The organism is Streptomyces sp. CNT360, assembly GCF_000424785.1.
Genome location: NZ_AUKO01000013.1, coordinates 115344 through 227120 on the forward strand (window position 1 = coordinate 115344; position 111777 = coordinate 227120).

At 70.9% G+C, this 111777-nt stretch carries 112 protein-coding genes and 3 pseudogenes (2 of these 115 running past the window's edge); 63 read left to right on the plus strand and 52 right to left on the minus strand.

Annotated elements, in window-relative coordinates:
- Together H297_RS0115010 and H297_RS0115015 are read left to right on the plus strand one after the other, a co-directional pair.
- A protein-coding gene (locus H297_RS0115010) for an aldo/keto reductase (protein WP_037794311.1) crosses the window boundary here: on the plus strand, positions 1 to 264 show its 3' portion. 570 nt of this gene lie to the left of the window's left edge; the window shows 264 of its 834 coding nt (coding positions 571-834); its start codon lies off the left edge, out of view; the stop codon is at positions 262 to 264.
- A 168-nt stretch (positions 265 to 432) separates the two neighbouring features.
- The gene (locus tag H297_RS0115015) at positions 433 to 1038 is read left to right on the plus strand and encodes a DUF4291 domain-containing protein (protein ID WP_037794312.1); all 606 of its coding nucleotides are present in this window, start codon (positions 433 to 435) and stop codon (positions 1036 to 1038) included.
- A 76-nt stretch (positions 1039 to 1114) separates the two neighbouring features.
- Here H297_RS0115015 and H297_RS0115020 read toward each other — a convergent pair whose 3' ends face one another.
- Together H297_RS0115020 and H297_RS0115025 are read right to left on the minus strand one after the other, a co-directional pair.
- On the minus strand, positions 1115 to 2191 hold the full coding sequence (locus tag H297_RS0115020; RefSeq protein ID WP_027737718.1) for an MASE1 domain-containing protein: 1077 nt from the start codon (positions 2189 to 2191) through the stop codon (positions 1115 to 1117).
- Positions 2188 to 3063: a PP2C family protein-serine/threonine phosphatase gene (locus tag H297_RS0115025; protein ID WP_027737719.1), complete on the minus strand. Its 876-nt coding sequence runs from the start codon at positions 3061 to 3063 to the stop codon at positions 2188 to 2190. The genes H297_RS0115020 and H297_RS0115025 overlap by 4 nt, the downstream gene beginning before the upstream one ends.
- A gap of 73 nt (positions 3064 to 3136) precedes the next feature.
- Between H297_RS0115025 and H297_RS36510 the strand changes: the two genes are divergently transcribed.
- A complete protein-coding gene (locus H297_RS36510) occupies positions 3137 to 3715 on the plus strand; it encodes a VanZ family protein (protein WP_051351882.1) in 579 nt (192 codons plus the stop codon).
- Between the two features lie 153 nt (positions 3716 to 3868).
- On the opposite strand, the gene H297_RS0115035 is transcribed toward H297_RS36510, so the two are convergent.
- Both H297_RS0115035 and H297_RS0115040 read right to left on the minus strand, forming a co-directional pair.
- Positions 3869 to 4531, minus strand: a complete 663-nt coding sequence (locus tag H297_RS0115035; protein WP_027737720.1) for a fasciclin domain-containing protein — start codon at positions 4529 to 4531, stop codon at positions 3869 to 3871.
- Positions 4532 to 4657: 126 nt separating this feature from the next.
- A complete protein-coding gene (locus H297_RS0115040) occupies positions 4658 to 6601 on the minus strand; it encodes a molybdopterin-dependent oxidoreductase (protein ID WP_486589527.1) in 1944 nt (647 codons plus the stop codon).
- A gap of 208 nt (positions 6602 to 6809) precedes the next feature.
- Between H297_RS0115040 and H297_RS0115045 the strand changes: the two genes are divergently transcribed.
- The 3 genes from H297_RS0115045 to H297_RS36520 are packed head-to-tail and all read left to right on the plus strand — an operon-like array spanning position 6810 to position 10293.
- Positions 6810 to 8099, plus strand: a complete 1290-nt coding sequence (locus H297_RS0115045; protein ID WP_027737722.1) for an FAD-dependent oxidoreductase — start codon at positions 6810 to 6812, stop codon at positions 8097 to 8099.
- Positions 8096 to 8980, plus strand: coding sequence for a DUF1365 domain-containing protein (locus tag H297_RS36515; protein WP_078514096.1), 885 nt, complete (start codon positions 8096 to 8098; stop codon positions 8978 to 8980). Before H297_RS0115045 ends, H297_RS36515 begins: the two co-directional genes overlap by 4 nt.
- On the plus strand, positions 8977 to 10293 hold the full coding sequence (locus H297_RS36520) for a class I SAM-dependent methyltransferase (RefSeq protein ID WP_051351883.1): 1317 nt from the start codon (positions 8977 to 8979) through the stop codon (positions 10291 to 10293). The genes H297_RS36515 and H297_RS36520 overlap by 4 nt, the downstream gene beginning before the upstream one ends.
- 489 nt (positions 10294 to 10782) lie before the next feature.
- Here the strand turns inward: H297_RS36520 and H297_RS0115060 are convergent, their stop codons facing one another.
- Genes H297_RS0115060 through H297_RS0115075 form a run of 4 tightly spaced genes read right to left on the minus strand, consistent with a single transcriptional unit; the run spans position 10783 to position 15620 of the window.
- Entirely contained in the window at positions 10783 to 11619 is an 837-nt protein-coding gene (locus H297_RS0115060; RefSeq protein WP_078514100.1) for an enoyl-CoA hydratase-related protein, read from the minus strand.
- Between the two features lie 38 nt (positions 11620 to 11657).
- Positions 11658 to 13871, minus strand: a complete 2214-nt coding sequence (locus H297_RS0115065; RefSeq protein ID WP_486589528.1) for an acetate--CoA ligase family protein — start codon at positions 13869 to 13871, stop codon at positions 11658 to 11660.
- On the minus strand, positions 13871 to 15031 hold the full coding sequence (locus H297_RS0115070; RefSeq protein ID WP_027737725.1) for an acyl-CoA dehydrogenase family protein: 1161 nt from the start codon (positions 15029 to 15031) through the stop codon (positions 13871 to 13873). Before H297_RS0115070 ends, H297_RS0115065 begins: the two co-directional genes overlap by 1 nt.
- Before the next feature lie 13 nt (positions 15032 to 15044).
- The gene (locus tag H297_RS0115075) at positions 15045 to 15620 is read right to left on the minus strand and encodes a thioesterase family protein (protein ID WP_051351860.1); all 576 of its coding nucleotides are present in this window, start codon (positions 15618 to 15620) and stop codon (positions 15045 to 15047) included.
- Positions 15621 to 15860: 240 nt separating this feature from the next.
- On the opposite strand from H297_RS0115075, the gene H297_RS36525 reads away from it, so the two are divergent.
- A complete protein-coding gene (locus tag H297_RS36525; protein ID WP_051351861.1) occupies positions 15861 to 16724 on the plus strand; it encodes an IclR family transcriptional regulator in 864 nt (287 codons plus the stop codon).
- Between the two features lie 218 nt (positions 16725 to 16942).
- On the opposite strand, the gene H297_RS0115085 is transcribed toward H297_RS36525, so the two are convergent.
- The 9 genes from H297_RS0115085 to H297_RS0115125 form a co-directional block, all read right to left on the minus strand.
- On the minus strand, positions 16943 to 17320 hold the full coding sequence (locus tag H297_RS0115085; RefSeq protein ID WP_027737727.1) for a hypothetical protein: 378 nt from the start codon (positions 17318 to 17320) through the stop codon (positions 16943 to 16945).
- A 77-nt stretch (positions 17321 to 17397) separates the two neighbouring features.
- Positions 17398 to 18183, minus strand: a complete 786-nt coding sequence (locus H297_RS0115090) for an anti-sigma factor (RefSeq protein ID WP_027737728.1) — start codon at positions 18181 to 18183, stop codon at positions 17398 to 17400.
- Entirely contained in the window at positions 18180 to 18764 is a 585-nt protein-coding gene (locus tag H297_RS0115095; protein ID WP_027737729.1) for a sigma-70 family RNA polymerase sigma factor, read from the minus strand. The genes H297_RS0115090 and H297_RS0115095 overlap by 4 nt, the downstream gene beginning before the upstream one ends.
- 700 nt (positions 18765 to 19464) lie before the next feature.
- Positions 19465 to 20985: an amino acid permease gene (locus tag H297_RS36530; RefSeq protein WP_078514102.1), complete on the minus strand. Its 1521-nt coding sequence runs from the start codon at positions 20983 to 20985 to the stop codon at positions 19465 to 19467.
- A 205-nt stretch (positions 20986 to 21190) separates the two neighbouring features.
- Positions 21191 to 22201, minus strand: coding sequence for an ornithine carbamoyltransferase (gene argF / locus H297_RS0115105; RefSeq protein WP_027737730.1), 1011 nt, complete (start codon positions 22199 to 22201; stop codon positions 21191 to 21193).
- A 92-nt stretch (positions 22202 to 22293) separates the two neighbouring features.
- Positions 22294 to 23538, minus strand: a complete 1245-nt coding sequence (locus H297_RS0115110; RefSeq protein ID WP_027737731.1) for an arginine deiminase — start codon at positions 23536 to 23538, stop codon at positions 22294 to 22296.
- Positions 23539 to 23576: 38 nt separating this feature from the next.
- Positions 23577 to 24515, minus strand: a complete 939-nt coding sequence (gene mmuM / locus H297_RS0115115; RefSeq protein WP_051351862.1) for a homocysteine S-methyltransferase — start codon at positions 24513 to 24515, stop codon at positions 23577 to 23579.
- Positions 24512 to 25435 (minus strand): LLM class F420-dependent oxidoreductase, encoded by a 924-nt coding sequence (locus H297_RS0115120; protein ID WP_027737733.1) that lies wholly within the window; start codon positions 25433 to 25435, stop codon positions 24512 to 24514. Before H297_RS0115120 ends, mmuM begins: the two co-directional genes overlap by 4 nt.
- 42 nt (positions 25436 to 25477) lie before the next feature.
- On the minus strand, positions 25478 to 26098 hold the full coding sequence (locus H297_RS0115125; protein ID WP_027737734.1) for a TetR/AcrR family transcriptional regulator: 621 nt from the start codon (positions 26096 to 26098) through the stop codon (positions 25478 to 25480).
- Positions 26099 to 26172: 74 nt separating this feature from the next.
- Here H297_RS0115125 and H297_RS0115130 point away from each other — a divergent pair, with 74 nt between their 5' ends.
- The 3 genes from H297_RS0115130 (at position 26173) to H297_RS0115145 (ending at position 31168) form a co-directional block, all read left to right on the plus strand.
- Positions 26173 to 26613, plus strand: a complete 441-nt coding sequence (locus H297_RS0115130; protein WP_027737735.1) for a hypothetical protein — start codon at positions 26173 to 26175, stop codon at positions 26611 to 26613.
- Positions 26614 to 27150: 537 nt separating this feature from the next.
- Positions 27151 to 28281, plus strand: a complete 1131-nt coding sequence (locus H297_RS0115140) for a hypothetical protein (protein WP_199787199.1) — start codon at positions 27151 to 27153, stop codon at positions 28279 to 28281.
- A gap of 394 nt (positions 28282 to 28675) precedes the next feature.
- Positions 28676 to 31168: an ATP-dependent Clp protease ATP-binding subunit gene (locus H297_RS0115145; RefSeq protein WP_027737737.1), complete on the plus strand. Its 2493-nt coding sequence runs from the start codon at positions 28676 to 28678 to the stop codon at positions 31166 to 31168.
- 98 nt (positions 31169 to 31266) lie between these two features.
- Here the strand turns inward: H297_RS0115145 and H297_RS0115150 are convergent, their stop codons facing one another.
- The 3 genes from H297_RS0115150 to H297_RS36535 all read right to left on the minus strand — a co-directional run bounded on the left by H297_RS0115150 (position 31267) and on the right by H297_RS36535 (position 33496).
- Positions 31267 to 31725 carry a DUF6099 family protein gene (locus tag H297_RS0115150; protein WP_027737738.1) on the minus strand — a complete coding sequence of 153 codons (459 nt, stop codon included), beginning with the start codon at positions 31723 to 31725 and terminating at the stop codon, positions 31267 to 31269.
- Positions 31726 to 31829: 104 nt separating this feature from the next.
- Positions 31830 to 32201 (minus strand): nucleotide pyrophosphohydrolase, encoded by a 372-nt coding sequence (locus H297_RS0115155; protein WP_486589532.1) that lies wholly within the window; start codon positions 32199 to 32201, stop codon positions 31830 to 31832.
- Positions 32202 to 32263: 62 nt separating this feature from the next.
- Positions 32264 to 33496 carry an AAA family ATPase gene (locus H297_RS36535; RefSeq protein WP_486589529.1) on the minus strand — a complete coding sequence of 411 codons (1233 nt, stop codon included), beginning with the start codon at positions 33494 to 33496 and terminating at the stop codon, positions 32264 to 32266.
- Between the two features lie 227 nt (positions 33497 to 33723).
- Between H297_RS36535 and H297_RS0115165 the strand changes: the two genes are divergently transcribed.
- The 3 genes from H297_RS0115165 to H297_RS0115175 all read left to right on the plus strand — a co-directional run bounded on the left by H297_RS0115165 (position 33724) and on the right by H297_RS0115175 (position 37213).
- Positions 33724 to 34551, plus strand: coding sequence for an enoyl-CoA hydratase family protein (locus H297_RS0115165; protein WP_027737740.1), 828 nt, complete (start codon positions 33724 to 33726; stop codon positions 34549 to 34551).
- On the plus strand, positions 34548 to 36857 hold the full coding sequence (locus H297_RS0115170) for a bifunctional salicylyl-CoA 5-hydroxylase/oxidoreductase (protein WP_027737741.1): 2310 nt from the start codon (positions 34548 to 34550) through the stop codon (positions 36855 to 36857). The genes H297_RS0115165 and H297_RS0115170 overlap by 4 nt, the downstream gene beginning before the upstream one ends.
- A gap of 68 nt (positions 36858 to 36925) precedes the next feature.
- On the plus strand, positions 36926 to 37213 hold the full coding sequence (locus H297_RS0115175; protein WP_027737742.1) for a DUF3099 domain-containing protein: 288 nt from the start codon (positions 36926 to 36928) through the stop codon (positions 37211 to 37213).
- A 22-nt stretch (positions 37214 to 37235) separates the two neighbouring features.
- On the opposite strand, the gene H297_RS0115180 is transcribed toward H297_RS0115175, so the two are convergent.
- Complete coding sequence (locus tag H297_RS0115180) at positions 37236 to 38036, minus strand: PaaX family transcriptional regulator C-terminal domain-containing protein (protein ID WP_037794330.1); 801 nt, start codon at positions 38034 to 38036, stop codon at positions 37236 to 37238.
- A 105-nt stretch (positions 38037 to 38141) separates the two neighbouring features.
- Positions 38142 to 39956 (minus strand): AMP-binding protein, encoded by a 1815-nt coding sequence (locus H297_RS36540; protein WP_078514104.1) that lies wholly within the window; start codon positions 39954 to 39956, stop codon positions 38142 to 38144.
- A gap of 297 nt (positions 39957 to 40253) precedes the next feature.
- On the opposite strand from H297_RS36540, the gene H297_RS36545 reads away from it, so the two are divergent.
- The 5 genes from H297_RS36545 to H297_RS0115210 all read left to right on the plus strand — a co-directional run bounded on the left by H297_RS36545 (position 40254) and on the right by H297_RS0115210 (position 45810).
- On the plus strand, positions 40254 to 41549 hold the full coding sequence (locus H297_RS36545; protein WP_078514106.1) for an acyl-CoA dehydrogenase family protein: 1296 nt from the start codon (positions 40254 to 40256) through the stop codon (positions 41547 to 41549).
- A 161-nt stretch (positions 41550 to 41710) separates the two neighbouring features.
- Entirely contained in the window at positions 41711 to 42109 is a 399-nt protein-coding gene (locus H297_RS0115195) for a RidA family protein (protein ID WP_027737744.1), read from the plus strand.
- Positions 42110 to 42322: 213 nt separating this feature from the next.
- Positions 42323 to 43453 (plus strand): NAD(P)/FAD-dependent oxidoreductase, encoded by a 1131-nt coding sequence (locus H297_RS0115200; RefSeq protein ID WP_027737745.1) that lies wholly within the window; start codon positions 42323 to 42325, stop codon positions 43451 to 43453.
- 335 nt (positions 43454 to 43788) lie between these two features.
- Positions 43789 to 44709 (plus strand): sugar phosphate isomerase/epimerase family protein, encoded by a 921-nt coding sequence (locus tag H297_RS0115205; RefSeq protein ID WP_027737746.1) that lies wholly within the window; start codon positions 43789 to 43791, stop codon positions 44707 to 44709.
- Between the two features lie 54 nt (positions 44710 to 44763).
- The gene (locus tag H297_RS0115210; RefSeq protein WP_027737747.1) at positions 44764 to 45810 is read left to right on the plus strand and encodes a Gfo/Idh/MocA family protein; all 1047 of its coding nucleotides are present in this window, start codon (positions 44764 to 44766) and stop codon (positions 45808 to 45810) included.
- On the opposite strand, the gene H297_RS41685 is transcribed toward H297_RS0115210, so the two are convergent.
- A complete protein-coding gene (locus H297_RS41685) occupies positions 45693 to 46793 on the minus strand; it encodes an MBL fold metallo-hydrolase (protein ID WP_078514110.1) in 1101 nt (366 codons plus the stop codon). The two genes, H297_RS0115210 and H297_RS41685, sit on opposite strands and share 118 nt — an antisense overlap.
- A 296-nt stretch (positions 46794 to 47089) precedes the next feature.
- Here H297_RS41685 and H297_RS36550 point away from each other — a divergent pair, with 296 nt between their 5' ends.
- Both H297_RS36550 and H297_RS0115235 read left to right on the plus strand, forming a co-directional pair.
- A complete protein-coding gene (locus H297_RS36550; protein WP_078514112.1) occupies positions 47090 to 47725 on the plus strand; it encodes a TetR/AcrR family transcriptional regulator in 636 nt (211 codons plus the stop codon).
- A gap of 36 nt (positions 47726 to 47761) precedes the next feature.
- Positions 47762 to 48577 (plus strand): SAM-dependent methyltransferase, encoded by an 816-nt coding sequence (locus H297_RS0115235; RefSeq protein ID WP_027737750.1) that lies wholly within the window; start codon positions 47762 to 47764, stop codon positions 48575 to 48577.
- A gap of 198 nt (positions 48578 to 48775) precedes the next feature.
- Here the strand turns inward: H297_RS0115235 and H297_RS0115240 are convergent, their stop codons facing one another.
- Together H297_RS0115240 and H297_RS0115245 are read right to left on the minus strand one after the other, a co-directional pair.
- Positions 48776 to 49855, minus strand: a complete 1080-nt coding sequence (locus H297_RS0115240; RefSeq protein WP_027737751.1) for an NAD/NADP octopine/nopaline dehydrogenase family protein — start codon at positions 49853 to 49855, stop codon at positions 48776 to 48778.
- Positions 49856 to 50016: 161 nt separating this feature from the next.
- Positions 50017 to 51621: an AbgT family transporter gene (locus H297_RS0115245; RefSeq protein WP_027737752.1), complete on the minus strand. Its 1605-nt coding sequence runs from the start codon at positions 51619 to 51621 to the stop codon at positions 50017 to 50019.
- Positions 51622 to 51922: 301 nt separating this feature from the next.
- Between H297_RS0115245 and H297_RS36555 the strand changes: the two genes are divergently transcribed.
- On the plus strand, positions 51923 to 52570 hold the full coding sequence (locus tag H297_RS36555; protein ID WP_158693693.1) for a GntR family transcriptional regulator: 648 nt from the start codon (positions 51923 to 51925) through the stop codon (positions 52568 to 52570).
- Between the two features lie 279 nt (positions 52571 to 52849).
- Positions 52850 to 53524 carry a hypothetical protein gene (locus H297_RS0115255; RefSeq protein ID WP_051351864.1) on the plus strand — a complete coding sequence of 225 codons (675 nt, stop codon included), beginning with the start codon at positions 52850 to 52852 and terminating at the stop codon, positions 53522 to 53524.
- A 388-nt stretch (positions 53525 to 53912) separates the two neighbouring features.
- On the opposite strand, the gene H297_RS0115260 is transcribed toward H297_RS0115255, so the two are convergent.
- The 5 genes from H297_RS0115260 to H297_RS0115280 form a co-directional block, all read right to left on the minus strand.
- A complete protein-coding gene (locus H297_RS0115260) occupies positions 53913 to 55304 on the minus strand; it encodes an MFS transporter (protein WP_027737754.1) in 1392 nt (463 codons plus the stop codon).
- 51 nt (positions 55305 to 55355) lie between these two features.
- Positions 55356 to 56279 (minus strand): amidohydrolase family protein, encoded by a 924-nt coding sequence (locus H297_RS0115265; RefSeq protein WP_027737755.1) that lies wholly within the window; start codon positions 56277 to 56279, stop codon positions 55356 to 55358.
- A 20-nt stretch (positions 56280 to 56299) separates the two neighbouring features.
- Entirely contained in the window at positions 56300 to 56983 is a 684-nt protein-coding gene (ligK, locus tag H297_RS0115270; protein ID WP_027737756.1) for a 4-carboxy-4-hydroxy-2-oxoadipate aldolase/oxaloacetate decarboxylase, read from the minus strand.
- Between the two features lie 73 nt (positions 56984 to 57056).
- Positions 57057 to 58082, minus strand: coding sequence for an amidohydrolase family protein (locus H297_RS0115275; protein WP_027737757.1), 1026 nt, complete (start codon positions 58080 to 58082; stop codon positions 57057 to 57059).
- Positions 58079 to 59269: a 4-oxalomesaconate tautomerase gene (locus H297_RS0115280; protein ID WP_027737758.1), complete on the minus strand. Its 1191-nt coding sequence runs from the start codon at positions 59267 to 59269 to the stop codon at positions 58079 to 58081. Before H297_RS0115280 ends, H297_RS0115275 begins: the two co-directional genes overlap by 4 nt.
- A 191-nt stretch (positions 59270 to 59460) precedes the next feature.
- Between H297_RS0115280 and H297_RS0115285 the strand changes: the two genes are divergently transcribed.
- Complete coding sequence (locus H297_RS0115285) at positions 59461 to 60123, plus strand: GntR family transcriptional regulator (protein WP_027737759.1); 663 nt, start codon at positions 59461 to 59463, stop codon at positions 60121 to 60123.
- 533 nt (positions 60124 to 60656) lie between these two features.
- On the opposite strand, the gene H297_RS0115290 is transcribed toward H297_RS0115285, so the two are convergent.
- Positions 60657 to 61931, minus strand: coding sequence for a tyrosine-type recombinase/integrase (locus H297_RS0115290; protein WP_027737760.1), 1275 nt, complete (start codon positions 61929 to 61931; stop codon positions 60657 to 60659).
- A 417-nt stretch (positions 61932 to 62348) separates the two neighbouring features.
- Between H297_RS0115290 and H297_RS41695 the strand changes: the two genes are divergently transcribed.
- The 8 genes from H297_RS41695 to cutA all read left to right on the plus strand — a co-directional run bounded on the left by H297_RS41695 (position 62349) and on the right by cutA (position 68492).
- Complete coding sequence (locus tag H297_RS41695) at positions 62349 to 62582, plus strand: helix-turn-helix transcriptional regulator (protein WP_078514122.1); 234 nt, start codon at positions 62349 to 62351, stop codon at positions 62580 to 62582.
- A 206-nt stretch (positions 62583 to 62788) separates the two neighbouring features.
- Positions 62789 to 63730 (plus strand): hypothetical protein, encoded by a 942-nt coding sequence (locus H297_RS0115295; protein ID WP_027737761.1) that lies wholly within the window; start codon positions 62789 to 62791, stop codon positions 63728 to 63730.
- A gap of 66 nt (positions 63731 to 63796) precedes the next feature.
- Positions 63797 to 64711, plus strand: coding sequence for a hypothetical protein (locus H297_RS0115300; RefSeq protein WP_027737762.1), 915 nt, complete (start codon positions 63797 to 63799; stop codon positions 64709 to 64711).
- The gene (locus H297_RS0115305; RefSeq protein ID WP_203600519.1) at positions 64711 to 65736 is read left to right on the plus strand and encodes an ImmA/IrrE family metallo-endopeptidase; all 1026 of its coding nucleotides are present in this window, start codon (positions 64711 to 64713) and stop codon (positions 65734 to 65736) included. Before H297_RS0115300 ends, H297_RS0115305 begins: the two co-directional genes overlap by 1 nt.
- A 151-nt stretch (positions 65737 to 65887) precedes the next feature.
- Positions 65888 to 66892 (plus strand): nucleotidyltransferase domain-containing protein, encoded by a 1005-nt coding sequence (locus H297_RS0115310; RefSeq protein ID WP_027737764.1) that lies wholly within the window; start codon positions 65888 to 65890, stop codon positions 66890 to 66892.
- Complete coding sequence (locus tag H297_RS42740; protein WP_106959633.1) at positions 66877 to 67422, plus strand: hypothetical protein; 546 nt, start codon at positions 66877 to 66879, stop codon at positions 67420 to 67422. The genes H297_RS0115310 and H297_RS42740 overlap by 16 nt, the downstream gene beginning before the upstream one ends.
- Positions 67419 to 67943, plus strand: coding sequence for a hypothetical protein (locus tag H297_RS36565; RefSeq protein ID WP_051351865.1), 525 nt, complete (start codon positions 67419 to 67421; stop codon positions 67941 to 67943). The genes H297_RS42740 and H297_RS36565 overlap by 4 nt, the downstream gene beginning before the upstream one ends.
- 222 nt (positions 67944 to 68165) lie before the next feature.
- On the plus strand, positions 68166 to 68492 hold the full coding sequence (cutA, locus tag H297_RS0115325) for a divalent-cation tolerance protein CutA (RefSeq protein ID WP_027737765.1): 327 nt from the start codon (positions 68166 to 68168) through the stop codon (positions 68490 to 68492).
- Positions 68493 to 68541: 49 nt separating this feature from the next.
- On the opposite strand, the gene H297_RS0115330 is transcribed toward cutA, so the two are convergent.
- Positions 68542 to 69789, minus strand: coding sequence for a helix-turn-helix domain-containing protein (locus tag H297_RS0115330; protein ID WP_027737766.1), 1248 nt, complete (start codon positions 69787 to 69789; stop codon positions 68542 to 68544).
- Between the two features lie 130 nt (positions 69790 to 69919).
- Between H297_RS0115330 and H297_RS41700 the strand changes: the two genes are divergently transcribed.
- The 21 genes from H297_RS41700 to H297_RS0115435 all read left to right on the plus strand — a co-directional run bounded on the left by H297_RS41700 (position 69920) and on the right by H297_RS0115435 (position 88713).
- Positions 69920 to 70438 carry an ATP-binding protein gene (locus tag H297_RS41700; RefSeq protein ID WP_203600517.1) on the plus strand — a complete coding sequence of 173 codons (519 nt, stop codon included), beginning with the start codon at positions 69920 to 69922 and terminating at the stop codon, positions 70436 to 70438.
- Positions 70439 to 70572: 134 nt separating this feature from the next.
- Positions 70573 to 71004 (plus strand): hypothetical protein, encoded by a 432-nt coding sequence (locus H297_RS0115340; RefSeq protein WP_239081534.1) that lies wholly within the window; start codon positions 70573 to 70575, stop codon positions 71002 to 71004.
- 128 nt (positions 71005 to 71132) lie between these two features.
- Positions 71133 to 71387 (plus strand): hypothetical protein, encoded by a 255-nt coding sequence (locus H297_RS0115350; RefSeq protein ID WP_027737768.1) that lies wholly within the window; start codon positions 71133 to 71135, stop codon positions 71385 to 71387.
- 94 nt (positions 71388 to 71481) lie between these two features.
- The gene (locus H297_RS0115355; RefSeq protein ID WP_027737769.1) at positions 71482 to 71964 is read left to right on the plus strand and encodes a DUF6082 family protein; all 483 of its coding nucleotides are present in this window, start codon (positions 71482 to 71484) and stop codon (positions 71962 to 71964) included.
- 31 nt (positions 71965 to 71995) lie between these two features.
- The gene (locus H297_RS0115360; protein WP_239081533.1) at positions 71996 to 72688 is read left to right on the plus strand and encodes an HAD family hydrolase; all 693 of its coding nucleotides are present in this window, start codon (positions 71996 to 71998) and stop codon (positions 72686 to 72688) included.
- Complete coding sequence (locus H297_RS0115365) at positions 72685 to 74532, plus strand: hypothetical protein (RefSeq protein WP_027737771.1); 1848 nt, start codon at positions 72685 to 72687, stop codon at positions 74530 to 74532. The genes H297_RS0115360 and H297_RS0115365 overlap by 4 nt, the downstream gene beginning before the upstream one ends.
- A complete protein-coding gene (locus H297_RS0115370; RefSeq protein WP_027737772.1) occupies positions 74529 to 75479 on the plus strand; it encodes a thymidylate synthase in 951 nt (316 codons plus the stop codon). Before H297_RS0115365 ends, H297_RS0115370 begins: the two co-directional genes overlap by 4 nt.
- 8 nt (positions 75480 to 75487) lie before the next feature.
- Positions 75488 to 77206, plus strand: coding sequence for a carbamoyltransferase family protein (locus H297_RS0115375; protein WP_037794238.1), 1719 nt, complete (start codon positions 75488 to 75490; stop codon positions 77204 to 77206).
- On the plus strand, positions 77203 to 78255 hold the full coding sequence (locus H297_RS0115380; protein ID WP_027737774.1) for a glycosyltransferase family protein: 1053 nt from the start codon (positions 77203 to 77205) through the stop codon (positions 78253 to 78255). Before H297_RS0115375 ends, H297_RS0115380 begins: the two co-directional genes overlap by 4 nt.
- A gap of 96 nt (positions 78256 to 78351) precedes the next feature.
- Positions 78352 to 78861 (plus strand): P-loop NTPase family protein, encoded by a 510-nt coding sequence (locus tag H297_RS0115385; RefSeq protein WP_027737775.1) that lies wholly within the window; start codon positions 78352 to 78354, stop codon positions 78859 to 78861.
- Positions 78862 to 78892: 31 nt separating this feature from the next.
- Positions 78893 to 79741 (plus strand): class I SAM-dependent methyltransferase, encoded by an 849-nt coding sequence (locus tag H297_RS0115390; RefSeq protein ID WP_027737776.1) that lies wholly within the window; start codon positions 78893 to 78895, stop codon positions 79739 to 79741.
- Positions 79738 to 80484 carry a phosphotransferase gene (locus H297_RS0115395; RefSeq protein WP_027737777.1) on the plus strand — a complete coding sequence of 249 codons (747 nt, stop codon included), beginning with the start codon at positions 79738 to 79740 and terminating at the stop codon, positions 80482 to 80484. Before H297_RS0115390 ends, H297_RS0115395 begins: the two co-directional genes overlap by 4 nt.
- 8 nt (positions 80485 to 80492) lie before the next feature.
- Entirely contained in the window at positions 80493 to 81149 is a 657-nt protein-coding gene (locus H297_RS0115400; RefSeq protein WP_027737778.1) for a histidine phosphatase family protein, read from the plus strand.
- Positions 81146 to 81982 carry a phosphotransferase gene (locus H297_RS0115405; RefSeq protein WP_027737779.1) on the plus strand — a complete coding sequence of 279 codons (837 nt, stop codon included), beginning with the start codon at positions 81146 to 81148 and terminating at the stop codon, positions 81980 to 81982. Before H297_RS0115400 ends, H297_RS0115405 begins: the two co-directional genes overlap by 4 nt.
- A 35-nt stretch (positions 81983 to 82017) precedes the next feature.
- Positions 82018 to 83016 carry an NAD-dependent epimerase/dehydratase family protein gene (locus tag H297_RS0115410; protein ID WP_315904594.1) on the plus strand — a complete coding sequence of 333 codons (999 nt, stop codon included), beginning with the start codon at positions 82018 to 82020 and terminating at the stop codon, positions 83014 to 83016.
- 31 nt (positions 83017 to 83047) lie between these two features.
- Entirely contained in the window at positions 83048 to 84169 is a 1122-nt protein-coding gene (locus H297_RS0115415; RefSeq protein WP_027737781.1) for an NAD(P)-dependent oxidoreductase, read from the plus strand.
- Positions 84166 to 84726, plus strand: a complete 561-nt coding sequence (locus tag H297_RS0115420; RefSeq protein ID WP_027737782.1) for an NUDIX hydrolase — start codon at positions 84166 to 84168, stop codon at positions 84724 to 84726. The genes H297_RS0115415 and H297_RS0115420 overlap by 4 nt, the downstream gene beginning before the upstream one ends.
- 33 nt (positions 84727 to 84759) lie before the next feature.
- Entirely contained in the window at positions 84760 to 85524 is a 765-nt protein-coding gene (locus tag H297_RS0115425; protein WP_027737783.1) for a 3-deoxy-manno-octulosonate cytidylyltransferase, read from the plus strand.
- Between the two features lie 504 nt (positions 85525 to 86028).
- Positions 86029 to 86472, plus strand: a complete 444-nt coding sequence (locus H297_RS41705; protein ID WP_239142092.1) for a hypothetical protein — start codon at positions 86029 to 86031, stop codon at positions 86470 to 86472.
- A gap of 98 nt (positions 86473 to 86570) precedes the next feature.
- Complete coding sequence (locus tag H297_RS0115430) at positions 86571 to 87803, plus strand: MAB_1171c family putative transporter (RefSeq protein ID WP_027737784.1); 1233 nt, start codon at positions 86571 to 86573, stop codon at positions 87801 to 87803.
- A 283-nt stretch (positions 87804 to 88086) separates the two neighbouring features.
- Positions 88087 to 88713, plus strand: a complete 627-nt coding sequence (locus tag H297_RS0115435) for an HAD-IA family hydrolase (RefSeq protein WP_027737785.1) — start codon at positions 88087 to 88089, stop codon at positions 88711 to 88713.
- A gap of 181 nt (positions 88714 to 88894) precedes the next feature.
- On the opposite strand, the gene H297_RS0115440 is transcribed toward H297_RS0115435, so the two are convergent.
- Complete coding sequence (locus tag H297_RS0115440) at positions 88895 to 89767, minus strand: helix-turn-helix domain-containing protein (protein ID WP_027737786.1); 873 nt, start codon at positions 89765 to 89767, stop codon at positions 88895 to 88897.
- Positions 89768 to 90319: 552 nt separating this feature from the next.
- Here H297_RS0115440 and H297_RS0115445 point away from each other — a divergent pair.
- From H297_RS0115445 to H297_RS0115490, 9 genes are all read left to right on the plus strand, one after another.
- On the plus strand, positions 90320 to 90646 hold the full coding sequence (locus tag H297_RS0115445; RefSeq protein WP_027737787.1) for a hypothetical protein: 327 nt from the start codon (positions 90320 to 90322) through the stop codon (positions 90644 to 90646).
- A 1-nt stretch (position 90647) separates the two neighbouring features.
- Positions 90648 to 91667 (plus strand): hypothetical protein, encoded by a 1020-nt coding sequence (locus tag H297_RS36570; protein WP_037794244.1) that lies wholly within the window; start codon positions 90648 to 90650, stop codon positions 91665 to 91667.
- Positions 91667 to 92374, plus strand: a complete 708-nt coding sequence (locus H297_RS0115460) for an ATP-binding protein (protein WP_027737789.1) — start codon at positions 91667 to 91669, stop codon at positions 92372 to 92374. The genes H297_RS36570 and H297_RS0115460 overlap by 1 nt, the downstream gene beginning before the upstream one ends.
- 118 nt (positions 92375 to 92492) lie before the next feature.
- Positions 92493 to 93059 (plus strand): WhiB family transcriptional regulator, encoded by a 567-nt coding sequence (locus tag H297_RS0115465; protein ID WP_027737790.1) that lies wholly within the window; start codon positions 92493 to 92495, stop codon positions 93057 to 93059.
- A complete protein-coding gene (locus H297_RS0115470) occupies positions 93056 to 94123 on the plus strand; it encodes a DUF2637 domain-containing protein (RefSeq protein ID WP_027737791.1) in 1068 nt (355 codons plus the stop codon). Before H297_RS0115465 ends, H297_RS0115470 begins: the two co-directional genes overlap by 4 nt.
- Positions 94124 to 94225: 102 nt before the next feature.
- Positions 94226 to 94450, plus strand: coding sequence for a hypothetical protein (locus tag H297_RS0115475; protein WP_027737792.1), 225 nt, complete (start codon positions 94226 to 94228; stop codon positions 94448 to 94450).
- Positions 94447 to 95112: a plasmid mobilization protein gene (locus tag H297_RS0115480; RefSeq protein ID WP_027737793.1), complete on the plus strand. Its 666-nt coding sequence runs from the start codon at positions 94447 to 94449 to the stop codon at positions 95110 to 95112. Before H297_RS0115475 ends, H297_RS0115480 begins: the two co-directional genes overlap by 4 nt.
- Positions 95112 to 96884 (plus strand): relaxase/mobilization nuclease domain-containing protein, encoded by a 1773-nt coding sequence (locus H297_RS0115485; RefSeq protein ID WP_027737794.1) that lies wholly within the window; start codon positions 95112 to 95114, stop codon positions 96882 to 96884. Before H297_RS0115480 ends, H297_RS0115485 begins: the two co-directional genes overlap by 1 nt.
- A gap of 105 nt (positions 96885 to 96989) precedes the next feature.
- A complete protein-coding gene (locus H297_RS0115490) occupies positions 96990 to 97394 on the plus strand; it encodes a hypothetical protein (protein ID WP_027737795.1) in 405 nt (134 codons plus the stop codon).
- Between the two features lie 65 nt (positions 97395 to 97459).
- Here H297_RS0115490 and H297_RS0115495 read toward each other — a convergent pair whose 3' ends face one another.
- On the minus strand, positions 97460 to 98098 hold the full coding sequence (locus H297_RS0115495; RefSeq protein ID WP_027737796.1) for a Cap15 family cyclic dinucleotide receptor domain-containing protein: 639 nt from the start codon (positions 98096 to 98098) through the stop codon (positions 97460 to 97462).
- A 2-nt stretch (positions 98099 to 98100) separates the two neighbouring features.
- Positions 98101 to 99114 (minus strand): nucleotidyltransferase domain-containing protein, encoded by a 1014-nt coding sequence (locus tag H297_RS0115500; protein WP_158693694.1) that lies wholly within the window; start codon positions 99112 to 99114, stop codon positions 98101 to 98103.
- 223 nt (positions 99115 to 99337) lie between these two features.
- Here H297_RS0115500 and H297_RS0115505 point away from each other — a divergent pair, with 223 nt between their 5' ends.
- Positions 99338 to 99847: a hypothetical protein gene (locus H297_RS0115505; protein WP_027737798.1), complete on the plus strand. Its 510-nt coding sequence runs from the start codon at positions 99338 to 99340 to the stop codon at positions 99845 to 99847.
- A gap of 225 nt (positions 99848 to 100072) precedes the next feature.
- Here the strand turns inward: H297_RS0115505 and H297_RS0115510 are convergent, their stop codons facing one another.
- From H297_RS0115510 to H297_RS0115520, 3 genes are all read right to left on the minus strand, one after another.
- Positions 100073 to 100480 carry an esterase gene (locus H297_RS0115510; RefSeq protein WP_386125229.1) on the minus strand — a complete coding sequence of 136 codons (408 nt, stop codon included), beginning with the start codon at positions 100478 to 100480 and terminating at the stop codon, positions 100073 to 100075.
- A complete protein-coding gene (locus H297_RS0115515; RefSeq protein ID WP_027737800.1) occupies positions 100477 to 100689 on the minus strand; it encodes a hypothetical protein in 213 nt (70 codons plus the stop codon). The genes H297_RS0115510 and H297_RS0115515 overlap by 4 nt, the downstream gene beginning before the upstream one ends.
- An 88-nt stretch (positions 100690 to 100777) precedes the next feature.
- On the minus strand, positions 100778 to 101125 hold the full coding sequence (locus H297_RS0115520; protein WP_027737801.1) for an SPDY domain-containing protein: 348 nt from the start codon (positions 101123 to 101125) through the stop codon (positions 100778 to 100780).
- A 218-nt stretch (positions 101126 to 101343) separates the two neighbouring features.
- On the opposite strand from H297_RS0115520, the gene H297_RS0115525 reads away from it, so the two are divergent.
- Positions 101344 to 101607, plus strand: coding sequence for a hypothetical protein (locus H297_RS0115525; protein ID WP_027737802.1), 264 nt, complete (start codon positions 101344 to 101346; stop codon positions 101605 to 101607).
- 4 nt (positions 101608 to 101611) lie between these two features.
- On the opposite strand, the gene H297_RS0115530 is transcribed toward H297_RS0115525, so the two are convergent.
- The 14 genes and pseudogenes from H297_RS0115530 to H297_RS0115595 form a co-directional block, all read right to left on the minus strand.
- Complete coding sequence (locus tag H297_RS0115530; RefSeq protein ID WP_027737803.1) at positions 101612 to 102085, minus strand: hypothetical protein; 474 nt, start codon at positions 102083 to 102085, stop codon at positions 101612 to 101614.
- 57 nt (positions 102086 to 102142) lie between these two features.
- Positions 102143 to 103042: an SPDY domain-containing protein gene (locus H297_RS0115535; protein ID WP_239081531.1), complete on the minus strand. Its 900-nt coding sequence runs from the start codon at positions 103040 to 103042 to the stop codon at positions 102143 to 102145.
- Complete coding sequence (locus H297_RS41710) at positions 102940 to 104058, minus strand: winged helix-turn-helix transcriptional regulator (RefSeq protein WP_315904596.1); 1119 nt, start codon at positions 104056 to 104058, stop codon at positions 102940 to 102942. Before H297_RS41710 ends, H297_RS0115535 begins: the two co-directional genes overlap by 103 nt.
- Positions 104059 to 104080: 22 nt before the next feature.
- A complete protein-coding gene (locus H297_RS0115550) occupies positions 104081 to 104908 on the minus strand; it encodes a hypothetical protein (RefSeq protein ID WP_027737805.1) in 828 nt (275 codons plus the stop codon).
- Positions 104905 to 105570 (minus strand): hypothetical protein, encoded by a 666-nt coding sequence (locus H297_RS0115555; protein WP_027737806.1) that lies wholly within the window; start codon positions 105568 to 105570, stop codon positions 104905 to 104907. Before H297_RS0115555 ends, H297_RS0115550 begins: the two co-directional genes overlap by 4 nt.
- Entirely contained in the window at positions 105567 to 106043 is a 477-nt protein-coding gene (locus H297_RS0115560; protein ID WP_027737807.1) for a hypothetical protein, read from the minus strand. The genes H297_RS0115555 and H297_RS0115560 overlap by 4 nt, the downstream gene beginning before the upstream one ends.
- Complete coding sequence (locus tag H297_RS0115565; protein ID WP_027737808.1) at positions 106040 to 106819, minus strand: hypothetical protein; 780 nt, start codon at positions 106817 to 106819, stop codon at positions 106040 to 106042. The genes H297_RS0115560 and H297_RS0115565 overlap by 4 nt, the downstream gene beginning before the upstream one ends.
- Positions 106816 to 107415: a DUF4913 domain-containing protein gene (locus H297_RS0115570; RefSeq protein WP_027737809.1), complete on the minus strand. Its 600-nt coding sequence runs from the start codon at positions 107413 to 107415 to the stop codon at positions 106816 to 106818. Before H297_RS0115570 ends, H297_RS0115565 begins: the two co-directional genes overlap by 4 nt.
- A gap of 93 nt (positions 107416 to 107508) precedes the next feature.
- The gene (locus H297_RS44255; RefSeq protein WP_239081552.1) at positions 107509 to 107679 is read right to left on the minus strand and encodes a hypothetical protein; all 171 of its coding nucleotides are present in this window, start codon (positions 107677 to 107679) and stop codon (positions 107509 to 107511) included.
- Between the two features lie 495 nt (positions 107680 to 108174).
- A pseudogene (locus H297_RS44260) lies at positions 108175 to 108405 on the minus strand (DNA cytosine methyltransferase); the annotation flags it as partial.
- Positions 108406 to 108526: 121 nt separating this feature from the next.
- Positions 108527 to 108805: pseudogene (locus H297_RS44265) on the minus strand (hypothetical protein); the annotation flags it as partial.
- The gene (locus H297_RS0115585) at positions 108802 to 109974 is read right to left on the minus strand and encodes a DnaB-like helicase N-terminal domain-containing protein (RefSeq protein ID WP_027737812.1); all 1173 of its coding nucleotides are present in this window, start codon (positions 109972 to 109974) and stop codon (positions 108802 to 108804) included. The gene H297_RS0115585 and the pseudogene H297_RS44265, both read right to left, overlap by 4 nt.
- Entirely contained in the window at positions 109971 to 110201 is a 231-nt protein-coding gene (locus tag H297_RS0115590) for a hypothetical protein (RefSeq protein WP_027737813.1), read from the minus strand. Before H297_RS0115590 ends, H297_RS0115585 begins: the two co-directional genes overlap by 4 nt.
- Positions 110198 to 111777: pseudogene (locus H297_RS0115595) on the minus strand (type IV secretory system conjugative DNA transfer family protein) (it continues 209 nt past the right edge of the window). The gene H297_RS0115590 and the pseudogene H297_RS0115595 overlap by 4 nt, the downstream one beginning before the upstream one ends.

The following is a 111777-nucleotide window of genomic DNA, read 5'->3' on the forward strand; positions in this document are numbered from 1 at the left end:
TACTCGCCCGTGGAGCAGGGCCGGCTGCTGGGCCACGAGGCGCTGCGCGCGGTCGCCGATGCGCACGGCGCGACCTCGGCCCAGGTGGCGTTGGCGTGGGTGCTGCGCCACGAGGACGTGATCGCCATCCCCAAGGCCTCCTCCCGCGCACATGTGGAGGAGAACCGCTCGGCGGCCGACCTGATCCTGGGCGAGGAGGACTTCGCCGTACTCGACGAGGCCTTCCCGCCACCCCACCGCAAGCACCCTCTGGACATCCTGTAGCGGTCGGCGGTCCGTGGCCGGGCCCGGTGCGTAGCCCTCTCTCCCAGGGGCGGCCCACCGGGGGCCCGTCGCTGGGCCCCTCGCTCCGGGGGCGGCTCGCCCGGGGCTGACCTGTCCCGGGACAAATTCGCTGGCGGTCGGCGGCCCGGGCCAGGGACCGTGGACGCCGTGTCGGAACACCCCAAGTACGAGATCCGGGCCGTCTTCACGGCGTCCACAGTCACCGTCTACCAGGCGTACGCGCCGCGGCTCGGCCTGCCGGCGGCCCGCGACGGGCGGTTCCCCGCCGCGTGGAAGCGGGACCGGATGACGTGGATCAAACCGTCCTTCCTGTGGATGATGTACCGCTGCGGCTGGGCCACCAAGGAGGACCAGGAGACGGTGCTCGCCGTCGAGATCTCCCGCGCGGGCTTCGAGTGGGCGCTGCGCAACGCCTGCCTCTCGCACTACGACGCCGAGCGGCACAGCGACCACGCGGAGTGGAGACGGCGGCTGCGGCAGTCCCCCGCCCGTGTCCAGTGGGACCCGGAGCGCGATCTGCACCTGCGTCCGCTGGCGTACCGCTCCCTCCAGCTCGGTCTGGCGGGGGACGCGGCCCGCCGTTACGCCGACGAGTGGACCGTCTCCGTCACCGACGTGACTCCGCTCGCCCGTCAGGTCCACGCCGCCGTGCGGGACGGCGATCCGGCCGCGGCGCGTGCGCTGCTCCCGCGAGAGCGGCCGTATCCGGCCGGGCCCGCCCTCCTCGGCCATCTCGTCGCCTCAGCTCACTGAGACCTCCCGAGATCCACCGGAACCCCTTGGGAGCCCCTGGGGCCCACCGGCCTCTCCGAGATTGCCGGGGCCCGGCTCAGCTCCCGCGTTGGCCCGTGCGGCCGCCCGCGGGGAAGGAGCGGGGGCCGCGGCCCTGCGGGGCGAGGACCTCGACCATCTCGGCGAGGTCGTCGCAGGCCGCAGCGATGCGCCGGTGGGTGGCGCGGCGCTCCGCGGTGACGGCGGCGAGCAGCAGGGCGGTCAGCGCCGCGGAACCGTTGAGGGCCTGGAGGGTGAGCATGTCCCCGAACAGCCCTTGCCGGGCGAAGACCCCGGAGCGGTCGGTGGCCGCCCACGTCGCGGAGATCGACAGGACCGCCGTGCACACTGCGCTGCCCGCCAACTGGAACCGCAGTGCCGCCCATACGAGGACCGGGTAGATCAGGAAGAGCACACTGATCGGACTGCGGGTCACCACGACGGACAGCACCACCGTGGCGACGAGCAGGCCGGTCCCCTCGGCGATCTCGGCCGCGCCCCGGGGCCTGCTCGGGCTCCGCACCGCCAGCAGCAGCGGGGTGACGACCAGGACGCCGACCGCGTCGCCCGCCCACCAGGCCGACCAGACGGGCCAGAAATCGGCGAGGGACAGCTTGTCGCTCGCCAATGCCATCAGCGTGCCCATCGTGGGGCTCACCAGCATGCCGAGAAACGCGCCGAGGAAGACCAGGGACACCCCGTCGCGGAGCCGGGCCAGGTCGAGGCGGAACCCCACGCGGCGCAGCAGCAGGCAGGACAGCAGGGGTGCGAGCGTGTTGCCGGCGACGAGCCCGGGGGCTGTCGGGCCGAGCGGTGCCATGTTGCTGACCACCAGCAGCGCACCGAGTGCCACGCCGGGCCACACCTTCAGGCCGAAGTACAGCAGGCTGGCCACCGCGATGCCGGTGGGCGGCCAGAAGGGTGTGACGGTCGAGCCCTGGACGGTCACCTCCCACAGCAGCCCGATACGGCCGCCGACGTAGTAGACCAGGGCGATCAGCACGACGCGGGCGACGTAGCCGGCGAGCAGCCGGCCGGAGCTGCCGCGGCCGTCCCGGGGGCCGTCGGCCGGGCAGGGGGAGGGCCCGGGTGGCGTCCGGGCCGGCGTCGGCTGTGTGGGGGGCACGTCGCTCATGACACTCCGCCGGGCTCCGCGTCGGGTGGCCGACACGCGGCGGGGCCGTCATGGCTGAGGACGAGCACGGCGGCGTCGTCGCTGTGTCCGGTCCGTTCGGCGACCTCCATGATGCGGTCGGCGAGCGTCTCGGGGTCCTCGTGCACACCGTCGCGCAGCACCCGGGCCACCGCCGCCAGGCCCTCCTCCAGGGCGAAACGGGGCCCCTCCACGACCCCGTCCGTCAGCAGCGCGAGCGCTCCCGGCTGGGTGAACCGGTACTCGGTGACGGAGTAGGTCTCCCCTTCCATGACGGCCAGCGGCAACCCGATCTCCTCCTTCTCGTGCTCGATGACGCCGCACACGCCGTCGGCTCGCGCCCACACCGCGCCCGTGTGTCCGGCGCGAGCGGTGCGCACGCTCCACTCGCGGGTGTCGAAGCACAGGAACAGACAGGTGGCGAAGAGCGGGTTGTCGGTGGCGGCCAGCAGTTCGTTCGCGGTGCGCAGGATGCCGCCGGGGTCGCTGGCGCCCATGGCGGCCACCGCGCGCAGCACGATCCGCACCTGTCCCATGTAGGCGGCGGCCTCGACGTCGTGGCCCTGCACGTCGCCGACGGAGAAGGCGAGCGTGCCGTCGGAGAGGCGGAAGCCGTCGTACCAGTCGCCGCCGATGTCCAGGCCGTTGCGGGCGGGGGCGTAGCGGGCCGCGACCCGCAGGCCCGGGGCGGTGGGCAGGGTGCCGGGCAGCATGCCGCGCTGCAGGGCCTCGGCCAGTTCGACGCGGGCCCGTTGGACCTCGATCTCCTCCCGCACCCTGGCGGTGAGTCGCCCGAGCTGCGAGAGCAGATCGTTGGCGCTCGCCGGACGGGCGTGACGGTGCCGGCCACCCATGGCACGAGCGTAGACGCGGGCCGCCCGCGCCGCCCGGCGAGCGCGTACGATCGACGACCGGAGGGTTATGCGCATGACAAAAACGCCTACGGCAAGGACAACCGGCTCCCGCCCCCCGGGGCGGCCGCGGCAGGGGCCGCTGCGCCTGCTGCTGCGCCTCCTGGCCGTGCTGCTCGCCTTCGCCGCGATGGTGCTGTTCGCCGCCCTGCTCTCCCGGGCCACGCTCCAGCCGGAGACGGCCGCGGAGGGCCTCACCCACACCAACCTGCGCCCCGGGGACTCCATCCGTGAGTGCCTTGAGGAGTCGTCCCTCTTCGGGATCGTCCAGCAGCTCGGGGGGAACGTGCTGCTGGGGGTGCCGTTCGGTGTCCTGCTGCCGGTGATGGCGCCGCCGACCCGCGGTTTCGTCAAGGTCACCGTCTGCGCCGCGCTGGTGATGCTGATGGTGGAGACCGTGCAGGGGCTGTGGGTGACGGGACGCGCTTTCGACGTGGACGACGTGATCCTCAACGCCACCGGTGCGCTGCTGGGCTATCTGTGCGTCGGGCGCCGGCTGAGCCGGGCCGTCCACGTGCCGCGGCCCCCGCGCACGGGCCACCGCACCTACGCGGGCGGCCCGGCCGCGGAGGGGACGCCGGAAGGCGCGCCGTAGCGGACGGGCCGGACACCTGCGCGTGCGGACCCGCCGGGAAGGAGCCGGCCCGCCGGGGGTGTCCCGCCCGGCGGGCCGGTTCCCCACCCCCGGGTGGCGGAATGCCCCGTACGGGTGACGGAGCGTCCCGGCCGGGTGGCGGTCATGACCGGGTCACTTCTTCGGCGGCATCAGCACGCTGTCGATGATGTGGACGGTCGCGTTGGAGGTCTTCACGTTGCCGCAGGCCACGTTCGCCGAGTCGTCGACCTTGTAGGCATCCCCCGACCCCTTCGTGGTGAGCTTCTGCTTCTCCAGCGTCGGGTAGGAGCCGCCGGCCAGCTTCGTCTTGTCCAGCGGCTCGCCCACCACGTGGTAGGTCAGGACCTTCTTGAGCATCTTCTTGTCGCTCATGACCTTGTCCAGATCGGCCTTCGGGATCTTCTTGAAGGCGTCGTTGGTCGGCGCGAACACCGTGATGTTCTTGGCGCTGTTGAGGGTGTCGACCAGGCCCGCCTTCTTCACCGCCCCCACCAGCGTGGACAGTTGCGGGTTGTTGGAGGCGGCGGTGGCGACCGGGTCCTGCGCCATCCCCTTGAAGCTGCCCTTGCCCGACTTGGGCACCGTCTTGCAGGCGTCGCCGAAGGTGTCCATGGCCGTGTCCTGCTTCTCGCCCTTCTCCTTGTGCGAGCCCTGGCTCTGCTCGCTCTTCTTGTCGGACTTCTTGTCGGAGCCGCCGTCGTCGCTGCTGCATGCGGTCATCCCGAGGGGGAGGACGACGGCCGCGGTCGCGGCCAGCAGGACGCGGCGGGCACGGGTGGTGGCAGTGCTGCTCATCGTTTTCTCCTTGTAGTGACGGTCATGCCGCTCATGTCGGGCACGACAGAGGTCGTACGAGTGCTGTGGAGGGTTCGGGTCCGGGCGAGGGGCAGGTGCAAGGGGGCGGGTCAGGCGTCGGGGGAGTCAGGTCACGTCGACCACCACCGAGTGCCGTCCGGTCGCACCGTCGGGCACCGTGCCGACGCGGTCGGCAGTCTGGGTACGGCCTCTCCGGTCGGTGGCCCGCACCTGGAGCGTGTGCGAGCCCGGCGTCGCGTCCCACTCCCACACCCACTGGCGCCAGGTGTCGCGGGAATCCTCCTCGGCGAGCCGTGCGGTACGCCAGGGCCCGTCGTCGACGCGTATCTCGACCCGGTCGATGCCGCGGTGCTGCGCCCAGGCGACGCCTGCCACCGCGACCTTGCCCGCCTTCAGGTCGGCGAGCGGTCCGGGGGTGTCGATCCGCGACTGGGTCTTGATCGGGGCCTCACGGCCCCATCCGCGCTCGACCCAGTAGACGTCGTAGTCGTCGAAGGACGTCAGCTCCAGTTCGCGGATCCACTTGCATGCCGACACGTAGCCGTACAGGCCGGGGACGACCATGCGGACGGGGAAACCGTGCTCGAACGGCAGCGGTTCGCCGTTCATGCCGACGGCCAGCATCGCCTCCCGGCCGTCCAGTACGGTCTCGACCGGGCTGCCCAGCGTCATGCCGTCCTCGGAGCGGGCCACGAGCTGGTCGGCGGGCCCGCCCCTGGACGGGGCCCGCACGCCGGCCTCCCGCAGCAGCGGAGCCAGGGGTACGCCCAGCCAGCGCGCGTTGCCGACGTACTCGCCGCCCACCTGGTTGGAGACACAGGTGAGCGTGATGTCCCGCTCGACCAGGCCGCGGGCCAGCAGCCGCTCGAAGGTCAGGGTGAGTTCGCGGGCCACGCCCTTGCCGTGGATGTGCAACGACCAGTCGGCAGCCGACAGCTTCGGGACCCGCAACAGGGTGTCCACGCGGTAGAAGCGGCTGTTGGCCGTCGTGAACCGGCTCAGCCCGTCGAGGTCCAGTTCCGCCCCCTGCGGCACGGGTGCGGCGCGTGAGACGGGGGCGGGCAGGGTCAGCTCGGCCCGAGAGGCCACCGCCTGCGCGCCGCTGCGGCCGTTGAGGTTTCGTCCCAGCAGTCCCACTCCGGCGGCCCCGACGGTTGCCACCCCGGCGGTCAGCACGAACCTGCGCCGGTCGACGCCGGGCCCGGCTGCCGCGCTCCGCCCCTCCGCGGCGGCGCCGTCCGGCTCGCCCCTTCCACCGTCCGCCCCGGCGAGCAGCCGAGGCTTCACGGAACCCGCCCCCGCGTCCCGGTCGCCGGACGAGCTCGCGCCGTCCTGCGCACTGCCTGTGCCACTCTCCTCGGCATCTTCGCGCGCACTGTCCGTACCGGTCACATCGGTGCCGTCCCGCGGGCGGCGCGAACCGGTCTCGTCGGTGCCGTTCTGCACGCCGGGCGTGTCGGAACTGTCGGCGACGGCCCCTCCCTTGCCCGTCCCCGAGGCGATGGCCGACCCGGTTCCGTCGGCGCCCTCCCACCTGCCGTACGCAACAAGCCGCCCGGCGCCGCCGGTTCGGCCCGCAGCTCCGGTGGGGCGAGCCGGGAGCAGGCCTGCGAGGGCGTACAGGACGGCACCGCCGACGAGGGCACCGGCCACGGAGGGCAGGGAGTCGAGGGCGGAGCCGTCGGGGCGGCCCGTGGCGGCCCAGGCGCCGACGGCCCCGAAGGCGAGCACCCCGGCGGAGCCGATCCGCCGGTGGCGGACCGCCAGCAGACCGAGTGCGACGGCGAAGAGGGCGAGGACGAGGAGGATGCCGAGCCGGAGGACGAGTTTGTCGTCGGTACCGAAGTTGCGGATCGCGAAGTCCTTGACCGGCGCGGGCGTCCGGTCGATCGCGGCACCGCCCACGGCGGTGACCGGACCGGCCTCGGGACGCACCGGGACGGACGCCAACTCGGCGGTGGCCAGGGCGCAGAACCCGGCAATCACGCCGCTCGACGCTCCCAGCACGCCGGTCAAGGCGCCGCTTGGGGACTTCTGCTCTGTACTCACATCCCGCATTCGGCCCAGCCCGCTCGGCGGATTGGTCCGTCCCTCGTCCGTCCCTCGTCCGTGCGGCATCCGGCGGGACACGCGCCGCGGAGACAGCTCTCCACGCGGACGGCCCCCGTGCGTGACCAAGCCGCCGCGCCCCCGGCTCCGAATCAAGGGGACCAGGAGGACTCCAAAATCCGGTACGCCACCGTGCGAAGGGAGCAGCATGACGAGGCAGCGGCGCAGGACGGCCGTGGTGGGCAGTGGAGTTGCAGGCCTGACGGCGGCCCACGTGCTGCGGCACACGGACGCGGTGTCGCTCTACGAGGCCGACGACCGGCTCGGCGGCCACGCCCACACGCACGACGTGGTCTCCGCCGACGGCCGGGCGCTCCAGGTCGACTCGGGTTTCATCGTGCACAACTGCCGGACGTATCCGCTGCTGACGCGGCTCTTCGCGGAACTGGGCGTGGCGACCCAGGAGTCGGAGATGAGCATGTCGGTGCGGTGCGAGGGCTGCGGCCTGGAGTACGCGGGCGCCAAGGGCCCGCGCGGACTGCTGCCCGGGGCGGGGCACCTGCTGCGCGGCAGGTATCTGCGGATGCTCGCGCAGGTTCCGGTCTTCCACCGGCGGGCGCTGCGGCTGCTGTCCCAGGAGCAGGGTGGCACGGCGGACGACCGGCAGGATGCGGTGACGCTGGGGACCTTCCTGCACCGGGGCGGCTTCTCGGCGTACTTCGTCAGCCACTTCGTGACACCGCTGATCTCGGCCGTCTGGTCGTGCGCTCCCGACGCGGCGCTGCGGTACCCGGCGCGCTACTTGTTCCGGTTCCTCGACAACCACGGGATGCTCGGCATCACCGGCTCCCCCCGGTGGCGCACGGTGACCGGCGGCTCCCGCGCATACGTCCAACGCATCGGCAAGCGGCTCGACTCCGTTCACACGGCGACGCCCGTGCGCACGGTGCGCCGGCACGCGGGCGGGGTCGAGGTGGTCACCGAGGACGACACGGTGCACGCGTACGACGCCGTCGTGCTGGCCACCCATCCCGACCAGGCGCTGCGGCTGCTGGCGGCGCCGACGAAGGCGGAGCGCGAGGTGCTGGGGGCGTTCCGCTACTCGCGCAACCCGGCCCTGCTGCACACCGACCCGGCCCCGCTGCCCCGCACGCCTGCGGCCCGCGCCTCGTGGAACTACCTGCTGCCGGACTGCCGTACGCCCGCCGGGCGGGTACGGGTCAGCTACGACATGAACCGGCTGCAGCGGCTGGACGCCCCCGAGGAGCACGTCGTCACCCTGGGCGCCGCCGAGCACGTGGCGCCGGAACGGGTGCTGGCACGGATGGTGTACGAGCACCCCCTCCACACCCCCGCGTCGGTGGCCGCCCAGCGGAGGCTGCCCGAACTGAACAGCGGCCCCGTGACCTTCGCCGGCGCCTACCACGGCTGGGGCTTCCACGAGGACGGCTGCCGCTCCGGGGTGGCGGCCGCCCGGGCGCTGGGGGTGCGCTGGTGACCCGGCATGCGAACGGCACCGCCCAGGAGACGGCCACCGTCCGCCGCGGCCCGCCCGACGGCTACGGCACCCTCCCCGGCGAGGGCACCCGTGCGCGTGACGGCTCCCTCCCCGACAGCGCCCCCGGTCCCCGTACGCCGGTCCTCTACCGCTGCGTCGTCGGCCACGCGCGTACCCATCCGGTGCGCCACGCCTTCCGGTTCCGTACCTACCTGTGGCTCGTCGACCTCGACGAACTGCCTGCGCTGCCGAGGGCGTTGCGGCCGCTGGCCCGGTTCGAATCCCGGGACCACTTCGCCGGCACCGCACCGACCCTCCGCGCGGGGCTGGAGCGGTACCTGGCCGCACAGGGCGTCGACCTGGACGGCGGCCGGGTGGTGATGCTGGCGAACGCGCGGGTGCTGGGCCACGTCTTCAACCCTTTGACGCTCTACTGGTGTCACGACGCCGCCGGGAAGCCGCGGTGCGTCGTCGCCGAGGTGCACAACACCTACGGCGAGCGTCACTGCTACCTGCTGCACCCCGACGAGGACGGTCTCGCCCGCACCGACAAGGACTTCTACGTCTCCCCGTTCTTCCCCGTCGACGGCGGCTACCGCATGCGGCTCCCGCCACCGGGCACCCGGCTGCGGCTGACCGTCCAGCTCGAACGCGGAGGCGGCGCGGACAGCGACTCGCAGGCCCGCACCCCGTTCACCGCCTCCGTGCACGGTGAGCGTCGTCCGGCCGGCGTCGGCGGGCTGCTGCGCGCGGCCCTCCGTCACCCCTGGCCCACGCTCGCCGTCACCGTGGGCATCCGCGCCCACGGCATCCGGCTGTGGCTGCGCGGACTGCCCGTACGCGCCCGACCGCACCACCCTCCACAGAAAGGTCTGCACTGACCGTGCCCGCACCGCTGTCGGCGTCCTCGCGGACGGCCGTCACCGACCGCTCCCGCTGGCCGGACGTGGCGGCCCTGCCGCCCTCCTCCCGGCTCCGTACCGCTGTCACCGCCCGCCTCGTGGGCCGCGCCCTGGACACGTTGCCCCTGCTGGTCAAGCTGCCCGACGGCACGAGCCTCGGGCAGGGCGGCCCGCTGCTGGAGCTGCACGACCCCGACGCCTTCCACCGCCGTCTGGGCCGGAGCGGACTCATCGGCTTCGGCGAGTCCTACATGGCCCGCGAGTGGGACGCCCCCGACCTGGTGGGTGTGCTCTGCGTCTTCGCCGAGCACGCCGCGTCCCTCTTCCCGGCCTGGATGCAGAAGCTGCGCCACCTGTGGGCGCCCCGGCAGCCGCGCTCCCAGCGGAACACCACCAGCGGGTCGCGGGAGAACATCCGCCGCCACTACGACCTGTCCAACGAACTGTTCGCGCTCTTCCTCGACGAGACCCTCAGCTACTCCTCGGCTGTCTTCCGCAGTTTCCCCGCCACCTGGGAGGCGCTGCCGGAGGCGCAGCGGCGCAAGACCGACCAACTGCTGGACCTGGCCGGTGTCGGGGCGGGCACCCGGCTGCTGGAGATCGGCACCGGCTGGGGCGACCTGGCCGTCCGGGCCGCCGAGCGGGGCGCCGAGGTCGTGACCGTCACGCTCTCCCGCGAGCAGCTCGACCTGGCCGGCGAACGGGTGCGCGCGGCGGGGGTCGCGGACCGGGTGACGCTGCTGCTGCGGGACTACCGGCAGGTGCGCGGCGAGTACGACGCGATCGTCAGCGTCGAGATGATCGAGGCGGTCGGCCACGCGTACTGGCCCGTCTACTTCGCGGCACTCGACCGGCTGCTCGCCCCCGGCGGCAAGGTGGCGCTCCAGGCCATCACCATGGCCGACCACCGGATGCTGGCCACCCGGCACACCCACACCTGGATCCAGAAGTACATCTTCCCCGGCGGCCTGGTGCCCTCGCTGGAGGCGCTGACCCGGATCACCGAGGAGGACACCGGCCTGCGCCTGGCCCGCAGCAAGAGGTTCGGCCACCACTACGCGGAGACGCTGCGACTGTGGCGGCGGCGTTTCCAGGAGCGCTCGGCGGAGGTCGCCGCGCTCGGTTTCGACGCGACGTTCCAGCGCATGTGGACGCTCTACCTCGCCTACTCCGAGGCCGGGTTCCGCACCGGCTATCTCGACGTCCAGCAGGTGCTGTTCGAGAGGGAACCGGCGGCGGGCACGCGCGGCGCGGCACACCCCGTCCCGACTCCGAGGGGAGAAGCACGGTGACGGCGGTACGGACCATCCGGGAGGCCGCCGAGGGAGCCCCCGCAGGGGCGACCGAGGGAACAGGCGCGGGAACGGTCACCGGCGCGGACGGCGGCGTCGCCGGGCGGCTCGGTGCCCTGCCCCGGCCGCCTGCTGGGCGGCCCGCTGCCGGTGCGGCTGCGCGCCAGGGACGGCAGCGAGACCGGCGCCGAGGACGCACCACTGGTCGTCCTGCGCTCCTGGCGGGCTTTGTGCAGACTGCTGTGGCAGCCCGGTGAACTCGGGCCGGCCGAGGCTGCATCACCGGTGACCTGGAGGTGCCCGGCGACCTGGCCGAGGGGCTGCATACCGTGTGGCGGGCGGCCCGGGCACGGCAACTGCGGCCTCCCCGGCCCGGCGCGGTGGCCCGGCGCCCTGGAGTCACGCGGACGGCATGCGTCTTGTCTCCGCTTCCGGGTCACCATCCGCCCCGCCCCTGACGGGTTGTCACCGGCCGAGCCGCCGAGCGACCTACCGGCCCCGCCACTGGGCAGAGCGCTTCTCCGCAAAGGCACGCGGGCCCTCCTGGGCGTCCTCCGAGCCGAGCATGGCGCGGTAACGGGGCAGCTCGCCGCTGCGCATGCGTGCGTAGGCCGACGCGACGTCGAGTGCCTCCGTCTCGCGCTGCACCTCCTTGACGGCGGCGAGCGCCAGCGGCGCACCCCGCGCCACCCGCCGGCCGAGTGCGAGCGCGGCATCGACCGCCGTACCGGGGCCACCGGAGACCTGGTTCACGAGTCCCCAGCGGGCGGCCTCGTCGGCGCCCATCCGCCGCCCCGTGAGCAGCATCTCGCTCGCGACGGCGCGCGGCAGCCGCCTGGGCAGGCGCAGCACACCACCCGAGTCGGCGATCATGCCGATGCCCACCTCGGGCAGGCCGAACTCGGCGTGCTCCTCGGCGACGACCAGGTCGGCGGCCAGCACGAGCTCGAAACCGCCGCCCAGCGCGAGCCCGTTGACCGCCGCGATCACGGGCTTGTCCAAGGTGAAGAACTCCGTGAGACCGGCGAAGCCACCCGGGCCGTGGTCGGCCTCGATGCCCTCCTCGCCGGCTGCCGCCGCCTTGAGGTCCCATCCGGCGGAGAAGAACCGCCGGCCGCCCGCGGTGAGCACCGCGGCACGCAGCCCCTCGTCCCGCCGCAGCCGGTCGAAGGCCGCGTACAGCTTGCGGCTGGTGGCCACATCGATCGCGTTGGCCTTCGGCCGGTCCAGCGTGATCACGAGGACGCCGTCGCACACCCGCGACGTGACCGGTTCCGCCTGCTCGCCTCCGTGCTCGCCCACTGCCTCGTCCTCTCCTTCGCTCATGTGCTTCGCTCCTCCTTCGTGCCGCCCGCCGCACTGCGTCACGTCTCATGTCTGATGAGCGCGTCGACAGCCACCGCGCCGCGTCCCGAGGGCAGGACGAGCAGCGGGTTGACGTCGATCTCGGCGACCGCGGCGTGGTGTGCGTACCGGGCGACGGCGTGCACCGCGTCGACGGCCGCCGCCACGTCCCCCTGCGGGCCGCCCCTGAACCCCTGCAGCACGGGCCGGATCCGCAGCGACGCGAGCGCTTCCTCGACCTGCCCGCGGCTCGCGGGCAGCAGCAGCGTTGCCGTGTCCCGTACGAGTTCGACCAGCACGCCACCGGCGCCGAGGGTGAGGGCGTGACCGTACTGGGGATCGCGGTGGACACCGACGATCAGCTCGGCCACCGGCTCCTGCACCATCTGTTCGACGAGGAAACGGTCGACGAGGTACTGGTCGACGAGGGAGGCCATCGAGCGGACCGCTTCGCGCACGGCCTCGCGGTCGGTGAGCCCGACGCGCACCCCGCCGGCCTCGCTCTTGTGTGCGAGAGCGGGTGAGAGCGCTTTGACGACCACGGGAAAACCCAGCTCGGCGGCCAGGTCCGCGGCCTCGTCCGGCGCCCGGGCGGCCGGCTGCCGCGTGACGCGCCCGCGGGGAACCCGTACGCCGTGTGCGGACAGTGCCTGCTTGGCGGCGTACTCGTCGAGCGGTGCCGCGGGCCCCGCAGCCTGCGGGCCGGCCGAAGGGCCGTGGCCGTGGACGACTGTCCCGCCCGGTGGCAGGGTGCCCTCCTCCCGATGCCGCCGGTGCGCCTGGCCGATCTCTCCGGCCGCAGCGATCGCACGCACGCAGTCGGCCATGCCGTGCATCGGCGCCACGCCGCTCGCCAGCAGCCGGGTGCTGACGTCCTCCGGCAGCCCCTCCGGCAGCGAACTGACCACACAGGCCGGGGCGCCGGTCTCCTGTGCCGCCGTCGCGTAGGCGTCCATCGTGGTCGTCCACAGCCCCGGTGCGCAGCGGTCGTCGCGCGGAAGGTCGAGCAGCAGCAGGTTGACGTCGCAGCCCGAGCCCTGCAGCGCGGTGAAGCAGGCGCGCTGCGCGTCGGCGTCGCCCCAGATGTAGGTGTGGTAGTCGAGCGGGTTGGCCACGTGGACGTGGTCCCCCAGCACCTGGCGCAGCCGGGCGGTCACCTGGGCGGGCAGCTCGGGCAGGTGGGCGCCGTGCTGCTGCGCGGCGTCGGCGATCAGCGCGGCCTCGCCGCCGGAGCAGCTCGCCGAGGTGACACGGGTCCCGGTGAGCGGTCCGTGCACGTGCAGGAGTTTCAGTGTCTCCAGGAAGGTACCGACCTCGTGCACACGCGCGACACCGAGCCGACGGAAGAGCGCGTCGCACAGCACGTCCGAACCCGCGAGGGAACGGGTGTGGCTCAGGTTGGCGCGGGCGCCCAGTGCGGAGCTGCCTGTCTTGAGCGCCACCACCGGCACACCCGCGTCGAGGGCCCTGAGCGCGGCCCGCGAGAAGCCCGCCACGTCGTCGATGCCCTCCAGATGCAGTCCGATCGCGCTCACCCGCGGGTCGTCGAGCATGCTGTCGACGAGCTCCGGTACGCCGGTCACCGCGCCATTGCCTGCCGTGACGACGTAGGCGAGCGGCACCGAACGGCGCTGCATGGTGAGGTTCTGGGCGATGTTGCCGCTCTGGGTGACGACCGCCACCCCGCTCGTGACCCTCGTACCGCCGTGCTGGTCGGGCCACAGGGCGCTGCCGTCGAGGTAGTTGAGTACGCCGATGCAGTTCGGGCCGACGACCGGCATGCCGGCTGCCGCCTCACGCAGCTCCTCCTGGAGCCGGGCACCGTCCGCGCCGTCCTCGGCGAAACCCGCCGCGTAGCACACCGCGCCGCCCGCGCCGCGCGCGGCGAGTTGCGCGAGCACGGGTACGGCCGCCGTGTTCGGGACGGCGACGAGCGCCGCGTCAGGTGCCTCGGGAAGTTCGGCCACGGTGCGGTGACAGGGCAGGCCCTCCAGGTACTCCCGGTGGGGATGCACGGGCCAGATCCGGCCGGTGAAACCGATCGCGCGGCACTGCCGTATCCCCTCGGCGGCGCTCGCTCCGCCGATCACGGCGATGTGCCGCGGGGAGAGCAACCGCCGCAGCCGCCTCGAACGGTCGCTCCCCGCCTCCGTGTTCCGCCAGGACCCGGCGCCCCGGTGCGAATCTCCTGCCCGGGCGGGCCCCGCCTGCATCTTGTCGCTGCGCCCGGCCATCAGGAGCCCAGCGGACGGAGCATGGAGCGGGAGATGATGTGGCGCTGGATCTCGCTGGTGCCGTCCCAGATGCGTTCGACACGCGCGTCGCGCCAGTACCGTTCGACGGGAAGCTCCGCCATGAGCCCCATGCCGCCGAAGATCTGCACCGCCTGGTCGGTGATCCGGGCCAGTGCCTCGGTCGCGTAGAGCTTGGCCATGGCCACGTCCTGGTCGGTCATGAGCCCCTGGTCCTGCTTCCAGGCGGCCCGCAGGGTCAGCAGCTCGGCGGCCTCCAGCTCGGTCGCCATGTCGGCGAGCGGGAAGCCGACTCCCTGGAAGCGCCCGATCGGCCGGCCGAACTGCTCCCTCTCGGCCGCCCACTGCGTGGTCATCTCCAGGACCCGGCGTGCGCGGCCCACACTGGTCGCGGCGACGGAGAGCCGGCTGGCGCCCAGCCACTCGCCCATCAGCTCGAAGCCCCTGCCCTCTTCGCCGAGGCGTTGCGCAGCGTCGACGCGGACGTCGGTGAAGGAGAGTGCGCACTGGTGGTAGCCACGGTGCGAGACGCACGGCGATCCCCGCCGCACCTCGACGCCGGGGGTGTCGAGGTCCACGAGGAACGCGGTGATCAGACTCTTGGCGCCGCGAGCCGTCTCCTCGGTGCCGGTGGCGGCGAACAGGACGGCGAAATCGGCGGTATCGGCATGACTGATGAAGTGCTTGGTGCCGTTGAGGACGTAGCCGTCGCCGTCCCGCTCGGCGCGCGTCCTCATGCTCCGTACGTCCGACCCGGCGCCCGGTTCCGTCATGGCCAGACAGTCGTGCCGCTCGCCCCTGATCGTCGGGAGCAGGTACCGCTCCCGCTGCTCTCCCCGGCACGCCTCCAGGATGTTGCTGGGGCGCGCGACGAGCATCTGCAACGCGTATCCGGTGCGCCCCAGTTCCCGTTCGACCAGGGTCATGCTCACAGCGTCGAGACCGGCGCCGCCCAGTTCCGCCGGCATGTTCGCCGCGTAGAGTCCGGCATCGAGTGCCTTCTGCCTGATCCGCCGGGCCAGTTCCGGCGGCACCTCGTCCGTCCGCTCCACCTCGTCGGCGTGCGGGTCGAGTTCGGTGGTGACGAACTTGCGCACCGTCTCGACGATCATCCGCTGTTCGTCCGTCAGCGCGAACTGCATGTGACCTGCTCCCTCACGTGTTCCGGTCCCGTCGGATGCCCATCGGTTTGCCGACCACTTCGGGCAGCGGGGCTGCGGAGTGGGCGCGGTGGATGGCCCCCAGCCGCTGTTGCAGCTGTGTGGGCAGAGGGCAGGAACGCCCCTGGCCGGCGTCCACATGGACGAGCATCTGCTCGGCTGTGGCGAGCAGCGTCCCGTCGGTGCCGTGCCGCATCTCGTGGAAGAGGTGGACGCGCTTGGCGTCGAAGTCGAGGAGCCGCAGGCTGAGCTGGAGCGGTTCTCCCTCGGTCACTTCGCGCTTGTTGTGCAGGTGCGACTCGACCGTGTAGAGGGAGCGCCCTGCCGCCCGGTACTCCTCGCCGATCCCGATGTAGCGGAAGAAGGCGTCCGAGTTGTCCCCGAAGACGAGCAAGTAGCACGACTCGCTCATGTGTCCGTTGTAGTCGACCCACCGGGGGCTGACGCCGGTGTCGTGCAGTCGCAGCGGGGTGGGGATCTCCCTCGCGTCGTCCCAGTCCCGGTGTCCGGTGCCCTCGTACGGGGTCACCACCCTGTCGGGCCGGTCGGGCCCTTCCGTTGCGCTGCTCATCCAGCCTCCTTGCGCGTGCGGGTGAACGGCGTGCGAGACGGCGCTCCCATGCCAGTGTTCGCATCATGCGGTGCTCGCTCGTATTGTGAACGTACGGAGTGTGCGACTGCCGCGTCAAGCGCGGAGCATCGGCAGGACGCGACCCGGGCGGAACGCGGCGCTCACCCCGCTCCGGGGCGGCGTCCCGGCGCGGGCCCATTACGCTGCCGGGAGGAGAGAAGACGTGGCAGGAGGCACCGGATGGCGGCGGCGCACGCCCCCGACGAACAGGAACAGGCACCCCCGGCGGCCGGACCCCCGGCGGGCGGCCGGGTGCAGTCGCTGGAGCGCGCCATCGCGCTGCTCAACGCGGTGGCGGCGAGCGCGCCGAAGGGGAGGCCGGTGGCGGAACTGGCGGTCGAGTGCGGGCTCAACAGGGCGACCGCCTGGCGGCTGCTGGCGACCCTCGAACACCACGCGATGGTCGAACGGGACGCGCTGACCAACCGGTACACCATCGGTTCGGCCGTGGCGACGATGGCGGCGACCGCCGGCGTCGAGGGCCTGATCCGGCGCGCGCACCCGGTACTGGAGCGGTTGTGCCATCAGTCGGGCGAGACCGCGAACCTCGCGGTCGCCCAGCGTCTCGGGCTGACCTATGTCGACGAGGTGACACCGCCGGTCGTCCTCACGGCACGCTGGCTGGGGCGCCAGGTGCCGATCCACGCCTCCTCGGCGGGCAAGGCGCTGCTGGCCTGGCTGCCGGCGGAGGAGGTGGAGTCGATGCTCTCCGGCCCTCTCGCCGAGTTCACCGAGACCACCCGCACCGACAGGGAGAGTCTGCACGGCGAGCTCGCCGCTATCCGCACGCAGGGATACAGCGTGAGCCTGGGCGAGCTCGAAGAGCAGCTCAACGGTGTCGCCGCTCCCGTGCTCGACGCCTGGCAGCGGCCCGTGGCCGTCGTCAGCGTCTGGGGCCCCAGGGACCGGGTGCCCGAGTCGCGGTGCGCGGAGCTGGGCGTCCAGGCGCGGCGGGCGGCCCAGGACATCCGGGACCTGATCGCCCCCGCGGCAGCGCCCGTGCCCGAGGCCACCGGGGGCCGGGAAAGCGGCAGGACGGCCTGAGAGCACCGGCCGCAGGGGTCACAGGAGGGGAACCCCAGCGAGCGGGTCGCCGTCCGGGCAGGCGGCTGCGGCGAGTTGTACCGCGCCGGCCCCTCTCAGCGTGAGCGGCGCGAACGCTCCCTTCCGGCGCGCCGCTCGCGAGGGTTTCCGCACCCCGCCCACACGCGTGCTCGCCACGCGCCCCGAGCCGTGACGGCTGACCTGGGGAGGGGGCCCGATCAGCCCACGCGGCGGTCACGACGGTGGCAGAGGGCCGCCACCGAGAGGGAGCCCCAGCCCACCGAGACGGCGACGGCCTTGGCGCGGGCCTCGCGGGGGAGCGTCGCCCCCAGCAGCGCCGCGTCGCCGAGGTCGGCGGCGATCCGTACCCATGCGGCGGTGCGCAGGGCGGCGCCCTCGGGCGCCAGCGCGAGTGCGATGCCGCTGGCCGCGTCCCGCCAGGCCAGCGGGCGCAGCGATGTGCGCGTGTGCGCGGCCGTCCGGCCCGCCGCGTCCACCAGCCCCGACGGCTTGGCCAGCAGCTCGGGTTTGAGGGTGACGGCGGCCCCGTAGGCGGCCGTCGCCACCCCGACCACCCGCAGCAGTCCCACGCGCATTCCGTCTCCTTTGCTCCGCCGGCCCGAGCTCCCCGGGTCCGGCACTCGACGCCTCCAGCGTGGCCCTCCGTAGAGCCCTACGCCCGCTGGGAGGGGAAGTTCACCAGGACCACCGGGTCGGACGTCGGCTTCGCCGAGCCGCCGCCGGGTTCCACGGTGATGCCCATACCGGAGGCGTCGCCGAGCGGGCCGTCCAGCAGCCAGGCGTCGGTGGAGCCGGAGTCCATCAGACCGGCCGACCGCATGGTGCCGTGGTCGGCGTACCACAACTGGTACGTCCTGCCCTCCGGTGGCCGTGGCATGCGGGAGGCGACGAACGCGGCGCGGTCCTCCTTGCGGGAGACGACGACCGTGCCGCTGCCGTCCCCGGGGACGTGGGGGGCGGGCACCGTGCGCGCGTCCGGGGCGGAGAGCACCTCGGCCAGTTGCGCGGCCCGGTTCTCGGCGCTCCGGCTGCTGTGCCGCGCCTGTTCGGCCTGCTGGTACTGCCATACGGCCACGCCCCCGAAGCCGGCGGCGACCGCCAGACAGGCGGCCAGCGCCAGGGTGGGCCAGGCACGGGCCGAGCGCCGGGCCGTACCGCGCCGGGCCGGTGCGCCGGAGGCGTCCTCGGTGTGCGGGCTGCGCGGCGGCGGCTCCTGGCGGACCTCGCCGATCCGGTGCAGCACCTGGGTCCGCATCCTTCCGGGCGGCTGCTCGGCGACGGCCAGCCCGAGGCGGGCGGCGGTGGCGCGCAGCTCCGCGACCTCCAGGGTGCAGGCGGTGCAGTCGCTCAGGTGCCGCTCGAAGGCGGTCTCCTCGTCCGGCTGGAGCGCCTGCACCGCGTAGGCACCGGTCAGCGTGTGCAGTTCGGTCGTCGTCATGCCCCCACTCCCAGGCAGTCCCGCAGGCGGATCAGGCCGTCCCGAAGCCGTGTCTTGACGGTGCCCAGCGGCTGGGCGAGCAGCTCGGCGACCTCCCGGTAGGTCAGCCCCTTGTAGTAGGCCAGTGTCACGGACTGGCGCTGGACCTCGGTGAGCGTCCGCAGACAGCGGCGTACCTGCTCGCGCTCCAGCCGGGCCTCGACCTGTTCGACGACCTGGTCGTAGTCGGGCGTACGGTCCAGCCGGGCGGCCCGCTCCTCACGGTCGCCTGCGGCCTGCACGGAGCGGACGCGGTCGACGGCGCGGCGGTGGGCGAGCGTCATGATCCAGGTCATGGCGCTGCCCTTGGCCGGGTTGTGCCGGGTGGCCAGCCGCCACACCTCGATCAGTACCTCCTGTGCGACCTCCTCGGACTGGGAGGGGTCGCGCAGAACGGAGCGGACCAGCCCGAGGACGGGCCCGCAGACCCGGTCGTACAGCGCGGCGAAGGCGTCCTGGTCGCCCTTGGCCACCTGCGCCAGCAGGGCGTCGGGGTCGGACTGCGCCTCCGCACGGCTCTCGATGCGGACCGGCTCCTTCACCGGGTCTCACCCCCGGCCTCGGCTGCGGGGCGGGAGATGGCGGCTGCTGTCATGCGCTCCTCCTGAGAAACTGTCCACCTCGTATTCGTGGCCGAAACCGGTGTGGATGGGTCCCGGAGGCAGGCGGCTGTGGGCCGGTAACGGTACCGGCCCGTGAGACGGGGTGCGTCGGCGAAGAGGGCCCGGCGGCGCTGCCGTCCGCGGCGCTGCCCCCTCCCTCCGGTCCGCTTCGTCCGCAAGCGCGATGCGCGGCGGACGGGGGAGTACGCCCAACCCGCCCCGCACGCGCGGGGGTCGCCCGCTTGTTTGCAGCATGCATGCTGAGCGTGCCAGCGGTTGTGACCGTGCGGACGTACCGCCTACCGGACGATCAGGACGGCGCTTGTCACCGAGAAACCTGTGGCCGCACCGGCGGACGAGGGGGCCCGGCTGCCCCGCTCCTGCGACCATGACCCGGACGAGCCGGTCATGGTCCAGGACCGGCGCCTGTGTGCCGAGGGCAGCCTGACGGACCACGAGCCCGAGGACGAGACCGCGAGCTCCCGGCCCGCGAGGAGAGCTGCACCGCCTCACCCTCACCCAGGGGGGAGCCGGCCCGCCGGGGCCGCAACCGCGAGAGCTGACTCGCGCCCCGCGGGCACGCCTGCCCGCGCCTGAACCGGGGCCGGAGCCGGAGTGGGACTCACAGCCGGAGCCGGCCTCAGTGGCCGGCCGGCATCCCCGCCGGTTCGGCCCCCTCGGGGGTGTCGGCCGGTGCCTGTCCCCGGCTCGCGTCCGGGCCGTCGGCGCCCGCCCCGGGCCCGACCCCGGGTCCCGTCCCGCTCCCGGCCAGGCGGGAGCGGCGGCGGCCGTAGCAGGTGTAGACGACGGCACCGACCGCCACGAAGACCGCGAACTGGATCCAGGTGACCAGGGGCAGCCCGTACATCAGGTAGAGGCTGAAGGCGACGCCGAGCAGCGGCGCCACCGGGTGGAAGGGCACCCGGAAGCGGCGCTGGAGCCCGGGGTGGGAGCGGCGCAGCGCGAGGACGCAGATGTTGACGACGGCCATGACCGCCAGGGTGCCGATCACCGTCACGTCGAGGACGACGTCCAGCGGGACGACGGCGGCGGGGGCGGCGAAGACGATGGCGACGATCCAGGTGTTGGCCACCGGCGTGGACGTCTTCGGTGAGACCCGCTCGAACACCTTCGGCATCAGCCCGTCGCGGGACATCGACAGCAGGATCCGCGTCTGCCCGTACATCACGGTCAGCACCACCGAGGCGATGGCGACGACGGCGCCCAGCGCGACGACGGTGGAGCCGAACGTCGAGCCCGTGGCGTGGTCGACGATCAGGGAGAGCGCCGCCGGCTTGCCGCCGACCTGCTGCCAGGGCATCGCGCCGAGGGCCGCCACCGAGACCAGGCAGTACAGGAGGGCCACGCACCCGATGGTCACCAGGATGGCGAACGGGATGTTCCGGCGCGGGTTCTTGACCTCCTCGCCCGCCGTGGAGATCGCGTCGAAGCCGATGAAGGAGAAGAACGCCAGCGAGGCCCCGGCGCCGATCCCGCCGATGCCCTCGGGGGCGAACGGGCTCAGGTTGCCGGACCGGAACGCGGTGAAGGCGACGGCGCAGAACAGCACGAGGATGCCGACCTTGATGACGGCCATGGCCGCCGTGGCCCGCGCGCTCTCCCGTACGCCGCGTACCAGCAGCACGGCGGCGAGCAGCATGACGACCACGGCGGGCACGTTGACGACGCCACCGTGTCCGGGCGCGTCCGCGAGGGCGGCGGGGATGCGCCAGCCGACGGTGTTGCCAAGCAGTTCGTTCAGGTACTGCCCCCAGCCGATGGCCACGGCCGAGACGGAGACCCCGTACTCCAGCAGCATGCACCAGCCGACGAGGAAGGCGGTGCGCTCTCCCAGGGAGGCGTAGGTGTAGGAGTACGAGCTGCCCGAGACAGGGATGGCGCCGCCCAGTTCCGCGAAGGAGAAGGCGGTGAACACGCAGGTCAGCGCCGCCAGGGCGAAGGAGACGAGGACGGCGGGCCCGGCCTCGGCCACGGTGTCGGACAGGCCGACGAAGATGCCGGTGCCGACGATCGCGCCGATTCCGAAGCACACGAGCTGGAAGGGGCCGATGGTGCGCTTGAGGCCGTGCCCCTCCAGGTCGGCGCCGGATTCGCGGACCAGTTGCTCGGGGGACTTCAGGCGCAGGCCGGTGCGGGGCATGGGACTTCCAGGGCGGTGCGGGGTGCACGGGGGGTGGGTGCACGGGGACGAACACGAAGGAAGGGTCCGGACGGATGACCCGGACCCTTCGAGCTGCTTCCAGCGTACCGGCCGTCCATGCATGGCCCCGCATGCACGCGTATGAGTATGCACACATGTGGAGCCGGTGGCCGAGCGCGCCCGGCCCGGTCCCGGCCGCAGGGGCTCAGCCCAGCGTCGCGACCAGCACGGCCTTGATCGTGTGCATCCGGTTCTCGGCCTCGTCGAAGACCACCGAATGCGCGGACTCGAACACCTCGTCGGTGACCTCCAGCGAGGTCAGCCCGTGCCGCTCGTGGATCTCCCGCGCCACCGCGGTGCCCAGGTCGTGGAAGGCCGGCAGGCAGTGCAGGAAGCGTACCTGCGGGTTGCCGGTGGACCGCAGGACGTCCATCGTCACGGCGTACGGGCGCAGCAACGCGATCCGCTCGTCCCAGATCTCCTTCGGCTCGCCCATGGACACCCACACGTCCGTGGTGAGGAAGTCGGCTCCGCGCACCCCCTCCGCGACGTCCTCGGTCAGCGTGATCCGCGCTCCGCTCTGCTCGGCGAGCGCCCGCGCCCGCGCCGTGACACCCTCCTCGGGCCACAGCGAGCGCGGGGCGACGATCCGTACGTCCATGCCGAGCAGGGCGCCGGTCACCAGGTAGGAGTTGCCCATGTTGCTGCGGGCGTCGCCCAGGTACGCGTACACGGTCTCCGCAAGGGGGCGCCCCTGGGGAGCGTGCTCGGTCATGGTGAGCAGGTCCGCGAGCATCTGTGTGGGGTGCCACTCGTCGGTCAGCCCGTTGTAGACGGGCACCCCGGCGTGCGCGGCCAGCTCCTCGACGACCTCCTGGCCGCTGCCGCGGTACTGGATCCCGTCGTACATCCGGCCCAGCACGCGGGCCGTGTCCTTGACCGACTCCTTCTTGCCCAGGTGCGAGCCGGTGGGGTCGAGGTAGGTGGTGTGCGCCCCTTGGTCGGCGGCGGCGACCTCGAAGGAGCAGCGCGTCCGCGTGGAGGCCTTCTCGAAGACCAGCGCGAGGTTCCGGCCGCGCAACCGCTGGTTCGCACCCTCGGTGCCGGCCCGCTTCTGCTGCTTGAGCTGCGCCGCGAGGGCGAGCAGGCCGTGGAACTCCTGCGGGGTGAAGTCCAGCTCCTTGAGGAAGTGGCGGCCTGTGAGGTCTGCTGCCATGTCGGTCGGCTCCTGGTTCGCGCGCTACCTGGTGAAAGCGTAATTATATACGGTACGACGAATCTCTATGCGACGCGGCCCGGGTGCCGCCCTCAGCCGCCGACCGGGTCCCGCTCCACCGGGCAGCTCATGCACCGCGGCCCTCCCCGGCCGCGCCCCAGTTCGCCGCCGGGGATCTCCACCACCTCGATGCCCTCGCGCCGCAGATGGGTGTTGGTCGTCACGTTCCGGTCGTACGCCAGGACCACGCCGGGCTCCACCGCCAGTACGTTGCACCCGTCGTCCCACTGCTCCCGCTCCGCCGAGCGCACGTCCTGAGTGGGGGTGAGCACCCGGATGCGGTCCAGCCCGAGCGCCGCGGCGATCGCGCGGTGCATGTGCTCCGGCGGGTGGTCGGAGACCTTCAGCTCCGGCCCGTCCGCTCCTTCGGGGCCCGGCTCGATCGTGTAGGAGCGGAGCATCCCCAGCCCCTCGTACTGGGTGAAGGTCTCCCCGTCGACCATCGTCATCACCGTGTCCAGATGCATGAAGGCGCGGCGCTTGGGCATGTCGAGCGCCACGATCGTGCGGGCCGAGCCACGGGCGAACAGCCCCCGCGCCAGTGTCTCGACGGCCTGCGGAGTCGTCCGCTCGCTCATGCCGACCAGCACGGCGCCGCCTCCGAGCACCAGCACGTCCCCGCCCTCGATGGTGGAGGGGGAGGGGTACCCGGACTCGCCGCCGGCCCAGGTGTGGAAGCCCCCGCTCGCGAACAGCGGATGGTGCCGGTAGACGGCCTCCACATGGACGGTCTCGCGCTGCCGGGCGGGCCACCGCATGGCGTTGACGCAGACCCCGTCGTAGACCCACGCCGAGGAGTCGCGGGTGAAGATGTGGTTGGGCAGCGGGGCGAGCAGGAAGGCGTCCTCCGCCATGACGTGGAAGCGCACCGAGGCGGGCTCGGCGCAGCGCTCCAGGTACTCCCGCTTGGTCATGCCCCCGATCAGTGCCTCGGCCAGCTCCGAGGTCGGCATCGCATCGAAGGACTCCCGCAGCGGGCCGGTGGCCAGCGGCCCGTACTCACGCTCGTCGAAGACCCGGTCCAGGACCAGCGCGCGGGCCGCCGGCACGTCCAGGGTCTCCGTCAGCAGGTCCGCGAACAGGTGCACCTCGACGCCGAGTTCGCGGAGCGTGCCGGCGAACGCGTCGTGCTCCTGCCGGGCGCGGCGCACCCACAGCACGTCGTCGAACAGGAGGTCGTCCTTGTTCGTGGGGGTGAGCCTCTTCAGTTCGAGCCCTGGACGGTGCACGATGACGCGGCGCAGCCGCCCGGTCTCGGAGTCGACATGGAATCCCATGGGCTCATCCTGACGGAGCGCGCTGCCGCCCGCGAGGATCAGCCGCGGCCGGTCAGCACCCGCCCCAGCTCCGCGACCTGCCGCGGCCCCACCCGGCAGCAGCCGCCTACCAGCCGTGCCCCGCGCGCCACCCACCCGGCGGCCAGGGACGGCGCGAAGGTCGCCGCCCCCGTCCACGCGGACCGTCCGGCATCCCAGCCCTCGCCGCTGTTCGGGTACGCGACCAGCGGCAGCCCCGGACAGGCGCGGGCCGCCACCTCCAGTGCGGGGCCCACCTCGCCTGCCGCACAGCAGTTGACGCCCACCGCGAGGACCTGGGGGTTCCCCGCGGCCACGGCGAACGCCTCCGCCAGCGGCCGGCCCGCCCGGGTGCGGCCGTCCGCCACCGTGTAGCTCAGCCACACCGGCACCCCGCAGCCCTCGGCGGCCCGCAGCAGCGCCGCCGCCTCGTCCGCATCGGGCACGGTCTCCAGCGCGAGCACGTCCGGCGCGGCGGCCGCCACCGCCTCGATCCGGGGCCGGTGAAAGGCGGCCAGTTGAGCGACGCTGCGCCCGTACCGTCCCCGGTACTCGCTCCCGTCGGCGAGCACCGCACCGTAGGGACCCACCGATCCGGCGACCCACACGGGGTCGCCGGTGGTGTGCTCCGCCGCCGTACGGGCCAGCTCAACGCTGCGTCCGAAGAGCGCCCGCGTTTCCTCCTCGGCGAGCCCGCGGCGGGCGAAGCCCTCGAACGAGGCCTGGTAGCTGCCGGTGATCAGCACCCGCGCCCCCGCCCGCACGTACGCCGCGTGCGCGGCCTCGATCTCCTCCGGCGCCTCGGCCAGCAGCCGGGCCGACCACAGGTCGTCGGCCAGATCGTGGCCCTGGGCCTCCAACTGGTCGGAGAGCCCGCCGTCGAGCAGCAGCGGACCGGCACGCAGGGCGTCGGCGAGCTGAGGAGGGCGGGCTGCACGGGCCGAGCGGGCGTGGGTCATGCCAGCTCGGCCTGCACCTTTTCGGCGATGAGGGCCAGGTGGTCCAGGTCGCTCAGGTCGAGGATCTGGAGGTAGATGCGGCTGCTGCCCAGCTCGGCGAAGCGGCCGATCCTGTCGACGACCTCCTCGGGCGAGCCCGCCAGCCCGTTCTCCTTCAGCTCGTCCACCTCGCGGCCGATGGCGGCGGCCCGGCGGGCGACCTCGGCGTCGTCCTTGCCGACGCAGGCCACCAGCGCGTTGGAGTACACCAGCTCGTCCGCGTTCCGGCCGCGCTCGGCCGCCGCCGCCCGCACCCGCTCGAACTGGCGCTCGGTGTCGGCAAGCGAGCCGAACGGCACGTTGAACTCGTCCGCGTACCGCGCCGCCAGCCGCGGGGTGCGCTTGGCGCCGAAACCGCCGATGAGCACCGGGATGTGCTCCTGGTGCGGCTTGGGCAGCGCCGGGGAGTCCTTGAGCTGGTAGTAGGTGCCCTCGTAGTCGAACTTCTGGCCGGTCGGCGTCTCCCACAGCCCGGTGATGATCGCCAGCTGCTCCTCCAGCCGCCCGAACTTCTCCTTCGGGAACGGGATGCCGTACGCGGTGTGCTCGTCCTCGTACCAGCCGGAACCCAGCCCGAACTCCACCCGGCCGCCCGACATGGCGTCCACCTGCGCGACCTGGATCGCCAGCGGGCCCGGCAGCCGGAACGTGCCCGCCGTCATGAGCGTGCCCAGCTTGATGCGCTCCGTCTCCCGGGCCAGCCCCGCCAGGGTGATCCAGGCGTCGGTCGGTCCGGGCAGCCCGGGGGAGTCCCCCATCGCCAGGTAGTGGTCGGAGCGGTAGAACGCGTCGAAGCCGAGGTCCTCGGTCGCCTTGGCGACCTTCAGCAGCGTGTCGTAGTCGGCCCCCTGCTGGGGCTCGGTGAAGATTCGCAGTCGCATCCCCCCATCTTGCCTGGTGGCCACGGTGACGCGCGGGTCGCCTCATGGCCGTGGAGAACTTTCCCCTTTTCCGTGAGGGCCCGCCCCGAGCAGCCGGAGCACGCTGGTCCGCAGCGAGACCCGCGCTCCCCGTGGCGAGAGCCGCCCGGCAGCCGCCTCGCCGCTCGCCGTGTGCGCCAGCGCGACGGTGGCGGCGACGAGCCACTCCGCGGAGGCGTGTGCGTCGAACTCTCCACTCGCCTGCCCGCGCCGCACGACGCGGCAAAGGACGGTCGTGACCCCCTCGTGGCGGTCTCGGTCCTCCTTCGCGCCCGTGGTGAGGTGGGTGACCTGCCGCACCAGGACCGGGTACCGGCCCGTCACCTCTTCGGCGGTGTCGAGCAGCCGCAGCAGGGCCTCCCGGGCCGGCCCCTCGTCCGGGGCGGCGGCCTCCATCGCGGCGACGGTCCGCTCGGTGAGGTGATCGACCACCTCGCTCAACAGCTCTTCGCGGGAGGGGAAGTGCGCGTAGACGGTCTGCCGTGACACCCCCGCGGCCTGGGCGATCGTTCCGACACCGGCGTCCGGCCGCTCGTTCAGCAGGCCGAGTGCCGCATCCAGGATCGCGGCCCGGCTGCGCCGGGCGTCGGCACGGTGGGGCGGCGGGGTGGACGGGGGAGTCATCTTTTACACCTTGTCAAAGTTGTCGACCGCCTCGTACCTTACAAGCTGTCAGGAACCGGGAAGGACGACGTTCCATGAGACCGTTCGACGCCGCAGATCCGCGCGGCTTTCTCGTCGACTTCTTCATGTCCTATCATCACGACCTCGTACACGGGGACGAGGACGCCGCGACCGTCATCGACCGCTACCACACCTTGGACGTCGTCCAGGTCGCCGACGGGCACACCATGGACCGTGCCAAACTCGTCGCGCACAGCCGCCCCGTGCGCAAGAACAAGCCCGAGCTGGCGATCGAGGTCCACGACGCGCTGGCGTGCGGCGAAGAGATCGCCGCCCGCTACACCCTCCATGTCCACGACCGCAGACGGGACCTCGCCATCGACGTCCACTTCTTCGGCCGGTTCACTCTCGAAGGGCGCCTGCGCAGCGCGGACATGCTGACGCGCACCGTGCGCCAGGCCCAAGTGGCGGAGGAGAACGCCCGGGACCGTGACGAGGCCGCCCGCTTCAGGTGAACCGGCCTCGGCGCGGGTGCCTCAGTGCAGGGACAGGAACGTGCGCTTGCCGGTCTCGGGGTCGGGGGCACCGAGATACCGCCGGCCCACCACACGGTCGTCCTTGCCGCCCGCTGTGCCCTCGCACACGGCCGCCGACGGTCCATGGTGCTGGTGACGGTGGAGACGTTGCCGGAGAACTTGAGGCCGTTGGACGGTGGGCCAGGCGGAAACCGAAGGTGACTGCCGCCAGGCACTCGCGCTCCCCGGTGCGCCGTCGCCCACCGCCCTGCGGGCGTGTGGCCACTTCCTCCGGCACCACCCGCCGGAACGGCTCCCATACCTGCCAGGGCGCCTTCCCTTGAGCGGGATTTGTCACGCTCAGCACAGTGACCCGCAGCCTTCCAGGAGACGATGTCCCAGAGGGCGGCGAGGAGCTCTGCCCCTGCTGCTTGCGCTTCCGTGGCGGGGCGGGCGTGTCACGCGGTCTCGTCATCACCCCGAGGGCATTCTGTGGATGCATGTGATCCCGGGCGAGCTGATGAGGAGGGTCTGGTCATGCGGGTGTTGTCTGAGGGCGTCCGGAGCGTGACTCTCCTGGCGGAACCGGACACGCCGACCGAGATCGCGCAGCGCATCGCCCAGGCACTGCCTGATCGGCTCACCGGCAAGGCGGGCCGGAGGCGACGGTTCGACGTCAGTGTGGTCAGTGAGCCGCTTACCTCAGGGACTGAGGACCCGCCCACCTTGATGCGCCGGCTTGCGGAGCGCAGAAGGGCGGAGGACTGGGACGTCGTCGTGGCTCTCACCGACCTTCCGCTGCACTCCCACGGGCGCAAGCTCGTCGTGGAGCTGAGCCACGAACACGGCTTGGCGCTGCTCTCTCTTCCTTCCCTGGGGGGCTTCCGGCTGCAAAGGAAGGCCCGGCGGGCCGTGGAAGCGGCGGTACTCGACTTGGCGGGTTCGCGGGCAACCGAGGCTGAGGGACCGCCGCAGGGTGAGCCGCTGGGGCCCTCCGTCGGCCGTCTGGCGCCGGTCCAGCCGGGGCCGGTCGGTGAGGAGGAGACCGCTGATCGTCGGTACGTCATCGGTGGGCCGCGTGGTTACCTGAGGGTGCTCGTCGGTATGGTCCGTGCCAACCGGCCGTGGCGGTTGGTGCCGGGTCTGTCGAAGGCCCTGGCGGCCGCCCTCGCCACGGGAGCGATCGCCACCGTGAACTCCACCGTCTGGAGTCTGGTCCAGGCCCTGAGTGTGCCGCGTCTCGTGATCGCCATGGTCGGGTCTCTCGCGCTGATGATCGGCTGGCTGATCGTCGATGGGAAGCTGTGGCGTCGATCAACAGAGGTCACGTGGGAGGCGAGGCAGAGGACGAGGCTCTACAACGCCTCGACGGTCCTGACCGTGGGCATCGGGGTGCTGGTCTGCTACGGGGGCCTGGTCGTCATCAATCTGGTGTGGGCGCTGTTCATCATCAACGACCGGGTGTTCGCTTCCCTGACACGTACTCCTCTGCACGCGGTGGAATACGTGACGTTGTCCTGGCTGGTCGCTTCGGTCGCCACCGTGGGCGGCGCACTGGGGTCAAGTCTGGAGAGCGAGGAGGCCATCCGGGCAGCCGCCTACTCAAAGCGCGAACAGGAACGCCGCCGGATGCTCCAGGACGACCACGGGCCGGAGACCGGCGAGTAGCGCTTCGTCTCCTCGGGCCACCTTGCCTGGGGGCGTGTCTGAAGGTGTCCGGGAGCAGCGGGAGGCAGGGCGGGCGCCCTGGTGCCACGTCGTGGCACTGAGCGTGGGGGTCGGCGACATGGGGCACTCGCCCCGGGTGGGGCGAGGGGGTGTGTACGGGGAGCGCCGCGGATCCGGCCTCAGGGTGACCGGCGTCGGGGAGCGTTCACTCGTGTGTACGAGCGGGAGGGTGGCCGACGTGCGGCTGCACCGGTCGGCTCGCAGAGTGGGGGGAGGCCCGCGCGTCGGCGGTCCCTGACACCGCCGGGCAGTGTGTGTTCCCGTTTGCGTGGCCTTCCTAGCCGTACGGACGCGGGTCGGTCTGCCAGGGCAGGCCGTGCGCCCGCCGGATCGGATGATCTCTGTGACGACTTCGCCCTTCGGTTCCGGTGACCCGTTCTCGGACCTGTTCAATCGCTTCTTCGGCACGAGCCCGGCGGCGTCGCCGCCGGCGGTCCAGCGGGTGCCTATCGGACGCCTGCTCAGTGACGCCTCGCAGGAGCTTTTGGCGGCGGCCGGGGGGCGGGCTGCTCAGGACGGTGCCGATCTCGACGTCGCGCACCTGCTGTGGGCGGCCACTCAGGTGGGTCCTGGTCGGCATCTGCTGGAGCAGGCGGGCGCCGACCCCGACGCGCTGGCGACCCAGGTGGAGCAGTCCCTGCCCGCAGGCGGCGGCGTCGAGGAGCCGCGGCTGACTCCGGCGGCGAAGCGGGCCCTGCTCCGAGCCCACGCCGCATCGCAGGAGGCCGGTGCCTCCTACATCGGGCCGGAGCACATCCTGGCCGCGGTCGTGGAGGACCCCTCGTCCGGCGCGGCCGGGGCGCTGGGTGCAGAGGAGGCTGGTGTCCGCGAGGGGCTGGGCGGGGCCGGTGGCGGTTCGGCGGGGGGCGGATCCAGTGCCACGGCCACGCTGGACGAGTACGGCCGCGACCTCACCGAGGAGGCCCGCGCGGGGCGGTTGGACCCGGTGGTGGGGCGGGCCGAGGAGATCGAGCAGACGGTGGAGATCCTCTCGAGGCGCGCGAAGAACAATCCGGTGCTGCTGGGGGATCCGGGGGTCGGCAAGACCGCCATCGTGGAGGGCCTCGCGCAGCGGGTGGTCTCCGGCGATGTGCCCAAGACCCTGCGGGACAAGCGGGTGGTCACTCTGGACCTGTCGGGCCTGGTGGCCGGTTCGAAGTACCGCGGTGAGTTCGAGGAGCGCTTGAAGAAGGTCATCGACGAGGTGACCGAAGCGCAGAAGAGCATCATCCTGTTCATCGACGAGTTGCACACGGTCGTGGGCGCCGGCGGCGGGGGCGAGGGGTCCATGGATGCGGGAAACATCTTCAAACCCGCCCTGGCCCGCGGCGATCTCAGCGTGGTAGGCGCCACCACGTTGGAGGAGTATCGCAAGAACATCGAGAAGGACGCCGCGCTCGAACGTCGCTTCCAGCCGGTGATCGTGCCGGAACCCACGGTCGAGGAGACCGTGGAGATCCTTCAGGGTCTGCGCGACTCCTACGAGGCCCACCACGGCGTGCACTTCACCGACGCGGCGCTGGAGAGCGCGGCGGTCCTCTCCGATCGCTACGTCACCGATCGGTTCCTGCCTGACAAGGCCATCGACCTGCTGGACCAGGCAGGGGCCCGGGTGGCGCTGCGCGGCGGCGAGGACAGCCCCGAGGCGGACGAGGCCCAAGAGGAGCTGACCCGGCTGAACCGGGAGAAGGACGAGGCCGTCCACAACGAGGACTACGACCGGGCCGCGGGGCTCAAGAGGCAGATCGAGGAAACGCAGGGCAGGCTCTCGGACCTCGACGGCGAACGGGCGCCGGCGGCCGACGTCACCGAGCAGGACATTGCCGAAGTCGTCTCCCGGCGCACCGGCATCCCCCTCGCCCAGTTGACGGCCACCGAGCGTGAACGTCTGATCCGGCTGGAGGAGACCCTCCACGAGCGGGTGGTCGGCCAGGACGAGGCGGTCACCGCTGTAGCGCAGGCCGTGCGGCGGGGCCGCGCCGGGATGGGCGACCCCGACCGACCCACCGGCAGCTTCCTCTTCCTCGGGCCCACAGGTGTCGGCAAGACCGAGCTGGCCAAGGCCATCGCCGAGATCCTTTTCGGTCAGGAAGACCGGTTGATCCGCTTCGACATGAGTGAGTTCCAGGAGCGCCACACCGTCTCGCGCCTCGTCGGCTCGCCCCCCGGATACGTGGGCTACGACGAGGCCGGGCAGCTCACCGAGGCGGTCCGCCGCAAGCCGTACAGTGTGTTGCTCTTCGACGAGGTGGAGAAGGCTCACTCGGACGTCTTCCACCTGTTGCTGCAGGTCCTCGACGACGGACGGCTGACCGACGCGCAGGGCCGTACGGTCGACTTCCGCCACACGGTCGTCATCATGACCAGCAATCTGGCCTCACAACTCATCCTGAACCACCAGGGCGCCGTGGACGAGATCCGCGAGGACCTGATGGCCGAGCTGCGCAGCCACTTCCGTCCGGAGTTCCTCAACCGCATCGACGAGGTGGTCGTCTTCCACGCTCTCGCCCGGGAGGACCTCGTACGCATCGTCGACCTGCTGCTGGAGCGCAGCCGCCGCAGGCTGCACTCCCAGCAGGTCGGTCTCCAGGTGACCGAGGGGGCAAAGGAGTGGCTCGCGGACCAGGGCTACCAACCGGAGTTCGGTGCCAGGCCGCTGCGCCGCACCCTCCAGACGGAACTCGACAACCGGCTGTCGAACATGCTGCTCGACGGCCAGGTGGGCCCCGGCGACACCGTCACCTGTGACGTCCGGGACGGCCGGCTGCAGTGCACGGTCACCTCCGGCGACAAGGGGGAGAGCGCCGAGCCGGCCACGACGGACTGAACACAGAGGTGTGTTCAGCGGCACCCACGAGCAGCCTCGCTCGGCAACGGCCAAGGTCCGACGGTATGGGGCGGACCAAACGCCCGGGAGACAACGGTCTAGGCGAGACTGCCGCGCTCCCGCATCGAGAGGGTGCGCAGGATCGCGGCGACGCGGTCGCCGGACTCGTCGGCCGCGTCGATGGCTTCCATGCACTGCCAGTACAGCGACTCGTCCTCGGCGGTGACGGCGACGCCCACCAGGGCGACCCCCGCCTCGCCCAGCAGAGCGCCCAGGTCGTCGAGCGTGCGCCGGGGATCGTCGATCGCCGACAGTTGGGCCGCGCGGACGCCTCCGGCACGTGGCACGGTGTGGTGTCTGGATCCGTTGGCCCGGGTGCCCACCTCGCTCAGGCCCAGCGCCTCCGACCGCACCGCCGGTGGCCCGCTGACCGCGAGGTGGCTGCCCACCGCCACGGCGAGGGCCTGGGCCTGCCAGGCCTCCGTCACGATCCCGGCGACGTCCGCGCTGAGCGCCAGCGCCTGCCGCGTGGCGGCGATGAGCCGTACAGCATCCATCTGCTTCCCCCTCACTGGTCGCTACCCAGCGTGACTGTCAATGGCCAGCTCCGCCAGGGGGTTTCGGGATTTTGTGGATAAAAAGGCTCGTGTGGATAATTCTGTCACTCCATAGAGTGACCGGTTCCGGGCTTCGGGAAACGCATTTCGTTCCGCTCGATCTTTGCGGCCAGCGCCGCGAGGGGATCGACCCCCACCACGTGGCAGAACTGGAGGAGGTACGCGAGCACATCGGCGACCTCGTCCTCGACCCGGCCCGCGGCCTCCGCGTCCCCCATCACCCGCGCCGACTGCTCCGGCGTCAACCACTGGAAGATCTCCACCAGTTCGGCCGCCTCCACGCTGAGGGCCGCCGCGAGGTTCTTCGGCGTGTGGTATTGCCCCCAGTCCCGCTCCGCCGCGAACCGGGCCAGCCGCTCCTGGAGCCCGGCCACGGTGCGCGGGGGCACCGAAGTGTCCTTGTCGCCCCCGTGCAGATCGCCCCCGTGCAGATCGTCCGCGTGCACGTCGTTCTCGTCGCCCACTTCGCCCTCGTCGCTCACGTCGTCGTTCTCGCTGACGCCCCCAGATCTACCAGGCTCACCCCGGCGCACTCCGCCGCCGCCCGCGCCAAGGGGCCGTCGGTCGCCCCCGTCGCCAGCAGCCGCACATGGCCCCGCTCGCTCATCCGGACGGCCAGCGAGAGCAGCCGCGCCGCCTGCGAGCCGTCCAGTGCGCGGTCCAGCCCGTCGGCCAGGACGGTCATCGCCTGCCTGGCCGCCGGTACCTCCTCCACCGTGTCCACGCGGAGCACGCCGGGACCCGTCAGCAGCACCAGCGCGAGCCCGGCGAAGCGCAGTTCGCCGTCGCCGAGCCACTCCAGCGGTGCCGGGGTGCCGAGGCGTTCCCGCTCCAGCACGGCCCGTACCAGCCGACCCTCCCCGCACCGCTCCGTCCGCAGCTGTACGACCTGCTCCGCGCAGCCCTCCCGTACGGCGGCCACCAGTGCCGCGTGCCGGGTGGCGCACTCGGTGCGCGTACGGTGCAGCACGTCGGCGAGGTTCGCGCAGTCGCCGCGCAGCCGGCCGTCCCGCAGCAAGACCGGCTCGCGCATCCGCGCCGGGACCGGGTCGCACGCGAAGGCCGACCGCAGGGCGACGACGACCTGTTCGGCAGCCACCAGCAGCGCCTGCTCGGCGCCCGTCGTACCCGCCATGCGCAGCGGCAGCAGAGGGAGGGCCAGCCGGTCGTCGGGGAAGGGGGTGCGCAGGGCCCGTGCCGGCCCGGTCGCCTGGCAGGTGACCTCCACGGTGCGCCGCTCCGGGTTCCGCAGGGCGGTCGACAGCAGCGTCGCGCCGTCCGCGGTGGCCAGCCGCTCGCCCACCACGCGCAGCTCCGGCTCCGCCTGTACGGCGACGTCGAAGCGCAGCGCCCCGGCCGGGCCCTCCACCGTGCACCCGATCCGGAAGCCCCGCCGCCCCTGCCGGTCGGGCTGCGCCTCCTGCGGTACGTACGGGGAGGGCTCGCCGTCCCGCTGCGGGAAGACTTCACCCAACGCGTCCCCGCCCGCCAGCCGGGACAGCGCCTCGTGCACCCGCAGCACGGTGGACTTGCCGCTCCCGCTGGGTCCCGTCACCACGGTGACGGGACCGGAGCCGACGGTACGCGCCCGTAGCCGCCGGAAGGCCGACAGATGCACGGCGGTGACGACCGGCGCCCGGGCGCCGTCACGCGCCGCCTCCGCGAGCGCTTCGGTGATGTCGGAGGGGCGTGTCACCGCGGGGGCTGTCATGGCCGCGAGCGTACGAAGACCACTCCTAGGCGAACCGTTCCCGCACCTGGTGCTTCGCCCGATCAAGTGAACCGTTTCGTGCGCACCTTCGCATGGCCCGCGCCGCACAGCACTCCCTTCTCTATCGCGTACTCGTGACGGCAGTCATCAACCGGTGATACTTTCGAGCGCATGGTGGCCCGGGGTGCCCACCGGGCCCGTTCGCCGACGGAGCGACGGAGGCCCGTATGAGCCCGTTCACCGGTTCCGCCCGACGCACCCCGCGCTGGCGGCACGTGGAGGTCGGCGAGGAGGACGGGGTCACCACCGTCACGCTCGCGCGGCCCGCGAAGCTGAACGCGCTGACGTTCGAGGCGTACGCCGACCTGCGCGACCTCCTCGCGGAGCTCACCCACCGGGACCGCACCCGGGCCCTCGTCCTGGCGGGGGAGGGGCGGGGCTTCTGCTCCGGCGGCGACGTGGAGGAGATCATCGGCGCCACCCTCGGCATGGACACCGCCCGGCTGCTGGACTTCAACCGGATGACCGGGCAGGTCGTGCGCGCCCTCAGGGAGGCGCCGTTCCCGGTGGTGGCCGCCGTGCACGGGGCCGCCGCCGGAGCAGGCGCGGTGCTCGCGCTGGCCGCCGACTTCCGGGTGGCCGACCCCACGGCGCGGTTCTCCTTCCTGTTCACCAAGGTCGGGCTCTCCGGCGGCGACATGGGCGCCGCCTACCTGCTGCCCCGCGTCGTCGGCCTCGGCCATGCCACCCGCATCCTGATGCTGGGCGAGCCGGTGCGGGCCCCCGAGGCCGAACGCATCGGCCTGATCAGCCAGCTGGTCGACGAGGGGGAGACCGCGCAGGCCGCCCGGCAGCTCGCGCGGCGCCTCGCCGACGGGCCCGCGCTCGCCCACGCACAGACCAAGGCGCTGCTCACCGCCGAACTCGACCTCCCGCTCTCCGGCGCCGTCGAACTGGATGCGGCCACTCAGGCGCTGCTCATGCACGGCGAGGACTACAAGGAGTTCCACGCGGCCTTCACCGACAAGCGGCCGCCGCTCTGGCGGGGCCGGTGACTCCGCAGGCCGGCCGCCGGACCGGCCCCCTGCGCATCGCCGTCGTCGGCGGCGGTCCCGGCGGCCTGTACGCGGCGATCCTGCTGAAGCGGCTCGACCCGGCCCGCGAGGTCACCGTCTTCGAACGGAACGCACCCCACGACACGTTCGGCTTCGGCGTGGTGCTCTCGGACGAGACGGTCGGCGGCATCGAGAGCGCCGACCCGGAGGTCTTCGCCACGCTGCGCGCACGTATGGTGCGCTGGGACGACGTGGAGATCGTCCACCGCGGACACACGCTCGGCTCGACGGGACACGGGTTCGCCGCCGTGAGCCGCCGCACGCTGCTGTCCGTCCTGCACGAGCGGTGCCGCGAGACGGGCGTGCGGCTGCGGTTCCGTACCCAGGCCCCGGCTGCGGCCTCGCTGGCGCGCACCCACGACCTGGTCGTCGCGGCCGACGGTGTGCACAGCGCCACCCGTGCCGCCCACGCCGACCTCTTCCGGCCCACCGTCACCACCCACCGCTGCCGCTACATCTGGCTGGCCACCGACTTCGCACTCGATGCGTTCCGCTTCGAGATCGCCGAGACGGAGCACGGCATCCTCCAACTCCACGCCTATCCCTACGCTGAGGACCGCTCCACCGCCGTCGTCGAGACCCGCGAGGAGGTGTGGCGGGCCGCCGGGCTGGACCGGCTGGACGAGGGCGCATCCGCCGAGGCCTGCGCCGCGCTCTTTCCCGAGACCCTGCGCGGACGCCCGCTGCACGGCAACAACTCGCAGTGGACGGCGTTCCGCACGGTCGTCAACGCACGCTGGTGGCACGAGAGCACCCCTGCTCCCGTCGTCCTGCTCGGTGACGCGGCGCACACCGCCCACTTCTCCATCGGGTCGGGCACCAAACTCGCCGTGGAGGACGCCCTCGCGCTCGCCGCCTGCCTGCGGGAACAGCCGGACCTGTCCGCCGCACTGGACGCCTACGAGGCCGAACGGCAACCGGTCGTCCGCTCCACCCAGCGGGCCGCGGAAGCGAGCCTGACCTGGTTCGAGGAGCTGGCCGACCACACCGGGCAGCGCCCCTACCGGTTCGCCTTCAACCTGCTCACCCGCAGCCGCCGGGTCACCCACGACAACCTGCGGCTGCGCGACCCCGCCTTCGTCGCGGCCACCGAACGGGAGGCGGGCGTACCCGAGGGCACCCCGCCCATGTTCACCCCCTTCCGGATGCGCGGGCTGACCCTCCGCAACCGCGTCGTCGTCTCGCCGATGGACATGTACAGCTCCCGGGACGGGGTGCCCGGCGACTTCCACCTCGTGCACCTGGGGGCGCGGGCGCTGGGCGGCGCGGGCCTGACCATGACGGAGATGGTGTGCGTCTCCGCGCGCGGACGCATCACACCCGGCTGTGCGGGGCTGTGGAACGACGAGCAGGAGGCGGCATGGCGCCGGGTGACCGCCTTCGTCCACGAGGGGTCACCGACCGCCGCCGTCGGGCTCCAGCTCGGACACGCGGGCCGCAAAGGGTCCACCAAACTCATGTGGGAGGGCATCGACGAGCCCTTGGACGAGGGCAACTGGCCGCTGGAGGCCCCCTCGCCGCTGCCCTACCGCCCCGGTGTCAGCCAGCTCCCGCAGGAGCTGACCCGTGCGCGGATGGCCGCGGTCCTGGAGCAGTTCGTCGCCTCGGCGCGGCGCGCGGCCCGTGCGGGGTTCGACCTGCTGGAGCTGCACTGCGCCCACGGCTACCTGCTCTCCACGTTCCTCTCCCCGCTGACCAACCGGCGTACCGACGCCTACGGGGGCTCCCTGGCCGCCCGGCTGCGCTACCCCCTGGAAGTGTTCGACGCGGTCCGTGCGGTCTGGCCCGCCGAGCGCCCCATGACGGTACGGATCTCCGCCACCGACTGGGCCGAGGGCGGCACCACGGGTGACGACGCGCTCCACATCGCCGCCGCCTTCGCCGAGCACGGTGCGGACGCCGTCGACGTGTCCACCGGCCAGGTCGTCGCCCACGGGCAGCCCCGCACCGGCCGCTCCTACCAGACCCCGTTCGCCGATCGCATCCGCAACGTGGTCGGCGTCCCGGTGATCGCCGTCGGCGCCGTCTCGTCCTGGGACGACGTCAACTCGCTCGTCCTGGCCGGGCGCGCCGACCTGTGCGCCCTCGCCCGCCCGCACCTGTACGACCCGCACTGGACGCTGCACGCGGCGGCCGAACAGGGGTACGACGGGCCGGGCGCCCCCTGGCCGCTGCCCTACCAGGCGGGCAGCCGCCGGCCCCCCACCGGCCGCACGGATGCCCCCAAGCAGCGCCTCACCCTCTAGCTGCCGCCCGCGCCCCCGGCGGCCCCGGCCCGCCTGACGGGTGGCCGGGGCCGCCGTACCGTGGAGACATGTACGCACGGAGGCGCCGACGCTATTTCGCGATGATGGCGGTCTGCCTGGTGCTGTTCGTCAGTGCCTGGGCCTTCGTGCGCCTGTGGTCGGTGCCGGCGGCCATCGGGATGTGCGTCGTCGCCATGGTCATCCCGCCCTTCGCCGCGATCGTCGGGAACCGCCGCGAGTCCGACGACCGCTGGTGGGACGAGCCGCCCCCGGACCAGGACCGGGAGCAGGACGGGGACCGGGGTCGGGGACCCGGCCGGGGCGGGAACGGGAACCGGCAGGACCGGGGCCGGTAGGCGGCCGGGGTCCGGGCCCGGATCAGCGTTCCACGGCCTGCGCGTACACGTCCCGCACGTGTGCCGTCCCCGCGTCCCGCAGCCTCTCGTGCAGCGCGAAGAAGACCCGGGCCGCGCGCTCGCCGGGCCACCGCTTCGGCAGCAGGCCGCCGGGCAGTCCCGGGTCCGCGTACGGAAGGTGACGCCACGCGTCCAGGGCCGGCAGATAGTCCCGGTACGCCTCCTGCGCCGGGGTGCTGCGCCGCCGCGACCACCGGCGCAGCACCGGTTCGTGGACGTCCAGGAAGGCACGGTGGCGCTCGGCGAGTCCGTCCAGGTCCCACCAGCGGGCCACCGAAGCGGCGGTCGGCGTGAACCCGGCGTGCTCGCCCCGGAACAGGTCGACGTACGGTGCCAGCCCGCGGCGGGTCAGCGCGTGCCGGGCCTCCTCCTCCAGGTGGGACGGTGCGATCCAGACACCCGGCGCCGCGTTGCCGAAGCCGAGCCGCGCCAGCGTCGACCGCAGTACGTGCCGCCGGTCGCGTTCGCTCTCGGGAACGGAGAAGAGCGCCAGCAGCCAGGTGCCGTCCGGCTCGGGGCGTGCGTAGACGCGGCCGTCGCCGTCGGCGAGGAGCTGCGCGGCGGCGGGGGAGGGCCGGTACCCGGCGGCCTTGCTGCCCGGCCGGTCGGCGGTCAGCAGACCGCGCCGCTTGAGGCGGGAGACGGCCGAGCGTACCGACGGGGCATCCACGCCCACCGCCTTGAGCAGCGGGATCAGCGCCGCGACGGGCACGGTCCCCGCTTCGTTGAGGGCGCGCCCGTAGGCGCCGTAGAAGGTGAGGATGAGGGAGCCCGGTGAGAGCCTGCCGGACTGCGGGCCGCGCGGGGTGTGCGGGGCGCTCGCAGCCCCGCCGAGCTGCTGGGACGCTTTCTGTGCCACGCCGTTACTCTAGATCCGCCGCTGCTCAGGGCCGTCCGCGGTCCTGCCCGGCCGGGGGGCCCGCGGCTGCTGTGGTTCCTGCGGCCCCCGGGGTGCGGGGACGCCTTCGGTGCCGGGGTGCGGCTCGCGCAGCCGGAAGCGCTGGAGCTTACCGGTGGGGGTGCGGGGCAGAGCGGCCGGGAAGACGAACTCACGCGGACACTTGTACGGGCTCAGCTCCGCCCGCGCGAACTCCCGCAGCCGTTCGGCCGTCGCCTCGTCGCCGGGCACGCCGGGACCCAGCACCACATGGGCGACCACCACGTGTCCCCGCCGGGCGTCGGGACGTCCCACCACGGCGGCCTCTCGCACGTCCGGGTGGCGCAGCAGCGTCTCCTCCACCTCCGGGCCCGCGATGTTGTACCCCGCCGAGACGATCATGTCGTCGGCGCGCGCCACGTAGCCGAAGTAGCCGTCGGCGTCGCGGACATACGTGTCGCCGGTGAGGTTCCAGCCCTCCCGCACGTACGCGCGCTGCCGCTCGTCCGCCAGGTAGCGGCAGCCGACCGGGCCGCGCACGGCCAGCAGCCCCGGGGTGCCGTCCGGTACCGGCGTCAGTCTCCCGTCGGCGTCCTCGGCGACGATCCGGGCCTGGTAGCCGGGGACCGGCAGGCCGGTGCGGCCGGGGCGGGCCGCCTCGTCCGCGGCGGAGAGGAAGATGTGCAGCATCTCCGTCGCGCCGATGCCATCGATGATCCGCAGCCCCGTCCGCTCGTGCCAGGAGCGCCAGGTGGCGGCGGGCAGATGCTCCCCGGCCGAGACGCAGCGGCGCAGCGACGAGAGGTCACCCGCGGAGCCCCCGTCCGGCTCGGCCAGCTGCGCCAGCATCGCCCGGTAGGCCGTCGGCGCGGTGAACAGCACCGAGATCCGGTGCCGTTCGATCACCTCCAGCATCCGCGCCGCACCGCCGAACGGCTCCAGCAGCGTGGCGGCGCCCACCCGCAGCGGGAACACCACCAGGCCGCCCAGCCCGAAGGTGAAGCCCAAGGGCGGCGTGCCCGCGAACACGTCGTCGGCGCGCGGACGCAGGACGCGGGCCGCGAAGGTGTCGGCCACGGCCAGCACGTCCCGGTGGAAGTGCACGCAGCCCTTGGGGGTCCCGGTGGTGCCGGAGGTGAAGGCGATGAGTGCCACGTCGTCCGCCGCCGTCGCCACCGCCGGGAACCGGTCCGGCTTGCCGGCGGCGATCCGGAGCACGTCGGAGGCGTCACCGGAACCGAACAGCCCCGTGTGCAGCCCCGGTACGCGGGCGTTGACCAGCTCCTGGGCGGCTTCGGCGGCGCACAGCGCGTGCGAGACGCGGGCGAGGCGGCAGACGGTGGCCAGCTCCCGTGCCCGCTGCGCCGCCAGCACGGTGACCGCGACGGCCCCTGCCTTCATCACCGCCAGCCAGCAGGCGGCCAGGTGCACGCTGGTCGGCCCGCGCAGCAGCACCCGGTTGCCGGGCGCCACGCCCATCTCGTCCGTGAGTACATGGGCCAACCGGTCCACGTGCGCGCGGAGTTCGCCGTACGTCCAGGTGCGCACCGGGGCCGTACCGCCGTCGGACGAGGGGACGCCGCCGCTGTGGACGGCCGGCCGGTCGGGGCCGTGCCGCTCCAGGGTGCGGTCCAGTAGCTCCACACCGCAGTTGAGGCGGGCGGGGTAGGCGAGCGCGGGGTCGTCCAGCAGCAGGTCGGGCCACTGGTCGAGTGGCGGCAGGTGGTCCCGTGCGAAGGTGTCGACGTGGGCGGTGCCGACACGGGCGGGGTCGGCGGGCGCTGACGGAGTCGGACGCGGACGCATACCGATCTACCCCCTCGCGGGCGGCTCGGGAGGCGGCGGCACCAGGTGGGCGCCGTCCGTTGCGTGGGCGGCGCCGAAGTCGGGGCACCGGCACCGGTGGTGGCGAGTGGCGTTGAGCGTAACGTGATGGTGACGACAGTCAATGGTCCGCGATAGACAAGAGGGTGCGCAGCCCGTGGGCGAGAGCCCGTTCACCGGGCCACCGACGCAGACACCGCACCGACCAAGTGGCGGACCGATCAGGTACCGCCCCCGCAGACACCGCGCCGCGACACACCCGCACCGAGGGGAGCAGCCATGTCCGCCAGCGAGCCGCCTCCGCCGTCCACCTCGCCCCCCGCCGCCGCGGAGCAACCCGGCACGTCCCAACTGGGAGGGGAGCAGTTCGCCCTCACCCGGCAGCAGCGCGAGTGGTGCGCCCGGCTGCGTGCCCTCGGTGCGGAGCGGTTGCGCCCGCTCGCGGCGGCGGGGGAGCCGGGGCGCGTCAACCGGCCGCTGGTGCGCGAGCTGGGCGAACTGGGCCTGCTCGCCCGCGCGGTTCCCGGCGCGCAACCGGGCCGGCCGGCCGGTGCGCTCGAACTCTGCCTGCTCCGCGAGTCGCTGGCCCACTCCTGCGCCGAGGCGGAGACCGCGCTCGCCCTCCAGGGCCTGGGAGCGGGCCCGATCGCCGACGCCGGAAGCGAACGGCAGCGGGCGCGCTGGCTGCCCGAGGCCGCCGCCGGGCGGGCGGTGGCGGCCTTCGCCCTGAGCGAGCCGGGCGCCGGGAGCGACGCCGCCGCGCTCACCCTGCGCGCCGAACCGGACGGCAGCGTCCCGTCCGGCGACCGCCACGAGGCGCGGGGGTGGCGGCTGACGGGCACCAAGACGTGGATCTCCAACGCCCCGGAGGCCGACTTCTACACCGTCTTCGCCCGCACCGGCGAGGGCCCCGGCGCCCGCGGGGTGACCGCCTTCCTCGTCCCCGCCGACCGGCCGGGTCTGAGCGGCGAGCCCCTCGACATGCTCGCACCGCACGCGCTGGGCACCCTCGCCTTCGACGCCGTCCCCGTCACCCACCACGACCTTCTCGGGAAGCCGGGTGGGGGCTTCGGGGTGGCCATGCGGACCCTCAACCTGTTCCGGCCCAGCGTCGGCGCGTTCGCCGTCGGCATGGCACAGGCCGCGCTGGACGCCTCCCTCGACCACGCCGCACAGCGTTCCGCCTTCGGTGGCGTGCTGCGCGACCTCCAGTCCGTCTCCCACCAACTGGCGGAGATGGCCACGCGTACCGAGGCGGCACGGCTGCTGGTCTACGCTGCGGCCTGCGCGTACGACGCGAGCGGCGGCGCCGGGGACGAGGTGGCGCGGCGGGCGGCCATGGCCAAGCTCACGGCCACGGAGACCGCGCAGTACGTCGTCGACGCCGCCGTCCAGATCCACGGTGCGGCCGCCCTCCAGCGCGGTCACCTTCTCGAACACCTCTACCGTGAGGTCCGCGCGCCCCGCATCTACGAGGGGGCCACCGAGGTGCAGCGCTCCCTGGTGGCCAAGGAGCTCTACCGGACGCGTGGCCCGCACGCCCCCGAACGGCACACGAAGGAGCCGGACACATGACCGACTGCAGCGACAACCCCGGCTCCAGCACCGGAAGTTCCGGCCCCGGTGGACCCCGCATCGCGGAGCCGCCTACCGCGGAACCCCGCAGCGTGGAGCCGCCCGCCACGGAGCAGCCGCCCACAGCCGGGGACGAGCCGCGGAGAGCCGGGCCCCGTACCGTGGTGACCCGGGTCAACCCCGCGGAGCTCTCACCGCCGCGCGGCTTCTCCCACGCGGTGACGGCGCCCACCGGCACCCGGCTGGTCTTCCTCGCGGGGCAGACCGCGTTGGACGGCGAGGGACGGGTGGCGGCCAGCACGTTCCCGGAGCAGTTCCGGCTCGCCCTCGGCAACCTGCTGGCGGCCCTCGCGGCCTGCGGCGGTGGGCCCGGCGACCTCGCGCGGGTCACCGTCTACACCACCGACATACCCGCCTACCGCGACCACGCCGCCGAGTTCGGCCGCATCTGGCGGGAGTCGGCAGGGCGCGACTACCCCGCGATGGCCGTCATCGGGGCCGCACGGCTGTGGGACGAGGACGCCTGGATCGAGCTCGACGGCATCGCCGTACTGCCCTGACGGCGGCCGCACCGGAGCGCACGGCAACCGGTCGCGGGCCGTCCGCGAGGGCCGGGCGGAGAGCCCGCCGGGGCGTGCAGGCGCAGGTGGAGGCGTTGACGCTCGCTCGGACCTGGTGGTGAGGTGAGGTGATCAATCCGAGTGGGGTCCCAGGGCCCGCCACCCGGGCGGCCCGGCGACCGGCGCCCGGGTGCGGGCGAGCGAGGAGGCAGGGTGCGGATCGTCGTCGTCGGAGCAGGCATCGTCGGTGCGGCCGCCGCGTACGAACTGGCGCGCGCGGGCGCCGAGACGGTACTGGTCGACGCGGCGCACCAGGGGAGGGCCACCTCCGCGGGCGCCGGCATCGTCTGCCCCTGGACCGGCCGCGTGTCCGAGCCGCTCGCCGTCGCCGGGGCCGGACACTACCCCGGCCTGCTGGCGGCCCTCGCCCAGGACGGCCAGGGCGACGTCGGCTACCGGCGGGTCGGCGCCCTCGCCCTGCTGCCGCCGGGCCCCGACGAGGCCGCGCAGATCCGCACCAGGGTGGCCGCCCGCGCCGAAGCGGATCCGCACGCGGGCGAGGTGACCGCGGTGGACGCCGCCGAGGCCCGCCGCATGTTCCCCGCCCTCGCCGACGCCGACGTCCAGGGTGGGGCCGGTTGCGCGGGGGAGGCCCTGCACGTCTCCGGGGCCGCGCGGGTCGACGGGCGCCGGATGCGTGACGCACTGGTCGCGGCGGCCGAACGGCACGGGCTGCACACCCTCCGCGGCACGGCACACATCGAGACCGGCGGCGACGGCCGGGTGCGTGCCGTCCGCGTGGCGGACGAAAGCCTCGCGGCGGACGCCGTGGTGGCGGCGGCGGGCGCCTGGATGCCGGCACTGCTGGAGCCTGTCGGGGTGCGGGCCCGGATCGCCCCGCAGCGCGGCCAGATCGTCCACCTGCACCTGCCCGGGGCCGACACCGCCAACTGGCCGGTCGTCCTGCCGCGCAGCAGCCACTACCTGCTGACCTTCGACGGCGGGCGGGTCGTGATCGGCGCCACCCGGGAGGACGGCACCGGCTTCGACCACCGCGTCACGGCGGCGGGCCTGGCCGAGGTGCTGGAGCGCGCCCTGTCGGTGGCACCGGGACTCGCCCCGGCCACCCACCTGGAGACCCGTGTCGGTTTCCGCCCGTCCTCGCCCGACGGGCAACCGCTGCTGGGCACGGTCCCGTCGGCGCCCGGGCTGGTGGTGGCGGGCGGGCTCGGCTCCGGCGGGCTCACCTCGGGTCCGTTCGCGGGCGCCGTGGCCGCCCGCCTCGCGCTGGGGCAGGAACCGGGTATCGACGTGACACCCTTCGACCCGCTGCGGACGTTCTGACGCCACCTCGCGTTCTGCTGCCCGCATCCCGACGCTCCTTCCTCCCTGGCTGCCTGCTCCCGCCTCCCTCACCTCGCGCCCGCGGAACGCACCGCTGCCTCGCCCCCGCACCCTCGCCGGCCCGCTGACGCGCCACGCCGCGCCCGTGCCCCCCCCGGCTCTCGCACGCTCTTTCGGTAAAGTCCTTAAGTCCTTATGTCAGGACGAAGTCTTGACAGTGTTCACCGCAGCCCCGCACGCTGAGCGACGAGGACTTATCCGGTTCCCCGCGGACCACCCCGTCCCACTCAGTGCCGTCCCGGACGCCGTGCGCCGGGGGGAGGAGAGCCACACCCATGCCCGTACCGCCTCCGGCCGCCCCCGCTCTCGACCGGCTCCGCGTCGGATCGGCGCCCGACTCGTGGGGCGTGTGGTTCCCCGAGGACGAGCAACAGGTCCCCTGGCGGCGTTTCTTGGACGAGGTCGCCGAAGCCGGGTACGCGTGGATCGAACTCGGCCCCTACGGCTACCTGCCCACCGACCCGGCGGTGCTGCGCGAGGAGACCGCCCGGCGCGGTCTGAGCGTCTCCGCCGGCACCGTCTTCACCTCGCTGCACCACGGTCCGGCCGTCTGGGAGGGCACCTGGTCCCACGTGGCGCAGGTCGCCGCGCTCGCGCGCGCCATGGACGCCACCCACCTGGTGGTCATCCCCTCCTTCTGGCGTGACGACAAGACCGCCGAGGAGCTGGAGCCGCGCGAGCTGACCGCCGAACAGTGGCGGCACCAGGCCACGGGCATGGAACGGCTCGCCCGGCAGGTCCGCGACGAGTTCGGGCTCGGTATCGCTGTCCACCCGCACGCCGACACCCACATCGACACCGAGGAGAACGTCACCCGCTTCCTGGACTCCACCGACAGCGAGCTGGTGCAGCTGTGCCTGGACACCGGCCATTACGCCTACTGCGGCGGCGACAGCGTCAAGCTCATCGAGACGTACGGGGAGCGCATCGGGTACCTCCACCTCAAGCAGGTGGACCCGGAGATCCTGGCCGACGTGCGGGCCCAGGGCACGCCGTTCGGTCCCGCCGTGCGGCAGGGGGTGATGTGCGAACCGCCGCGGGGCGTGCCCGAGCTGCCGCCCGTGCTGGAGGCGGCACAGGGGCTCGGGGTGGACCTGTTCGCCATCGTCGAGCAGGACATGTACCCGTGCCCGCCCGACCAGCCCTTCCCCATCGCCGACCGCACCCGCCGCTTCCTGCGCTCCTGCGGGGCCTGACCGCCGGTCGACCGACCGACCCCGATCCGACCGACCCGACCCGAGGACTGTGAGATGAAGATCGGCCTGATCGGCGCGGGACGCATCGGCGCCTTCCACGCGGCGACGCTCCAGGCGCTTCCCGGCGTCGAACGCGTCACCGTGGCCGACGCGGACACCGACCGTGCCCAGGAGCTCGCCGCCACCCTGGGGGTGGCGAGCGCCCGCACCGTGGAGGAGCTGTACGCCGACGGCGTGGACGGTGTCGTGATCGCCGCGGCCACCGGCGCGCACGCGCGCCTCATCCACCAGGCCCTCGACCACGGCGTGCCGGTGTTCTGCGAGAAGCCCGTCGCCCCCGACGTGGCGGGCACCGTCGCCGTCGTCGAGCGCGCCGAAGCCGGCTCGGTACCCGTACAGATCGGCCTTCAGCGGCGGTTCGACGCCGGCTACCGGACCGCCCGCGCGGCACTGCGGGCCGGCGATCTGGGCCGGGTGCACACCCTGCGGGCCTGCACCAGCGACATGACGCCGCCGCCCGCCGCCTACCTCCCCACCTCCGGCGGCCTCTTCCGGGACTGCGGCATCCACGACTTCGACGCGCTGCGCTGGGTGACCGGTCGCGAGGTCGTCTCCGTCTACGCCCAGGGCACCGACCGGGGGGAGGAGTTCTTCGCCGCGGGCGACGACGTGGACACCTGCGCTGCACTGCTCCGCTTCGACGACGACACCCTCGCCACGGTCACCGCCACCCGCTACCACGGCGCCGGCTACGACGTGCGTCTGGAGGTGTGCGGATCGCGCGACTCCAGGATCGTCGGCCTGGACGACCGCTCCCCGCTGCCCAGCGCCGAGCCGCACCTGACGTGGGAACGCGAAACCCCCTACGCCACCTTCATGGAGCGCTTCCACGACGCGTACGTCACCGAGTTGACGACCTTCGTGGAGGTCGCCGCGGGCCGCGCGGCCAACCCGTGCCCGCCGGCCGAGGCGCTCGAAGCTCTCTACATCGCCGAGGCCTGCGACTCCTCCCGCCGCACGGGCGTCCCGGTGTCCGTCTCGGACGTGCGCGGCCGACCCTCGTCCGGCGCCCCCTCCGGCGGCACCGGCGTCAGCCGGTAGGCGCCCGCGCGGCCGCCCCCCACCGCATGGACCCGGCCGGCGGTGGGCGGCGGGAAGTGGGTGCCGAGGACGAGAGCCCCGTCGTCGGCCGCGGAGCCGAACAGCGCACGCCGGGTGGCCCGAGCCTGCTCGGGGTCGATGTCGACGCAACTGCCCAGTTCGGGGTGTGCGAGCTGCACGGGATGGTGGACGGCGTCCCCGGTGACGAGCGCCGCCCGCCCCCGGCTGCTCACCCGGACGGCGATGTGCCCGGGGGTGTGTCCCGGGGTGGGCAGCAGACGAAGGCCGGGGGCGAGTTCGACGCCTTCGGCGGGGACCTCGACGAGATCGAGCAGGCCCGCTTCCTCGACGGGCTGCACCGAGTCCCGGAACATCTGCTGCCGGGCCTCGTCCATGGCGTGACCGGCCCAGAACTCCCGCTCGGTGCGGGAGACGAGGTAGCGGGCGCGGGGAAAGGTGGGCACCCAGGTGCCGTCGCCGCGGGCGCGGGTGTTCCAGCCCACGTGGTCGGTGTGCAGGTGGGTGAGGACGACCAGGTCCACCGCATCGGGCGGGTACCCGGCGTCGGCGAGCCGTTGCAGGTAGTCGGTCCGCAGGCCGTGCCAGGCGGGGTTCGCCCGCCGCTTGCCGTTGCCGATGCCGGTGTCCACCACGACGCGTAGCCCCTCCACCGTCAGCGCGAAGCTGTGACTGTCCAGCCGCAGGGCACCGTCCGCTTCGGCGAAGTGCGGGCGCAGCCACTCGTGCCGGCCCACCACGTGGGCGGTCGCGTCCGGAAGCAGCCACGTCCCGGTGGCGGGCGGCAGGGCGACCTCGTCGATCCGGTGCACGACGAGGTCGCCCACGTGCCAGTGGGGGAGTGCGGTGGAGGCGGCGGGCTCCTTCGGGGTGGAGCCGGCGTGCTTCCCGGCGGAGGAGGTGCATGCGGCCCCGTCGCCCGCCGCCGTGGCGTGCGTGGGCCCGCCTGCCGCGGTGTCGCACATGAGAACCCCTTAAGGCGAAATTTTTGCGTTAGCTCACCGTAGGCCCCTGCGGTGAGCTAACGCAAAGGCATGGCGTTCAGCTGAAGGCTCTCGTGTCCACCGATGCCCTCACCCCACCGGAGGCGGCCCGTTGGCCGGGATGCAGCTTCTCGGCCGCCCCTTCGAGGAAGGGCTGCTCCTGCGGATCGGCCACGCCTGCGAGCAGCACGAACCCGCCCGCGCCCTCGCGCCCGCCGCCGCGTGAGGAGGGCCGCCGGGCCCCGCTCGAAGCCTCGGTTCTGCTTTAGGCTGGAGCCATGAGCCGCCGCCCCATGGTGCGGCCCGGAGGGCGCAGCGCCCGGGTCCAGGAAGCCGTCCACACCGCCGTCCGCGAACTCGTGGCGGAGCTCGGACGGGACGCGCTGACGGTCCCGCAGGTCGCCTCCCGCGCCGGGGTCACCCCCTCGACGGTCTACCGTCGCTGGGGCGACCTGCAAGAGCTGCTCTCGGACGTGGCGGTCGAGCGGCTCCGCCCCGATGCGCCCCCGCAGGACCGGGGCGCGCTGGCCGCCGACCTGACGGCCTGGGCGGAGGAGTTCCTCGACGAGATGTCCTCCCCGTCAGGACGCGCCTCCATCCGCGACGCCCTGCTCGGCGACCCGGGCGGCGGCAACGGCGGCCGGTGCTCCGCCTACGCCGCCGAGCAGATCGGCATCGTCCTCGCCCGCGCCGCCGGACGCGACGAGCCGGTACCCGACGTCGAGGCGGTCCTCGACCGCGTCGTCGCCCCGATGATGTACCGCATCCTCTTCCGCCCCGCCGGGCTCGAACCCGCCTACGCCCGCCGCCTGGTGGCCGGGCTCCTCGCCGCACAGGCGCAGGCCCCGCGCGCCCGCGCCCGGCGCAAGGCCGGGCCCGCGCCCGCGACTTCGCCTCCTACGGGCCGGGCGTAGGCTCCCGGACGAGTGGGACGACGAAGGGAGCGCGGAGTGAGTGAGCACATCAGCCCGTCGAGCGGCGTCGGCGGACAGGCGACCGCAGTGGCGCACAACGCCAGGGTGTGGAACTACTGGCTGGGCGGCAAGAACTACTACCCCGTCGACCAGGAGATCGGCGACCACGTGCGGGGCATGTTCCCCACCATCGTCGAAGCGGCCCGTGCCGACCGGGCGTTCCTCAGCCGCGCCGTCACCTACCTGACGGACACGGTGGGAATACGGCAGTTCCTCGACATCGGCACGGGGCTGCCCACCGTCGACAACACGCACGAGGTCGCCCAGCGGATCGCGCCGGAGTCACGGATCGTCTACGTCGACAACGATCCCACCGTCCTCGTGCATGCCCGCGCCCTGCTCACCGGCTCCCCCGAGGGCGCCACGGACTACATCGACGCGGACGCGCACGAGCCGGAGGCGATCCTGCAAGGCGCCGCCCGCACCCTGGACTTCGACCGTCCCATCGGCGTGATGATGCTCGGCATACTCAACTTCGTCCTCGACACGGACGCGGCGAAGGGGATCGTGCGACGGATCATGGACGCCGTGCCCTCCGGCAGCCACCTCGTCCTCACCCACCCCACCCTGGAGATCGGCGGCGAGGGCGGCGCCGAGATGATGCGGTTCTGGAACGAGAACGCGAAGCCTCCGATCACCGCCCGCGACAGCTCTCAGATCGCGGCCTTCTTCGAGGATCTGGAGCTGCTGGAGCCGGGCATCGTGCCCTGCTCGCAGTGGCGGGCCGGACAGCCGGCCGACACGAGCGAGCGGGCGGTCGCCGAGTTCGGCGTGGTGGGACGCAAGCCGTGACCCGGCGCGAGCCGTAGCCCTGGGCGCCCCTTCATGACCGGCATGCGTGCAGGACAGGAAGGGGCGCGGCACTGCAGGGTGCGACCTTGCGGGGGTACCGGAACGTCTCGATCTCCCCGGCGCGCGTCCCCGGACCGCACCGGTGCCGGGTGCACGGTGGCCGGTCCGAAGAGGCGGCGCTTCACGGCGTGCGGCGCGTCACACCGCGCCGTCGATGAACGCGGCACGGATGCCCTCGACGTCGGAGCCGTCCAGGCCCAGCGTCTTCGCCGTGCGGCCACCGGCCAGGAAGTCCTGTCCGCACAGCGGCCCGCTCAGGGCGACGAACGAGTCGGTCAGCGGCAGCCGGAGCCCGATCTGTGCGGCCAGCGAACTCCAGATGACCAGTCCGAAGGGGATGTCCTCGGTGAAGTACCGGTGCGTGACAGAGTCCGGCTCCGGGAAGCCCTGACGACCGTAGCCCTGGACGATGCGGTCGACGAAGCTGCCCTCGGTCACCCCGTAGGCGGTGTCGAGGAAGTCCCAGAAGCTGGCCGCCTTCACCCCGAGGGCGTCCGCCAGGGCGAGGCGTTCACGGTCGAGTGCGTCGACGACCTCGGCGATGCGCGGGGTCACCAGGCTGTGCAGCGGGTGGCAGTCGGCGTCCTCGACCGTCTTGAAGTTCAGGACGGCCGGCGGCACATGGTAGATCGGGTTGCAGTTGTCGAGCCCGACGGTCAGCGCGTCCTCGCCCGGCACGTACCGGTCGCCGAAGTACCCCCGCAGGATGTCGAGAGCCCGGGGAGTGTGCGCGCTGGGGACGCCGGCCAGGGGTACGGCGTGCTTGACCGCCCCGATGTAGACGTGCGCGGGGCGGCGCAGCCGGCACGTGTACAGGCTGGTGGGCGTCTCCGCGATGAGGCAGGGCTGCCGTTCCGCGAGCCTGAACTTGCGAGCGAGTTCCACGCCGCTGCCGAGCACGCCCGGCTGGAACAGGACGAGTTGGCCCGGCGCGAGCAAGGAGGCGAGCTGCTCGGACAGGTAGGCGTGGGCGAAGGCGGGCGCGGCGACGACCACCACCTCCGCGCCGTCGACGGCTCGCTCCAGGTCGGTCGTCAGCATCGCGGGTGTGCCGTGGCCCTCCACGTCCCCGGTGATACCGATGCCGCCGTTGGCCTCGATCGGCTCAAGATCGCGGCCCCACCTGTCGAAGATCCTGACGTCGTGTCCCAGGAGGGACATGTGGCCGGCGATTGCCTGGCCGACGTTGCCTGCGCCGATGACGGCGATGCTTCCCATAGTGCGTGACTCTTCCGTTGCGAAGTGGTGCGGGGTGGGTGCTCGGCGTCGCCGAGCTGCGGACCATGCGGAGGGCGAGGTCGTGACAGCCGTTGGAGGTCTCCTTCCGGTCGGGCGGGCGTCCGTTGCGGTACGGCGCCGCCGGGGCGGGCGGCGCCGGGTCATCTGACGGGCACCCCTGGTCCGAGCGGGATCCCCAGGGCGTACCAGAGTGCGAAGAAGGACAACCACGCGACGAGCACGGCGAAGGTGACGGGAACCGTGAACGACAGCATGGTTCCGATGCCCGCGCTCTTCCTGAACTGCTGGAGGAACCCCAGGGCCAGCACGAAGTACGCGTTCATGGGAGTGGTGTTGGTGACCGAGTCCCCGATCATGAAGGAGACCATCGCCGCCTGGGGCGAGAGCCCGATGTACATCGCCAGCGGGACCACCACCGGGGCGAGGACGGACCACATCGCCGAACCGCTGCTGATGACGATGTTGAGCCCGCTGATGGCCAGGGCGATCACCAGCAGGATGACGAGATGGGGCGCGTCCAGCGACTTGAGCAGCCGGGCGCCCTCGACAGTGACCACATTGCTGATGCCGGTCCAGGTGAAGTAGGCCAGGAACTGCGAGACCACGAAGAACAGCACGATGACCGGCACGAAGGACTTCAACCCGTCGGCCATCGCGGTGGGGACGGACGACAGCGAGGGGATCGTCCCCACCTGCCTGCCGTAGACGATCCCGAGCAGTGCGAACAGCAGCGAGATGAACACGGCGATGTTCACCACGACCACGGACTGCACGATGCTTCCGTGCTCGCCGCGGAACGGGGACCCTGGCAGCAGCAGCGCGGACACCGCCAGGACGTAGAGCACGAGCACCGTGCCGGCCAGCCTCATGGCGCGTTGCTCGACGGCGGTCAGCGTGAAGGTGGAGGGGGTCTCGCCGGCCGGCCCGCCGTGCTGTGGTGCCTCGCCCCGGGCGCTCTCGAAGACCCCGCCCAGGGTCACATCGTCCTCGGGAGCCGGCGCGAACTCCGGCCGTCGGGCCAGGACGCGATCGACCGTGAGAGCGATGACGGCAGCGAGGAACACCGAGGAGGCCGCGGTGAAGAAGTAGGTGGCCACCGGGGTGATGACGTAGTCCGGGTCGACGGTGTGCGCGGCCTCGGCCGCCAGCGACGATCTGACCGCGTCGGCCGGTGTCACCAGAGGGCTGGCGTTGAAGCCGATGGCTGTCGCCGCGTAGGCGACCATCAGGCCGAGCACCGGGCTGCGCCCCGCGGTCCGGAAGGCCAGCGCCCCCAGCGGGAGCATCACGATGTAGGCCGAGTCGCTCATCACGTGCGCGATCATGGAGCTGAACGCGAGGGAGAAGGTCAGCCACCGCACGGGCAGTCGGCCGATGGTGACACGGAGAAGCGCCGTGAGGAGGCCGCTTTTCTGGGTGACGCTGACGCCGAGAAGCACCACCACCACGACCGAGAGCGGTGCGAACCCGGAGAAGTTGTGCAGGGCCGACTCCGCGGCGAACTTCGCACCCTGGAGCGAGAGCAGGCTCTTCACCGCGACGGAGTCACCTGTCGACGGCAGGGTGACGGACACCCCGGCACCTGCCAGCACAGCACTGGCCACGCTCAGCAGTGCCACGAAGATCCAGAACAGCCAGAAGGGATGGGGGAGCCTGTTCCCCGCCCGCTCCAGGGCGCCGAGTGCCCGGAACAACCGGTTCATGGAGCCGTCCACACGCGGGCTGCTGCTGCGAAGTTGCGTCATTCGGGGGCCTTCATCGGTCGACGGCGGGCGGCTCGTAGGGCGATCGCTGCTGTTCCGGCTGACGTGCAACCGGCGCGGGCGTCCGGTGCCGCGAAGAGCGGGCCGGCACGCGCCCGGACCAGCCGGATGTCCGCGGGCGGAATGTGCCGTTGTCCAGGGCGAGTCGGCCGCGCGACCCGTGCGATCCCTGTGATATTTCACAGGGATGATACGCTGCGCCCGGCGGTTGTCAACAGGTCTTCGTGCAGGTGGACGCCGGAAGGCCAGGCCGCCACGCGGGTGCTTGACGAGGAGCTGTGCTGTGGGTTCGGGACCGTCGATGGCGGAGCAGGCGTACGCCTCTCTCAAGCGCGACATCATCCGGTGCCGGCTGCGCCCGGGCGACGTCATCATCGAGGCCTGGCTCGCGGAGCGGTACGGGATGAGCAAGACCCCGGTGCGCGAAGCCGTGAACGCGCTGCGCAGGGAAGGTCTGGTGGTGGTCGTTCCGCGGCGCGGCACCTTCGTGAAGCCGACGGACCTCGGCGACCTTCAGGACACCTACCGCCTGCGCCGGCTCCTGGAACCGGAGGCGGCTGTGCTGGCCTCCCAGCGGGCCGACGCGGAAGATCTCGACCGTCTCGACGCGCTCAGCGCGGCAACGGTCGCGGCGGACGCCGCACGCCCCGACCTGAACGAGGCGAACCGGCTGCTCCACGTCGGGATCGCAAAGGTCGCACGGGTGTCACTGATGATCCCGATGATCAACACGCTGCACGAAGAGATCGAACGCTTCCTCAATCTGCGGGGAGAGCTCGGACGCCCCCCGTACACCAGCGTCAACCACGGGCGGTTGGTCGACTCCATCAGAAGCGGGTCGGCGGAGGAGATCAAGCAGGTCGCCCTCGAAGGCATCGAGCGCTCCCGCCGGTACATGGTGGACACCCTGCTGTCCGGCGAGGAGAGCTGAGCAGCGCGAAGCGCACCCACCCACTTCCCGCGCCCACTGGGAAGGGGACGGCTGCAACTGCTGCTGCCTGCATGTCCCGGAGAGCCATGCGGCGCCGGGACCCAGGTGCGCCGCCCCGGCATACGCGCGACCACGCTGCCGTGCGCAGTGAGGGTGCCGCCGAGCAGCGCCGTCTCCGCCCGAAGGGGCCGGAGGGAACGAGGCGTTGCCGCACACCCGCGTGTGTACGCCGACACTTCTGGGGCCTTCCGGTGCATACCGCGTGCGACGATGGGGCGCATGGCCACGGAACCGACCGACGGCGGACACCAACGCCCGGTCGGCGCGCGGCAGATGAGCGGGTCGTGGCCGTCGTCCCCCGGGCCGGGGCAGACGCCCCTGGTGCTGCGCCCGACCGCGGGGCTGCGCTGGGCGGTCGTACTGGTGGCGGCCGTGCTCGGTCTCGTTGCCCTGTCTCCCGCGACATCTCTGGACGGGACGGCCGCGCTGCTGGTCACCGCGGCGGTCGCGGCGGTGGCGTGCCTGTTGCTGTGGAGGCGCGTGTCCCGGGTCCGCGTCGAGGTGACGTGGGACCGGATCGAGACCGTCGGCGTCCTGCGCCGTCGCTCCTACGCCAGAGCGGGAGCCGCGCAGGTGGTACGGGTGACGCTCGTTCCTGCCAAGGGCGGGCCGTTCCCGGCGCTGTTCGTGCTGAACGGCGACGGGAAGGTGCTGCTCCGCCTGAACGGCAGCACGTACGCCCCCGAGGACCTGGACCGGCTGACCGGCCACCTCGGGCTCCCCACGACCGGCCCCGAACGAGCAGTCACCGCCCGCCACTTGACCAGGACCTACCCGAAGATCGTGCCGCTCCCCGAGGCACGCCCCATCCTGACCGGCCTCGTGGTATCAGCGATGCTGTTGGTGGTCTTGGTGGTCGTGTTGACTCTTGTGGCAAGCTCTCTCGCGTCCTGACGCGGTGCCGTGGAGCGGACAGACAGGCGCACAACCTGGTCGGGCGACTGCATGTCCACGGCCACATGCCAGCTCGCCGGTATGGGCGTTGAGACCACAGCAGTTACTTGAACAAGCCTCTTCAAGATTTCCGGACCCGGCGACGTGAAGTCAAGGCACGTCCGCTCCGCTGGAGTCCGGCTTCGGGTAGGTGCGGCCCACCTGCCGGTCGGCCCGTCCTGTCCTGGACGGTTGCGCCCGTCCGCGGACCGGACGGCCGCCTCGCTCCAGGGTCTTCCGCCTGCTCGGTCGCGGACGAGGTTCTGTGCCTGCGGGCCCTTCTGGCCCTGGCCGATGACGAACGTGACGTGCTCGCCCTGTACGCGTGGCGGCTCTCGCCGTCCGGGTGTCAGGATGTGACGGTGGCCGATGATGAGGGTGTCACGGTGTCGGCCTCGCTCTCGGCCTCCAGCCTCCGGCGGCGCGTCGCGGGTCCGAAGACGGCCAGGACGAGGGCGCCGAGCGCCCAGGTGGCGGCGATGAACATGAAGACCGCTTCGTAGCCGATGCCGTTGTAGATGCCGGCGATCATCAGCGGGCCCACCGCGTTCGACAGGCGCCCCAGACCGTAGGCGATGCTGGTGCCGAGCGAACGGCCGCTGGTGTTGAACAGTTCGGGGGAGTACGCATACGCCAAGGCCGTGTAACCCCGCTCGAAGAGGTTGACCAGGAAGCCGAAGACGACGATGAGCACCGGCGTGAACGTCAGCCCGTACATCAGCCCGGAGGCGGCGATGACCACGCCGAACACCACCAGGCACCACTTGCGTTCGAAGCGGTCGGTGACCATCGCGGCGAGGAAGGAGCCGAGCGGCGCGCCGACCGTCGTGAGGGCGACGTAGAAGATCGAGTCCTCCACGCTGACCCCCTCGGCGGCGAGCAGCGTCGGAGCCCAGCTGGAGTAGCCGAAGAACCCGATGGTCTGGGTGATCCACAGGACCGACAGCAGGATCGTCGGATACAGGAACTTCTTGTCCTTGAGCATCCCCGGCCCTCGCTTGGCGGCCGGCCCCTGATGAGGCTGGGGCTCTCGCGGCTCGGGGAGGGCGCCGTGCTCGGCTGCCGCGCTCGCCTCGATGCGCGTCAGGACGGCCTCCGCCTCCTCGTGGCGGCCTCGGGACTCCAGCCACTGCGGGGACTCCTCCAGCTTGCGCACGAAGAACAGGAAGAGGACACCGAGCGTGCCCCAGAGGTAGACCAGGCGCCAGGACCAGTCGGACACCGGCACCACCGCGGAGGCGATGAGGTTGGTGGCGGGGGTGCCGCAGATGCCGATGACGATGGCGTACGCCTGGAACTTCCCGCGTTTGGCGCTGGGGAAGAGCTCGCTGATGTAGACGACGGCGACGACGGTCATGGCGGCCAGGCCGGCCGAGGTCAGCACGCGGAAGAGGCCGAGGGACCACATGTCCCAGGCGAAGACGCAGGCGAAGGACCACAGGGTGAACCACAGCGTGGTCCAGGTCAGGGTGCGCTTGCGCCCCAGCCGGTCCGCCAGTCCGCCGGCCACGACGGCGCCGATGAACATGCCGACGAAGGACGTGGAGGTCACATAGGCGATGTCGTCGACTCCGGCGCCCCACTGCTCACGCACCACCGGTGCGGTGATGGCGAAGGTGTTGATGTCCGCGAACTCGAAGAAGTAGGCGAACGCCACCGCGAGGAGAGCGGTCTTGTGGAACTTCGAGATCGGCAACCGGTCCCGCCGGTTCGCCGCGTTGGTGGTGCGGATGTGCTGCACTGCACGCTCCTGGAGTGGGGGCTCGGGCGTCGGCGCCGGGCCGAGCTGGCGTCAGCGGGCCTCTTCCGGCCAGTACAGACGCATGGGGTTGTCGACCAGCAGGGCCTGCCGCCGGTCAGGCGTGGTCGCCACCCGGGGAATGTGGTCGACGAGCAGACCGTCGTCGGGCATGTGGTCCTTGAGGTTCGGGTGGGGCCAGTCGGTGCCCCACAGGACCCGGTCGGTGAACGTGTCGACGACCTTCCGGGCGAACGGGACCACGTCCCGGTAGGCGTCGCGTTCCCCGTCCAGGGCGCGCGGACCCGTCGCGGTCAGCCGCTCGGGGCAGGAGACCTTCACCCAGACGTCGTTGGCCTCAACGAAGCGCAGGAAGCGGGCGAACTCGGGGCCTTCCACGCTCCTGGTGACGTCGGGGCGTCCCATGTGGTCGATGACGAGCGGCACCGGGAGGGAGGCGAAGAAGCTTTCCAGGCCGGGCAGGTCCGCCGCCTCGAAGTACAGGACGACGTGCCAGCCCAGCGGCGCGACACGGCGGACGACGGCCTCCAGTGCCTCGGTGGGCGCCGCGTCCACCAGGCGCCGCACGAAGTTGAAGCGCACACCGCGTACACCGGCCTCGTGCAGGCGCCGCAGCTCCTCGTCGCTGACGTCGGACCGCACGGTCGCCACCCCGCGGGCCAGGTCGCCGGCGGTGAGCAGGGCGTCCACCAGCGCGCTGTTGTCGGCCCCGTGGCAGGTGGCCTGGACGATGACATTGCGCGTGACACCGAGGTGGTCCCGCAGCGCGAACAGGTCGTGCTTGGAGGCGTCGACGGGGGTGTACTTGCGCTCCGGCGCGAAGGGGAACTCGGCGGCGGGGCCGAAGACGTGGCAGTGCGCGTCGACGGAGCCCGGCGGCAGGGTGAAGCGGGGCTCCGACGGGCCGCGGTACCAGTCGAGCCAGCCGGGGGTGACGGGGAAGGATCGCTCAGCCATCGGGGGTGCTCCTCCGGGCGTCAGTCGACGTAGGTCAGGCCGAGGTCGGCCAGGGGGCCGCGCATGGCATACATGTCCAGGCCCAGCTCGCCGTCGCGGAAGCGCTGCCGCTTGCCCTCCTCCGCCGCCTCGCGCCGCGCGGCGGCGTCGGCGACCTCGGCGGCCCCGGCAGCGGGGACGACCACCACGCCGTCGGTGTCGGCGACCACCACATCGCCGGGTTCGACCAGCGCGTTGGCGACGACGACGGGGACGTTCACCGAGCCCAGGGTGGCCTTGACGGTGCCCTTGGCGCTGACGGCGCGCGAGAAGACGGGGAAGTCCATCCGGCGCAGGTCGTCGACGTCGCGGCAGCCGCCGTCGATGACCAGGCCCCCGGCGCCGCGGGCGCGCAGCGAGGTGGCGAGGAGTTCCCCGAAGAAGCCGTCCTCGCTCTCGGTCGTGCAGGCCGCGACCACCACGTCGCCCTCCCGGACCTGTTCGGCGGCGACGTGCAGCATCCAGTTGTCGCCCGGCTGGAGCAGCACGGTGACCGCGGTGCCGCAGAGCCTCGCGCCCTCGTAGGCCGGGCGGATGTAGGGGCGCATGAGGCCGAGGCGGCCCATCGCCTCGTGCACGGTGGCGACGCCGAACGCCGACAGCGCTTCGACGGCCGCGCGGTCGGCACGTTCGATGTTCCGGTGGACGACTCCGAGGTGGTGCATGGTGCGGCTCCTTGTCTGGAGGCGGGGCGGGGCGGGCGGAATCGCCGTCGCCCCCGCCGGTGGGCTGGGGCTGTCAGCGGCCCTGGGCGGTCAGGCGGGCGTCCAGACGTGGGTAGACCCGGCGGGCGTTGCCCTCCAGGACCGCCGTCAGATCCGCCGGGGGCAGGCCCGCCCGCTCGACATAGCGGCGGGTGTCGTCGAAGTGGTGGCCGGTGCGCGGGTCCACGCCGCGGACGGCGCCGATCATCTCGGAGGCGAACAGGACGTTGCCGACCGGTAGCACTTCCAGCAGCAGGTCGATGCCGGGCTGGTGGTAGACACACGTGTCGAAGTAGACGTTGCGCAGGAGGGACTCCTCCGGTTCGGGTCTGCCGAGCGCCTGCGCCAGGCCCCGGAACCGGCCCCAGTGGTACGGCACCGCGCCGCCGCCGTGCGGGACGACCAGGCGCAGATCGGGGAAGTCCGCGAACAGGTCGCCGGTGAGCAGCTGCATGAAGGCGGTGGTGTCGGCGTTCAGGTAGTGCGCACCCGTGGTGTGGAAGGCCGGGTTGCAGCTGCTGGAGACGTGCACCATCGCGGGCACGTCCAGTTCGACGAGCTTCTCCCACACCGGGTACCAGGAGCGGTCGGTGAGCGGGGGAGCGGTCCAGTGGCCGCCGCTGGGGTCGGGGTTGAGGTTGACGGTGACAGCGCCCAACTCCCGTACGGCCCGCTCGATCTCCGGGACCGTGGTGGCCGGGTCCACCCCGGGCGACTGCGGCAGCATCGCTCCGGGGACGAAGCGCTCGGGATACAGCTCGCAGACACGGTGGCACAGGTCGTTGCAGATGCGGGACCATGCCGAGGAGGTCGCGAAGTCGCCGATGTGGTGCGCCATGAAGGAGGCGCGGGGGGAGAAGACGGTGACGTCGATGCCGCGCTCGTCCATCAGCCGCAGCTGGTTGGTCTCGACCGACTCGCGGATCTGGTCGTCGCTGATGACCGGACCGGCCGGGTCCGGGGCCCGCGCCGGGTCGGTGAGTGCGGCGGCCTGGGCCTCACGCCAGCGCCCGAGCGGAACGGGGGCGGTGGTGTAGTGACCGTGGATGTCGATGATCATGAGGACTTCTCCCGGAGGGCGGTGGGGGCGGGGTCCCAGACGGAACGGGGGACGAGCACGTCCCCGGCCATGAGGAGGCGGGCCGTGCGCAGCAGCGCGCACCGCGTGACCTTCCGGGGATCCTCGGGGTCACGGGCCAAGGTGATGTCGAAGGCACCGGACGGGTGCTCGACGGAGACGGTGGGTCGCGTACCCGACACGGCCGCGGCCAGTTCGTGGGCGACACTGCCGTCGCGTACGCAGGCGGTGGCGGCCGTGACGGCGGCCAGCACGCCGATGGACTGGTGGCAGACCCGGGGGATGAGGCTGCGGGTGGAGAGGGTGCCGCCGTGCCGGGGCGGCGCCACCAGCGTCATCTTCGGATAGTTCCGCTCCGACACGTCGCCCAGGCCCATGGCTTGGCCGCACACCAGGCGCAGCGCCTCCACCCGGGCCCGCAACTCCTCGTCGGCGTCGACCTCGGCCGGGGTCTCGTATCCGGTCGCCCCCAGGCGTTCGGCCGCGACGATCACCAGCGGCTGGCCGTTGTCGATCAGCGTGACGTCGACGGGGCCGGTCCCGGGCACCTCCACGGTGTCCCGCGCCCGCCCGGTGGGCAGGAGGGAACCGGCGACGGAACCTGCGGTGTCCACGAAGCCGATCTCGACCGGAGCGGCGGTGCCGGGGACACCGTCGATGCGGGTCGCGCCCTCGTAGGCGACGTGCCGGGCGCCCGTTCGGTCGGCCGGGGTGGCGACGGTGATCTCGGCGACCATGCCGGTGTTGCGGGTCAGGACGCGGACCGTGGTGCGGTCCTCCGTGGGGACGATCAGGCCGGTCTCGACGGCGAACGGCGCCACGGCGGCGAGCATGTTCCCGCAGTTGGACGAGGTGTCGACCTGCGTCCCGCCGGGCTGCACCTGGGCGAAGGTCCACTCCAGGTCGACGCCGGCCGCCGAGGCCGGACGCACCAGGCCGATCTTGCTGGTCAGCGGGTGGGCACCGCCGAGACCGTCGATCTGCCGCGCGTCCGGTGAACCCATCGCCGCCACCAGGACGGCGTCCCGGAGGCCCGGGTCGTCGGGCAGCAGCCGAGCGTCGAAGAACGGTCCCCGCGACGTCCCGCCCCGCATGAACAGGCACGGGACGGCGGTCTGGGAGCCGCGTCCGGTGACCTCCGGGGCGCCGGTGGCTGCTACGGCAGGCATGGCCGCTCCTTCCTGATCGGGGGTGTGCCGAGGAAGCTAAATCATCAACGAGATTGTTGACAAGATGTTTCGCGAGATTGCCGATCTGAGAGGATCCCGCATGAGGGGGGCGCCGGACCCGCCCACTAGGGTTCTCCCTGCGGGAAGGCGCCGACGGACGGCGACGGGCGACGACGGAAGAGGACGGCCGAGTGACCGACAAGCTCACGGGTGCCGCGGGCCGCCAGCATGTGGCGGACGCCATCAGGCACGCTCTGCGTTCCGGAGACCTGGTCCCCGGTCAGCGGCTCGTCGAGAACGACCTCGCCGAGTCCTACGGCGCGACCCGCGGGGCCGTCCGTGAAGCGCTCCAGGACCTCGCCGCCGAGGAGATCCTGGAAATCGTCCCCCGCCGGGGGGCCCGGGTGCGCATGGTCTCCGTCGAGGAGGCCATCCAGATCACCGAGTGCCGCTCGGCCCTTGAGCAGCTGTGCGCCCGGAAGGCGGCCGCCCTGGCCACCGGGGAGCAGCGCGCGGAACTCGACCGGATCGGCGCGGAGATGCGGCAGAGCGTCGCCGACGGCGCGTGGGACACCTACTCGGCCCTCAACCAGCGACTGCACGAACTGGTCATCGAAGCCAGCGGACAGGAGGTCGCCCGGCGCACCCTCGACCGGCTCAACGGACCGATGGTGCGCTTCCAGTTCCGGCTGGCCCTGCGCCCCGGACGCCCCGCCCGGTCCCTGCCGCAGCACCTGGCCATCATCGAGGCGGTGGTGGGCGGCGACGCCACGGCGGCGGCCCGGGCCGCCGCCGCGCATCTGGACGACGTGATCGAGCAACTGCGGTCCCCGGCCGCCTCCGCCCGCGTCTGACCGTCGGCGACTGGCCGCTGCCGCGGGAACAAGCAGGCGCCGCCGGCGGTCGGCGCCGAAGCCGTCGACCGGCTCACCCCCAGGGCGGCCGGGTGGGGGGCCTGACCCGCGTCCGGGCACACCGCGGGCTTCGAAGGAGCAGCCGGGACGCCTACGGAGCGCCCCTGCCATGGAGTCCACCCGGCCCGCGCCTGGCGAGCGGTCCCGCCTCGGCCGCACGGGTGCGTGCGTCCTCCTCCGAGGTACCGGACCGGCGCCCGATTCTCCGGCCTCCCCTGCCCGGCCTGCGGGCCACCCCTGCGAGCCCACCAGTTGAGACAGCCTTCAACCCACCGCGGGTTCACAGTCCCACAGGCGTCGCAGAGATGCCGCCGCACCCCTCCCAGGCCCGCTGAGCCGCAGGTCGGGCGGGGTGCGACGGCATCCTCGTATCAGATGTCCCGGAACTCATATACAAAGCTTCTGACCTGCGTAAATTACACCTCTTGGAGATCATCTTGCACGGTTGTTGCACAAGCCGAACGGAGCAAGAGTCACGCGGCCTTGGTGTAGGCGCTCCGGACCGCGATGCGGACCTTGGAACCGGCTCCCACGACCCGGTGCACGTATTTACGCAGGGTGAACGCGGGATCGGCGTGTCCGAGGCGGTCCGCGAGCGTGTACACGTCTACCCCGCCGTTGATCATCATTGATGCGTACAGGTGTCGGAGCGCGTGCATCATCACGTCGCGGGACTTCTCCCAGCGTCGTCCCTTCGCGTCGGGCTCAAGGGGCTTGATGAGGCCGGCCGACGCCAGGGCGGGCTTCCAGCGGTATGAGTTGAACCAATTCGACTGAATGGCGGTCTTCTCCCGGGTGTAGAAGATCAGCCGCACGGTGACCGGGTCGCCGCCTTTGCTGCCCCACGGTCGGGTCACCTCGACCGGCGGGTACTTCCCCATGTGCTCGCGCAGGGGGATGGCCACCTCGTCGGTCAGCTCAACCCACCGGTCCTTCGAGTCCTCGTCGTTTCCGCCCTTGGGCAGGGCGTATACGAGGAACGAGCCTTCGTGGACTACTTGCCGTTGCACGTGCACCATGGCGCCGTCCGGATGTGTCCAGTCGATATCTTCTGGTGACAGGCCGAATATCTCTCCTTGCCGAAGGCCCAGGCCGCGACCGCAGTCAACAAGTGCTTTGTAGCGGTCAGGAAGTTCGGCACGGATCTTCTCGGTGTCCTCCCACGTCAGGGTCAGCTCTGCCCGGCCGCCCCCTCCTCGCTTCGGCTTGGCGTCCTGCACTGATTTGGCGAGGCAAGGATTTTTGTGTATCAGGCTGTCGTCCACGGCCAGGTCAAAGACAGCCCGAAGATTGTCGAAGACCAGGCGCAGCGTGGAACTTTCGAGCAGCCTGCGGCGGTCGTGCAGCCAGTCCAGCAAAGACGAGGCGTTCACGTCCTTTACGCGCATCTTCCCGACTGCGGTAGGAACGACGTGCAGGAGAATTCGCTCCTTGTGGCGTCGGTAAGTTCGTGGATTCTTGTGTTCGTGCCCCTTGAGCCACGTGAGGGCGAGTTCACCGACCCTGACCTCACCGGCGCGAGGGTTGATGTACGAGCCGTCGTCCACTCCGGACCGCATCTTGGTCTCGTGCTTGCGGGCTTCGACCTCGGTGCGGAACAGCTCCGTCTGCTGGACATCTTCCCGGTTGCGCCATCGGGCCTGCCACCGCTTCCCCGTCCCGTGATCCCGCGTCGGAACTTTGCCGTGTTCCTTGCAGGTCGACTCCCCGTCTTTCGGGCGCGACTTGTGCCAGCGGTCGTACGGCATCAACTAACTCCTAGTTTCCAATGGGCCTTTGAGTCTATTCGTGGACTCTCCTGAATCAGGGCCATCGTCGACGGCGAGATCGGGTGCCCGTTCAACGAGCCCTAAGTGAATTGGATGTTGATCCAGGCGAGCCGAAGATGTCAAATGCATTCTTGGGGTCTTCGCGACAAACGGTGCAGAGCGGTAGAGAAGATTTCACCTAGGTGAATGCTCGCTGAGGGTTCGGCGAGCCCTCGCCGAACCCTCAGCGAGCATTCACCAATGTTTTTCGAGAGTTCGCAAGAGTTGCAGGCGTTTCGTCGAGAGGGCCTCTGTTTGGTCCGGCCGGAATTTAGTGCAAACGTTCCACGTGCCACCACGGCGGAATACCGCTCACGTGGTTCTTTCCTGCCCGCTTCGAATCGTTCTGGAGTGCCCATGCGTCGAACCAATGCCCATGCGGAAGAAGCCGCCAGTGGCGCGGGGGACCGTTGCCCCTTGGCGAGCGCGGAGGAGCTGGCCGATTTCCTGGGCGTACCTCTGAATACGGTCTACATATGGAATCACCGACACCAGGGTCCGCGAGCCCACAAGGTCGGCCGCTATTTGCGCTACCGCTGGTCGGAGGTAGAGGCATGGCTGGAAGCTCAAACGGTAAATCGAGCGACCTGATCGTCCCTCGGGCAGCGCTGAAAGTCCCTGGGATGGAGAGACAGGGGGATGGCCCGCGGGGAACCGCCATGCATCGCCGTTCGCGGCCGGGCGAGCATTCTCGTGCTGAGTCAACGGCGTGGCGGACCTCCGTCCGCACCTCGGGAGGTGTATAGGAAGAGGCCAGTGCGGACGGCGCAGTCCGCAGGGTGAGGCCGAGGTGGTCGATGGCGGGCGGGGCGCATGAGGAGCTGGCGCAGTACGGCCAGCTTGGTGATCTGGGTCTTGAGTTGCTCCGATGCGTCGGTCGTCAGGTGGCAAGATCCCAGGGATTCCCACCGCCCGAAGGTCATGCCGCGTGGACGGACGAGGCCGTCGACGAGCTCCTGTTCGAGATGATCAGCAGGAAGGGCGAGAACTTCCTCCTAACCTGCTTTCTGAAGACGGTCGACGACGCTTCCCTGGAGAGGATGTTCTTCACGTCGATCAGGAATTTCCTGATCGACGAAGCCAAACGTACCGAGCGGGGAAAGCTGCGGCGGCGCTTCGCTGCGCGCCTTGGCGCGGACAGCCGGTTTCGCGCGGTGGCTGGTACTTCGCCCCGATGGGCCCTGACCTCTCACCCACCCGGCGCCGTCTGGCAAGGCGATCTAGATGAACTGGTCAAAGCCGCCTGGGAAGTGCGTGGAGTATGGATCACTGCCTGGAACCACTCCGGGCCGACTCCCAGGGAAACCGTGCGCGCCCTGATGGCCGTACTCACCGGAGTGCTGGAGGCAGCAGGTGGAGCGGTCCGGGAGGAAGAACTGGCCAAGGTTCTTGAAGCCCGCTTCGAGCTGCTCTCTCCTGCCGAGTACACGACGCTGTACGCGGATGATGGCGAGCTCATCGACTCTGCCACCGGTCAGGAACACGGGACCGTTCCCGTGGAGGCCGAGACCGTAGCCGGGGAAATCTGGGCGGACATGTCCCCGCAGGAGCGGAAACTGCTGTCGTTCCTGGAGGACGATCCGGCGGAAGTCTCCGTCCTGCTTGGACTCGGGCGCCGACAGACGTCCGCGATCATGGATGCGCTGCGTCAGAAGCTCATGCTGGCTCTGACTGCTGCGGGTAGTGATCCCCGAGAGGTAGCCGCAGCGCTGCTGCGCCGCAGCAGTGAACCCCCCTGACGTTCGGCGAGTGACGTCGTTTGTCCATAGTGGGAACAGACCGCTGAGAGGAATGGGGGCCGCCCGATGAGCCAGGCATCGAGCAGCGCATATGAGCGGCTTCGCGCTGCAGCCGCCCAGCTGCATGTTCCCGATGCGGTCCGTACCGTGGCGGCGGCGGTGCCGGGTGATCCCCGACCGGGCCAGATCTGGCGCGCTGTGTGGGAAGGCGTTGTCGAGGTTGTGGCTATCACGGCGGTCGATGACACCACGGTGCACGCCTTGCCGGTCTCCCTGGAGACGCGCTTCAACGATCCCGACACGGTGCTGCTGCCCGCCGAGGCTTCCACCCTGGAGCAGCCGCTTGCCCTGTGGTGCGGTCTGGGCAGGCGTCTTCCGTGGTATGTCCTGGACCGGCAGGTCAGTGGGCTGTCCGTTCCTTTGGAAGCCGACGGCTCACCCGCCCCGGATGCCTCTGGGTACCGCTATGGCAGCCCCCTTCCCAGCCCCGCATCGCAGGCGGCCGAGTTCCGCTCCACCCTCGCCGACACCATGGACGTGCTGGCGACGGCGCGCTGGGCGCCTCGGGGCAGCGGCGGTCTGCCTGCCCTGCTGAAGCAGTGCGGCCTGGGCCCCACCGAACTGATCCATCGCTTGAGCATCAGGCCACCGCGCGCCCTCGCGCTGCTGCGCGCGCAGACACCTCTCACCCCGCCCGAAGCTCACCTCCTCGCACCGACCCTGGGCATGTCTGCGGACGTGATCCTGGCTGCCAATCCGCCGTTGCCTGACCGTTTGGTACACGAGCTGAGTCGCCCCGCCCGCCGCGAACAGATCCGTCGGCTCGCCCACCTCACCGGAACCGCTGAACAGGAAGCCCGCCGACAGGCACTCTTTGCCACGCTCACACTGGCAGCGCGTCAGGAGCGCCCTGCGGAAGCGGACTGGCCTGCTCGGGTAGACCGCTATTTCCACGTGCACCTAGGTTCGGAGAGCGAGTGATGGACTACCTGCGCCGCGCCGCGGCCCGTACCCAGGCCAAGGCCATGCTCACCGTCCTTCAGCGCGACCACCCCGGCGCTGCCCAGCGGCTGGGCGACGGCGCCCTTGACGAGCTGCGGCAGTGGCCCGGCCTTCAGGTCAGGGACGTACCCGACGATCGCTCTGGCGGCGGCTGCAGTGTCTCCGGTGCCTATTTCGCCGGTACTCCCGCCGTCCTCGCCGTCGCCACCTCTGCCAGCCTGGCCCGCCGCGAGTTCACCGGTCTCCATGAGCTGGGCCACCACCTGCAGCAGACCGTGGTGGAGCTGATGGACGTCCTGCTTGCCGAGCCCGACGGTGGCGCCGCTCTGGAGGATGCTGCCTGCGATGCCTTCGCCGCCGACATCCTCCTGCCCGACACACTCACCGATCGCCATATCACTGCCGTCGGCCCCACGGCGGACGCCGCAGTCGCACTGTGGCGGGTGAGCAATGCCTCCCGTATGGCGGCGTGCGTGAAAGCCAGCGAACGTCTCCCAGCTCCCGGTCACATCCTGCTCCTCGACCGCGACGGCATCCTCGCCTTCGGCGCCTCCCACGGCCTGCCCCCACTGCGGCGCGGCAGCGACCAGAGCCAGGTCCCGGTCCTGCGCACGGCCTTGTCGGGCCAGGGACACGCCGAGGGACGTGGCCGGCTTGCCTACCGTGACGGCGCCGTCGCCGGTGAGGAGCTGTACCTGCAGACCGCGGCCATGGACGGCTACGTCCTCGCCGTCGCCGTCACCGACCTCGCGCCGTGGAGGACCTTCGCGCCCTCCGTTCGATACAACGGCCCCGAGGCCGCCAGCTATACCTGCGCACACTGCGGGGAGGACTTCACCTCCTTCGCCCGCGCCTGCGCCCGCTGCGAGTCTGCCCCGTGCCCCGACTGCGACCGCTGCGGCTGCGACCGCAAGGTGTTCGAGCGCCAGTGCACGGCCTGCTTCGTCGTCCATCCGGCGGCCATGTTCGACGGCGCCAGCAGCCGCTGCCGCGACTGCGACTGAACTCTCGTCACACCCGTCGCACTACCGCCGAGTTACGTCGTCTGTCCCCTGTGAAGGCACCCACCCCGGGCGCCTCACCACGTACGGGACCCCGGAGCCGGCACCGGGCACCACGATCTACCCGGCCGGCAGAAACGAGCACGACAGCACGATGAACGACAGCACCAAGAACGCCTTCGATGCCTTCGACGAGGAACTCAACCTCGATGGCCGCGAGCGTAAAAGCGCCCAGAAGCGGCACAACGAGATCACCGAACACCTGGTGAACGCTGGCCTGGCCATCGCCACCTTCCTGCAGGGCAGCTTCGCCCGTAAGACGATGCTCAAGCCGCTCAAGGACGTCGACATGGTCATCCGGATGCATCCGCGCCTGGAGAAGGCCCTGCGTCAGCCCGGCGGCCCGGCCCACGCGATGAGCCTCATCCGCGAGGTCATCACCGAGAAGTACCCCGACGCCCTCTTCGACGTGGATGACGCCCCTGCCCACGCCCTCCAGGTCACCTTCGCCGAGCTGGACTTCACCTTCGACCTGGTCCCCGCGCTCGACGTTGAAGACAGCGAGATCGTCCACATCGCCGACAGGGAGAACGACACCTGGGAGTGGTCCAACACCCGTACGCTCAACCGGATCATCAGCACCCGCAACCAAGCCACCGGCGGACGGTTCGTCCACCAGGTCCGCATGCTGAAGTCGTTCAAGAAGGGCAACCCTGTCCTCGACGACACCTGCGGGCTGCTGTGGGAGGCCTTCGCCTACGCGGCCGTCACCGGCCCGCTTGAGCACTCCCAGGCCCTCGCCACCACCCTGGCTCAAGCTGCCCAGGCGGTCACCCACCCGGTGCTCGACCCGACCGGTGTTGACGACCTCACCGCCGAGTGGACGATCGACGAGCGCAACACGTACGCCACCACGCTGGCCGCCACCGCCCGACGGGCGGCCGAGGCGCGACGTCTGGAAGAGGACGGACAGCACGCTGCGGCCATCGAGATCTGGCACACCTTGATCGGAGACCCGTTCCCACAGTCCGAGTCCCAGAACGCTACCGACGCGCTGCGCGCACTGGCGGCCGGCAGCATCACCTCCACCGGACGCGCCGTCGTCTCCCCGCGCGGGCAGCAGCCCGCGCGACCGGCCCGGTCATGGCGTACCCGCTGAAGGCGGTGCTCGCCGACCCCGGCGCAGCCGCCGACCACCTGTTCCACGCCGATACCGTCTACGGCGTGGAGCAGGCGGCTGGCCGCATCGGTCCGGGCGGAGCCGCGCTCCTCGAACTCACCTTGCGCCCGCTGCCCGCCCTGGAACGCGAGAACTACCCCACCGAACGTGTCCGCCTCGTCATCCGACCCGACTACACCGTGCACGCCTTCCCGCTCGACTCGGCCGACCGTGCCTTCAAGCACCGCAACCCGCCGCCGCTAAGGGACTTGTGCCTGCAGTACCCCAGCGATGACGCGGCCCTGCGCTGGATCCCCGAGGACGGCCTGGAAGCGCTGATCACTCTCGTTCACCGACATCTGCTTTACGAAGAGGCTTGGCGCCGCTCCGGCACCTGGCCGGCCGAAGACGCACCACATGGCCAACCCGCCCACGGCACCCACCCGCTGCGTACCGCCGAGACACAACAGGAGGCTCGCCGATGGGCCCGGCACCCTTCACCGCACCAGAAACGGCATCCACATCTGTGATCACGATCCTCGCGCTCGTCCTGGGCTCCTCCGTCGTCGCGGGAGCCCTCGGACACATCCTCACCGGCCTGCGCGCTGGAGCGACCGTCCGCCGAGACCGCTACGCCGCCGCGGTGAAGGTTCTGGTCGCACGTATCGAGTACCCCTACCGGATACGCCGCCGCACCAGCGACGATCCCGAGGTCCTGAGCACGCTCGCAATCACCGGACACGACCTCCAGGAGACCCTCGCAGAGAGCCGCGCCTGGATCGCGACGGAGAGCACGGTACTCAGTGAGGTATTCGACAACTGCCTCACCAACCTCGACGCTGCCTTCAAGCAGGCCTGTCGCGATGCCTGGAACGCCACACCTGTCACCGCCGCCGCCGAGATGAACCTGGGCGGCTTCGGGGTGGGGAACCAACAGCACATCGTCACCACGATGGAGCGCGCCCTTGGCTACCGCTTCGGGCTCCGACGCCTGATCCCTGTGTTCGTACTTCGGCGCCTTTTCAGGCGACTCCAGCTACTCCGGGCCTGATGCGCGATCCGGTTCCCTACGGCTCGCTGGTTTCGCACGAGGGCTGATGAACGATGACTGGCTTGCGTTCCCGTACGCGATCGATCCCGACACATTGAACAACTGATCGTCCGAGCGGTCTGCTGGGCAACGAATCGCCAAGCCCTGCCGGTAACTACCTCCCGCCCGCCTTCGTCGGACTAGTGGATAGGGTCGCGGTACCCGAGCTGGAGAGGTAGCCGCATGGATCCCGAGATCGTGATCGCGCAGACGACGAGTGACGACGAGGAGCAGGCGAAGACCCTCGCCAGAGGCGCTGTTGAGAGCAAACTGGCGGCGGGCGTCCACATCGATGCGCCCATCACCGTCTTCTACTGGTGGCAGGGGAAGGTCGAGGCGGCGCAGGAGTGGCGGATCTCCTACATGACGTCGTCGGATCGCCTCCCCGCGCTAGAGGCATGGCTGCACGAGAGGCACCCGTACGACGTCCCCCAGTGGGTCACGCTGCCTGTGACCGGAGGGTCGGAGGCGTACCTGTCCTGGGTCGTCGACGAGACACGCCCGGGGTAAAGGCCCCCACTACAGCGCCTCACTCTCACCGAGCCTGCGCTTCGACGCTTCACAGCGTTGCGAACGTCAGCAGGTGGCTGGCCAGGTCATGCTCAGTGTCGGGGAGCCCGGCAGCGATGGCCTGAGCCCGCTGCCGGCCCATGGTGTTGGGCTTCGACTCCACCGCTGCGGCGAACTGGTGCGCTACGTAGGCCCCGCGATCTACGTCACCGCCGCGCAGAAGGGCGGACGCCAGGTCACCCAGGACGACCACACCGGACTCGGGTAGTTCACCGCCGAGGCGCTCGACTGCGGAGTCGGCCGTGGTGGTCAGCTCCTGACGCTTGAGTTCGCCGTAGACCGAGAGAGTTAACGAGTCCATGCGGTATGGCGTCACGAAGCGGACCCACGCCTGCTCGCTCGAATGGTCGGCGAAGTCATAAGCGAACTTGGCCTGGTCGAGAGCACGAAGGGCGCCAGCGTCATCGCCTGACTGGGCGGCTTCCTCCGCGTACCGGCCCAGAGCCCACGCTGCGGCGGTTGCGTTGCCACGTCCGCGTACGTCCTGAGCTGCCTGCGAAAGCATCTCCAGCGCCTTCGCTGGACTGGGGGCACCGTAGCTCGCGTAGCCCAGAGCGAGAGCGCGCAGCGGAGGGTGTCCAGCCCTTTTCGCGCACTCCGAGGTCACTCCGTAATAGGAAGTGGCCTTGTCCTGCTGGCCGAGGTCCCAGGCGACCCACCCAGCAAGAGCGGCAGTCTCCCCGGCCGCGATGGTCAGGGCTCGCTCGTGGGCTCCGGCGCGGGGAAGGGCTGCGGTGATCGCGTCCAAGTGCGCCTCGACGCGGGACTGCAGGCTGAGCGCACTCTCGTTCAGCTCGTCCACGTACAACGTGGCGGCATGATCAATAAGCACCGCCGCAGACTCAGGGTCGATCTTGGAACCCTTGCTGAGTGCGTAGGCCAGTCGGCCCCAGGGCTCGGCAGCCGCAGCCGCACCGACGACTGCGCCTCCCAGCAGCGTTCGGCGTTTCACGTCGTCCAGGTCCTCCGCCTCGGCCTTGTTCTTCTCTCGCCGCCTGGCGCGGGCGGCTTTCGCCTCGCGCAGCAGCGGCTCCAGCGGGACGCCACAGGCCAAAGCGATGTTCCCCAGGGTGTGGTCCGTTGGAACGTTCGTACCGTTCTCGTACCGGTTCACCTCCCGGCGGGTCACCGTTGCCCGGCCGGAGGCGGCGTTGATCGCACCAGCCTGCTCGTCCTGCGACCGATTCGCGTTACGCCGCAGGTGACGGAGCAACTCGGCAAATGGATCCACCGCCATGAGTCTGACCCCTATCCGTGGGAGAGAGCCAATACTCTCCTCAACTCCCCCCTGGTTTTCCCCCCTTGACAAAGTTTTCCCCCTCCGGTTTCCCCTGTCCCGGATCGCGCAGCCACGGTGCGATGTGCTCATGACCACGCACCGGACAGCAACGTCGCCCCGACCTCTGGGCGACGACGGTGGCGCCCACGCCGTCGTCGCCTCGACCGCTCGGTGTCCGCTGGCCTCTCACGTCTTCGAGATGGCCATGGAGCCGGTAGATGTGCACGTCGCTCAAGCGCGACGAACGACGGCCACCGTGTTGAAGCACTGGTCGTTGCCGGAGACGCCGGTAGAGGAGGCCCGGCTCGTCGTCTCGGAGTTGGTGTCCAACGCGATCATTCACGGTTCCGGGGACGTCCGACTGCGACTGCGACACGACGAGCACGAGCTTCGAATCCGAGTCACCGACGACAGCACGGCACCGGCGAGGCGACGACGTGCGAGTGCCGCCGGCCTCGGCGGTCGAGGGCTGCACCTCGTCGCCTACCTGTCGCTTCGGTGGGGCCTCGCGGACGGCGGCCGGACGACGTACGCGGTCATCCCCACTCTCACGGAGGCACCCCCATGTCGCCGCACAACGCAGTCAAGCACGGAGCCGACGTGTTGAGCCTCGTCGCCTTTGATCGGGGGCGAGAGAAGCACACGGGCGGTGGGACGCCGACCGCTGGCCGTGACCACCCGAGCTGGCCTCGCACCTCTGCCCAGGTGAAGGGCCAGTCCCGAGCTGGCCAACTCCGAGGCTTGCGCCAGCACTTCTACCGTCAGACCGTCGGCGCACAGGCCGATCACCCGCTGCGCGTGCTGGCGTACAGCCTGGTACCGAGTCCGAGGGCCCGACCTGACGAGGACTGGGGGACGCTACAGGCTGAGGCCGACCAGCTCGGTTACGCGATCGCCGCCCGGCTCCACGATGTGGCGGTCCCGGTGACCACTACGTACTTCCCGGCATCCAGTGCGAGCCAGGGCGTCTACACGCCGCCTTGGGATCGACCTGGTTGGCGGGAAGCCGAGCGGCAGCTCCGAGAGGGCTTGGCCGACGGCGTGCTCGTCCTCGACCGGCACAACATCAGCTCCGATGACGACGAGTACCACGCCGTGATCAAACACCTGGGTGAGCACTGCCGTGCGTTTCTCCACCTCGTGATCTCCGAGGAGCCCGTCGCGCCGACTTGAAGGCGTCCGCTGCGCTGGATGGACAGGAAGGGCTGGGGCTGGCGACAGATCAGCGCGCAGGTCGCCCTGATCGTCACCGTGAGCGTCGTGCTCGTCTTCACCTTCAAATACCTGACCGAGGGCTGACCATGACTTTCGAGGGACACATCGATCGTGCGCCGCGTCTCCTTCCGCACCGCGAGCAGGGCGAAGCGCTCCTCGCCATCAGGGAGGCCGCCCCTTCGGCATCCAGCGAAGAGGGGATCGACCTCTTCGCCGTGCCCGCTGGTGAGGTTCAGGAGCGTGGCTTCGACCTCTCGCGCCTTCACCGGCTCGCGCGCCTGCCGGCCGTGCCGGACGGATCGACCTCGCCTTCGGCTGACGGCCCGCCGGACGCGGCCTGACTCTCCTCAAGCGAGCACGACGGCGACCACCACTGCCCCGGATGCCGCCGCCGGTTGCCACACCGCCCCATCCATCCTCGAGTAAAGGTCGCAGATGAACCGTCCCGTTCTCGCTCTGGCCGCCACCATCGCCCTCGCGTCCGCGGTGCACGTCGCCCAGCGTCGCCAGCAGCACCGCCAGTCCCTGGAGTTGGCAGTGCACCAGGCCCACGGCCGCATGCTCGAAGTCGCGACCACACACCCGGACTTGGACTCGATCTGGGTGCGTAACCATCCCGATCACGTCAAGGACGACGAATCGGGTCCGCTCCTGATGTGCCAGTGGTGGCTTGAGTTCTGGCGCACGGGCCTCAATCTCAGGGTGTTCACCCCCGCCGTCCTGCGGCAGAACGCGCGGAACTTCATGCAGGACCCGACGGCCCTCAAGGCGTGGGCCTTGACCCGCCACGGGCGTGCTCTGCAGTCCCGGGGGCGATGGGACCGCTTGCACGTGGCGCTGCTCGACGCGGCGTTCGAGGAGGCCGGCGGTCCGTCCCAGTACCCCGAGTTGGAACTTGCCCCGGCTTCGGCCCTCTGAGGCACGACGACACCCTGACGAGAGGATGATCATGACCGTTCCCGCTTGCGGATCGCCACCCGCTCCGGCCGCGCCGAGCGCCCACGGGTCGCGCGCTCTTCTCCTCGACCTCGACGGGGTCCTGCTCGACACGCGTCCCGTGATGAGGAAGGCGTGGCAGAGGGTCCAGGAGATCCACGGCGTCACGCTCCCCTTCCGTGACTACGAGCGCCACCTGGGTCGCGAGTTCGGGGACATCATGGAGCGCCTGGGCGTGACCGATGCCGAGGCGGTCCGTAGGACGTACGAGGCGGAGTCCGTGTCCACCGCGCACCTCGCGGAGGAGTTCGCCGGCATCGTCGAGACGCTCCACGCCTTCGTGGCCGCCGACTGGCGGCTGGGCGTCGTGACGTCCAAGCACGTCGACCGGGCGGCCCCCCTCCTCGCGCGCCTCGGGTGTCCCTTCGCGACCATCCGCACGCCCGCCGGCGCGGGCCGGACGAAGCCGGCCCCGGACCCGCTCCTCCTGGCGCTGGTCGACCTGGGAGTCGACCCCGCCTCCGCCGTCTACGTGGGTGACATGGCGGTCGACCAGGAGTCGGCCGCACGCGCCGGCGTCCCTTATGTGCACGCTGGGTGGGGCTACGGGCAGCCGACGGCTCCCGCCCCGGAGACGGTCTCGTCCCCCAGGGAACTGCTGAGCCTCCTCCCCGCCAAGCAGCTCGTCGAGGGGAGCACGGTGTGAGCCCCCGCACCACTGGTGGCCTCGGCCTGGTCCGCTCCTCCAACGTCGGGAAGCCGACGTGGACTCTCGTCGGAACCGGCGTTCTGGCGCACGCGCGAACCGACCACATCCATACGACGGACCTTGATGCGACGGCCGTCGACAAGCAGTTACTGCGCTCCGGCGTCGAAGACGTCGTGGAGGCCGTCGACCGCTACAGCGCCAAGTGGGCCGCCACCCCGGGCGGAGCCGACTGGCTCCACGTCCAGCACGTCCCCGTGCGACGCTTCGTCGCCGAGATCGTGCGCAAGCTCCTGGCCCTGAACTCCTGGGAACCGTTCGCCTCCGCCCCGGGGCCCGTGACCCTGGCCCGGTACGAAGGGCTCGTGGGACTGCGTTCGAGCAGCTCGCGTGAGTACCTGGCCTACACCGTGACGTGGTCCGGCGTCGCGTACGTGCTCGGTGCTGCGGCACCGCACAACCCGACCCGCTCCGCCCAGCTCCGGAACCGCACCCGGACGGGTACGGCGAACACGGAGCCGAGTCCGCTCCCCTCGGATCTCGGACGGCGGGACGTTCTGGCGCTGTCGTGGACCTCCCGCCACGCTGCCACGCTGACCCCGGTTCTCGCCGAACTGGCGCGCGGCGGGCAGAGGAGCCTCCTGCTCGATCTCGCCACTGATGCCGCCGAGCGGTGCAGCGCGGGACCGGCAAGGGGTATCGAACTGCGCTCGGCCCCGAGCGACCTCTTCACCGTCTCCGGCACTGCCGAGGGCCTCCACCGTCCCGACGACGAGCACGTCGTCCAGGTGGGAGGCCACGGCATCCAACTTGCCCGGATCGTAAGGCTCTTGTCCGTACTCTTGGAGACGAGTGGGGGCTGCACCCAGCCGTCGTGGCGGACGGTGGTGCGGGCGGAGAGCTGGCTCGACGACATCCTGTCGACCACCAGACCGCACACCGTCCTGCTGAGCAACGACACCAGCCCCCTGGGCGTGCTGGCCGCGCATGCCGCCGAGCGGCACGGAGCGAACTCGGTGCACGTCCAGCACGGGGCGTGGACGGCGGAATCGGTCGCCTGGCCGGCCCTGCACAGCCGCGACATCATCGTCATGGGCGAGCGGGACCTCGCCCTGGGCCGAGGGTGGGCGCGCCACCCCGAGGCCGAGGTGCACGTACTCGGACAGCCCCGCTTCGACGTCCTCGCCGGTCTGAGCCGCCAGGCACAGCGGCGGTACCTGGAGAAGCTGCTCGCTTCGGGGGGCCGACGTGGGCCGACCCGGATCGCGGTGTGGGCATGCCAGCCCTTCAACCCCGGTCACCTCAAGTGCCACGCGGACCTCCTCCTGAACGGGCTTGCCGAGGCGGGCGGCGACTGGGGGCTCGTCATCGCTCCACACCCGGCACAGGGCGCCGACGCCTTCACCGCTCTGGTGAAGCGGGACGGCGGGCCGCCTGTCGCGGTGGCCGATCCCAGGGTCGGAGCCCGAGGCTGCCTCGCTGGTGCTGATGCAGTGGCGAGCGCGTACTCGACGTGCGGGATCGAAGCCGCGCTGCTGGGCATCCCGATCCTCGAAATCGGCCCGCCGGGCGAACGCACCCTGGGCCTGGCCGGTCACGGACTCGCGACCCGGTGCGAGGCCGCCGGGGACATCGCCGAAGCGCTCTCCGGCGTGCGCGGGGGCCCCGCGTCGATCCCGCGGGCATCCCTGGACGCGGTCTGCCGGTGGCGCGGAGACAGTGCCGCTCGGATTGCCCGGCTCATCACCGACCGCGCCACCTCCGGCCCGAGGGCCGACGACTCCACCCACCACCACCCGGGCGCCGCTGCGTCGCCCAAGGACGAAGGAGCATCCGTCCGATGACATCCCTCACGGCCGACAGCATCGCCGAGCTGTTCTCCGGCGCCGTCACGCTGGCCAAGTCCGGCGAGAAGATCAGCCCCCGGGGCATGGCCACCCACGAAGTCCGCGACGTGCACCTGCTGCTCACCCAGCCGCGCGCCCGCCTGCTCTACGCCCCGCCCGCCCGCATCGTGAACCCGGCCTTCGCCGTCGCCGAGACGGTCTGGCACCTCTCCGGATCCGACGCGCCGTGGATCTTCGACTACAACAACCGGCTGCGGCAGTTCGCCGACGAAGGCGTCCTCCTGGGGGCGTACGGCCCCAGGATGCGGAACTGGGCCGGCAAGGTCGACCAGCTCTCCCGCGTCGTCGAAATCCTCCAGGCCGACCCCGACTCCCGGCGAGCCCTGATCCAGCTCTACGACCCGGCCCAGGACGCCGCAGGGCACAAGGACGTGCCCTGCACCCTCGGATTCCGGTTCCACCTGCGCGCCGGCCGCCTGCACATGGCGACCACGATGCGCGGCCAGGACGTATGGATCGGCATGCCGTACGACGTGTTCTTCTACACCGTGCTGCACGAGCTGGTCGCCGGATGGCTCGACGCGGAACTCGGCGAGTTCCACCTGCACATCGGCTCGCTGCACATCTACGACGAGCACATCGAGCAGGCCGACGCGCTCACCTCGCTTCCGGCGAGCGAGATCATGCCCGACCTGCGAACACCCTGGAACGGCTTCGACGGCCTGCTCGACCAGGTCGAGGCCCGTGATGTGACCGGTCACCCCGGCTGGGACGCGATGGCCGAGACTCTGCGCAGCTACCGGCTGTGGAAGGACGGCAAGCGCGAGCAGGCGTGGCGGGCGGCCGACACGATCGACGGGCCCCTCGGCCAGGCCCTCACCGCCTGGTACGGAGAGCTGGAGCGGCGCTCGACCAATCGCGCCGCCACGGCCGGGGCAAGGTGACCGCCGCCATGAAGCGCACCCCCTCCGTGATTCTCGGCCTGTGCTCGTACACCCACGATTCGTCGGCAGCCCTTCTCGTGGACGGTGAACTCGTCGGCTTCGTCGAGGAGGAACGCCTCTCCGAGCAGAAGCACACCAAGCTCTATCCGGCCCTCGCCGTGGGATGGCTCCTCGACCAGGCCAAGCTGAGCGCCGGCGACGTGGACGCCGTCGCCTACAACTTCCAGCCCGTCCGCTACCTCGCCGAATCGCCCGCCGCTCTGCGCATGGCGCTCTCGCCGATGACACACGACCGGAGCCTGGCCCGCGCCCACGGGTTCGCCAAGGTCGCCCTGCGAACCCGGCGTCGGCTGCGCGTCCTTGGCAGCCAGTTCCCCTCGGCCCGCGTCACACCGATCCTGCACCACCGAGCCCACCAGCTCACGGCCTTCGTCGCCTCCGGCTGGGAGGAAGCCGCCGTGCTCGTGGTCGACAGCCTCGGCGAGCGGCAGACCACCACCATCGCCCACGGCCACAGCATCCAGCGCCCCCGCCTCCAGCCCATGGAAGCGATCAACGACCCGGCCTCCCTCGGATACGTGTACGGCGCCGTCACCGAGCACCTGGGCTGGAGGCGTGGCGACGAGGAAGGCACCGTCATGGCGCTGGCCGCTCTCGGCGACTCCGCCCGCTTCCGGAACCTGTTCACTACGGCCGTCCGCACGACGGCCACGGGCTTTCGAATCCACCCCGGCTACTTCCCGACGCGCACCCTCACCTCGGGATACCCGAGGACGTCCCAGCGGTTCATCGCCGAGACCTGCCCTGAGCGGCACCCGAGCGAGCCGCTCACCGACGTCCACCGAGATCTGGCGGCTGCCCTCCAGGAGCGGACCGAACAGGTGATGGTTCACCTTGCCCGCCGTGCCCGTGCGCTCACCGGCTCCCGGCGTCTGTGCGTGGGCGGCGGCGTCGCCACGAACTGCGTCAGCATCGGGAAGATCGTTGAGGCTGGCATCTTCGACGAGGTGTTCGTCCCGCCGGCACCCGGAGACGCCGGAACCGCCATCGGGGCCGCCCTCGCCGTGCACGTCGATGGGCGCAGCCCTCGCCCGGTCGCCGGCATCGCCCGCCACTGTTACCTCGGCCCCTCCTACGAGGACCAGCCCCTCGACCTGACCCCCTGGCCCGGCCTCCACCAGAAGACCCTCGGCATCGAGAGCGCCGAGTTCCTCGCCGACCAGCTCGCCCACGGCATGATCGCCGGACTCTTCCAGGGAGGGGTCGAAGCCGGACCGCGTGCCCTGGGCAACCGCTCGATCCTCGCCTCCCCACTGGAACCCGGCGTCGTCGAGCGGCTGAACGCCACCGTGAAGTTCCGCGAGCCGTTCCGGCCCTTCGCCCCTGTGGTCCCCGCCGAGCGCGCCGCCGAATTCTTCACCCTCGGCCAGCCGGCCCCGTACATGTCCATGGCCTCCGGGGTGACAGACCTGACGCGCGAGCGGGTGCCGGCCATCGTGCACGCCAACGACACCTCCCGCCTGCAGACCGTCACCCCGTCGCAGAACCCGTTCATGCACGCGGTGCTGACCGCCTTCGGCCGTCGGACCGGCATCCCCGTGCTGATCAACACCTCCCTCAACGTCAAGGGCAAGCCGATCTGCGGGACACCCGAGATGGCCCTGGACTGCCTGGCCAACTCCGGTCTCGACGCCCTGCTCCTCGAAGGGCGGTGGATCACCAAATGAAGATCGGATACAGCTTCTGGGGATTCCTCGGCAACGGCATCACCGACACTCCCGACGGAGGCCGCAGCCACCGCCGCCCCTTCATCGACGCCCTTCTTGCCCGCGGTCACGAGATCGTCTTCCTCCAACCCGACCGCGACCGCCTCGAAGCCGGTGACGACCTCGGCGGCGCGTACACCTTCGACGACGGCCTGCCCGGCATCGACGCCCTGTTCCTGGAGTGGCGCTGGGCGATCCCCGGCCGCAACACCACCGTGTGCGGCAGCGAGGGGCACACCTGCGACCTCCATCGGCAGGCCCGGCTCATCAACCACTACACGGCCCGGCACCGGACATCCACCGTCATCTGGGACAAGGACCGCACCCTGCGCGCCGAGAGCGTGTGGCGCCGCACGGCCCACACCCGTGTCTGCGAGGCCGCGCTCACCCCGACCCCCGGCGCGCACTCGCTGCTTTTCCCCGTCGCCGAGGACCTCCTCGCCCAGACCGATCCCCTCACCCTCGCGGCGCGGCCTCGGGATCTCGCGCTCGGCTATGTGGGCAACCAGTACGACCGGGACGAGCCCTTCGACCGCTTCTTCGCCCCGGCCGCCGCCCGCGTCGAGCACTTGGTCGCCGGGAAGTGGACGAAGACCGGCCGCTGGCCGCACGTCCGCTTCGCGGGCCGGATCCCGTTCGAGGATGCCGCCGACGTCTACGGCCGGTCCCTGGCCACGGTGCTCATGCTGCCCGAGCGGTACGCCGCGGTTGGGCAGATGACCCAGCGCATCTTCGAGGCCGTGCTCGCCGGATGCCTGCCGCTGGCCCCGGCGGACATCCGCTTCGCCGACCGGTTCGTCCCGAAGGAGCTGGTCGTGCGCTCAGGCGACGACGTGCTCGAACGCCTCTCCTACCTGCGCGAGATCGCCGGAACCGAGCAGCACGCAGCCCTGATCGCCGCATGTGTGGACCGGCTGCGCCTGTTCGGCCTGTGCAAGCAGGTCAACACCCTGGAGTCCGTCCTGCACGGCCTCCTCCAGGCCACCGCGACCGAGCGGGGAGCTGCCTGATGCAGACCGCTCGATCGACCACGGCGCGCGGATCCTCCGGGCGCGTCCCGGAGGATGGGTCCGCCGGACACCCGAACCTCTCTACGCTGGAGCACCATGAAGAAGGTCGCCATCGTCGGCTGCGGAGGCAGCGGCAAATCCCACGTGGCCCGCGAACTGGGCAGGATCCTCGACGCCCCGGTGACACACCTGGACGCCGCGTTCTACGACGACGAGTGGAACGCGTTGCCCATGGACAAGTTCACCGACGTGCAGCGCGAGCTGGTCGCGCAGCCGCGGTGGGTGATCGACGGCAACTACAACTCGACGCTGCAGGTACGGCTCGAAGCCTGCGACACCGTGGTCCTGATGGACGTGTCGACCGTGGCGGCGCTGTACGGGATCTTCTCCCGGCAGATCCGGCACGGCGCGGGGCACAAGGGCAACGGGGTGCACAACCGCATCCACTGGGGCGTGATCAAGTACGTCGCCACGTACCGGCGCAAGATGCGGCCCCGCGTGATGGCGAAGATCGAGGAGTTCGGCTCCCGCGCCGATGTGGTGCTGCTGGCCAACCGGCGCCAGACGCGCCGCTGGCTACGGAGGGTCGCCGCCGAGCAGTCCTGACCGGCCAGCGCCCCCGGTCAGGGGGTGCGGCATGAACGAGTCCAACCCGTTCCTGGACCCCGTCCGGCAGCCGGAGCTGTACGGACACGCCTCACGGCTGGCCGGGCGGACCAGCGCCCTGATGCGGGCCAAGACCGCCGGACACCCGGTGCCCGAGACCATCGTCAGCCTGGTGCAGACCCATCACGCCCGGCCGGACCGGCTCGGCGCGGTGCTCGACATCGGATGCGGTCGCGGCACGAGCAGCCTCATCCTCGCCGAGCGGCTCCGGCCCGAGCGCGTCGTGGGCCTGGACGCCGCCCCCGCCCTGCTCGCACAGGCGCGCGAGCGCGTCAGGAACCTGCCCGACAGCACGGTGGAGTTCGTCGAAGGCGACTTCCACGACCTTCCTCTGCCCGACAGGTCGAGCGATGTCGTCGTCGCCGCGTTCTGCCTCTACCACTCGCCGCGCCCCCAGGACGTCGTCGGACAGATCGCCAGGGTCCTCGCCCCCGGTGGTGTGGCCGTGCTCGTCACCAAGGGCCTCGACAGCTATCGGGAGATGGACCAGCTGGTCGCCTGCGCCGGTCTCGATCCGCGTGCCGCCCAGCACGAAAGCCTGTACACCGCAGCCCACAGCGACAACCTGGCCGACATCGCCGCCTCCTCGCTCGACGTGATCGCCGTCCTGGACGAGGAGCACGTCTTCACCTTCGACGGCCACGATCACTCGGCGCAGTACCTGGCCACCAACCCCAAGTACGACCTGGCGCCCGGCTTGTACGGCAACCCCGGTGCCCTGGCGGCGACCCTGCACGAGTTCCTTCCCGACGAGCCGCTGACCACCCGGTCCCGGATCACCTTCGTCGTCGCCCAGCCGAACGATGGGCGGATGGCATGACCCTCGCGCCCTTCACCAAGCCCTACACGAAACCGGAGCGTGCGGCGGGGGCGGTGCGCCACTACCAGTGGCTCACCGAGCACGCCAAGCCACTGCGGCAGCCGGCGCTCCTCACCGTCCGAGCGAACAGCCTGACGTTCGAACGGATCGAAGGTCGCTCGGTGCGCCCGGACGACCTCCCGCGCGTCGCGGTACTGCTGGGTCACGCCCACGGTGCTGCCTGGGCCAGCGATCTGCGGTCCGCTTCGCTGCACATCCCGCACCACTTCCGGGACGGGACCAGGTTCGACGACTACCTCGGCCCCCGGAATCGCGCCCTGCGGCGACGCCACGAACAGGGCTACCTGCCGAACAAGGCCGCGTTGCACGCGATGTTCGGCCTGCTGGAAACGACGGCCCAAGGGCCCTGCGCCTTCTACAAGGACAGCAACCCCCGGAACTTCATCGTCACCAGAAGGGACATCATCGCCGTCGACACCGACGACCTGTCCCTGGCCCCGATGGGCTACGACCTCGCCAAGCTCATCGCGACGCTCCACCTGACCTACGGGCCGCTTCCGGACCAAGCCGTCACCAACGCCCTGCTCGCGTACAACGCGGCAGCTCTACGACACGACGCCCGGCTGGGAACGACGGACCGAAACCAGCTCGACAGCTCGCTGGCCCTGCACGCCGTGCTCACCGCCCCGTACATCGGTCGCAACGGCTACCGCTACAGCCTGCCCCTCCGTTTCAGCCACTGAGGAGCCTCATGATCACCACCGAACTCGTCTTCGTCCGGCACGGCCAGGCCCAGTGCAACGCCGACGGCCTCGTCGGAGGCCCGCGCACCTGCACCGGCCTGACCAACCTCGGATATGCCCAGGCCGAACAGGCCGCACGCCGCCTGGCCACCGAGCACCTGAAGAAGCCCTTCGACGTCATCTACACCGGTCCGCGGATCCGTCTCGTCCAGACCGGCGAGATCATCGCCCAGACGCTCCAGATCCCCGTGCACCACGACGACCGACTCGACGGCCCGGTCCACGGCGACGCCGATGGCCGGCCCTGGGACGCGGTGAAGACGGCCGCCGACGGCGGGCCGCACGCCCACCCCGACACACCCTGGGCCAACGGCTCCGACACCTGGAACGGATTCCTGGAGCGCGCCAGCAGGAACCTGAGCCAGCTCATCGCGGAGAACCGGGACAAGCGCGTCGTCTTCGCGGCCCACGGGGAGACGGTGATCACCGCGCACACCCTGCTGCTCGGCATCCCGATCGGCTCGCCCGCCGGATTCACCCACAACCACGCCTCCATCACCCGCTGGCAGCACCACCGCAACCGCCTGGGCCAGAACCGCTGGATGCTCGACCGGCACAACGACACCGAGCACCTCAGTCTCCTCACGCCGGAGCCGACCCCGTGATCGCGACCTCGCGCGACCCCCGAATACAACTGGCGCACCACCTCCTAGGCGCAGTCGACATCGCAGCGGACCCCGCGCTCCCGCCCCGCGTCATACGCCTGGTGGCCGACGGCGGGCGTCAGTTCATCGCGAAGCAGCACGCCGAGCGAGACCGGTACGCCGCAGAACTCCACGCCTACCGGACGTGGGTCACCCATCTGAGCGGCCATGCCCCAGAGTTGGTCGGCCGGGACAATGCCACCCGCACCCTGCTGCTCACCGCGCTCGCAGGCCACCGCGCGGACACCTTCGCTCCGGGCTCACCCGAGGAGGAGGTGGCCCACCACGAGGCCGGGCACGTGCTGGGCAAGCTGCACCGGGCCAAGGCCATGCCCCTGGGCGGTGCCGTCGGCGCTTCGCTCGCCGAGCGGTTCCACGGGTGGATCGGCCGGGCCGTCCACGCCGACCTGCTCGACGCGGCCGAGGAGAACCTGCTGAAGCACCACGCGGTGATCCTGGGCACCAGCCAGATGGACAGCGCGATCTGCCACCTCGACTACCAGCCGCGCAACTGGCTGCTCGGCGACACCTTCGGCATCTTCGACTTCGAGCACATGCGACGCGACGCCCGGGTCCGCGACTTCGCCCGGCTCGAATTCCGACGCTGGCAGGCCGCACCCCACCTGCGCACCGCCTTCTTCGACGGCTACGGACGCTCCCTCAACGACACCGAACGCCGCCTCTTGGAGTCTTTCGGCGCCATCGAGGCGGCCACAGCCCTGGTCAAGGGCCACCAGGAGAACGACACCGCCCTCAGCGCACACGGCAGAACCGTCCTGTCCCGGCTCGCCTGACCAGACCCTTAGACGACACCCCTCTGGAGATCCCCGTGCCACAGCACGAGCAGCCCCTGACCAACGCTTCCCTCCGACGGGCCGTGGTTACCGGCTCCGCCGGATTCATCGGCTCCCACCTCGCCCACGCCCTTGTTCAGGCCGGCACCACCGTGATCGGGGTGGACCGCCGAGACCCGTCCTCCAACCCGACGGCCGCCGCCAACCTCGCCGCGCTGCGGGGCCGTCAGGGATACCACCACGTCACGGCCGACCTCCTCCACTGCGCGATCGAACCGCTCCTGATCGACGCCGACACCGTCTTCCACCTCGCCGGCATCCCCGGGGTACGGCCCTCCTGGGGACCGCAGTTCGGCGACTACCTCGCGTCCAACGTGTTGGCCACCCACCGCGTCCTCGACGCCTCCACCCGGATCGGCGTCCCCCGACTGGTCGTCGCCTCCTCGTCCAGCGTCTACGGACCGACCGACGGCGACGCGAGCCGCGAGACCGACCGCCCCAACCCCGCCTCCCCGTACGCCGTGACCAAGCTGGCCGAGGAGCAGCTCTGCCTCGCCTACGCCGAGCGCCCCGTCGGCCCCGAGGTCGTCGCCCTGCGGTACTTCACTGTCTACGGCCCCCGCCAGCGTGCCGACATGTTCACCCACCGTGCCCTGTACGCCGCCCTGACCGGACAGCCCCTGCGCCTGTACGGAGACGGCCACCAGCGCCGCGACTTCACCTACATCGACGACGTGGTCGCCGCCACGATCGCCGCCGGCACCGTCCCGAACGCGCACGGTGCCATCAACGTCGGCGGCGGCTCGAACGCCTCCCTGCTCGACGTGATCAACATCGCCAACAGTCTCACCGGCCGCGAGATCCAGCTCCACCAGGACCACGTGCGCAACGGGGACGTGATCTTCACGCGTGCCGACCCCGGCCGTGCCGGAGAGGTCCTCGGATGGCAGCCGCGCGTCGACCTCCACAGCGGACTGCGCGCCCATATGCAGGCGCTGGCCGCCCCGGTGCCGGACTACAGCCGTGCCGCATAGGCGACCCCGTCGGATCATGAGAGGAGTGCTCATGGAAACCCCCGAGCGGGCACGGCTGGATGCCTTCTTTCGGAGGATCACCGCGCAGTTCCCCGCCGGGCAGGCGATCACAACTCTGGTCGTCACCCACCTGCTCCCGGAACGCCCCGCGTTCTTGCGCGCCATGGCCGCGGTGTCCACGATCGGCGCCGTCCTCCCCAAGCCTCGGTCGATCCACCAGCTGACCCTCGACACCGTCCGCCGCACCCTGCCGGTCCACGACCTGAGCCGGGAGCGGTTGACCGACGAGACCCACGCCCTGCACTACCTGGAGGACACGGCCAGCGGCCAGGACATCGTCCTGGTCGACATCGGCGGCTACTTCGCGGCCAGCCTCGACACCCTCGTGGAGAAGTTCTCCGGCCGCATCCTCGGCGTCGTCGAGGACACCGAGAACGGGCACCAGCGGTACGCGGCCCTCGGCTCGCTGCCGTGCCCCGTCGTGTCCGTGGCCCGCTCACCGCTCAAGGACTGCGAGGACCACCTCGTCGGCCGGTCCATCGTGTTCTCGACCGACGCCCTCGTCCGCGCCCGCGGGGACATCCTCACGAGTCGCAGCGCCTGCGTCATCGGCTTCGGCAAGATCGGTCGCTCGATCGCCCAGACTCTGCGCGCCCAGGACCTGCGCGTCACCGTGTACGACAACGACGCGGTCAAGCGGGTACAGGCGCACGCCCTTGGTTTCCGCACCAGCGCGTCTACCACCGAGGCCGTCCGCGACGCGGAACTCGTCCTGTGCGCCACCGGCAATCTCGCCCTCCGGCATGAGGATTTCGCAGCCCTGCGCAACGGCGCATACCTCGGATCGGTGACGTCCTCCGAGGACGAGCTCGAACTCGGCAGCCTCGACGACCTCTACGAACGCCACCCCGTCGGACCCCAGTTGACCCGCTACGAGGTCACCGGCCACTACTTCTACGTTCTCGCCGACGGCGGTGCCGTCAACTTCGTGCACGGCGCCGCCGTCGGCACCTACATCCACCTCGTTCAGGCCGAGATACTCGCCGCCACCGGCGCGCTCAGCCACGCGCGATTCCAACCCGGACTGCACGAGATGCCGGCGGCCGACCGCGACGCCATCGCCAAGACCTGGCTCCGCCACTTCGAAAGGTGACCTCGTTGCCCCCCTCCACCGAACACATCCGCGCCGCCACCGAGGCGTACCTCGCCCGCCACTCGGACGAACGCGGCAACCTGACGATGCTCTTCGCAGCCCTCGACGGCACCGACGATCCCACCAGCCGCAAGACCTTCCCCGCCCATGTGACCTGCAGTGCCATCCTCTTCAACGGCGAACGGGAGGTCCTCCACGTCCTGCACAAGGCGACCAGGAAGCTGCTGGCGCCCGGCGGGCACAACGAGCCGTCCGACCAGCAGCTGCGCGACGCCGCCCTGCGCGAACTCCACGAGGAGGCTGGCATCCCGCCCACTGCCGTCGTCCCGCTCGTTGGCTATGAGGACGTTCCCCTCGACATCGACGTGCACGCGATCGACGCGAGCCCGTCCAAGAACGAGCCGGCGCACCACCACGTGGACTTCCGCTGGGCCTTCCACCTCGGCACCGGACACGCGGTGACCCTCCAGGAGGAGGAGGTCGACGGCTACCAGTGGCGGCCGTTCGCGGCCGTCACCTCGTCGACCGTCCGCGCCAAGATCGCCCAGCTCACCTGAAGCCCCGCTCGTACTGACCACCAGGAGGACGCCGTGGCCGCCACCACAGCCAGACCGACCGGCGCCGGACCGCGTCGGTACATCGCCGTCATACCCTGCCGCTGGGGCGCCTCCCGCTTCCCCGGCAAACCACTGGCCCGCCTCGGCGACCGGCCGCTGCTTTGGCACGTCCACCAGCGCTGCCTGGAGGCCAAACGCCTCGACGGAGCCATCGTCGCCACGGACGATGCACGCATAGAAGCGGCGTGCCGCGAACTGGGCATCGACTGCATCCGTACCGGGGAGCACCTCACCGGCACCGACCGCGTCGCGGAGGTCGCCGAGCACCTGCCGGCCGACGGGTACATCAACGTCCAGGGCGACGAGCCGTTCCTCTCGCCGACGGCCATCGACGACATCTCGGAGGCCCTGGAGTACTCCCCGGCGGACACCTTCGCCGTGAATGCCTACACCGAGTTGGACGACGTCGGCGACGTGTTGGACCACAACGTCGTCAAGGTCGTCGTCACGGCGCGCAGTGAGGCACTCATGTTCTCGCGTCAACCCATCCCGTACCCGAGGGGAGACCGGCCGAAGTACCTGCGTCAGCTGGGTCTCTACGGCTTCACAGCCCATGCTCTCCAGCGCTTCCGCCAGCTTCAGCAGGGGCCCTTGGAGCGTGCGGAGGGCGTGGAGATACTGCGCTTCGTCGAACACGGCCATGCCGTGCGGATGATCCCTGTCCGAGACGACGGTGTGGCGGTAGATACCCCAGAGGATCTCGCGCGAGCCGAAAGCATTCTCGGTCGTCGCGGTTGAGTCATTCTCTCGCCCGCAACCGCGCTTACTCGCGGGGCGGTTGAAAAACCCCACTATCAACTACGCAAGCAAGGTGACGGGTTAGCTGTGGAGCGCTGAATATTCGGCGGCGACCTAGCGCAGCGCTCACGGCGGCCCACTCTCCGGAGGAATTTCAAGATCAATATTGGAGCGAAGCAGCTTTTTCGATCTTGAATGGAGATAGTGATCTGCCGCACTCGGGTGACCTTCGCAACATCTCCTTCTCGCGTGATCGCTTAATCCCCCTTGTACGCTTAGGCGCGACAGCGCGTGCGGGTCGCCCGTCGCGCGCATCGACCACGGGCTGCCGCCTGCTAGCGCCTCGCGTACGCGCCTAGGTGTGGGGTTTACAGTGAGCAGAATGGAGAGACTATGCCTTGGCGTAGGGATCCTTCACGTCGCGACCTCGTGAGGGAATGCGAGAAGAAGCTCGCTGATCTCCCTATACCAACCCCTTTCAGCGTTGAGACGCTGGTGGGCAATATGGAAGGGGTTCTAGGGCGTGAGATCCAGTTGGTTCCGCTGGATGACCCCGACGGGGGCCTCGGAACAGCTTGCGGTCTGCGGGTGAAGACCCCCGAAGTGACCATCATTCTTTACCGGCGTCGCTCTAGTCGAAATCGAACGGAACACATCATCCTCCATGAGATCGCGCATGAGTGGATGGATCACGGCACCTCTTTGACGGCTGCCGAGATCGAGCGTTACGTACCTGAACGCATTCGGCAAGAAGTTCTTCGGCGTTACCCGTCGGCCTTGGTTCAGGCGCGCGTTGATTTCGACAGCCACGAAGAGAAGCAGGCGGAGCTTTCGGCCTCACTGATCAAGCGGCTGGCCCGTCGTCAGTCGGCAACCGGGGACGACGTAATCAGCCTGCTGGAGTACTCCCTGGCGCACCCGGTCGCTCCACCGCGACGGCGGCGGTAGTACAGCAATTATCGCAATGGCCACCCAGTAGTCAGTTCGCGCCCTGTAGAGCCCGCATGCGGCGGCAGGTGCGGCATGCACAGATATTGACTGATCCCGTGTTCGACTTCTTCAAATACTTCACTGCGGCAGTCATGACGCTGATATCCATCTGGCGTTTTCCGGCTGTCAGATATGGCGATGCGCACCGCAGGGCACTGTGGGGTGGCTACGCCGGATTCGCGGTCGCTCTGTGCCTGTACACCCCCGCAGCGATGGACGCGGTCGACCGCATTCCTGTTGTCGATCTCAGCGCTCTACTTCGGCACTTCGCCAGCACCGCAGCGATCATGGCGGCGCTGACGTACGTAGCCACCAGCTACGGCAAGACTGCTGAGGCAGTCGTGCCCAGACACGTGGAGTTCTCACGATGGGTCGCCCGAGCCTCCTACAGGGCCGGAGCGGTGGGTGTAATTCTCCTCGCGGTCCTGTTCTTCACCGTGGTGAAACGAGATCAGCAAAGCGAAGACTTCCTCGTTGACCATGCCGGGCAATGGGGCGTCGCTCTCTACATGACCGTGTTCTATTTCTTTCCGCTTGTCACCACTGCCGTGTGTGGCTATCAGTGGACTAGGGCGGCGCGTCGAGCCGAGAGCACGAGTATGCGCATCGGTCTGGGCTTGATGGGTTTCGCGATGTGGATGGGGCTCATCCACACGATAGCCAGAATCTCTATTCTGTGGATCGCCGTAACATTTCCTCTCGGCGAATCGACGGTGAGGTTCCTTGTCGATGCCACTGCAATCTGGATGAACCTTCTCTTCGTTATCGTTGCCGTAGGGGCAAGCATTCCGACAACCCGTGCGGCAGTGGCACGCTGGAAAACGTTCCGCACCCTGTACCGGATCTATCCCATATGGTTCGATCTGGTTGAAGCTTTTCCCGGAACAAGTCTGTACCCGCCTGGACGGCGAGTAACTGAACTCCTACAGTTGCGCGTGCCTATCGACGTCCGTCTGGACCGATGGACGCAAGATATCTCTGACGCCTGCGAGAAGCTGCGTTACTACGTTCCGCGTAATCTCATGTTCGCCGCAGAAGACATGGCCTCCGCGCAACCTGATCCTGAGCCCGTCGCAGAGGCGTACTGGATAAAGGCTGGACTCCTCGCGTCTAACGCCGAATCCGCCGAACCATCCTCGGCTGCCCTTCTGCGAGAAAAACCGTTCGTCGACACTGATAGTGAAGCAGCCTGGTACGAGCGAGTCAGCGCGGCTTATTCACAGATCACCGAAGATCAGGCGCGGGAAGTTCTCGATAACTCCCTGACGCTAGAAACGGATGCTCGGTAGTAGCTCTGGGATGGCACGTAGAGCGGTGACTGGTCGGTGTTCGCGGCGTACGCGACTAGCTACTCATAGATGCGATCTTGAATGGCTTCGTGAGATTCGGCACCACCGAGCCCTAGCCGCCACTGGTACCGTTGGCAGCGCGGACATAAGGTTTTGCTCCGCCCCGTAAGTGCACTTCCTGGCCTGCGATGCGCAGCAGCTTCTGCGAGCGCCGTGTGCGCCGGGTCCACGGCGCTCTCCGGTCTGGACGAGCGTCCGAGATATCAGCGATGGAGTTCCCCGCATGTCCAACCGCCGTACCGGCCTCATTCTTGATTTCGGAGGCGTTCTCACCACCCCCCTGCTGCCCGCCGTGCTGGCGTTTGAGCAGCGCGAAGGGCTCCCCAAAGGTGCCTGCCTCACCGCCCTGTACGCGGACCCGGAGGGCGTCCGGATCACCAGTGATCTGGAGCGCGGTGTCGTGTCCCAGAACGAGTGGAACGAGTTCGCCGGCAGGATGCTGAATGTGCCGGCGGACGGACTGATGGGGAGGATCTTCGGTGACCTCCGTCCTGAGCCGCTGCTGATCAACGCAGCCGCCGCAGCTCGCCGGGCCGGGATCAAGGTCGGCATTCTGAGCAACTCCGTGGGCTTGGCGCCGTGGGATTTGTACGAGGGCTACGAGCTGGAGAAGCTGTACGACGTCGTCGTGATCAGCGAGCACCACATGATGCGCAAGCCCGACGCCGAGCTGTTCGAGATCACGCTCAAGCTCATGGGCCTGCCCGCGGACGAGTGCATCTTCGTCGATGACACCGAGGCGTACGTGCAGGCAGCGGAGCAGCTCGGCCTCGCCGGAGTGCATAATCAGAACCCCGAGCAGACGGTCGCGACCCTGTCCGAGCTTCTGGGTGTCGACCTGACCGCTTAGAGCACCGTCGAGTTTCGCCTGAACGTAGGGACTTCGGCTCCGCCCCCGCAGGGGCGAGCCGAAGTCCCTACGCGTTTCAGGTCTGAGGTCTGTCATGACCTGGTCAGGCTGGGGGGTCGAGGGTCGCCACGAGCCCGAAAGAGCTAGGGGGGAACTGCTGCGCCCGCCTAGACCGGCAGGGTCACTCCTTGTTCGGAACCTCGGACAGCTTGTGTCTTAGTTCTCCTACGAGCCGATTGATGTCGGCCATCGCCTTCATCGACAAGATCTCGCTGCCGCGTGCGGCCAAGCCCAGGACCTGTCCCTGACGGATCGAGCCGATGAAGCGGACAGCCTCCAGGAACTCCTGGACCATGGGACTCAGTTCGGCGTCATCGCCGAACAACCAGTGCGGAACCTGGAAGGCGTCAGCCAGGCCGGCGCGCACTTCATCCGGTGCCGCGGTCGCCGCGCCTTCACGCAACTCCTTGATGTCGTCGGCGGTGATAGCTGCCCCTGGCGCGTGCTGATTCACGAGCCGCGCAATGTCTGCATCGGACATCGCCGTCTCATCGGTGGAGCCGTACTGCAGGAGAAAGTTGATCTTTTCGCCGATGGTGCGCGGTGCGGTCTGTTGATCGTCACTCGGGGGGGTGGGCCGCACGCCGAACGAGCGATCCTGGGCCGCGAGGAGTTTCTCCTCGGTCACCCCGTACGCCGCCGCCAGCGGCCGGATGTAGCTGGCGTTGAGCCTGCGCCGCCCGGACTCGGCATTGGCTACCGGCGCCCGGCTTGCGCCGAGGACCTCTGCGGCTTCTGCCACGCTGAGACCGGCGTCGCACCGCAGGAGCTGCAGGTCGGGAGGCCCCTCGTGAGGGAACAGCTCGTCGAGAGGCTCATCGAGCGCCGTCGCGATCGCAGGCAGCTTCTCGCCCTTGGGAAAGTCCTTGCCCGATTCCCATCGTGCGACGGTGGCGCCGCTGACGCCTACCAGCTCGCCCAGCTCCCTCTGATGCATGTCCCTTCGCCGGCGGGCAGCGCGTACGAGGCTGCCGTCGAACTGACGTGGGGGCACGGGGACTCCTGCTGCGAGGTGGCTATGGGCTTGGTGTCGGGTCAACTGTAAGCCAGGGTTGATGCATTTCTGAAACTGACGTACGTTTCCGTATCGCACCTGTCGATCAGGCCCAACTCTACGGTGCCGACCTCTGGGGGACCCCTGTGCATATTCCATTGCCATGAGCGCTCACGCAACAGGCGTCATACGTGCTTCCGGGCGAGGCCGATCGCTGTGGGCGTCACCTGCGTGGACCCGGCCAGCGCCGGGTGGGCTGACCGCAAATGATCTTCCGGGCAACGGGATGGACTTGCCCGCGGGGTCTGCATATGTTCGTCGTCCCACGCCGGGCAGGGCCCGGAAAGGGGTCGATGACCAGCGGAAAGGAGACGGGACGGATGCTGGCATACGACCCGTGATCTGGCCTGGAAACTGAAACCGGCGCCGGGGAGCTACCAACTCCCAAGCGCCGGGCTGGCACCCCGAGGGCGCCAATTACACATCTCGCGGGCGGCAGGGCTTCTTGCACGAGACCGCCGCTCCGCGCTCCTACGAACAACGGAGTATCGCATGCTCGCCATGCCGAGCGGAACCCCTGCCTGCCCGGACGACGGCCGTCCGCAGCGCCTTGCCGCCCAGCTCGCCGACATGATCCCGGGGGCGGCCACGATCCGGGTCAGCCTCACCGACCCGACGCAAACGTGGCCTCGTCTCCACGCCGTCGCCAAGGACGAGGCCGGGAGGACCCTGGAGCTGGGCCGCCCGACCGCCAGGATCGCGGCACGCTGGATCCTGCGGGTCTGGCCGGAGGTGGACTGGATGCGCCCGCACATCTTCTGCCTTGCCGACGCCACCCTGACCCGCAGCGACCTGGTCGCCGCCGAGCGGGGACGCTGACATGGCCCGGATCCGAACCGTCAAGCCGGAGGCGTTCACCTCCGAGTCGCTCGCCGAAGTGACCGTGGCGGCCGAGCGGACCTTCTTCGGCCTGCTCACCCAGGCCGACGACCATGGTCGCCACCGGGATAACGCCGCGATCATCGCGGGGCTCCTCTGGCCTCTGCGCGCCGAGCACACCTCAGTCCACGTCGAAGACGACCTCCACCAGCTCGCGAATGCCGGACTGATCTGCCGATACAGCGGATGCGACGGCCGCCTCTACCTCCACATCGTGACCTGGTCCGAGCACCAGAAGATCGACAAGCCGAGCCAGTCGCGCCTGCCCTCGTGCCCGCAGCACCAGGCTGCCGACCGGTGCGCACCCTGCAAGGGCTCCTGCACCCGGAGGGCGGAGGGCTCGCCCACGGCTCCCCGAGGACTCGCCGAGACCTCGGGGAGGGCACCCCGAGCCCTCAATCTGCCTGCCTCACCCGCCCCGACGGTTCCGGAACAGGCAGACGGGCCAGCCGTAGACCGACAGGAGGCCGCCGACGGAGACGTCAGCGCACCTGGACGCACTGGAGTTAAAAGTGCAGGTCAGAGGGTTTTCCCCGACGGCTCCTCGACCCTTCCCCGAAGCCTCCCCGAAGGCTCGGCGCCTGGATCTAGGATCTTGGATCCTGGATCTCTTGTCCCTACGGGGCGCACAGCGCCCGCAGCCGGCATCTCCGCCAAGGATCTCGTCGGCGAGTACGTGGCCGGGTGCGACCAGCGCCCCCCGAGCGACGTGATCGGGCACCTCGGACGGATCATCAAGAAGCTCCTGGACGAGGGCATCGCTCCGGTGCACATCCGGGCCGGGCTGGCGAATTTCACCGCCAACCCCAAGCACCCGAGCGTCCTGACCAGCATGGTCAACGAGGCGATGAACGCTCGCCCCGGCGGTTTGGCGCGGCCGGGAATCCGGCCTAACGTGCCCGCCCACCAGGCGTGGACCAACCCGGCCAACGCTTCCGCCGCCTACGCCGAGGAGCTGTGATGCACACCCGTCACCGCGAACCGCAGCTCCTCGGCAACGAAGGCACCCTGGAGCGCATGGCCCGGATCCTGGCCGCCCGCAACATCGACCCGGCCGACGCCGCCGCGCTCCCCGACGACCCCGAGCCGTTCTCCCCGCTCGACGCCCTCCTGGCCGGGATGCCCCCGCGCTACCAGGCGGCCGTCGCCGACCACCCGAGGGTCCTGGACTGGGTCGCGGAGGTCACCGAGGCGGCCGTCGCCCCCAGCCGAGGAGCCCGACGACAGGTCACCACCGGCCCTAGCTTGCTGATGGCCGGGGTCGTCGGCGCGGGCAAGACGCACCAGGCGTACGGCGCGGTCCGAGCGCTGGTGCAGAGCGGGGTCGGCGCGCGCTGGCGGGCGACCACCGCCGCCGACCTCTACGCCAATCTCCGCCCCCGGCCCGGGGTCGACAGCGAGCGGGAGCTGGCGGCCGTCAGCCGGTGCCCGCTGCTGATCATCGACGACCTCGGCGCGGCCAAGGCGAGCGAGTGGGTCGAAGAGATCACGTACCGGCTGATCAACCGACGGTACAACTACGAACTCCCCACGCTGATCACGACCAACCTGGCGATCAAGGACCTGCGTTCCTACCTCGGGGACCGAGTCGCCAGCAGGCTCGCGCAGATGACCACCCGAGTCGAGTTCGAGGCCGTCGACCGCAGACGCCACAGCGCCGCCGCCTGACCCTCCACAGGCCACCCCGCCGGACCGCGCCCTCGCACCGCCGTCCCCCCGGGCACCTACCGCTAGCGCACCTCTCCGCCGACGCCCCTGCGCGCGGAGAGCGATCGGAGCACCCCGCATGACCAGCACGATGAACGGCCCCGCCCAGCACCGTCAGCTCGGCGACCAGTCCTGGCAGGCCGACGCCGTCTGCCAGAGCACCGAGTACAACCCGGTGGACCCCGAAGTCTTCTTCCCCGAACCCGACGAGACCGCCAAGATCGCCACGGCCAAGGCCCTGTGCGGCCAGTGCCCGGTCCGGCGCACCTGCCTGGACGCCGCTCTCGAAGGGGGTGACACCGACGGGATCCGTGGCGGCCTGACGGAAGAGGAGCGCGGGCCGCTGCACGACAAGCTCGCCAGCCGCCTCGACTACAGCCGCGTCAATGCCACCATCGCCGGACGCGACGTGCACCTCACCCATACGGAGCGCCGCGCGGTCGAGTACGCGGCCTACCGCCACGGGGTGAGCGAGCAGCGCCTGGCCTGGCTTCTGAAGGTCACCGAGGAACACGCCAAGAAGCGATACCGAGAGATCCGCCGGGCCGAGCGCAACCGAACCCTGAACCAGCCCACCACGAACACCCCACCCCCCGAGACCAGCGGCGAGCGCCTGATCCGCGACGACTTCGGGACGGCGGCATGAACACCGCAAGCGCGCCGAAGACGGCGCACATATCCGGGTGGGACCGCGCGGCTGTCGTGGCCCTCGGGGGCGCGGGATGCGCGCTGTCGTATGACGCCCTGCAGCAGATGGCCGTCGCCATCCACATCCGAGGCTTCCTTACCTACCTGTTCCCCCTGGTGATCGACGGGTTCATCGCGTACGGCATCCGAGCCCTCCTGGTCCTGCGGGACGCACCGCTCCGCGCCCGGCTCTACGTCTGGGCCCTCTTCGGCTCGGCCACCGCCGCCAGCATCTGGGCGAACGCGCTCCACGCGGTCCGCATCAACCAGGACACGGTCGCCGGCACCGGCCTCCAGCTCGGCGATGCGGTGGTCGCGGTGCTCTCCACCATCGCCCCGCTGGCCTTGGCCGGAGCGGTCCACCTCTACATCCTCATTGCCCGGGGCCCGGTCACGGACGCTGACCGACAGAACCTCGGTGAGCCCGGTCACCTCGGTCAGACCGACCGAGGCGACGCCATCGAGGTCACCCGGACCGACCGGGCCGGTCAGCAGCGGTCAGCGGTCGGTCAGGTCAAGCCCGGTCAGGCGGTCACCGCGCTGACCGACCGGCTGCCGCTGTCCCCGGCCGACGAGGACACCGCCACGCGGTCAGTGACCGGAGACGCGACCCCAGCCGCCAACGGCCAGTCGGTCACCGACCACCACCACCGGAGGCACGGTGCCCCTGACCTGCCGGGACAGGTGGACAAGGGGCGGACGGGCGCTGACCGCCCCGACGGCGCTGCCCCGGTCGGTGATGGCCAGGGCAGCCCGGCGGCGGTCAGTGCCCCGCCGGTCACCTCGCCGCCGGTCACTGACCGGGCCGCTCAGCCGACTGGTGGCCGGCGACCTGACCCGGACACCGAGGAGCTGCTGAAGATCGCCCGGTCGGCGGTCAGGGCCGAGGACAAACTCACCCGCAAGGTGGTCGCCCAGGCGATCCGAGGTCAGCAGATTCCGCTGTCCAGCGACACCCTGACCGCGCTGATGGCCCAGCTGCGCGAGCAGCACCGCCAGCCGGTCACTTCCTCCCGGCGCTGACCGAACCTCCACGGAGTGGGTGACCGAGCCGGTCACCCCGGCCGGTCACCCGCTCCGCATGTCTCCGAGACATCCCGCCACAGCAGAAGCGGAGAGCATCCGATGCGCACTCACCCGGCCACGCCCGCCGAAGTCGACTCCTGGCTGACCGTCCTGCACCAGCACGGACACCTCCACCGCGCCCAGCCCGGCCCCGACACCACCTGGATCGTGCAACGCGAGCAGCACGACCGGCCCTGGACCCTGCACCACCCCGTCCTGGCCATGGACTGGATCGAGGAACTCGTCCGCGAAATCCAGCAGCAGGACCCGGAGACGAGCCGGTGAACACCAACGACCCGGTGGCCACCTCCGATGGACAGCAGCGTGACCCCACCACGGCTCCTGGCGGAGCAAGCTATCGCGTACGACGGTCCTACGGCCCGACGTACGCACTTGCCCCCGCCCAGGAGGGCGGGGGAAGCCCGGCTGGTCCCCGAGCGAGGGCGCTCGGGGACCAGCCGGGCAACCGGCACCAGAGGGCGCCGGTCACCGGGGGAAAAGAAGATGACCCTGCCGAGCCCGAGCAGACGAGCCCCAGCACGCCCGCCTTCCCCGACCGCACCCCACGCCGCCGCAGCCGTAACCCGAGTGAGCGCGCCCGCAAGACGACCACCCGCCTCTCCGACACCGAGAAGACCGAGATCAGCGACGCCGCCACCCAGCGCGGCGTCACCGTCGCCCGCTTCCTCGCCACCGCCGGCCTGAGCGCCGCCCGTGGACACGCCGCCGTGCACAGCAACGACCAGCTCGACGCCGCCATCGACGAACTCGCCGCACTGCGCACCGCGCTGGCCCGGATCGGCAACAACATCAACCAGATCGCCTTCGTCCTCAACAGCGGCGGCCACCCGCGCGCCGGTGAACTCGAACACGCCCTGGGCGTGCTGACCGGACTTCTCGCCCGAGTCGATGACGCGGCGAACGACCTGGTGACCAGGCGGCTCTGATGGTTCCCGACATCGGGCGCGGCTCCCGCACCCACGGCCTCCTCGTCTACCTGTATGGCCCCGGACGGCGCGAGGAGCACACTGACGCGCACCTCGTCGGCTCCTGGGACGGCTTCGCCCCCGACCCCGGCCGCGACACCGGCCTCGACCCCGACCCGAAGGTCACCCTCGCCCGGCTCACCGCCGCCCTGGACCTGCGGGTCAAGCAGGCCGGCGACCGCGCGCCCGCCAAGCACGTCTGGCACTGCTCGGTCCGCACCGCCCCGGGGGACCGGCGGCTGGACGACGAGGAGTGGAACTCCGTCGCCCAGCGCATCGTTCACACCACCGGCATCGCACCGGACGGAGATCCCGACGGCTGCCGGTGGATCGCCGTCCGCCACGCGGAGGACCACATCCACATCGTCGCCACCCTCGTACGCGGCGACCTGCGCAACCCGCGCCTGAACTACGACTTCAACAAGGCCCAGGCCGAATGCCGCCGCATCGAGAAGGAGATGGGCCTGCGGCGCCTGAACGCCGGCGACGGAACCGCAGCGAAGAATCCCAGCAGCGCTGAGAAGTTCAAGGCCGAGCGCACCGGCCGACCGGAGACCTCGCGCGAGACGCTCCGTGAGGCCGTTCGTCGAGCCGTGGCGGGAGCGGATTCGGAGGAGGAGTTCTTCACGCGCCTTCGAGAGGCGGGGGTGCGGGTGAAGCTGCGGCACGCTCCCTCCGGTGACGCGCTCGGCTACAACGTGGCCCTGCCCGGCGACCGCAACCGCGACGGAGACCCGGTCTGGTACCCCGGCTCCAAACTGGCCCCCGACCTCTCCCTCCCGAAGATTCGCCTACGCCTCACCGACGGGGCCGCCGAGCCGAGCGCGCCCGCGGTCGGCGCTGACCGGACGAACTGGTCACCGCCCGCCCGTCAACGACGCAACGCCACCGTCATCGCCGAGCGCTCGGCCACACTCCTGGAACGCGACGAGGACGGCGACGCCGCCGCACAGCTCGTCGGCGTCGGAGAACTTCTCGACGCGGTGGCCCAGACCTCACCGGCCACCACCCGCGCCGAGCTGGCCGCCGCAGCTCGCGCCTTCGAGCGGGCGACCCGCAGTCATGTCCGCGCCGAACGCGCCGACACCCGGGCTCTCCGCTCAGCCGCCCGGGGCATCGTCCAGGCCGGCGGGGCGCTCGGCCGAGGCGAGGACGGCGGCACCACCGCGATGCTCGTCTCCACCCTCGTCCTGGTCACCCTCGCCGCCGCCCGCTGGCACTCCGCGCGCGGACATGCTCAGCAGGCCCACGCCTCCCGACAAGCCGCCGCGCACCTGCGTACCGCCTACCGGCAGGCCGCTGCCACCCCGATGCGAGTGCTGCAGGACCAAGGTCGGGCCCTTCCAGAAGCCCAACGCCGCACGCACGAAGCCACCCTTCGCGCCGTCCTGCCGGAGAAGGTCGTACGGGCACAGGGCACGGACGCGAGGACCGACGCCTTGATCGCCACCCTCACCCAGGCCGAGTGGGCAGGCCACGACGCCGAAGCCCTCCTGCGCCAGGCCATCGACATGCGCGAACTCGACAGCGCCGACGACGTGAACGACGTCCTGGTCTGGCGCCTGCGGCGCATCGCCCAGCTCCCGGCACACCCAGGCGAAGGTGCCCCTCGTCCGCAGGCCGCCACTCGCCAGGCCACCACGCTGAGCAGCCGCACCAGCGAACGGAACGCGACGGCAGCCGCACCGCTCGGGACTGTTCAGGACCCCAACCGCCGCTCGCCGGGTCGCTGACCAGGTCGAACCGGTAGTCGACCACCGACCACGCGGACGCCGCGAAATGTATGGACAGCCGGTCTACCGGCTGTTACGGATGAAGACAGGACTGACAACCGGGAGATGACGCTCGTGCTCAGAACCACCACCCGAACCACGGAGCCGGCACCCGCGCTGCCCGTCCTCCCCACTGGTACCAACCCCCTGCTGCAGCTCCAGGCCGAGACCCGGCCCGCCGACGGACCCGGGGCGATTCGCTGCGTCGGCCACTCACGCGAACTCGCTCTCGGCGGCATCCCCGCGATGTGCTCCGCCTGCCGTGCCCGACGCGACTGGCTGCTCATCAACCACGGGCGCAACGTCTGGGTCCGCTGCCGATGCGGCAACCAGTGGCTCGAGCCCGAGATCAGCCGCGCCGACTTCGACGCCTTGGTCGGCGGCCCGCACGGGACGACCTACCCGAGTGTCGAGGCGGGCTTGGCCGCGCTCGGGTTCGACGGCGTATTCGCCGGTATCTACCTGGAGTAGGCGAGCACCGGAAGGAATAAGCGGCGGCTGGGGGCACCAGCCTCCTGGTTCGCCGCTTCTGATCTTCAGCTGCTGGCGGGCGCCGGGTCGGCAGCCTGAGCCTCTGCGAAGGTGCCGTAGTCGGTCGATCGGTCTAGCAGGCTGAAGTCCATGTCACCGGCGGTGAACCGGCTGGTGTAGTAGTGCCCGGTCGCAGTCTTGGGCCGGAGACCGGTTACCGCTATTCGACAGGCCCCTTCGTGCCGCGGGCTTCGATGCTGGTGCTCCACGCGGGGTGTGTTGTCGTACAGGAATCCGATCTCGGCAGTTCCCGAGTTCTCAGGGGCGCCGATGGTGGCGTTGCTCGACCGCGAGGTGCTTTCCTTCGTGCGGAGCGTGGCGTGCAGGCTCCAGAAGGTTTGCTCGATCGTCATGTACGTAATGATCGGACCCCGGTTCCCTCCCTCCGGGATGTGGCTCTCCGAGCTCGGGACAAGCACTACCCGCCAGGTACCCGTGACCCAGGCACGGCCGGTGAAGCGGTGGATGACGGGCCAGCGCCAGGCCCACTTGTCGAACACGACAGTGCCGTAGCCCACGAGGGCCGGGATGTACGCGAAGAGGTACCGGAACTCGGACGGGTACAGGCCCAGGACGACCAGGACGACCGTGTAGAGGGTGGCGGCGATGGTGGCGCCGGCGCGGATGGTGGTCGCGGTGTTCATCGTCAGCTCTCGTAGTTGAGGTAGTGCCACGCGCGCTCGATCAGCTCGCGCGCGTCCTTCTCCGTCCACTTCTGGCCCTCGCCGAACACCTTCTTAATCCCGTTCGGCTCCACCATGCGCAAATAGCTGAACCAGGCCCCCGTGAGTTGCTGATAGACCTCCCGCAGGCTCTCGCGGACCACAGCGTCCAGGCTGCCATCGAGGAGCAAGACGTTGTCCGGGACGTTGTAGATCAGGCACTCGGAGAAGTAAGACGGAAGGGCCTTGATCACGCCCTCGGCAGCGAGGTCGTTCTCGACGTTCTTCAGCACCCGCACCACGAACTTGTACCGGTACTTGGTGTTGGTGTTCTTCGTGCGGCCGTTGACCAGCTGGAGCTCGGGCCAGTTGATGACACGCTTGCCATTGCGCCCGTAGACGACGCTGCCCACATACTCCCCGCCGGGAGCCGTGGTGTCGTAGGCCACCCACTTGAAGCATGGCACCACGTCGATGCTGGGACGGCTGCCCACAACCTCCGGAACGTACACGGCGAGGTTGTGGTCCGTGTCCACCCAACCGAAGTGGTTGGTGAGCGCGTCCTCGGCCTCCTGGCGGAGCCTCTGCCGGGTCCACGGCCCCGCGTACCTGGCTGGCTGTCCAAACCACCAAGCCGCCAGCCCCTCCGTATGGATGGGGTCATTGAGCTTCACCATGATGTCGACGTCGCTGTCACCGCGGACGTTGGTGTTGTTGGGGTACGAGCCCTTCGACGCGACCGTGATGTCGAGTCCCTGGAACGGTTCGTGCCGGAGCACTGCCTGTTTCACCATGCGCTCGGCGCGCTCCAGCCGGAGCTGTTCGGAAGCACCCGGGGGGTTCTTCCATTTGTTGATCAAAGCGATCCGCTGTTCATACGTCAACTGCCTTGCCACGAACGCCTCCAGGCTCCGGCGCGCCTGCGCCTTGCAATAGCGTACGAGCGGGCACTGACAGCGACGCTGGACGACCGACGCCGACGGCGTCAGATGGCTCACCGACCGGACGACCGGCTCTGTTGCCGGGTAGCGACAGAGCCAGACGCCCCCGAGAACCGACGTGCCACCGTTCAGCACGCCACGAGCCCCGGGGAGTCAGCCCACCACTTCCCCGGGGCCCGGCTCTTTGAAGTCACCCCTCTCATCGCCCCGACGCTCGCAGTGTCAGGAGACCGCGGCCAGGGGGGGGAACACGGTCGGAGATCTCCGGTAGATCTGAGGTATGAACCTCAAAGACCTCAGCTCGCTGATGGAGCGCCGTCAGGACGGCGGCCTCAGCTTCGAACGCTTCCGATCCGACCCGGCATTGACCGCACTGCGGTGGCCGGACGCCGTGCTGAGGGACTTCCTGTTCGACCATGGCGACAACGGCACCTTCGCGGACGACTACGGAAACCTCGATCTGACCGCGATCACCTGGACGCTGGAGACGATCCCGTCCGCGGACTTCCACACCATGCCGACCGGTGAGAGCGAAGTCGGACTGATCGAACACTTCGCCAAGAACCCGGTGCATTGGGTCGCAGTGCGAGCCCCGGAAGTCGGCAGGCACTGGGAAAATCACGGGACGTGGTTGCGCCCGCCGCTCCTCATCGACCGGGGCCTCTTGGCCCCGGTGAGCAGCGGATTGCAGGTACTGGAGGGCCGAACTCGCGTCGGCGTCCTGCGTGGCCGCCTCCGCGAGCAGCTGCACGTCGCCGCCGAGCACCAGGCGTGGGTGGGGCGGTCGTGAGGGCTCACCGCGCCCGCTGCGAACACCAAGTGCTTTTCGAAGAACTGCGGATGAATGAGAACGCGCCTGTGCCCGGCCCGCGCCGGGACCTGGCGATGCACAAGGACCGGTGGCCCTCGGGCTGGGAGCATGTCTCGCCCTGCCAGGTTTCCCGCTGACCATGCTGATCGGGACCAGGAGCCAGCCCCGTCGCCAGAACGGCTTGGGGTGGCCTGCAGCTCTCGATCAGACTTCGGCCAGTCGGTTAGAGAGGTCGAGGGCGTCGGTCGTGAAAGAGAGGGCGGCGCACAGGCCGGTCACCTCGTACAGGGTCGGCCGAACTAGGCGCGGCCAGTCGTCCGGGGCGCCGGGCCAGGAACCGAGGAGCACCTCGGCCGTGGTCAGCCCCAGGTACGTCGTGACGTCCCAGCCGCTGCGCGAGGCGGGCTCCCAGCGCAGTCGGATGCGCCCGAGGGGAAGTTGGGGGGTCTCGGCAGCGAGCCAGGTGATGTCGAGGGGGCCGTCGGGGCGGGCGGAGATGCGCTGGAGAAGCGCGCTGTGCACGCCGTACGGCATGGGGCGCGCGGCGACATCGTGCAGCGCGGGGCGCGAGAGGGACGTGATGGAAGCCTCCGTGGTGGTAGGGACGATCAAGCCCAGGTGAGGGCGTCGCGCGCCCCCACCGGGAGGTAGTCCTCCTGGCCGTCGTCGGCGATGTACGCCCTGCCGTCGCGGACGACGACTTCGGCTCCGACGAAGTGGGCGAAGGGGAAGTCGGGGTTGATGGCGAGACGGACAGGCAGGTTGGGGTTGAGTTCCTGGAGCTGGCGGAGCAGGTGGCCGACGGTCAGATACTGAGGCAAGAGAAACTCCAAGGGCAGTGGGGGGACGGGGCCGGAACTAGCGCGGTGCACGGGACGGGCCGCCGTCGGCCCGCCCGCGGTCCGGTGGTCAGCGCGAGGAGTGGGTGACGAGGGCGGCGAGGAATCCGGCGACGGCCTCGGAAGGGGTATGGACACCGAACTCCTGGACCCACACCTCGCCGTCGGCGGGCAGTACCTGGACGCGCCATACGATCTCGCGCGCCCAGGCGGAGGGGTCTTCGGGAAGCCAGCCGACGTAGACGCCGCCGTCCGGGCTGGTCATGTGGATGTTGGCCTCCGGGGTCTCGGTGATCGCCCAGCCGAGACCGTCCAGGAGGTCGAGCACTGGAGCGGCGCAGTGGTCGGAAGAGAGCCAGTGGAGGTCTTCCACGGCGGGGTGGACGACGGCGGGCAGGAGGGTGGCAGAGGCGTTCACGGTTGGACGATCCCTTCGTTGACCTGCGGCTTTCCCAACACCCGTACGTTGGCATGCGGCATGCCGAAGTGCGTAGTCGTTTCTCCGCAGATGCCGTCTGCCGTGGGCGAACTGGAGGCCACCAGCAAGCGTTGGCGGGACGGAAATGGATCGGCGTCCGCAGTTGTCCTACCTGGGTTGCGGCGACGGACCACACGACGGTGAAGGGGGAGCAGGGGATGGCCGAGGCGAGCAGACACTGGGACGGCGCCGGGCTGGAACGCAAGATCCGCGCCGCCGGACGGCCCTGGACCGTGGGCGACATCGCGATGGTTGCCGACGGCCAGTGGGAAGTCGGCGCACAGCCCGACCACTGGCCGGACGAGGAGATGGTGGAGCATCGGGTCGCCGAAGGCCGGCGAATGGAGCTGACGATGGAGGAGCTGGCCCGCGCGGTGGGCCCCCGGGACGAAGAGGACCACCACGACGAAAATCGGAGCTAAGCGTTCAACGTCGGGGCCCCGCTGTGGGCGCCGACGGCCCGACGACGGCCGCCGGAGAGGATGGATCGGGCGTGGCCCCCGGGGCGTGCGGCGTCTGCGCGGAGCGGGCGACAGCGGCCTGTGCCAGCCGAACCGCCGGTGCCTCAACCTCGGGCGCGGCGGCCTCCCGAGCCTCCACCACACGTCGGATCGCCTGGAGGTACGCACGGCTTTCCGCGTGGGCGACGCGGAGGCTGACCGCCGTTTCGGTGATCCGGTCGAGTTCGTAGAAGTCAGGCACGTACCCATGCCGGGACAGGGCGTGAAGACGGTCCTGGTGAACGGTTACCGCGTTGTCTGTGATGGCCAGGGCCGCGCGGGTGTGCATGGCGCAGCGCAGGAGCGGGTCCTCGCTGGGGCGGCGGACCCCTACGACCTCAAGAGCTTCGATGGGCTGGCCCCAGGCGTTCTCGATCATGGCCGTGGCCTGGTCGAGCATGTTGGAACTCCTGTTGGGCGGGGACGGTCGCGAGTGGAGTGCGGCTTTGGGCAGGAGTCAGCGTCCGCGCCGGGGCGTCGGCGAGCTGGCCGGCAGCCGGGCAGAGGTCGCAGGCACGGGGTGTCCCGTCCGTTTCTGCGCCGCCCCCGTGGAGCGGCTCTGCGCGGCCATCACCCGGAGGTCGGCTGCTGTGCGTGGTGCCCGCGCGGCACGGTGTACGGCCTGGGTGACCGCGGTGCGGCGTACGTCCAGCGGAGTCGGAGCGCGCGAGACCTGAGCCTCCGGGATCGACGTGACCGAAGCGACAGGGGTCATCGTGACCAGGTGCTGCATACGCCGGTCGACTTGGTGGCGTTCGCGGACCACGGGGGTCGACTTCGCCATCACAGCGGCGGTTGCGGCGATCAAGTGGGACGGGGCGCGGGCCGTGAACGTCGCTTCGGTACGAGTGCCCCAGCCCGGCGGGCCAGCCCACAGCTCAACGGTCGTGCGGTCGGAGCCGTAGCCGCGCCGATCGATAAGGATGCCCGCTTGGTCGTCAGGAGCGATGATCTCGACGGTGCCGAGTTCAGCAGCTCCGTCAAGGTTCCAGCCGGCATCGGTCAGCGGCCCGACGGTGTCCCTCCAAGGGACGGTTGGCCCTGTCAAGAAGCGGCCGAGGGTATCGGAAGCGATGGCTTCGTCGTAGTCCTGGACCAGTGCGGCGGTGAGGCCGGCGACCATCTCGGCCGGGGTGACGTGGTTGAACGTCGCCGTCCAGCGAGGTGCCGAGAAGGCGTCCTCGGCTGCGCTGATCTTCCACAGTTCGAAGTCGTCGCCGAACCAGCCGATCCGAATCCGTTGGTCGGGAGAGGTTACGAGGAGCTGGCAGGGGCCCTCATCGAGGTACTGATGGGGCCAGTGGGTGACGGGCGCGAAGCCAGCCTCGCCGGTCCCGTTGGAACCAGCCAGATACATGGGCCTGACCAGTACCTCTTGGTACCGGGTCGGGTCATCAGGGGCGTACATGGTCGAGTCTCCGGAAGCGAAGGAGGAGAACGGATCCGCGTATGCAGCGGCGGGAGCCGCCGGAGCGCACGCGGATGCCGTAGTGGCGGCGAGTGGCCTCTAGTTCTCACCCCCGTCACCGGCCCCGGCCCGGCGCCGACTGAGCGGTCACGGCCGCCGGCACCCGCGGTTCCGGCTGAGGCGCGTGGCTGAACATGACGTTCGACGCGGCGGCGCTCCGTCGTAGAGCCGCCGCGATCCGGGCGCTGTCGGCTCCCGCCCCCAGCGGAATGCCGACGTGGGTGCGCGTGGCTGCTGCTGTCGGACGAGGTGCCGCTGTTCCACCTCGCAGCGCGAAGGGCTGGCTCCAGTGCTCGACACGCGCAGACGGCCCCCAACGCCTGGCCGGCATCGGTGAGCACGTAAGGGTCTCCGTGCCGGGAGCCCGTCCGCGTGACCAGGCCATCGGCCTGAAGCCGGACAAGTCGCTGGCGTGCGAGGCCGTAGTCCAGACCGGCCGCCTCGGCGATGTGAACGAACCGCATCTGGCCGTCAGCCGAGTCGAGGGCCTGAATCACGGCAGTTGAGTGCCGATGATGCAGGCGGCGCAGCGCGTCCTCGACACGCTCGGCTTCGGCCTTCGGCTCCTGTGTCACGTGGGTACGGGACCAGTCCGACACCGTGCGGAGCACGGGGGCCAGTGACGTGCCGAGTCCGCTGAGCCGGTACGGCGCCGCCCGTCGGTCGTAGCCACGGACCACCAGTCCGTCGGCGTGCATCGTGGCCAGCCGTTTGCCGACGAACTGCTCGCTGACGAAGGGGAGCCGGGCAGCAACATCGCGGACGCGCATGGGGCCGTTCACCTGGGCCAGGGTCATCGCGGTCCAGGCGGTCCACTTGGGTCCGATCCGGGTGAGAGCCTCCTCGACGCGCTGGGCGTCGATGGAAGCGAAGGAGAAGGTGGGAGGCAGGCCGGGGGTAGGCATGGTGGTCCTTTTCGGGATGAGGTCAGCGTGAGCGGGGGGCCGCGAGGGAGGTCCTGGCGGCGGGCGCGGCGACCGAGTCGGCGAGCGTGCCTGACGTGGTCTGCGTGGTGGTGCGGCCAAGGGCGGCGGACACCCGTGAGGTCGTCGCGCGACCAGCACGCAAGGCGGCTTCCCCTTGCGAAGTGAGCGAGAGGAGCTGGCCGGGCCGGTACACGTTCTCGGTGGCGTCCTGATGCAGTAGCCCGTCGGCGACCAGCCGCTGCACGGTCTGTGGGAAGACCGCCGGGTCCCGCCGATGGGCCTTCTCCCGCGAGATGAAAGGGTCCTCGCCAATCGCGTTGCGACGAAAGCGAACGCCCCCGGTCGCAACGGCTTCAAGGGCTACCAGCCCGCGCTCCCCGGCGACGGCCCAGTCGTCGTTCCGGTCGGGCCTCGTCTTCTGGCCCTGCCCGTGGCCCTTGTTGGTCGCGCGTTGTGCAGCCTCGGGCGAGGAAGGAAGCCGGCGGTAGGCGGACAGGGACTCGACGAGCTGGCTGTACGCCCGGTCTTGCTGCGCCAGAACGTCTCCGAGTTCGGGGAGTGCGGTCCGCAGCAGCGCGTACGACACCTGGGCGCGGCCGACTTCACCGCGACCAGCACCTTCGAGCAGCCGCTGCGACCGCCGGACCGCGACGAGCACGCTCTCGTGTCGCTCGTCCAACGCCGCCGCGGCTTCGATGACACGCGTAGCGGCCTGGTGCAGCGGTTCCCCCGGGCCAGGCGCGAGAGCGGGCACGCTGACGTCCCCGACACCGAGCACTTCGACGACGAGATAAGGCCCAGGGTGTGTGTCTGCGTCGTACGGGTTCACTCCGTCGCCTCCATCCGGTCGAGCAGGGAGCGGACCAAAGCGGGCAGGCTCCCGGGGTCGTCGCCGAGCCGCGGGCGGTCGCTCGCTTCGCGGAGGAGATCAGCGTCATCGAGCAGGCCGCTGGAGATCTCCATGCAGGCGTCGGTGATCCGGGCGGCGGCGAGCAGCGACAAGGAGAGAACCTCGACGTAGTCGGCCGGCGCGAGGCCGGCGGCCTCGGCTGCATTCCGAACCGCCTCCAACTCAAGCGCACTGAAAGCGAAGTCGAACTCGTCGTTCCGCTCGGTTCCGCCGGTCGGGGCGACGATCGGTGCGCAGGGCTCCGTGGGGATGCCCACGTGGTTACAGATCTCGTCGACCGAGGAGGTCAGTTCGGCGAACGACTCGGTGAGCCACCCCAGCGCGGAGGCGTATGAGGCCAGAGCGAACAGGCCCGCCGAACCAGCGGGGCGTGGCTCGGCGGCCAGGAAGCCCTCGAACCGGTCGTTCAGCCCGGTGATCACACGGGGCCCAGCGGCCAGCGGCCCCAAGACGGGATGCAGGTAGGAGCGGGCGGCAGCCGTCGGGTACTCGGCGGCAGGGATGCCGCCGACGTTCTGAGCGGCCTCGGTGAGGAGATCCGCCAACTCTGAACGGATGAGCGCAGTTCGGTCGTTGGTCATCGCTGGGCGGCCTTTCGAGGGGCAGTGGCCGAGGGCGGCGCTGTTGACGGGGTAGTCGCGCGGCCTGCTGTCGGCCGTTCGGCGGTGAGCGTCGAGCGGGACCGGGCGGCCTGCACGCGGGCCTCCGTGGCGGAGGCCGGGCCGACCTCTTGCTGGGGGCCGGTCCGCAGGTGGGCCGTGCGGTAGACCGCGTAGTCCTTCCGGCTGCCAGCGGCTACGAGGTAGATCTCGCGCTTGTGAGTCGAGGTCGGTGGGGCCTGACGGAACTGGATGACCAGCCGGTAGGCGACCTCCGGGTCGACGTACACCTTGTGGAAGCCGGCGAGTCGGCCCTTCAAGGGCAAGCAGTCGTCGCTTCCGTGGACCAGGTTCTGCAGCTCCAGCAAGGCCAAATCACGAATTCCAGCGGGGAGTTCGCGCAGGTCGGTGATGGCGTCAGGGTGCGCGGCGAAGGCGAAGCGGGCGCGGCTCACAGCAGCCTCCCCTGGGCCGCGCGCTGAACCGGCACCGCCGCGGTCGCGCGGGGCGCGTCGAGACCGGTCTGCGGTGTCGGAGAGGTACCGGCGGACCGGGAGAGGGCGATACGGGCGATGCGGGCCCGGACGACAGCACCGTTGTGGTCGCTGTACTCCGGAGGCTCGGGCAGCGGTTCGCTGCGCTCGTCCAGCCAGGTCTGGGCGACGCCGACGTCGGGGAAGGCGCCCTCGCGCATCGTGTACGTGCCGGCATCGTGGTTCCACTCCTCGAAGAAGAGGCGAACCGGTGCCTGGGTGGCCTGGGCGTCGTTGACGAGTGTCCACGCCTCGCTGGGACGGTCGTCGGAGGTGTAGGTGTCGAGGACCTCGTAACGGGTGCCCGACTTCTGGATCTGCTGTTCCACCTGGACGGTGAGGTCGTCGGCGGGCTCGATGTAGTCGCCACCGCGCAGGGCGATCCGGTCGAGCGGGCAGCCGCGTTCTGCCAGCCAGTTCTGGGCGAAGGACGCCGTGGCGTGGTGACTCGTCTCGAAGGTGAACGTGGACTGCCGCAGATCCCGAGCGACAGCGATCGCAACGAGCTGTGGCTCGCCGGGTATCCCCCAGGTGACCGATCGGTCGTGGGCGAGGACGAAGCTGTGTGAACCGTTGGGCTTGGTGTGGTGCTGGGACAGCACCGTCAAGTCGCCAGACCAGAGGGCCTCCATCGCCTCTTCGGAGTCGTCGTCGACCGGCGCGAGATCGTCGAGGTCGAAGTCGAGGACGTTGTTCACGCCGCCACGCCCGACTGCTCGGGCGCCGGGGTGGCCAGCACACGGTGGTTGGGTCGCGTTGCGCTGGTCGTGCAGGCCGCGAAGGGTCCGTCGGGCGCACGCAGGTGCGCCAGAGTCTGGTCCAGGTGGTCGCGGTGCCAGGTCGACGGGCCGGACAGGCCGGCCTCCGTGTCGGTGAACTGCTGCCAGGCGAGCCAGAGCGCGTGCAGCCGCGCGACGGCCTCGGGGTGTTCATACCAGTGCGCGCACCAGGGACGGCTCGTGCTGATCTCCCGGCCGTACACCGGCAGAAAGAGGTAGTTCACCCAGTCGCTGAGGGCGGCGAGTTCGACGGCGTACGCCTCGCCGCCCAGAGCGAGGATGAACACCGAGGCGGGGCCGTCGGCCTGCTCGCTGTCGGCCGCCTCGATCTCCGGAACACCGTTCATTGGCTGGCTGCCGGTGAATTCGGGTTCGGAGCCGAGGCGGTCGAGGATGACGCCGTGCTGCCTGACCTCGGCCATGGTCTTGGCGAGGGTGCTGGCGAGGTCGTCGAGGTCTGCGTCCGGGACGCGGTACGGCTCGGGGCCGGGGGCGGTCGGGCTGGTGTCGGCCATGAGGGTGTGCTCCATCTGTGAGACGGCGACATGCCCGAGAGGATCCGGAGAATCTGCGGTTTGGTCCGGCCGGAAGAGCGCGGTAGTGGAGCGCTATCGGCTGGCGCAGCGGTGACAGCGGGGGGAGGGCGGTGCCAGCAACTGCAAGGCAAGCGCGGCCTGTTGCGGGACGACGCCGTTGCCGAGTGCGGTGAGCTGCGCGGGACGGCCGAGCCCCGGAGTCGCGGTGACCCAGCCGGCGTCGAGGCCCTGCATCCACTCCACGAAGTCCGAGCGGAGCCGTCCGGCCGCGTCCGTGGGAGCCGGAGCAGGACGGGTGAGCCTCTCCCATCGGGTGATGGCGGATCCGTACGCTCCCCATCGCTGGTCCGCGCCCCTGCCTCCGGCGTCTCCTCCGCCCAGAGGGGCAGGACCACCGCCGACAAAGGAGGTCGCCATCCCTTCCCGGGGCGGCGGCCCGGGGCGCCCGTGTCGCTGGCCCTCGGCGTGGGCACCAGAGACGCCGCCGCGCTGGGCAGGGTCATGTCGCCATTGCTGTGCGGCTGGTTCGGCGAGCCCTTCATCCCGTCCGACGCCTTCGGGGTCGGCAGCAGCAGCCACTCGACCTCGTCGGCCAGGTTCGGACCGTGCCCGCCGCTCTTCCGCTTCGACGGATGCTGCGAGCCGCCGTTCTTCCCGATGTTGCTGGTCGGCGTCTTCAGCAGGGTGCCCGGCGGGCCATGCGGCGAGGAAGGTCCGCTCGCGGCGGTGCGGGGCCCCGACGTCGGAGGCGCGAAGCACGAGCCACTTCGCGTCGTACCCGAGGTCGGCCAGGGATCCGAGTACGGCACCGAGTGCCCGCAGAGGAGGCTGACCTGCGGTGTCTCCCAGACACCACGGACAGAGTTCCACGTCGCCAGGGGAACCGGCGGGGGAGGTGAGGAGGCCGCGCACATTCTCGATCACAACCAGGCAGGGTCGGAGGGCCTCGACCGCACGGGCGACATGCAGCCAGAGCCCGGAGCGGGTCTGGGCGTTGAGTCCGGCCCGGCGGCCGGCGACGGAGACGTCTTTGACAGGGGAAACCGGCCGTCAGGACGCACACCCGACGGGCGGTGGACCAGTCGACGGCGGTGATATCGCCCAGGTTGGGGACGCCGGGCCAGTGGCGGGCCAGGATGCGTGAGGCGTTCGGGTCGACCTCGGCGTGCCAGGCCAGGGTGCCGCCGAGAGCGGCCTGCACGCCCAGGTCGAGGCCGCCGTACCCCGAGCAGAGAGACCCGATCAACGGAGAGCGCAACGGGGCGGCGGGGCTCGGGTCCAAGGCGCGTAGGTACGGCGCGGCTGTGGAGACGGGGTAGGTCAAGGCGAGTTCCAGGGGCAGAAGTGGGCTGGTGGGAGGGCGTCTCACGGGTGGCCGCGCGAGGGTGGTCGGCGTGCTGAAAGCGTGGGGAGGCGGCTGGCCGGGGCTGAGGGTGACGCGGCTGGGCGGGGTGTGCTGCGGGCGCGGGCGGCCTTGACTCGGTCGGGCGGCGGATCGCCCGCCGGCGCAGCGGGTGCCGTGGCCTTCGGAACCGGACCGCCGTTCGCGGTAACCCAGCGGGTGCGGACCTCGTCGAGAGGATCGAGCGCATGCAGGGCGTGGTTGATCAGCCGACCGGGCCCCAGAACCTCGTCCTGGGCCAGGGTCCGGATAGCTCGCGCCGAGGCGGCGGCGGTGCGGGTCACGGAGGAGCGCATCACCCGCTGCCCGAACCAGTCAGCGCTGCCGGGGACCATGCCTTCGCACACCGAAGCCAGCTGCTCGCTCGACACAGTGCCGTCGGCCAGCAGACCGCGTCGCTGGGCCTCCCAGAGCAGGGTGATCCGGTCGATGGGTTCACCCCGGTGGTGCAGCGCGCCCAGGCACCGGTAGAGCTGCCCGTGGGCCGGGTCGGCGAAGTCTCCCGGTCGCAGCCAGGCCACCACCTCGCCCATGGCCCCCGGCTGTTCGGCGAGTACGGCCAGGAGGAACCGCTCGTCTTCGGCGACCTGGCCGCTCTGTGCGGGAGGCAGGGTGTCCGTGGCGGCGGAGGGCCCAGCGGTGGGTGGGACCGGTCGAGGGTCGGTTCCCCAGCGACGCGCAAGATCGGTGAGTACGCCGGCCAAGGCGTCCGCCGTACGCAACGCTCCCTCGACCTCGCCCTGGACGGCATCGGCCCGAGCCGCCTGGTGAAGACGGATCGCATGCTGGGCGACGGTCCGGTGAATCGCCCCCTCCAGCACCATGCGGCCGTACACCGGGGCGTGCTCGGTTCGGGGACACGCCTGGATCAGGGTGTGGGCGTACGCCGCGGTCAGCCCGCGCACGTGCTGTCCGGCCTCCCCGACCGCGTCGGTCACCCACGACAGCGGCAACGGACCGTCGGCCGAGAGCGCGGGGTGTCCGTCGTCGCGCAGCTTGCGGAGAGCGTCGAACAGCGCCTGATGGACGGGCCGATAGAAGTGGCCCGCAGCGAGCCACTCCAGGTGCGTGAGCTGCTCGGGGGCGAGGAGCACGGCTCCGAGGACCGCCTGCTCGGCACTCATCAGCGGGTTCACCGCATGCCGCCGGGATCAACGGAGGGCGTCTCGTCTTGCCGGATATGGAGGTTGGCGACTGCCCGGTCGGCAGCGGCCATCGACAGGGCGAAGTCGTCCAGGGCGGCGGTGAAGGCAGGGTCGGAGGCGGGGATCGAGCCGGCCCCGCCGTCAAGCCACCACCGGCCACCGCGCAGAACGACCGGGGCGTGGGCCAACCGCCCCTGCTGTGGTGTGGGCGCGCTCATGCCGACAGCCCAAGATCATCCTGGCCGATGCTCTTCGCGAGGGCACGCTCGGTGATCGCCTTCGTGGCGCGAGCGGAAGCCGGGCCGACCACCTTGGCGGAGGGCTCCTTGTACCAGGGCTTGAGGTTGAGCATGGCGACCCGGATGCCGGTGGCCAGCAGCAGCACCTTGCCCTTGGGCAGGGCGCGGATGGCGTCCGGCGGCAGGATCCGCTCGGTGCGCATGCTCACCGAAGTGGACTTGCCGCCCTCGCTCGTCGACACCGAGGTGGTCTGGACGTCGTGGTCGCCCACCTGACGGCTGAGCCGGTCTGCGAAGTCCGCGTCGTCGATGCCCGATCCGATGATCTTGATGGTGGCGGCGGAGTACAGGGCGTCCATACCCGCCTCGCCCCAGCACCGCTGGCCCTGACGGTAGGACTGCAGAATCGTCATCGGGATGACGCCCCGGCTGCCCAGGTGCGAGTACAGGTCGGGGAGGTCGCTGATGCGGCACACGTTCGCCGCCTCGTCGAGGACACACAGGGCGGGCGGGTCGAGCCGTCCGCCGGAGCGCTCGGCGACGATCACTGCCGCGCGCATCACGGCGTCGGCCGCCGCCGCGATGATCGCGGACGCACTGCCGCCGCCGTCCTTGCTCAGCAGGTACAGGGTGTCGCGGGACGTGGCGAAGGCGAACGGCTGGAACTCGGGGAGGTCATCGTTCGGGGTGACCCAGGCGGCGACGTCCGGGTCGAGCAGGCAGCTCGCGTACTGCCTCGCGGTCTCATAGATTCCGTCGCGGGTTTCGGTCGCGCCGGAGACGGTGCCCTGGAGCTGGGCGGCGACGGCATGATGGCCGGCGTCGGTGAGCAGGTCCACTGGGGTGCGGTCGGCCGGCATCGCGAGCCAGGCCAGGACATCGGTGATCGGCCGTCGGTGGGACGCGGCGGCGAGGAAGAGGGCGCCGAGGGTGTTACTCGCGGCGGTCGACCAGAAGTCGGAGCCGCTGGACTCGTCCACACTCGCGGTGACGAAGTGCCGCGCCAACCTCTTCGCCCCGGCGAGATCGCGGGCGTCAGCGAGGATGTCCCACCACATCTCGCGCGGGTGGTGGGCGATCTGCTGAGGATCGAGGGTCCAGATCGTGCCGACCTCGGCGCGGGCGTCCACCGTTGTGGTGAAGGCGTCGTTCGCGGCCTTGTTACTGGTGAGCAGGACTGGACCCGGTGCCGAGAGGATCGCGGGTATCGCCAGCCCGGACGTCTTGCCGGAACGCGGGGCCATGATCGCGACGATCACGTCCTCCCAGGACGCGCGGACCTCCGCACGACTGGGATCCAGGGTGCCGAGCAGGATGCCGCGGTCAGCGGGCAGGACCTCTTTTACTCTCCCGGCCGCTCAGGCTCGGGCGCAGGCTCTTCGCTTTGTCGACGATCTCCTTGTCCAGCAGCGGCGCCAGGTCCGCTTTGCGGGCGAGGCCGGACTTGGACCCGGCACGCCAGCGCATCCACAGCACCGCAGCGGTGAGGATCAGGGCCACGGTGAACAGGCCGGGGACGACGCGGGCACCGACCATCAGCATGTTGGTGCTCAAG

Bases quoted from the DNA above. Each gene is read 5' to 3' on its own strand.
- H297_RS0115020 (WP_027737718.1), bottom strand. From the start codon at position 2,191: ATGAGCGACGTGCCCCCCACACAGCCGACGCCGGCCCGGACGCCACCC.
- H297_RS0115025 (WP_027737719.1), bottom strand. From the start codon at position 3,063: ATGGGTGGCCGGCACCGTCACGCCCGTCCGGCGAGCGCCAACGATCTG.
- H297_RS36510 (WP_051351882.1), top strand. From the start codon at position 3,137: ATGACAAAAACGCCTACGGCAAGGACAACCGGCTCCCGCCCCCCGGGG.
- H297_RS0115035 (WP_027737720.1), bottom strand. From the start codon at position 4,531: ATGAGCAGCACTGCCACCACCCGTGCCCGCCGCGTCCTGCTGGCCGCG.
- H297_RS0115045 (WP_027737722.1), top strand. From the start codon at position 6,810: ATGACGAGGCAGCGGCGCAGGACGGCCGTGGTGGGCAGTGGAGTTGCA.
- H297_RS0115060 (WP_078514100.1), bottom strand. From the start codon at position 11,619: ATGAGCGAAGGAGAGGACGAGGCAGTGGGCGAGCACGGAGGCGAGCAG.
- H297_RS0115065 (WP_486589528.1), bottom strand. From the start codon at position 13,871: ATGGCCGGGCGCAGCGACAAGATGCAGGCGGGGCCCGCCCGGGCAGGA.
- H297_RS0115070 (WP_027737725.1), bottom strand. From the start codon at position 15,031: ATGCAGTTCGCGCTGACGGACGAACAGCGGATGATCGTCGAGACGGTG.
- H297_RS0115075 (WP_051351860.1), bottom strand. From the start codon at position 15,620: ATGAGCAGCGCAACGGAAGGGCCCGACCGGCCCGACAGGGTGGTGACC.
- H297_RS36525 (WP_051351861.1), top strand. From the start codon at position 15,861: ATGGCGGCGGCGCACGCCCCCGACGAACAGGAACAGGCACCCCCGGCG.
- H297_RS0115085 (WP_027737727.1), bottom strand. From the start codon at position 17,320: ATGCGCGTGGGACTGCTGCGGGTGGTCGGGGTGGCGACGGCCGCCTAC.
- H297_RS0115090 (WP_027737728.1), bottom strand. From the start codon at position 18,183: ATGACGACGACCGAACTGCACACGCTGACCGGTGCCTACGCGGTGCAG.
- H297_RS36530 (WP_078514102.1), bottom strand. From the start codon at position 20,985: ATGCCCCGCACCGGCCTGCGCCTGAAGTCCCCCGAGCAACTGGTCCGC.
- argF (WP_027737730.1), bottom strand. From the start codon at position 22,201: ATGGCAGCAGACCTCACAGGCCGCCACTTCCTCAAGGAGCTGGACTTC.
- H297_RS0115110 (WP_027737731.1), bottom strand. From the start codon at position 23,538: ATGGGATTCCATGTCGACTCCGAGACCGGGCGGCTGCGCCGCGTCATC.
- mmuM (WP_051351862.1), bottom strand. From the start codon at position 24,515: ATGACCCACGCCCGCTCGGCCCGTGCAGCCCGCCCTCCTCAGCTCGCC.
- H297_RS0115120 (WP_027737733.1), bottom strand. From the start codon at position 25,435: ATGCGACTGCGAATCTTCACCGAGCCCCAGCAGGGGGCCGACTACGAC.
- H297_RS0115125 (WP_027737734.1), bottom strand. From the start codon at position 26,098: ATGACTCCCCCGTCCACCCCGCCGCCCCACCGTGCCGACGCCCGGCGC.
- H297_RS0115130 (WP_027737735.1), top strand. From the start codon at position 26,173: ATGAGACCGTTCGACGCCGCAGATCCGCGCGGCTTTCTCGTCGACTTC.
- H297_RS0115140 (WP_199787199.1), top strand. From the start codon at position 27,151: ATGCGGGTGTTGTCTGAGGGCGTCCGGAGCGTGACTCTCCTGGCGGAA.
- H297_RS0115145 (WP_027737737.1), top strand. From the start codon at position 28,676: ATGATCTCTGTGACGACTTCGCCCTTCGGTTCCGGTGACCCGTTCTCG.
- H297_RS0115150 (WP_027737738.1), bottom strand. From the start codon at position 31,725: ATGGATGCTGTACGGCTCATCGCCGCCACGCGGCAGGCGCTGGCGCTC.
- H297_RS36535 (WP_486589529.1), bottom strand. From the start codon at position 33,496: ATGACAGCCCCCGCGGTGACACGCCCCTCCGACATCACCGAAGCGCTC.
- H297_RS0115165 (WP_027737740.1), top strand. From the start codon at position 33,724: ATGAGCCCGTTCACCGGTTCCGCCCGACGCACCCCGCGCTGGCGGCAC.
- H297_RS0115175 (WP_027737742.1), top strand. From the start codon at position 36,926: ATGTACGCACGGAGGCGCCGACGCTATTTCGCGATGATGGCGGTCTGC.
- H297_RS36540 (WP_078514104.1), bottom strand. From the start codon at position 39,956: ATGCGTCCGCGTCCGACTCCGTCAGCGCCCGCCGACCCCGCCCGTGTC.
- H297_RS36545 (WP_078514106.1), top strand. From the start codon at position 40,254: ATGTCCGCCAGCGAGCCGCCTCCGCCGTCCACCTCGCCCCCCGCCGCC.
- H297_RS0115205 (WP_027737746.1), top strand. From the start codon at position 43,789: ATGCCCGTACCGCCTCCGGCCGCCCCCGCTCTCGACCGGCTCCGCGTC.
- H297_RS0115210 (WP_027737747.1), top strand. From the start codon at position 44,764: ATGAAGATCGGCCTGATCGGCGCGGGACGCATCGGCGCCTTCCACGCG.
- H297_RS41685 (WP_078514110.1), bottom strand. From the start codon at position 46,793: ATGTGCGACACCGCGGCAGGCGGGCCCACGCACGCCACGGCGGCGGGC.
- H297_RS36550 (WP_078514112.1), top strand. From the start codon at position 47,090: ATGAGCCGCCGCCCCATGGTGCGGCCCGGAGGGCGCAGCGCCCGGGTC.
- H297_RS0115240 (WP_027737751.1), bottom strand. From the start codon at position 49,855: ATGGGAAGCATCGCCGTCATCGGCGCAGGCAACGTCGGCCAGGCAATC.
- H297_RS0115245 (WP_027737752.1), bottom strand. From the start codon at position 51,621: ATGACGCAACTTCGCAGCAGCAGCCCGCGTGTGGACGGCTCCATGAAC.
- H297_RS0115255 (WP_051351864.1), top strand. From the start codon at position 52,850: ATGGCCACGGAACCGACCGACGGCGGACACCAACGCCCGGTCGGCGCG.
- H297_RS0115265 (WP_027737755.1), bottom strand. From the start codon at position 56,279: ATGGCTGAGCGATCCTTCCCCGTCACCCCCGGCTGGCTCGACTGGTAC.
- ligK (WP_027737756.1), bottom strand. From the start codon at position 56,983: ATGCACCACCTCGGAGTCGTCCACCGGAACATCGAACGTGCCGACCGC.
- H297_RS0115275 (WP_027737757.1), bottom strand. From the start codon at position 58,082: ATGATCATCGACATCCACGGTCACTACACCACCGCCCCCGTTCCGCTC.
- H297_RS0115280 (WP_027737758.1), bottom strand. From the start codon at position 59,269: ATGCCTGCCGTAGCAGCCACCGGCGCCCCGGAGGTCACCGGACGCGGC.
- H297_RS0115290 (WP_027737760.1), bottom strand. From the start codon at position 61,931: ATGCCGTACGACCGCTGGCACAAGTCGCGCCCGAAAGACGGGGAGTCG.
- H297_RS41695 (WP_078514122.1), top strand. From the start codon at position 62,349: ATGCGTCGAACCAATGCCCATGCGGAAGAAGCCGCCAGTGGCGCGGGG.
- H297_RS0115295 (WP_027737761.1), top strand. From the start codon at position 62,789: ATGGCGGGCGGGGCGCATGAGGAGCTGGCGCAGTACGGCCAGCTTGGT.
- H297_RS0115300 (WP_027737762.1), top strand. From the start codon at position 63,797: ATGAGCCAGGCATCGAGCAGCGCATATGAGCGGCTTCGCGCTGCAGCC.
- H297_RS0115305 (WP_203600519.1), top strand. From the start codon at position 64,711: ATGGACTACCTGCGCCGCGCCGCGGCCCGTACCCAGGCCAAGGCCATG.
- H297_RS0115310 (WP_027737764.1), top strand. From the start codon at position 65,888: ATGAACGACAGCACCAAGAACGCCTTCGATGCCTTCGACGAGGAACTC.
- H297_RS42740 (WP_106959633.1), top strand. From the start codon at position 66,877: ATGGCGTACCCGCTGAAGGCGGTGCTCGCCGACCCCGGCGCAGCCGCC.
- cutA (WP_027737765.1), top strand. From the start codon at position 68,166: ATGGATCCCGAGATCGTGATCGCGCAGACGACGAGTGACGACGAGGAG.
- H297_RS0115330 (WP_027737766.1), bottom strand. From the start codon at position 69,789: ATGGCGGTGGATCCATTTGCCGAGTTGCTCCGTCACCTGCGGCGTAAC.
- H297_RS41700 (WP_203600517.1), top strand. From the start codon at position 69,920: ATGACCACGCACCGGACAGCAACGTCGCCCCGACCTCTGGGCGACGAC.
- H297_RS0115350 (WP_027737768.1), top strand. From the start codon at position 71,133: ATGACTTTCGAGGGACACATCGATCGTGCGCCGCGTCTCCTTCCGCAC.
- H297_RS0115355 (WP_027737769.1), top strand. From the start codon at position 71,482: ATGAACCGTCCCGTTCTCGCTCTGGCCGCCACCATCGCCCTCGCGTCC.
- H297_RS0115360 (WP_239081533.1), top strand. From the start codon at position 71,996: ATGACCGTTCCCGCTTGCGGATCGCCACCCGCTCCGGCCGCGCCGAGC.
- H297_RS0115370 (WP_027737772.1), top strand. From the start codon at position 74,529: ATGACATCCCTCACGGCCGACAGCATCGCCGAGCTGTTCTCCGGCGCC.
- H297_RS0115375 (WP_037794238.1), top strand. From the start codon at position 75,488: ATGAAGCGCACCCCCTCCGTGATTCTCGGCCTGTGCTCGTACACCCAC.
- H297_RS0115380 (WP_027737774.1), top strand. From the start codon at position 77,203: ATGAAGATCGGATACAGCTTCTGGGGATTCCTCGGCAACGGCATCACC.
- H297_RS0115385 (WP_027737775.1), top strand. From the start codon at position 78,352: ATGAAGAAGGTCGCCATCGTCGGCTGCGGAGGCAGCGGCAAATCCCAC.
- H297_RS0115390 (WP_027737776.1), top strand. From the start codon at position 78,893: ATGAACGAGTCCAACCCGTTCCTGGACCCCGTCCGGCAGCCGGAGCTG.
- H297_RS0115395 (WP_027737777.1), top strand. From the start codon at position 79,738: ATGACCCTCGCGCCCTTCACCAAGCCCTACACGAAACCGGAGCGTGCG.
- H297_RS0115400 (WP_027737778.1), top strand. From the start codon at position 80,493: ATGATCACCACCGAACTCGTCTTCGTCCGGCACGGCCAGGCCCAGTGC.
- H297_RS0115415 (WP_027737781.1), top strand. From the start codon at position 83,048: ATGGAAACCCCCGAGCGGGCACGGCTGGATGCCTTCTTTCGGAGGATC.
- H297_RS41705 (WP_239142092.1), top strand. From the start codon at position 86,029: ATGGAAGGGGTTCTAGGGCGTGAGATCCAGTTGGTTCCGCTGGATGAC.
- H297_RS0115435 (WP_027737785.1), top strand. From the start codon at position 88,087: ATGTCCAACCGCCGTACCGGCCTCATTCTTGATTTCGGAGGCGTTCTC.
- H297_RS0115445 (WP_027737787.1), top strand. From the start codon at position 90,320: ATGCTCGCCATGCCGAGCGGAACCCCTGCCTGCCCGGACGACGGCCGT.
- H297_RS36570 (WP_037794244.1), top strand. From the start codon at position 90,648: ATGGCCCGGATCCGAACCGTCAAGCCGGAGGCGTTCACCTCCGAGTCG.
- H297_RS0115460 (WP_027737789.1), top strand. From the start codon at position 91,667: ATGCACACCCGTCACCGCGAACCGCAGCTCCTCGGCAACGAAGGCACC.
- H297_RS0115465 (WP_027737790.1), top strand. From the start codon at position 92,493: ATGACCAGCACGATGAACGGCCCCGCCCAGCACCGTCAGCTCGGCGAC.
- H297_RS0115470 (WP_027737791.1), top strand. From the start codon at position 93,056: ATGAACACCGCAAGCGCGCCGAAGACGGCGCACATATCCGGGTGGGAC.
- H297_RS0115475 (WP_027737792.1), top strand. From the start codon at position 94,226: ATGCGCACTCACCCGGCCACGCCCGCCGAAGTCGACTCCTGGCTGACC.
- H297_RS0115485 (WP_027737794.1), top strand. From the start codon at position 95,112: ATGGTTCCCGACATCGGGCGCGGCTCCCGCACCCACGGCCTCCTCGTC.
- H297_RS0115490 (WP_027737795.1), top strand. From the start codon at position 96,990: ATGACGCTCGTGCTCAGAACCACCACCCGAACCACGGAGCCGGCACCC.
- H297_RS0115495 (WP_027737796.1), bottom strand. From the start codon at position 98,098: ATGAACACCGCGACCACCATCCGCGCCGGCGCCACCATCGCCGCCACC.
- H297_RS0115505 (WP_027737798.1), top strand. From the start codon at position 99,338: ATGAACCTCAAAGACCTCAGCTCGCTGATGGAGCGCCGTCAGGACGGC.
- H297_RS0115525 (WP_027737802.1), top strand. From the start codon at position 101,344: ATGGCCGAGGCGAGCAGACACTGGGACGGCGCCGGGCTGGAACGCAAG.
- H297_RS0115530 (WP_027737803.1), bottom strand. From the start codon at position 102,085: ATGCTCGACCAGGCCACGGCCATGATCGAGAACGCCTGGGGCCAGCCC.
- H297_RS0115535 (WP_239081531.1), bottom strand. From the start codon at position 103,042: ATGTATCTGGCTGGTTCCAACGGGACCGGCGAGGCTGGCTTCGCGCCC.
- H297_RS41710 (WP_315904596.1), bottom strand. From the start codon at position 104,058: ATGCCTACCCCCGGCCTGCCTCCCACCTTCTCCTTCGCTTCCATCGAC.
- H297_RS0115555 (WP_027737806.1), bottom strand. From the start codon at position 105,570: ATGACCAACGACCGAACTGCGCTCATCCGTTCAGAGTTGGCGGATCTC.
- H297_RS0115570 (WP_027737809.1), bottom strand. From the start codon at position 107,415: ATGGCCGACACCAGCCCGACCGCCCCCGGCCCCGAGCCGTACCGCGTC.
- H297_RS0115590 (WP_027737813.1), bottom strand. From the start codon at position 110,201: ATGAGCGCGCCCACACCACAGCAGGGGCGGTTGGCCCACGCCCCGGTC.